Here is a 115343-nt window from a genome sequence, read left to right as displayed (position 1 = left end):
CCTACCCGTCGTTCGAAGACGGCCGCAAATATCTGGCACCCGGCCTGTTTGGCCCATGTGGCTATGGTCTGCCATCGGTTGTTGGTGCGAAAATCGGTTGCCCAGACGTGCCGGTCGTTGGCTTCTCGGGTGACGGTGCATTCGGCATCGCTGTGACAGAGCTGACTGCGATTGGTCGCGAAGAATGGCCTGCTGTCACGCAAATCGTCTTCCGCAACTACCAGTGGGGTGCTGAAAAGCGCAACTCGACACTGTGGTTCGACGACAACTTCGTTGGCACCGAGCTGGACACGCAGGTTTCCTACGCCGGTATCGCCAACGCCTGTGGCCTGAAAGGCGTCGTTGCACGCACGATGGACGAACTGACAGACGCGTTGAACCAAGCGGTCAAAGACCAGATGGAAAACGGTGTGACCACTCTGATCGAAGCCATGATCAACCAAGAGCTGGGTGAACCCTTCCGTCGCGACGCGATGAAGAACCCGGTCAAAGTTGCCGGCATCAACAAAGACGACATGCGTCCGCAGAAAGTCTAAGAACTCAGACCGGGCGTTCATAGCGCCCGGTTCACCGTCCGCTCCCGGTCAGCCGCACTCCCTTTCGCGCTGATTGTGGGTCGGGCGGTTTTTTTATATCTAGAAAATATAGCAATCAGTTTACGGAGATGCGCCCCGATGAAGCCGCTTGAAACCCTCTTGCACAACGCCGCGCTTTCTCGTCACCGGATATTACTGTCCGAAGGGAGCGATCCACGTGCAGTTCAGGCCGCTCACGACGCGGCAACCCAAGGGGTCGCGCGTGTTGGATTGGTGGGCAACGAAGCTGAAGTGATTGCGCAATTTCAGGCTTTGGGCCTGCCAATTGCCAACGACATCACCATTTTCGACCCCGAAACGTCAGAGCATTCTTCTGAACTTGCGCAGCTTTACTATGACTTGCGCAAACACAAGGGCGTTACAGAAACAGTAGCCGCGAAAGCCGCGCATAACCCTCATGTCTTCGCGGCTTTGATGGTAAAAGCGGGCCACGCCGACGGCACAGTTGGGGGCGCGGTCGCTACCACGGCAGAAATCGTGCGCACGGCAATTCAGGTGATCGGTCCCAAACCGGGCAGCAAGCTGATTTCCAGCTTCTTTCTGATGCTACTATGCCAGCCCCATCACGAACGAAAGGGCGCGCTGATCTTTTCAGACAGTGGCCTTGTCGTTGATCCAAATGCCGAAGAAATGGCCCAGATTGCGCTGGCCTCGGCGGCGTCCTTCAACGCCCTAACCGGCGAGACGCCGCGTGTCGCGATGCTGTCATTCTCGACCCATGGTAGCGCCAAACATGACGCGGTCACAAAGGTCGCAACCGCAACACAGATCGCCAAGGATAGTGCGCCTGATTTGTTGATCGACGGTGAGCTTCAGTTCGATGCCGCATTCGTGCCGGGTGTCGCTGCAAAAAAGGCACCCGACAGCGCGACTGCGGGGCAGGCCAACGTCTTCATCTTCCCCAATCTCGACGCGGGCAACATCGCCTACAAGATCGCTCAGCGTGTTGGTGGTGCCAACGCCATTGGCCCGGTTTTGCAAGGGCTGGCCAAACCTGCCAACGATTTATCTCGCGGGTGCTCGGCCGAAGACATCCTGCATATGATCGCAGTTACGGCCGCGCAAGCAAGCGCGCTGGACTAGATCGCCTAGGTCGTTCGCACACCGCGATAAACCGTCGCCAACAGATACACGCATGCTGCCGCCACGATGATCGACGGTCCAGCGGGCGTGTCCCAGACCAACGACGCCCATAGCCCTGACAGGCTGGCGATCCACCCTATGAACACAGCGCTTACCGCCATAATGACGGGGCTAGAAGCGATATGGCGCGCCGCTGCGGCGGGAATAATCAGCATGGCCGAGATCAACAATGCCCCCACGACCTTCAGCGAAACCGCAACGACAACCGCCAATGATAGGGTCAGGACGAGCCCCTCTATCCTTGGGTTGATCCCAGACGCGGCGGCGAGGTCCGGGCTTAAGGTCGACAAAAGCAGTTTTGACCAGCGCCAGATTAATAGCCCTGCGATCAAAAGCGCACCTGTCCAAATCACCAGCAGGTCAGAACGTGTCACAGCAAGGATGTCGCCAAACAAGAAGGCGGACAGATCAACCCGCACCCCGGGCGCAAAAGAGATTGCGACCAAACCGGCAGAAAGCGCGCTGAAGGACAAGACACCCAGTCCCGTGTCGGGCGACTGACCGCGCGCGGTCATCCAACTGATGGCCAGTGCCATGCCAAATGCAATGACCATTGTGCCCAGCCAGATGGGCAGAGACGATAGCAACGCAAGCGCCACCCCAAGGATCGCGGCATGAGCAGTTGCATCCCCAAAATACGCCATACGGCGCCAGACGACGAATGCGCCTAGCGGACCAGTTGCAATGGACAGGCCAATGCCCGCCAGCGCAGCACGCACCAGGAAATCATCCAGCATGAACATCGTCCTTTGCAGGGGCGTCATCATGGGAATGGTCGTGGTCGCACACGCCGTCATCATGGGCGTGATTATGGTCATGTGCGTGCTGATAAAGCGCCAGCGCACCTTGCGTACCGTGTCCAAACAACGCCCGGTACTCCGGCGCATCACGCACCACATGGGGCGTTCCCTCGCAGCACACATGACCATTCAGACAGATCACTCGGTCTGATGCGCTCATCACCACATGCAGATCGTGTGAGACCATCAGAACCGCAACACCGGTCTCTTGCCGAACGGTCGCGATCAACTGGTAAAATGAGGCCTCACCCATCTGGTCGAGCCCCTGCGTGGGTTCGTCCAAAACCAAGATGTCCGGATCGGTCAGCAATGCGCGCGCCAGCACGACTCGCTGCAACTGCCCACCGGACAGATCAGCAATTTGCTGATCCTCAATATCCGGCACCCCAACTCGTCGCAACATCGCAGTCCGGTCTGGCTGCGAATGCGACACCGGTAGGTTCAGAAAACTTGAAACCGGCATCGGCAAGCCGCGGCCCAGTGCAAGTTTTTGTGGTACATATCCGACAGTCAGGCCCGCCCGCCGCTCAAGCGTGCCTGAAACTGGCACCATCCCCAACAAAGCGCGCAAAAGCGTCGACTTCCCTGATCCATTGGGGCCAACGATAGTGACGATTTCTCCGGGTTGGATGCTAAAATTAACATCTTCCAATACCCGTCTGCGGCCATAAAAGACCGAAATGCCGCGCGCTGTGATCAGACCCATCATGCGCCCTCGGTTGCGCAGGTCGGGCAAAGGCCCAACGCCTCGATGTTTGAGCGTTCAACCGCAAACCCAAGCTTATCTGCGACTGCCTCCAGCTCTTCGCACACGGATTGTCCGGCGGTTTCCGCAACGCTGTTACACGACTTGCAGATGAAGAAAACCGGGGCGTGATCTTTCTCGGGGGCGGTACAGGCCGCAAACGCGTTCAACCTTCGAATACGGTGGGCGAAACCTTGATCCACAAGGAATTCCAAAGCTCTATAAGCCACCGGAGGCTGGCTCCCAAACCCCTCTGCCGCCAATCTTTCGAGCACGTCATAGGCCCCCATCGCACGGTGCTCTTCCAACAGTATTTCCAACACGCGCCGTCGAACAGGAGTCAGACGCGCACCCCGGGCCCCGCAAAGCCTGTCAGCGCTTGCCAGTACATCCTGTGTACAGATCGTATGATCGTGAGAGTGGAAGGCGCAGGCCGGATCATGTTCGGTCATTTCTGTTTGACACCCATCAAATGTAATATTATCACCTATCGAAATATTATAACATCACCTCACCAACTTCAAGGCTGCAAATGATACGCTCCTCCCTTCTCGCTTTGCTTTTTTCGACCACAACGGCCATGGCCGACGCACCAAAAGTGGTGACCGACTTCGCGCCCGTTCAATCGCTTGTCGCGCAAGTAATGGACGGTGTCGCCACCCCCGATGTGTTGTTGCCACAAGAGGCGGACCCCCACGCCTTCCAAATGCGCCCGTCGCAAGCCCGCACTCTTGCGCAGGCCGATATGGTTTTCTGGGTTGGACCTGAACTGACGCCTTGGCTGGACCGTGCACTGGACGGGTTGGGAGATGCAAAAGCCGTGGCTCTTCTTGATATGCCCGGGACCAATCTGCGTGAAAGTGATCACGTGCATGGGCATGAAGATCACGATGATGAAGCTCATCATGACGATGCGCACGACACGCATGAAGACAAGCACGAAGATGGTCACGAAACCGAACATGAACATGAACATGAACATGAACAGCATGAGGACGTGCACGACGAAGACCACAACCACGATCCACACGCATGGTTGTCTCCTGACAATGCCGCCATTTGGCTAACTGCCATCGCCGAGCGCCTCGCCGAGCAAGATCCAGAACATGCCGAGACCTATCGCGCCAACGCCGCGCAGGCGCGCGAGCGGCTTATCCAGCTCGACAAGAACCTCGTCTCTCAGCTCAAGCCAGTGCAGGATCGCGGCTTTATCGTTTTCCACGATGCCTATGGCTATTTAGTCGATCACTTTGGCTTGACCCAAAAGGGCGCGTTGCGTGAAGGTGACAACGCAGCGCCGTCTGCGGCGCGGCTTTCCGAATTGCAGGCACTTTTGGCGAATGGCGAGGTCGTCTGCGCCTTTGCCGAGGCTGCTGTGGGCGGCGAGATGCTGGAGACACTCAGCCAAGGCACCGGCACCGCATTGGGCGTATTGGATCCTATCGGAACAACAGTTCCCGTTGGCCCAGACCTTTATGAACAGATGATGCGAAAAAACGTGGATGCGATTGTGGACTGCCTACAATAAGGGGAATTCCTCAGCACGAAATCGCACCTGGCACGGCCTCTTACGTACATTATTCTTAATATCCATGCGCTCGCAGAAAAATGCTGCGAGCGCATAATATGCTGTTTTTCTATGGACTTACCCACAATATATAGTAGCGTCCTAGCGGAGAACCGCCTTGTGCGGCTCCGAGCACCTGCGATCAACGTAGGGCAAGACAAATCATCCTGCACATTCGGCCACATAGAAGTGGCATGAACGCGCAGGTCAGCGAACAGGGACGACACATGACTGAGATGACAAGCGCGGAAAACCTCCGCGATCCGAATTACACCCCCCCAATGGCACAAGCCGTGCCATTGGGCATTCAACACGTTTTGGCGATGTTTGCCTCGAACGTAACGCCCGCGATTATTGTTGCAGGTGCAGCTGGGTTTGGGTTCGGTTCAAACTCACCCGATTTCCCCGTTATGATCTATATGATCCAAATATCGATCTTGTTTGCCGGGATCGCGACATTGATCCAGACCGTCGGCATGGGCCCCGTCGGCGCGCGTCTGCCCATCGTGCAAGGTACCTCGTTTGCATTTCTTCCGATCATGATCCCTGCCGTTGCGGGCCAAGGCACGGCCGGGCTTGCAGCACTGTTCACCGGGATCGTGATTGGAGGCATATTCCACTTTCTTCTCGGGACAATTATTGGACGCATTCGGTTCGCCCTGCCCCCGCTGGTCACAGGTCTGATCGTTTTGATGATCGGCCTCTCGCTGATCAAAGTCGGCATTCAGTATGCGGCGGGTGGCGTGCCACTGATGGGCAAGCCAGAGTTTGGGAGCCTGGCCCTTTGGACCCCCGCTTTGGTCGTGATCGTCGTCACGTTGCTGATTAAGTTCTTCACCAAAGGCTTCGTATCTGTGGCGGCCATTCTGATCGGCCTGATTGCAGGCTATCTTGTCGCGCTCATGATGGGGCAAGTGAACTTTGGCAATATCGGTAATGCCAGTTGGTTTGCGCTGCCAACACCTTTCAAGTTTGGCATCGAGTTCAATGGGGCGGTCATCATCGGCATGTGCTTCATGGCGCTGATCTCGGCGATTGAGACTGTGGGCGACACATCCGGCATCACCAAAGGTGGCGCAGGACGTGAAGCAACAGACCAAGAAGTTGCCGGCGCGACCTATGCAGACGGGCTTGGCACATCTATCGCTGGCATCTTCGGTGGGCTGCCCAACACCTCGTTCAGCCAAAACGTTGGCCTGATCAGCATGACTGGCGTGATGAGCCGCCACGTTGTTACAATCGGCGCGATCTTCCTGGTGCTTTGCGGCCTGATCCCAAAAATCGGTTCGTCGGTTGCAACAGTGCCGATCAACGTACTGGGGGGCGGTGTGATAGTGATGTTCGGTATGGTTGCCGCCGCCGGTATCAACATGCTGTCAGACGTAAACTGGAACCGCCGCAATATGATCATCTTCGCGGTGTCTCTGTCTGTTGGACTGGGCCTGCAACAGGTGCCTGACGCCTTGCAACACCTTGGGAACACATGGCGCATCTTGCTGACGTCGGGCCTGTTGCCCGCGGCGTTCCTTGCAGTTGTCCTGAACCTTCTGTTGCCCGAAGACATCGGCTAACAAGATACAGAACCCAACAAAACAGGGCGCCATTTGGCGCCCTTTTCTTTCGCTCTGAAGCTTACTGGCATCAGAAGAACGCTTGTAGGCCGGTCTGCGCACGCCCAAGGATCAACGCATGCACATCATGCGTACCTTCATAGGTGTTAACTGTCTCTAGGTTCACCATGTGGCGGATCACGTGGAACTCTTGGCTGATTCCGTTGCCGCCATGCATGTCACGTGCATGACGGGCGATCTCCAACGCCTTGCCACAGTTGTTGCGTTTGATCATGCTGACCATCTCGGGCGCGGCCTTTGCCTCGTCCATTAAACGACCAACACGCAGCGCGGCCTGAAGACCCAACGTGATCTCGGTCTGCATGTTGGCGAGCTTCAACTGAAACAACTGCATCTGCGCCAGCGGCTTGCCGAATTGCTTGCGGTCTAACCCGTATTGGCGCGCAGCATGCCAGCACGCTTCCGCGGCCCCCATCGCACCCCATGCAATGCCATATCGCGCACGGTTCAGACAGCCAAATGGTCCTTTAAGCCCTTCAACATTCGGCAAAAGCGCATCTTCCGAGACCTCGACATTCTGCAACACAATCTCACCTGTGATTGATGCGCGTAGCGACTGCTTGCCCTCGATCTTGGGGGCAGAAAGACCCTTTGTACCCTTGTCCAGTACAAATCCTTTGATCTTGCCATCATGGGCCTCCGACTTGGCCCAGACCACGAAAACATCCGCAATCGGTGAGTTCGAGATCCACATTTTCGAACCATTCAGCACGTATCCACCATCAACCTTCTTGGCGGTGGTTTTCATAGAGCCGGGGTCCGATCCCGCATCGGGTTCGGTCAAACCAAAACACCCGATCCATTCGCCCGCTGCCAGCTTAGGAAGGTACTTTTGACGCTGCTCGTCTGTGCCATAGGCATAGATCGGGTACATCACCAAAGAGCTTTGAACCGACATCATCGACCGATAGCCGCTGTCCACACGTTCAACCTCACGCGCGACCAGACCATAGGTCACGTAGCCAGCGCCCAACCCGCCATATTCTTCGGGGATGGTGGTGCCAAGCAGGCCCATTTCGCCCATCTCAGCAAAAATGGCAGGGTCAGTTTCTTCTTTGGCAAACGCTTCGGTCACGCGCGGCAGCAACTTTTCCTGCGCATAGGCTTGTGCGCTGTCGCGGATCATCCGCTCCTCTTCTTCAAGCTGCGCATCAATAAGAAACGGGTCCTCCCAGTTAAAGCTCGACAGCTCTGGGCGGGATTGAGGGGCTAGTTCGGCCATGTCTCAGGCTCCTTTCGCATTGATTGCTGCTTCGATCGAGGTTTCGAGGATATCAAGCGCCTCGTCAAGTTGCTCCATCGGGACGGTTAACGGTGGCAGCAACCGCACTGCATTGCCCCGGGTGCCACAAGGTAGCAGGATTAAACCGCGCGCTTCAGCCTCGGCAACAATTGCCATGGTCAAGGCCGCGTCCGGGGCGTTCGTTTCACGGTCAGTGACCAATTCGAATGCGACCATGGCGCCCAAACCACGCACGTCGCCAATGGCTTCCATGCCTTGACGGGTCGCAATATCGTTCAGGCGCGTCATGATTTTGTCGCCGATATCAGCGGCGCGATCACAGAGGTTTTCCTCGTCAATCACATCCAGAACCGCATGCGATGCTGCCACGGCAAGCGGGTTACCTGCGTAGGTGCCCCCGATCCCACCGACCGGGGCGGCATCGACAATATCCTTGCGCCCGGTCACCGCCGACAACGGGAACCCGCCCGCGAGGCCCTTTGCCATGGTCACCAGATCAGCGGCCACGCCGGCGTGATCAAACGCGAACATCTTACCGGTGCGCGCAATGCCCGCCTGCACCTCGTCCGCAATCAAGACGATGCCATGTTCGTCACAGATAGCGCGAATGGCCTTTAGGAACTCTGGTGGGGCGATGTTAAAGCCACCCTCGCCCTGCACAGGCTCGACAATCATCGCCGCCACGCGGTCGGGATCAATCGAGCTTTTCAACATATTGTCCAGCACAGACAGTGACTGTTCGACAGACACACCGTGGAACGCATTCGGGAAAGGAGCATGAAGCACCTCTGGCGGCATCGCACCAAAGGCCTTCTTGTACGGGTTCACCTTTCCACACAGAGCCATCCCCATCAGGGTACGTCCATGAAACGCGCCAGAAAATGCAATGACACCAGATCGACCTGTAAAAGCCCGCGCCATTTTCACCGCGTTCTCAACCGCCTCCGCACCAGTGGTCACCAGCATGGTTTTCTTGTCGAAATCTCCCGGCGTGGCGGCATTCAGGCGCTCGGCCAATTTCACGTAGCCTTCGTATGGCGCGACATGGAAACAGGTGTGAGTGAATGCCTCGGCCTGTTCGGCAACGGCTGCCATCACTTTAGGGTGACGGTGTCCGGTATTGTTCACCGCAATCCCGGCTGCAAAATCAATGTAACGCTTGCCGTCTACATCCCAAAGCTCGGCATTCTCGGCGCGTGCCGCATAGATACCACGCGTGGCAACCCCATTTGCAACAGCGTCAGCGCGCCGTGCTTTCAATTGTTCGGTGTTCAACATGCGATCCCCCAGTCCATAAATCGATTCCGCACCATATTGCGCAAAATCCTGAGCGATGCTATCAAAATTTTGCGCAACATATAGGCACACGGCAATCCACCGCCGCGTTCCTGCACAGATCGGGCAAAGGTTTCGACATGCAAGATGACTTCGACGTGGGTTCCCGGCTGAAGGGGCTTAGGCAGCAGTTTGGTATGTCTCAACGGCAGTTGGCCGAAGCGGCTGGCGTACCACATGGGCAGATTTCCATGATCGAGCGAAACCACTCCTCTCCGTCCGTTGCCTCTCTGCGCAAGATTTTGGGCGGACTTAACATGTCCATGTCAGAGTTTTTTGAACCCGAGGCACCTTCGCAACAACAAGTGTTCTTCACGCCTGTTGATCTGCGCGACCTGACATCGGCGCTCTATCAAGGGAACGAGGCCGCGCAACGGATGATCTCGATCCGGCAAGTGGGCGACGCGAAAGCGCATGGCCTACAGGTCCTACAGGAATACTATGAGCCCGGCGCAGACACAGGCGAAACGATGATTGAGCATGAGGCGAATGAAGGCGGCATCGTGATTGAGGGCGAACTTGAAATCACCGTCGGCGAAGACGTCCGCGTCCTGAAAGCCGGTGACGCCTACCTGTTCAATTCGCGCAAACCACATCGCTTTCGCAACATCTCTGACCGCCCAGCCCGCGTAATCTCGGCCTGCACCCCCCCTTACCTCTAGGAGCCACAATGCATCCCCTTGAAGGACTAAAAGTCGTTGAACTCGCGCGTATTCTGGCCGGCCCCTGGATCGGACAATCGCTGGCTGACCTCGGCGCCGATGTTGTGAAAGTCGAAAGCCCGGATGGGGACGACACACGGAGATGGGGCCCGCCATTCATCGAACGTGACGGTGACAAGACTGCGGCCTATTACTATTGCGCCAACCGCGGAAAGACCTGTGTCACCGCCGATTTCCGCACGCCCGAGGGACAAGCAAAGGTGCGCGAACTCGTAAAGGACGCCGATATCCTGATTGAGAATTTCAAGGTGGGCGGGTTGGCGAAATACGGGCTCGACTACGACAGTTTGGCCGCCCTGAACCCGCGTCTGATCTACTGCTCTGTCACTGGGTTTGGACAAGACGGACCGTGGGCGAACCGCGCAGGATATGATTTTCTGTTGCAGGGCCTGTCGGGTCTCATGTCCGTGACGGGTGACCCAAACGGTCAGCCGCAGAAGGTTGGCGTCGCCATTACTGATATTGTGACTGGCCTTTACGGTACGATTGGCATTATGGCTGCGGTCGAGCAGCGCCACCGCACAGGACGTGGTCAGCATGTGGATATGAGCCTTCTGGACTGCGCAACGGCGCTTATGGCCAACCAAGCCATGAACTACTTGGCGACCGGACAAAGCCCGACCCGTATGGGCAACGAACACCCCAACATCGCACCTTATCAGGTCTGCCCGGTGAAAGATGGGCACATCATTCTTGCCGTGGGCAATGACGGACAGTTCCAACGGTTCTGTGGGGTGATCGGGCGCGAGGACCTGGCAGGTGACCCGCGCTTCACGAGCAATCAAACGCGCGTCGCCAATCGCGAAGACCTGACACCCGAAATCGAGGCGGCGCTCTCACATTGGACCATGGATGATATTCTAAGCGAACTGGAGGGTGCGACCGTGCCAGCAGGCCCGATCAATACGATGGAGCAAACCTTTGCCAACGAACAATTGCTCCACCGCCAGATGGAAGTGGCCCCCGAAGGCGTGCCGGGTGTGCGTGGACCCTGGACGTTTTCGGATGCGGAGTTGAGGCTGGACCTGACGGCCCCCAAGCTTCCGACAAAGTAGCGCAGCGGCATAGGTTGGTCTTGGACAATCTAAGCTAGAGGCGCTCCAACGCCTCCAATGCGTCCAATAAATCTTCGTACCGCTTCTTGCCCAAATGGCGAACATAGCGTTCTGCGATCCGGCTAGCCTGTTCCAAGTTTTCGTCGATAATCTGTTGCCCGTCAGGTGTGATCGCCAGCGTCTGGCGCCGTCGATCATGTTCGTCCGGCGTTCGTGTCACAAGACCATTGCTAACCATGGTTTGGATGATGCGTGTTAGGCTTGGCATCAACAAGCTGGTTCGATCGCTGAGATGCGTGGCGTCCTGAGAACCCTGTTCTGACAGTACCCGCAATATGCGCCATTGCTGCTCGGTAATGCCGGTTGGCGCCAACATATCCCGCACAGGCCCCATCACTTTTTCCCGCGCGCGCATCAAGGCAATCGGCAGCGACCGCCTGGTCGACGGCAGCTTTGGGGTGTTCTCGGGTTCTGAGGTATTGGACATGCAGCCTCCTGATGGTGCCTCGCGGCAAGACGGGCGTGGTTCCATAAAAGACGGGAAACGCGACGGATCAACCATAAATTTGACTGGCCCGACCCATCCAATGTCAGCTGCAATCGGCGGCGCAACCGAACACGCCCCGACAAAGACCGGTCAACGCCTCAACTTTAACATGAATTTACCAAAAATGTTTTTCAACCTATTGGTCATGTCAACCACAGGGATACAAAAATAAACGCATGAAACTCAAAGGCAAACGCGCTTTTTACTCTCGTTTTCGTAGATATTAACAGAATCTTAAGATAACAATGAGTGCTACAATAATCAAAACACAGAGACCGCCGGCAGGGCCCGGCTCGCTCTGAAGGAATTCGTGGGGACATGGGGATGGCCAAACAAAAAATCGCTGTCATTGGCGGCGGCGTCGGGGCAGTAACGGCGGTATATGCGATCACGCAAACCCCGGACTGGGACAAGAAATATGACATCACGCTTTATCAGCTAGGCTGGCGAAACGGTGGCAAGGGTGCCAGCGGCCGCAACGCTGATCTTGGTCAGAGGATCGAGGAACATGGCCTGCATGTTTGGGCCGGATTTTATGACAACGCGTTTCGAAATATGCGGCAGTGTTACGAACAGTTGGTCGATCTGGGGCTGCGCAAGAAAAGTGATCCGCTGGGCACGATGGACAAAGCCTTCAAGCCGCTGTCGCACCTGTTCCTAGCTGAAAATGTGCCAACAACGTCGCTGGATGGGAACGCGTGGCGACCTTGGGCCATTGACCTGCCGCGCAATGACAAAGTGCCGGGGTCCGAGACATCCGTTCCCGGCCCCTTCGAGATGATGCTGCGCATCCTTGAAATCGTCATCGAGTTCATCAGTCGTGGCGAGCTTGAAAACGGAAGGCACGAGAAACTGGGTATCGCCGCGCCTCCGGGTCTCTTATCGCAACATCTGAGCATTCAGGACCATGTTCTGCGTATGTCGAAGGATCCCGCCAAACACGCAGTCCGCGACACAAACCTGCTGCTGGACTTCATTATTGAAGCGCAGAAAGCAGTTCACGCACAACAAACACCCGAGAATCTGCAAAATGATGCCATTCGACGGGGGTTGTTCTTAATGGACATCTCGCTTGGCTATATGCATGGCGTGGTGAATTCGGACACCTTCACAAGTGGCTACGATGTCCTTGATCAATGGGAGTTTTCTGACTGGCTGCGCATGAATGGGACCAGCGACAAGGCGCTGGCATGGGTTGCGATCCGGGGATGTTACGACTTCGTCTTTGGCTTTCCGGGCGGCGACACGTGCAAGCAAGGAAATTCAGGTGCCGGTACCGCGCTTAGGGCGATGTCCCGCCTGATCTTTACCTACTCCACTTCGATCTTTCACAAGATGCAAGCGGGCATGGGGGACACAATTTTCGGCCCCTATTATCAGGTGCTCAAGAAGCTGGGCGTGAAATTCGAATTCTTCTGTGCGGCGCGCGACCTTCACCTAAGTGATGATCAGGCTCGGATCGAACGCTTGACCATGGTTCGCCAAGCCAAGGTCAAATCGGGTCTCTACGACCCGTTGGTGGATGTAGACGGTCTGCCTTGCTGGCCTTCGGAACCGCTTTGGGATCAGTTGGTTGACGGCGAAGCACTGAAGAAGAGTGGTATTAACTTCGAGTGCGAAAAGTCACCTCCGACAGGAGAGGAGTTCGACCTGCGCCTGGGCAAAGATTTCGATATGGTGTTGCTCGGGGCCTCGATTGGTTCGCTGCCTTATATGACGAAAGAGCTGTCTGGCGCGTCTGAACGTTGGCGCCTTATGCTGGATCGCGTCAAAACTGTGGGCACGCATGCTGCACAACTTTGGTTAAAAAAATCAGCGAAAGAGCTGGGGTGGGACGGTCAGGTCGAAGCGCATAATAGCGCGGCCGCCATCCCCCCCAGCCCGATGCGTACTGTCATCACTGGGTTTGCCGAGCCATTGGATACGTGGGCCGACATGTCCCACCTAATCCCGCACGAAGACTGGCCGTCCCCCGGTCCCGCCTCAATTTCGTATTTCTGTGCGCCCGCACCCGACGGAGAAACGTTGGAAGGCTTTGACAATACTGTCGCCAAATGGATGGACAAGGACCTGCCAGATCTTTGGCCCAACGCCAAGAAACGCGGCAAGTTCGACACCGGGCTGTTTTATCAAAGCAAAGATGCCGCTATCTATTCGCGCGTCAATATGTACGGGTCGGAACGATATGTTCTGTCTGTAAAAAACAGTGTCTACCATCGCCTCGCCCCGTCCGAGAGTGGCTTTCTTAACCTCTATCTGGCCGGCGATTGGACCCGTTGCGGGCTGAACGCGGGTTGCGTTGAAGCGGCAACCATGTCCGGTATCGCCTGCGCGTCGGCCATCACTGGCGTCGAGCTTTTGAATGTTGGTGCCGAGGATATTCCACGCGACAACACAATGGCTGAAAAGGCAATGTTCCAAACCAACTCGATCTCGGGGACGCATTGGCCGCTGACGCCGTTCTTCGCACGCGGAGAAATGACGGGCGTGTTCTTTTTCTACGAGCTGCCCCGCGCCGAGGTTCAATCCATGCTGCCTGACGGCATCCATCTGGGCCACTGTCCGATGGTGCGCCCCGGCTTCCATCCTGTTGGGATGTCATTTTGTCGCTATCACAGTGTGCGCGGGTCATTCATTCCCGACTTTCTGTCAATGTCACCTTATGGCGAGGCCACATTCGCTATCCCCTATACACACACAGACGACGCCCATCGCGCTCCATTGCTGTATCCGCGCAAGCTCTATGTGAACAACAAATCGGCAATCTTTGCTGGCAAGTTCTTCTATGCCATGCCGAAATCCTGGGCAGATATTGACGTCACCAACGCCAAGTTTATCGCGTCCGACACCGACGGTCTAAGCATTGACGCTCAATTTTTGCAGCGGCGCGACCCGGTGGCCTTGTCAGGACATCGCGCGCATGGGGCGATCTCGGACCTTTTGGATATGACCTTCGTGACCCGCAACAAAAATGGCCGGATGTTCTACAACGCTTTTGACCTGCAATTGGACCGCGCCTATGTCGCCCCCGTTGCAGGCGAAGTATCCGTCCGCGACCCCAGTGCCGTTGGGTTCCCAGACGACACGCAATCTTTACGTCCTTTGGACGATCATCCCGTGACCGGCTTGCCCGGTGCTTTCAGGATTTGGTGCTCATGGTCGATGACCAACCCACTCGATTCAAAACGAGTGCGCCACGCGGCAGAAGCCCGCGCCTGGGTCCGTCGGAGGTACTAAGATGGAAAGTCAGATCATGAATTGCGTGCAGTGCACCGAGCCATTGCAGCCAGGAGCAAAATTCTGCGCCCATTGCGGAACAGAGGTTTTGCAGGATGTCGAAAACCCGGAGATCCGGATGCTGACAATCCAGTTCATTGATTTGGTCGGGTCCACTGCTCTGGCCGACCAAAGTGAGCTAGAGACCTACGACGACACGATTGCAGGCTTTCATCGGTTGGTCAGTGACACCGTCACCACGTATCGCGGCACAATCCTTCAACGGTATGGTGATGGTGTATTGGCCTGTTTTGGCTTGATACATGACGGTGAGGATTCAGCACTTTCTGCAATAGCGTCCGGGCTTTCCATCGCCAAAGCTGCGCCCGGCCAACTGGGTGGGCAAAATGTGCGCATCGGGATCGACAGCGGCCAAGTTATGTGTCGGGTCGGTCAAAGCGGAACACTTTATCCGCAACTGGCCGGGCTGCACGTCAACAGAGCTGCCCGCTTGCAAGAACAGGCTCCGACTGGGGGGGTTGTGATCTCGGGCGAGACGCAATCGCTTTTGTCCCGGCTGGCCCAACTGGATTGTACGTCGGCCACACAGAAACTGCTGAAAGGGATCGACCAGCCTGTCGAAGTCATCGGCGTCTCAGGCTATAGTTTTCTAGAGCGACATACCTATGGCGACGGCCTTCTCGAACGCGATGCAGAACTGTCAGCGCTGCTTGCCGGCGACGCAGAGAACTTTGCGCTGATCGGGCCTGCGGGCATCGGAAAATCAGCGTTGCTGTCCGAGCTTATCCGACGACTCGCGCCCACACCCGTTGTCCAAATGGACGCCCGTGCAAACCTACAACAGACGGCTTTGTTCCCAATCGTTGATGTTGTACGGCGAGAATTGTCGCTAACCGCGACCTCACCGATAGACGAGCTGAAGTCTGCACTGGATCGGATTGGATTTTCACCGGAGACAGGCGATCTTAACCTTCTGTCTGGCGTGTTAGGTCTGCGTGATTTCCAACCCGTCCTGTTACCGCCCGAACAACAAAAGGCGCGGCGGATCTCTCTCGTCACTGACTTGCTACGGTTATATGCGCAGAACGCGCGCGCTATTCTGGCGTTTGATGATTTTCACTGGGCTGATGACGAAACAGCGGCAGTGATCCAAAATCTGGCAACGGATCCCGATTTCGCCGGCAGGCTGATCGTCACCAGCCGCCCGACCGACGCGGTGTCGGCGCTGGTTGCTGCAACATCGGCCAAGGCACTGACATTGCACCCTCTGTCTGATTCAGCCGCACACACTGCGTTGGAGGCCTTCCCCGATCTCTCACCAGCCCGCCGGGATGAAATTACACGAGCTGCAGAAGGCAACCCTCTGTTCCTGTTGGCACTTGCCGAGCACGCACGCCAATTGGGCAATAAATCCGATGCTCTGCCCCTGCCCCCCAACATCGAAGCGACGTTTCAGGCAATCATCAACAATCTCGGACCTCTGAAAGAAGTGGTCCAATGCGCTTCCGTTCTTGGTCGTCAGTTCGACCCAAATCATGTGGCGCTCTTGTTGCCTGACAACGCCGGCATAGATGATCAACTGCGGTTCCTGACGATCAACGGCACCATGCTCAAGCGTCCTGACGGTCTTGCGTTCAATCACATACTTTTGCGCGACGCCGCCTATGAGATGCTGCCCGGAAAGCGTCGTCGTGCGTTGCATTTGAAGTTCGCCAACCAACTGCAGGTGCACCATCCCGACCTTTGCGCCGAACTGCCAGAGCTGCTGGCCGACCACCTTTTGGCGGCCAAAGCACATGATCAAATTCCGGCTGCATGTATGGCCGCAGGTATCCGTATGTTGATGGGGGCAAACTTCGATCCGGCAATCAAATACCTCGACAGTGCGCGGCTGGACATGGAAGGCCAGACCAAGGGCGATACTGTCGATCGGGAAGAGCATCTGCCGATCCTGTCGCTTCTCGCCAGCGCGCATGTGCAACGTTTCGGGTTCTCCCATCCCACGGTTCTGGAAAGCTATCGGAACTTGGAGACCGCCGTTGATCACGCCGAAGGTACGGACCGGCAGCGAATGATCGCGCTATACGGGCTTTTCGCCCACCGCATCATCAGCGGAGAGGTCTATGCAAGTGGGGCCTTCGTTGAACAAATGGAAAGTTTGGCCAAGGACGGATCAGACGAGTTAAAGGTGCTCTGGCTGGTCAACAAAACAGCCTACGAGCTTTACGCTGGTAATTTTGAGATGGCCGCGCAAAGCAGCGCTTCACTGAAAGAGATTTACCGAGCCGAGGATCACGGCATGTTGTTTCTTGAACTCGGAGCCGATCCGCTAGCGTCGGTGTTGTCGGCTGATGTGCATATACTGATCCGAAAGAACAAAAAAGAGGCCGCATTGTCGGCCATCGATACCGCCAAGACCCACTTGAACGCGATTGGGGCAACGGCGCAGTTGCCTTGGATCCACATCTTTGGTGCGCAGGCCTTCTTTGAAGGCGGCCATATGGACATCGCCTGGGCAGAAATCCAGTCGGGCATCGACATTGCAGACGAGCAACGTGCCGATTTCTGGTCATTGATTGGTCGAATATGGCAAATGATCCTAGGTGCGCTTGATCGAGACAGCGATGTCTCACCAGAGGAGTTCGAGGCTTTTATCGGCCAAGCCAGCGCAATCGGCGCACAATTGAACCTGCCCTTCTACAACGCGGTTCTAGCGAGGCTTCTGGCGCAGCGTGGCGACTTGGATAAAGCCAAATCACTTTTGTCGCAGGCCGATACATTGATCGCAGAACGCGGTGAACGCGAATGGGCGTCACGGTTCGAAAAAATCCGCGCGGAAATACACGCGATGTAGAAGTGTTGGTGGGGGGTCGGCGCCTCCGGATCGGACCCCAGAGCTGACGTGTCGCCTTTCACCACTCACGGCCACCATAATTGATGTAGCCCTACCTATTCGTCATCTAACAGGCGGAAGCACCCCGGAAATATCCGGCTTGCGCCGGGATGAAATGTCGCTCCAACGTCGCTTGCGCGACCACCCAAAGCGATACCTTGCTAAGTTATCGTGCTAAAAAACCTTTTTGTTCTAGGGCCTTCAGCGCTTCCAATTACGTGTATAAGCCCGATTCACCCCACATCCTGTGATGCAAATCACACCTGCCTAAAACTTTAGACCGCAGCTATGTTTTTTTGGTTAAGCCCAGTGAGAATATTAGCCCGCCACAGTGACGGTCGTTCATCCATCGTTCAGAACGATGTCCTCTAGCGCTCTCAGGTCCGTAACAACGACGGCCCCTTCCTCGAACCGAGCAATCCCTTCGGCAGCCCAGCTTTTCAGTTGGCGGTTTACATTCTCGCGGGTCAGACCGGCGTAAGAGCCCAGCCAGCTTTGACTAACGCGAACGCGGTCAGAATTTGCCATGTCGCTTTGATCCTTCAGCAGTCGTAACACACAGCTTGCAAGCCGTGCCTGACCGCTCGCAAGAGCCTTCAGCTCAAACATTTCGGATGCGTTGCGGGCCTTCTGACACAGGGCAATAATCACCAGAATGGCGCTGTCGCCATCCTCTTTCAACGATTGCAAAATATCGCGGCGCGGGACTTCGATAGCGACAACAGGCCCAACCGCTTTGACATCTGCGCTTCTGGGACCACCATCAAGACAGGCGATGTCACCAATAACATCCCCTGCGCCCACCAGCCCAAGTATGGATTTCTGGCCAAGCGCGGTTGTGATACTCACCTCTGCCTGCCCGGTCTCGATGATCAGCAAAGATGAACCCGGATCACCATGATTGAATATGGTCTGGCCCTTCTTGAACTCTTTACGCATTCCCTTGCTGGCAATCGCATCCAGAACCCGCCGATCAAGCGCTTCAATGACCATGTGGCTTCATCCCCCGACAAGCTAGATCAGCGCAATGCTGACCAGCGTGAACGGGAAAGTCTTACCCTACAAACCCCGCAAGGGAAATATGCCGCTGATCACGATCATGACAGCACAGTTCCACCAGTTCTAACGACATTCTTCGGCCTAAAGTGACGCCTGCAGCAAGTGCTGTGAGTATGGGTGTTCAGCTTTCATGTGCCGCAACGCATCGACGCCCAAAATCTCAACGATTTCGCCATCCTTCATGACTGCCAAACGATCGCACATATGACCAACCACCGACAGGTCGTGCGAGACCATGAGGTAGGTCAACCCATGGGTTGCGCGAAGCTCTGCCAGAAGGTTCAGGATTTCCGCTTGAACGGACACATCCAACGCCGATGTAGGCTCATCCAGCAGCAAAAGCTGTGGCTCGGCGGCAAGCGCCCGCGCAATGGCGACCCGTTGGCGTTGCCCACCCGACAATTGGTGCGGATAGCGGAAGCGGAATTTTTGCCCCAAGCCCACGTCGTCCAGAAGTTTGACCACGCGGGCATCAATATCGCTGAAGCCATGCAAATACAGTGTCTCGCCCAGCACCTGATCCACCGAATGACGCGGATGCAGCGATGCATAAGGATCCTGAAACACCATCTGAACGGTCTTGAAGAACGCTTTTGGACGTTTGCGGGGCACGGGCTGACCTTCGACCTTAATCGAACCAGACCAATCAGGCGCGAGGCCAGTGATGGCTCGCAAGATCGTCGATTTCCCCGACCCGCTCTCACCAACAAGGCCGAAGCTTTCACCTCTGGCGACCTCGAACGAGGCATGCTTCACCGCGTCCACACGATCCCGACTGGTGCCAAACCAGACGTTAAGGCCTTGCACGTCCAACATGCTCATACGCGTCCACTCACACTTGGGGCTTCGGACCACGCCGGGTCTCGTTTCAGAACTTCTAGACGGTCCCGCGGCGCGTCCAAGCGCGGCAGCGAATTCAACAGGCCTTGGGTATACGGATGCTTCGCCTCGCGCAGCTTGTCCGCGTCACAGACCTCGACGATCCGGCCCGCATACATGATCAGCACACGATCACAAAAATCTGCGACGAGGTTCAGGTCGTGACTGATAAAGATCAGCCCCATACCGCGTTCCTTGACCAACTTATCCATAATATCAAGAACCTGACGTTGAACCGATACATCCAGCGCCGAGGTCGGTTCATCCGCGATCAGAATCTCGGGGTTCGGGATCAGCATCATAGCGATCATGATACGTTGCCCCATCCCGCCTGACATCTCGTGGGGGTAGGCCCGCATGACCCTTTCAGGATCACGGATCGACACAGCTTCAAGCATTTCAAGAGATTTTCGATAAGCTTCGGCCCTGGAAGCTGCGCTGTGAAGGCGATAGGCCTCGATGATCTGATTGCCGATCGTCATCACAGGATTGAGCGAAAACTTGGGGTCCTGCATCACCATGCTGATGCGCTGTCCGCGCACATCGCGCATGTCTTTCTCGGTCTTGTCCAGCAGGTTCACACCCTCAAGATTGATGTGATCAGCCTCGACAATCCCGGGCGGGCGGATCAGGCGCAGAATGGCGCGGCCCGTCATCGACTTGCCTGACCCGCTTTCGCCCACAATCCCAAGCCGCTCGCGTCCCAACGTGAAAGACACACCCCGCACGGCGTCAAACACACCATGGCGGGACGGAAACTTCACCCAAAGGTTTTCGACATCAAGTAGCGTTGTCATCATTCACCTGCCTTCGGATCAAGAACATCGCGCAGGCCATCGCCCAATAGGTTAAATGCCAATGATACGGTAAAGATTGCCAGTCCAGGCACCGTGGCCACCCACCAGTGGTCTAAAATGAACCGACGCCCTTCCGAAATCATGGCGCCCCATTCAGGGCTGGGTGGTTGTGCACCAAGGCCAAGAAAGCCAAGACCGGCAGCGGCCAGAATGATCCCGGCCATATCCAGCGTCACGCGAACGATCAGCGACGATATACACAGCGGCCAGATATGTTTGGTGATGATCCGAAGTGGCCCAGCGCCCTGCAACTTAATGGCACTGATATAATCTGATGACCGGATCGTCAGCGTTTCCGCCCGCGCAATCCGCGCATAGGGTGGCCAAGCGGTCAGTGAAATGGCGAGCACCGCGTTTTCGATACCTGCCCCCAGAGCGGCGACAAAAGCCAACGCCAGAACCAGTCGTGGGAAGGCCAGAAAAATGTCGGTGATGCGCATCAAGATGATATCGGTCCAGCCCCCAGCATAACCCGAGATCGTACCGACCAGCAGCCCTGCCACAGGAGCGATCAAAGCCACAAGTGCCACGATATAGAGCGTGATCCGTGCGCCATAGATAAGCCGCGACAGGATATCCCGGCCCAGACTATCGGTCCCGAATATGTGGCTTTCCGCACCCAGCGGCGACAAGCGGTTGCCAAGATTTTGCGCAAACGGATCATGTGGGGCCAGCAGCGGAGCAGCAACGGCCACAAGTACGAGAGCCACCAAAATCCCCAACCCGATCATCGCCATCGTATTGCCACGAAACGACAGCCAGCCCTGATAGAAGGCCGAAATTTTCGCATGGCGGCGCGAGGTCGGTGTGTCAGTCAGTAGCCATTGTTTTAGCGTCTGTTGTGTCATTGAAAACGTCCCGCCTATTTCGCGCGTGGATCAAGGACTTTGTAAAGCAGGTCCGAGAAGATGTTGAGCAGGATGAAAATCAGGCCGACAACGACGGTCCCACCAAGGACAGCGTTCATATCAGCGCTTAGAAGTGCGGTGGTAATATAGCTGCCGATACCGGGCCATGAGAATATGATCTCGGTCAGCACAGAGCCTTCCAGGAGGTTGGCATAACTCAGCGCAATCACGGTGATCAGCTGCACACGTATATTCTTGAACGCGTGTTTCCAAACCACATCCCATTCCGACATGCCTTTCACGCGGGCCGTGGTGACATACTCAGCACTGAGTTGTTCCAACATGAACGACCGGGTCATTCGGCTGATATAGGCCAGTGAGTAGTAGCCCAGCAGCGAGGCCGGCAGGATAATGTGGGAAAATGCGTCCTTGAACACCTCCCAATTGCGATCAAGGGCGGCGTCGACAAGGATCATGCCGGTCACGTCAGGCACAACGTCGACATAGAAAATGCCAACCCGCCCCGGTCCACCGACCCATCCAAGAATACCGTAAAAAACCAAAAGCCCCATTAGGCCCAACCAAAAGATTGGCATTGAGTATCCGACCAGCGCGACCACGCGCGCAATCTGGTCGATCCACGACCCTTTGCGAACGGCTGCCAGCACCCCAAGGGGGACACCCAAAACGATGCCGAAAAAGATGCCCAACGAAGCAAGTTCCATGGTGGCTGGGAAAACACGCGCGATGTCCTCGGACACGGGCCGCGCATTCAGAAGCGATGTGCCAAAATCAAGGTGGAGCACATCCCAGATGTAATAGAGAAACTGCACCAGCAGCGGCTTGTCCAAGCCAAGCTGTTGGTACACGGCATCGTAAGTGGATTGCGATGCACGTTCTCCGACAATTGCCAAAACCGGGTCGATAGGCATAACCCGCCCGATGATGAACGTCACGAACAAAAGCCCCAGCAGAGTCACGGCTATCGACCCCAAGGTCAGTATTGCCGTGCGCGTCCAAGGCCAGAGCTTGTCAGAAAGAGGCGCCCGTGTTGGGCGCCTCTCGTGTTTATCCTCGGTCAGAGCCATTTATTTTGTGACCTGCCAATAGGCGGCTGACGTAACAGCCTGACCGGTCGACCAATGCATCACATTGTCCTGCATCGCAGATTGTTCAATCTGCTGGAACATGACTGCGAAGGGCGAGATGTCGCGGAACTCCGACTGGATATCCTTGTACATATTAACACGCGTATCGCGGTCATCTTCCGTCACAGCGGCCTCGACCTGAGCGGTCAGACCACCCGTATCCCACGAGTTGCGCCAAGCCAGCAGGCCTGTGGCATTCGCGGCGTCGCTGTTGTCCGGGTTATAGGCGAACGTACCGGCATTGGTTTGTGGATCAGGATAGTCTGGTCCCCAAGCACCAAGATACACATCCAATTCACGCGCACGATAACGTGCTAGGATTTGCTTCGCGGTGCCCACAGTGATGTTCACCTTGATCCCAGCCTGAGCGGCTGCGTTTTGGAACGACTGCCCGATTTCGATGCGCTCCTGTGCTTCACGCACGCCGATCTCTACTTCAAGACCCTCAACGCCTGCGGCGGCCAGAAGTTCTTTCGCCTTTTCGATGTTGTACGAGAACGGGTTATCACTGGACGCGCCCAAATAGGTGGCCGGTAGGAAGTTCTGGTGGATCGTGTACTGACCTTTCAGGAAGCTGTTTTGCATTCCTTCATAGTCGATCAGGTACTTGAAGGCCTGACGCACTTCTGGCTTGGAAAGCTCAGGGTGTTTCTGGTTCAAGGACATATACATCAGACGGCCCTTCAGCTCGTCTGCGACCTTGATACCATCAGCGGTCAGCACACCGGCAACATCTTCCGGGTTCAAATTGCGGGCGATGTCGATGTCGCCTCGTTCTAGCAATAGACGTTGCGACGCACTTTCAAGCACGTGACGTACGATCACACGCTCCATGGCAGGCGCACCACCATAATAATCTGGATAGGAGTTCAGCGTGACGCTTTCATTGGGCTTCCAGCTCCCAAGCGAATAGGGACCCGAGCCAGCGGTGTTTGTCTTAAGCCAGTCATTACCCATGTCGCCGTCAACCTCATTGGCCATGACGGTTTCTTTGTCGACGACAGCACCGATGGTCGCCGTCAAACAGTTCAAAACAAAGGATGTCGCGTATTTCTTGTCGGTCGTGATCATCAGCTTGTTGCCGTCAAACTTGATGGTCTCTTCGACGTTTTCCGGAGTAAACCCGAACTGCGTCAGAATGAACGCCGGCGTTTTGTTCAGGATAACCGCGCGTCGCAGCGAGTATGCAGCATCTTCGGCCCGCACAGGGTTGCCGGACTGGAAAGTCACGCCTTCACGCATGGTGAAGGTGATTGTTTTGCCGTCCTCGCTGACTTCCCAGCTTTCAGCCAGATCAGGCTTGTAGCCTGCATCCAGATCAAGCGGATCAAGATTAACCAGTCGGCTATAGACGTTGCGGCTGATGTCCGAGCCCGCAAATTCAAAGCTTTCTGCTGGATCAAGCGTGGTCACATCGTCAATACGGTTGGCAATGACCAACATATTGGCGGGTGTCTCAGCATAAGCTGCAAAAGACGACAATCCGACCGCGACACCAATCGCCGCACTTGTCATTAGTCTGTTGATAGCATTCATTGTTTTGAACCTCTCCTGTTCGGTTTTCGATTAATGCTGCGCGCCTATCGGGCTATTCCCCCCAGGTTTTCTCTAATACGCGCAGCCAATTCTCGTGGCACAGTTTGGCGATCAATGCCTCTCCGTACCCGTGTTGCGCCATGGCCTGCCGCAGCAGCGGCAATGCGGCACATGACGTCAATTCTTGTGGCACGATGGCCCCATCGTAATCCGAGCCAAGCCCGACCCGATCCTCGCCCAGATGTTCCATAAGGTGATCAAGGTGGCGCAGCATTTGCGTCAGCGGCACATCCGCCAACATTCGGCCGTCAGCGCGCAGAAAAGCGACGGCGAAATTCAAGCCTACCATACCATCGCTTTCACGTATCGCTGAAAGTTGCTTGTCCGTCAGGTTCCGGCTGTGAGGGCAAATCGCATGAGCGTTGGAGTGTGTGGCCACCAATGGCGCGTTTGAATGGCGTGCGACATCCCAAAACCCAGCCTCGTTCAAATGAGACAGATCAATCATGATCCCAAGCTCATTGCATCGCTTGACCAGCCGAAGGCCGTGATCAGTCAATCCATCACCAATGTCGGGGTCGCTGGGATAACGAAACGGGACGCCGTGGCCGAAAATGGTGGAGCGACTCCAGACCGGCCCAATTGACCTGAGCCCTGCCTTGTAGAGCACATCAAGTGTGTTCAACTCTGCATCAATCGCCTCGGCCCCTTCGATGTGGAAGATGGCGGCAAGTTTTCCAGCAGATAATGCGGCCCGCAGATCGGCCGCGGATCGGCACACCGTCAGCGCGCCACGCTCTTCCAAATCGAACAGAATAGCAGCCTGGGACATGACCACAGGAAACGCGTCCTCCCAGTCGATCGGATCGGGTAAGGGCAAATCGTAAGTTGGTTTGGTCATCTCCTCGATCTTGAAATCCAGATCGACAGGAGACGGCACATAGACCGCGAAGAACCCTCCACCAAACCCGCCGGCCAAAGCTTGCGCGGCGTCTATCGCCCCGTCGCGTCCAGTTACGAAGCTGCTTGCGGCCACCTTCCCGCCTGCGCGGTAAAGCTTCAACAGAACATCATTATGTCCGTCGAATATCAAAGGTGTGGTTTGGTTGGTCACTTGTGATTGCCCCCACGGAAACACTCAGCCAGCTTATGTTAGAAATTCTCATAGACGAGAGAAATCTTCATGATATTTTATCATATGGTAATGACAATTTAGAAGAGAGCACCCAATCCGTGGCGACAAAATCCTGGCACAGCCTGTCGGAATACCAAGCGCTTCGTGCCTTAATGGAAAGCGGGACGACTTCGAACGCCGCGATCCGTCTCGGGCTGTCGCAGTCTGCCATCAGTCGATCCATCGCTAGCCTTGAGGCGCGAACCGGTCGCATTTTGTTTGAGCGCGAGGGGGGGCGCTTGCGACCAACCAACGAGGCGTTGCAAATGAACCGGCGGCTCGATCCACTGTTTGAGGCGTTGGACCGGATCGACGGCCCACCGGAGGTTGCGCAAGAGACTCTGCGCATCATCGCCCCACCGACATACGCCCACAGGTTTTTGGTCCATCACATCGCGACGTTTCTGAAAACCAACCCGCATTTCTATGTCAGCCTGGACGTGGCCACATCTGAAGATGTCATTCGGGGGGTGTTGGAACGACGGTTCGATTTGGGCGTCAGTGGGGTCGAGTTGACGCGAAATGGGGTAAAGCTAATCCCCTATCGCAAATCGACCGCTGTCTGCGTCATGGCCCCGGATCATCATTTGGCCGGCCATGATATTATTCAACCCGAAGACCTTGATGGTGAAGCACTCGTGGCCCTGACCCATCGACATGCACGCCGTGCGCAACTTGAGAAAGTCTTGCACGCTAGCCGCGCAACACCACGGATCGTGGCAGAAGCCTCGACGTCATTTGCGGCGGTGGACCTTGCCAAGGAAGGATTGGGGCTAACTGTCGTAAATCCTTTCCCCATTGTTCAATATCGGTCTGATGATTTGGTGTTCCGTCCGTTCGCGTCACAGATTGAATACCGCAGTTACTTCGTCACCTCGGACGACCGGCCACCTGCGGGGGTCACCCGCGCGTTTATGCGCCACCTAAGGCTTCATACGGCAAGGGATCCGTTCTCGCAGAAGGCATGACGCTAACGGACCATCGCGCCGGGGTTCATGATATTATTGGGGTCCAATGCCCTTTTGATACGCTTAATCGCATCCAGTTTCGCCCTGTCGCCATACCTTTCAAGGTCATCGATCTTTAGCCGCCCGATCCCGTGTTCAGCACTGATCGACCCACCGCAATCTTCGGTCACCCGGTTTATCGTTTCGCGTACCGCCTCGATCAACTCGGGGTTTGCTGCGACAAACTCTGCTTTCGGTATCCCCTCAGGTGGGAAGACATTGTGGTGAATATTTCCGTCACCAACATGACCATAACTGTTGATCCGCAAGCCGGGATAGAGGGCCAACACGGCCTCTTGGGTCATCTTGATGAACTTATCAATCTGGCTTAACGGAACCGACGTATCGCTGTTGCAAATTGCGCCGGTTATTCGGTTGGCTTCGGGCATGTTTTCCCGCAGGTCCCATAATCCTGCCCGTTGCGCCTCGGAGCTTGCGACGACCGCATCGGGTAACAGCCCGCTCTCCATACAAGCCGCCAGCGAAGCCTCGACGCGGTCGACCAGACCAGCCTGCCCCGCCACCTCGACCAAGAGATACCAATCGCTAACTTGGTCGATGGGGTTCCTCAAATTAGGAAAATGCTGGGTGACTAGCTCGATCCCGAAATTGCTCAGCAACTCAACCCCAGACAGGCTATCGCCCAGATCTATGCGCAGTTGCTGAAACAGTCCAAGCGCGTCGCCCAGCGTGCTCGCAGCACAAAGCGCTGTCACGGTTTCTGGGTCTTGAGGCTTCAACACAAGTGCCGCGGCCGTGATGATACCCAGCGTCCCTTCGCTGCCCGCAAGCAGGTGACGCAAATCATAACCAGTGTTGTTCTTGCGAAGCGGCCGAAGCTCGCTGATCACCTCGCCAGAGGGCAACACAGCCTCGATCCCAAGGCACAGATCGCGCGCGTTCCCATGCCGCAGCACCTGAATGCCACCCGCATTCGTCGCCAGATTACCCCCTACTGTGCAACTGCCCTTTGAGGCCATGCTAAGCGGATACATCAACCCATGATCCTCCGCCGCGCTGTGGATATGCTCCAGAATGCAGCCAGCCTCGGCCACCATTGCGAAATCCTCGGGCATCACGTGGCGAATGCGGTTCATACGTTCAAGCGACAAGATAATGGCATCGCCGTTATCAGGTGACAGCTGGCCTGCAACCACGCCGGTCCCGCCACCAAACGGGATCAGCCCCAGCTGTTCTGCGTTGCAAATTTGGACAATCCGCGAAACCTCGTCCGTATTATCGGGCATCAGGATCAAACGGGCCTGCCCCGAAAACCGTCCGCGCGGATCCTCGAAATAGCGTCCCGCATCTTCGCTATCGCGCCAACCTCCGTCGCCGACAAGATCTTTCAGCCTATCAAGTGCGGCGTCGGAAGGCGGCGGGAAGTCATTCATCTCGCAATTCCCCATTCATGCGCTTTACCCGCCAAGCCCGGCCACGCACATGTATTTCGTTTCAAGGTAATCATCGAGCCCTTGCGACCCGCCTTCCTTACCCATGCCACTTTCTTTTAGCCCACCAAACGGGGCCTCGACCGTGGTGATCAGGCCGGAATTGATGCCGATCAGGCCGTAATCCAACCCGTCGTTCAAACGGAACGTGCGGCCTAGGTCACGCGTATAGGCATAGGCTGCCAGACCGTATTCGGTGGCGTTCGCCGCCTCGATGGCCTCGGCTTCATCGTCAAACTTGAACACGGCGGCAAGGGGCCCGAAAATCTCGTCCGTGGCGAACTGCATGTCCGCCGTCGCACCGGTGACTACCGTGGGTTCAAAGAATGTGCCGCCGTTATCGTGGCGTTGGCCACCCTGGATGACAGAACCACCCTTCGATGTCGCATCTGCGATCATTTCTTCGACCTTCGCAACCGCGCCGTCATCAATCAGCGGTCCCTGCTGAACCCCGTCCTCAGCCCCGTTTCCGACGACCAGAGCCGCCACGGCCTCTTTCAGTTTCGCAACAAACGCATCGTGAATGCCCGACTGGACGTAGAAGCGGTTGGTACAAACACAGGTCTGACCCATATTGCGGAATTTCGCGATCATTGCGCCTTCGATGGCCGCATCCAAATCGGCGTCATCAAACACGATGAATGGCGCGTTGCCGCCCAATTCCATCGAGACTTTCTTGACCGTATCTGCCGACTGACGGATCAGCGTTTTGCCCACCTCGGTTGACCCCGTGAAGGTCACCTTGCGTATATCTGGGCTGTCCATGATCGCGCCGCCAACTTGACGGGCCGATCCTGTGACAATGTTCACGACACCCGCAGGAAACCCAACATCTTCACAAAGCTTGCCCCAGACAAGCCCAGAATAGGGCGTAGCAGTCGCGGGCTTGGCCACCACCGTACATCCCGCCGCCAGCGCCGGTCCAAGCTTGCGCGCCAACATCGAGGACGGGAAGTTCCATGGGGTGATGGCCGCCACGACGCCAACCGGATGGTGTGTCACCAGCAGGCGACGATCGGCAGTCGGGGCGGGTACAATTTCGCCCTTGGCGCGGCGAATTTCTTCGGCGAACCAGCGGATATAGGCAGCACCAATGGCAATCTCGCCGCGCGCCTCAAAGATGGGTTTGCCCTGTTCGGCGGTCAGCAATTGAGCGAGGTCTTCCTGATTGTCCATCAACGCGTCGTGCAAGTTGTGCAGTAGCGTTACGCGGGTCATCAGATTGCTTTTTGACCAGTCAGGAAAGGCCGCCTTGGCCGCTGCAATAGCGCGCATGGTCTCGTCCGCTCCACCATTTGGGATGGTGCCGATGACATCTGCGGTTGCTGGGTTTGTCACGTCGATGGTGTCGCCCGCATCCGATCCGACCCATTGGCCACCGATCAGATTAGCTTCCATCATCAATCCATTGAAGTTGTTCATTTATCAGTCCTTCGAAAATGCGAATTGAGTGTGTTGGTGATAGGTTTCGCCCGGCTTGAGAACAGCCTGCGGAAAGGTTTCATTGTGATTGGCGTCGGGCCAGATTTGCGGCTCCATCGCAAGGCCAGCATGCGCGCCCATTGGCCGCCCATCAAGACCCGGCAGGTCGATATTGATCTTTGCACCGTCATAGACCTGAAGCCCCGGCTCAGTTGTCCGGCATTCCATCGTTACGTTTGACTCGCTGCTGACCAACCAAGCCACAGGACGTATCCCGGTTCGCTGGCGAGACAAACAAAAGTTGTGATCCACGGGTGATACTTGAGAAACCGGAGACAAAGTGCTGTAATCAAACGGAGTTCCATCAACCGGGATTTCCTCTCCCGTCGGGATAAGCTCATCATCGACAGGTAAGTAGTGATCAGCGCTTACCTTCAAAAGATGGTCTGAAATCGTCTCACGATCATCCAACTTGAAATACGAATGGTGCGCCATATTGCACAATGTGGGCGCGTCGGTTTCCGCCTCCATCTGAATGTCCAGAACACCGCCCTCAAGCAAGGCAAAGTGGGCTTTGGCAGTAAGGTTTCCCGGATACCCCATGTGACCATCGGGCAGTGTGATCTCAAACGTTGCGTGATCCGATCCGTGGTCCACCACCTTCCAAAGCTGCTTGCCCATGCTGACAGCGCCACCGTGTAGGCTGTGTTTGCCGATGAAGTTGCGATCCAAATGATAGGTTTGCCCGTCCAGCTCCAGATGACCATCACGAATACGATTAGCACAACGGCCAGCGATCGCCCCGAAATAGGGCGAATGGGTCAGGTAAGGCGCGAAGTTTGGAAAGCCCAAGACCAGCGGTGCCTTGTGGCCCTCCAACCGAAGGTCCTGCAAAACCGCCCCATAGGTCATGAGATGCGCGGTCAAACCGCCACCCGTCAAGCGCAACCGATGGACGGTTTCACCGGTTGGAAGCGTGCCAAAATCCTCAATCACAGCTCCACCGCCCGTCCGGTCCTGGCACTTTCCTCGGCTGCTTCACCGACGCGAACGGACCACAGCCCATCCTCAAGCGTGACCTCCGGTTTGCCCTCTCCAGACAGCACCAGATCGCGAAAACGCTGGTGCTGAAAGAAGGTCGAGCCATGGTGATCACCGGCTGCCAGTACAGTCTCGTCCACCTCGACCTCTTCGCAAATTATCTCTTTGCTTGCTCGGTGACTGATCTCGATCTCAGAGGACCGTTCTTTTCCGTCCACGCTAAACCGGGCAGGCCCCGGCACCTTCGCATCAACACGCGCCTTTGCTCCGGTGACCGAGATCACCTCTTGCCAATACGAGCCCTCAGCAAACATGCACAGATCAAGCATCCCGCGCGCGCCGTTGGCGAAATCGACGGTGACAAAGGCGTTGTCGATGATATCTGGCGTGCGGCCATCATACCTTTCGTCTTGATGGTTCACATCCGCCGCCGCCGACGCATAGACCCGCACTGGATCACTTTTCAGTACCAGCCGCATCAAATCCCAGAAATGACAGCACTTTTCGACCAGCGTCCCGCCGGTGCGGGCGTTGAATCGGTTCCAGTCACCGACCTTGTCCAGAAACGGAAAGCGGTGTTCGCGGATTGACATCATATGGGGCGTCCCTGCGGAGCCCGATGCAACTTCGGCCAGCAGACGCTGGACCGGCGGCATATAGCGATATTCCATCGCGACCCAAACGGGGGCCGCGCGGTTTTGGGCCTTTGCCACCAGATCGCCACATCCATCTGCGGTCGTGCAGAGCGGTTTCTCACACAGGATTGGCAGATTTGTATCCAGAATATCCATCATGATCGCGTGATGAGTATCGTTTGGCGACACCACGACCAACGCATCGCAAAGTCCTGCGGACAGCATATCTTTGTAGTTGTCAAAACCCGTTGCATTGCCGTCCGCAGTCTCGACCGAAAGGGCGCGCATTGTGGCATCCGGGTCTGCGATGGCCGTCACATCGCAGCCATCAAGAAGGTTGAGGTTTCGGATATGCTCCTGCCCCATCATGCCTGAACCAATCAGGCCATATCTTAGTGTCATCTTAAAGCTCCAAAAGCAGAAGACCCAGTGCGCCCGCGACACCGCGAAGGGCCGTGCGGTGGTCGCCATAGGCCAGCGCCATGTGATGTTCTAACCCGCTTGCGATGATGTCGTTCAGCACCGCATTCGCGGGTCGTTCAAACCGCAATACACCCGAGGTCCCGGTAAACGCCATTGGACGTTTCAGCATTTCGCCGTAAGACAAGACCATATGAGTGCGCCCATGGGCCTGACTGATCCGCATCAGCGTGACCTCACCAGATTTCAAGGGAAACTGATAGAGCAGCGGTTGTTTGCGGTTTGTGTGAATGGTCGCTTCGGCAGCAATTTCTGGATCGCACATGGAGATTGGGGCTTGCCCGCAATGCCAAACCACGCCCGTATTGTCGTCATTGTCCATGTCGACCAGATCAGTCAGGAAGACCGGTGCGTTCGCGGCCTCCATCAAGATCAATTGTGTCAGCGCACCGTAAACATCCGCCTCGCAAGCGCAGGGCACGCGCGCCTCGCCCAGCATCGAGGCAGGGCCACAGACCGCTCCGCCGTATTCGGTGAATGTCTCGGGCCAGCAGCGAATGGCGAAGGCGTCGTAGCCGCCCTGCCCTCTCAGATCGTCGAGCCCAGCCTTCAGGCGCAACGACCGGTCCAGTTCGGCGGGATCAACCGCGTCAATTCCGTCAAGCTGGGCCGAGACCTCTTTGTGTAGCGCTTCCGCCACCTGATCGGGTACGGCGCGGGCTTTGGCAAAAAGATCATCCAACGACAGCTCGTCCACAGCGACACCTGCAAGTTCGTGCATGGCGTCCTTATCGTAGGCACACGTGTCAAATCCGGCTGGGTGCTCTCCGATCCGGGCAATACGACGGCCATGCACCGCTTGCGCGATCCGGTGCCCCTGCTCCGTTGCCTTTGGTGGCGCGTGAGGCGAGAGCTTGCCCGCAGGTCGTTCGCCCGCCAGCAAGGCGCCCAGGTCTGTTGCAACCGCGGCCGAGGGATCTGCATATAGCCATCCAAACGCGCGGCCATTCAGCCCCAAAGCATGGGCAGCCAAGTTCAATCCGCAGAACGCATTAAGGCGCAGGCGTCCGCCCAGCCGGGGTTCTGGCACGGCCCAGATTGACAAAGGTTGATCAAACGCCGCCCCAATCGCCACCGTCATGGATGCATCGGTGAACGTCACCTGCAAGATCAACACCTGATCCACCTCAGCCGCCTGAAGCGACGCGACGGCTGAACGGGTCTCCTCCTCAGAAAACAACAGGTCACGGGGCCCGACCAGTTCGTGGCCCGTTGCCTCAAGTGCCGCGAACATGGCGGCCAGTTTTTCTTTCGCAAATGGGACATCGAATGTTGGGCGACCCAATGGCAGTATGCCGAGTTTCATTGTTGCTGTCCCTCAGGCTTGGCCGTAACTGTGTCGGAAACTGGCGTCGGCCGGCGTGAACCGGGCACCGCCGTCCCCATAGCAGGGATGTTTGGCCCAATCGGCTGCTTTCGCATCCGCCAAGGTGCTGATTTGCGACATATAGTCAACAGCCCCACCCTCAAGCTCAGCCTTGATACGCTGCCAATCAGGATAGGCGGAAAACGCATCCAGCCAAATCGCCCGCCCTGCCAAGAACCCCGAGGCGCCAGCGGCGAAAGCGTGTTCCAGTACGCGCGCAAATTCGGGTTTACCCGCACCTGCAGACAGCATGACCCACGGTCGCCCCGCAAGACGACCCATTTCGTCAAAAACGGCCTGAACATCTGACGACCCGTCAGCGTCAGCGGCGTTGACCGGGCTTTCCAGTTTGAAAACATCGACACCATAGTCGGGCTTGGCAAACTCCTCGACCGAGGCCAGAACATCATCGGCTTTTTTGCCCTGCATCTCGACATATTCTTTGGTCTGATGCGCGTCGACCGCCAACGGGTAGACCAGCAGTTCGAACAGGAAAGGAATGTCATGCTTGGCACATTCCTCTCCGATCCGTTTCACATAGTCTTTCTGAGCCGTATTCACTGCATCACCCGCATCCGGGCGATACCAAGCCAGCACCTTTACCGCGTCGCCCCCCATGCGCTTGATTTTAGCCACGGACCAATCGTCGATGTCCGCGCTTAGGCGTCCGTCGGGCGTGTCTTCAAACAGGCTGTCCTCCAATGTCACGATCAAACCTTTTGTCGGCGACAATGTATCGACCGCATAAGGAATTGCATAATGCGGGTCGAGCAGCATAGCAGTACTTTGCGCCTGCAACGTTTCAACCAACAATCCCTTGAAGCGCGCCACCTGATCCCATGGGGCCACGTCCACGCCCAAATGCGCGGCTATCGGCCCTTTGATTGGTGGGCGCTGATCAACTGCCGTCATTTTGAATATGCCGTTCTCATCGGCCATGCGGCGCAATCCCCAGAGCTTGCCCGGGCTAAGCGTTGTCATTTGGTGTTCTCCTTTAGAAAATCGTCAAGCTGGGCGCGGGTCGGCGCACCCGCCCGTCCTCCGCGTGTCATGCATTTCAGGGCCGCCGCTGCGTTTGCTTCGCAGATGGCTGTGTATTCGGTTTTGTTCTGCGCAAGCGCCAATGCAAACACACCGTGCCAGATGTCACCCGCACCGAGTGTGTCGACCGGCGCAATCTCATGGGCTGGAATGTGCTCAACGCCACCCTCTCCGGTGAACCACACGCCATTGGCCCCGTCGGTTACGGCCACCCAGCATCCGTGATCACGCGCGATGTACAAAAGTGCCTGTTCGACCGGTAAGTTAGGGTGGAGAGAGCGCAACCCTTGCATCGACAGCGCAACATGGCTGGCCGCAGACATCAGCGACGGCTCGACCGGTGCTTCGCCATCCAGCACACCCGGCACGCCGCGTGCGCTTGCAAGGTCCAGCGCCGCACGGGCCGCATCGACGCGTCGCGTATCGGTCAGCACGGCGTCAAGCATTCCAATGCTCGCTAACCAACCAGTGTCGAGGATCAACCCCTCGCCCCGGAAATTTACGATCTGCCGCTCACCCTGCGCATCGACATAGACTGATGAGAACGAGCTCCGCGCGTCTTTGGTCCGGGTTACATTTGAGACATCAACCCCCTCGGCCCGCAGATCACCAAGGATCAGATCCCCAATGCTATCATCACCCAGACGTGCACCCAGAACCGCCCGACCACCCAGACGCGCCACAGCGACGGCGGCGTTCGCGGCGCATCCCCCACCGACGATCTCGGCCTCATCTGTGCCAAACTTCTCGGCCCGATTAGGTAAGGCATCCAAATGAAACAGGAAATCGACCACCGCCGCGCCAACACATAAAACTGTGGTCATCGGGGCACCTCCAGTCCGCTCGGAACGGCATCGGGCGCGCCCAATCGGCCTTTGATTGACGCCCCCCCGGTCAGAGAGTGCAGGAACGCCACGAGCACGCCGATCTCTTGCTCTGACAGTGACAGTGGTAAAAGGTCGGTTTGTGACTGCAGCCGTGCCCGCTCGCGCTTGTCATCAAATGGTAGGAAATCGGCAGCCTCAAGCCATGGCACCGATGGCAGCACCGCCATATCGGGTTGCCACCCAGAAAAACCTGCGGCGGGATCAAGGTGATGGCGCACCATTCCTTCAAGCGTCTTGTAGGCACCATTATGGCCATATGGTCCGGTCAGTGCGACATTGCGCAACGAGGGCGTGCGAAAGCGATAAGCATCCTGCAACCGATCTGACGCCCCCATGCGCCCCACATCCCGCACGATTGGGTCCCATTGACGGGTCTTGCCCGGGCCAAAATGCGGCAAGGTCAGTGCGTGGAATTTCTGATCCGTCAAAAGCGGGCCGGAATGGCAAGTGCTGCACCCAGCCCTACCATAGAACAGCTCCATCCCGGCTTTTTGCAGCGGGTCGAGCGCCTGCGCGTCACCCTTCAGATAGGCATCAAAGGGGCTGTCAAAGCTGCGAAACTCGGTGCCCTGAAAGGCGGCCAGAGCGTTGGCGATATGAGTGATCGATATCTCAAGCGGGTTGTTTACATCGTCAAATGCGGTGATGAACTGTTCGGCATAGGCGGGATTGACCCGCACCCGTTTGGCGATGATCGGCCAAACATTGTCGATCCGATCATAGGCCGCCCCCGCGACCTGATTTTCCTTGGGGTCCCCCGCCATCTCGAATTGTGACGTCATGGGAAACAAGGCTTGGGCAGCAAGGATCGAATTCAGCCCCTCGGGCAGCCATTCCTGCGCCGGGCTATCAAACCCGTTGTCATAAATGTCAGAAACCGACAAGCGCCCGTCATGAAACAGCACGTCAATTTCGCGCGCGCCAAGATTCCAAAGCGCAGGTGCATTGCGTGGAATGCGTTTGATGATGCGGCTTGCGCCCTGCCCCGGTTTGCGGTCCGGGCCAAGCCCCTCGCCGCCCTCACCGATCCCAAGGCTCAGCCCGTCCGAACTGCCGTGATTGGGATGATGACAGGTCGCGCAGGCGATGTTGCGGTTGCCAGACAGGATCGGGTCGAAAAACAGAAGTTGGCCAATCTTGGCCTGATCCTCATCGAAAGCGATGAAATCTGCCTCTTGCAAGGGGGCAGGAAGCGGGGTCCCATACGCGGGCGCACACGCGAGCGCCGCAAGTATGGAGACCACATGAAACGCCTGATTTTTGCCGTAGCCCTCTGCCTTCCATTCTCCGCCACTATCGCCATGGCCGAAATTGAGACCGCGCGCGATTTGATGGATGCAAAAGAGTACGAAGCTGCGATGGCCGAACTGTTGCCCGCCGCCCGTTCGGGCAACGCGGAGGCCGAAGAACTGATTGGCGTGATGTACGCGCTTGGGCTTGGAGTTGAGCGTGACGACGTGCGGGCCTTCGAATGGTATCTTCGCGCGTCCCTTAAGGGTCACGCCGGCGCGCAATCGGGTATTGGCTGGTACTACGAAGTCGGTCGCGGCATGCCCGCGCCGGACCTTGTCAGAGCTTACATGTGGTACACTCTTTCTGCGATCGGGGGCGACCCCGATGCGGCCATTTCCCTTGAGGAAGTGGTGAAAAAGATGACGTCCGAACAAATCGAAAAAGCCCATATTCTGGTGGATGACTACCGGGTCTGGCTTTACCCGTTTCGCTGATGCCGCGGGGCCGGGCGGTTCTGCGTCCGGCCCCGCGACTGGTTCATTCAAGGATCAGTTAATGTCCTTGTTGATATCCGCATCAAGCTTGGCTTCCGCATCCGCGACCGAGCTTGTCAGAGCATCAAAGATTTGCTCGCCACCCTGAATGTTTGACTTGAACCAGTCGTAGACCGGCGAGGCTGCTTCTTTGAACGCGGCTTTCTCGTCTGGGGTTGGCACATAAAGATCACCACCACCTGCGACGAAATCTTCGTAGGCTTGGATCGACTTGCGCTTCGGCGAGGCGAAGGTGGCTTGTTGCAACGCTGCAAAACCATCCACGACAACACGTCGCATGTCTTCAGGCAGCGACATGAACTTGGCGTTGTTCATCCACCACAGCGCGCCCATATAGGCGTGCCCGTCCAGCGTCACATATTGCAAACCAGCATCTGGGAATTTCATGCCCATGATGTCCGTGATCCCGTTTTTCGAGCCTTCGACAACGCCAGTCTGGAAGCTTGTGAACAGCTCAGGCCATGGGATTGGTGTGGGCGATGCACCAAGCGCTCTGACAAGCTCTTGCGGCAGATCAGCAACCACCGTGCGGATTTTCAGACCTTCCATGTCGGATGGCGACTGCACCCGGCGTTTGGTGTTGGCAAAGTTGCGCCAGCCGCCGGTGTTCCCGATGGTCATCAGGCGAATGGCATCGCCTGAATCAGCCAATGCCATGTCCCGCATCGTGCGGGTAAAGTCGCCCGATAGAACCTCTTCGGCGATCCGGTCATTGGCCATCAGATATGGCAGGTCAAGTACCTGAACATAAGGGAAAATTCCCGAGGCACCACCCGATGTCGAGATATAGATGTCAATCGATCCATCCGCGACACCCTGAAGGCACTCTGCACCCTTTGAGCACAACTGCGTACCGATGAACAATTCGACTTCGATGGCACCGTTCGAAGCGGCTTCGACATAGTTTTTGAAGACGACAAGACCATCATAGTCTTCGTCATTCTCATTTGAGTTCGCTGTGGCGCGAAGTGTGTAGTCAGCGGCCTGTGCCGCCACAGCGCTTGTAGCCAACATGGCAGCGGCAGACAGCGCCTTTAAGGTAGTGTTGAACATGAGTTCCTCCTCGTTGGTATGTTCATCTTATTGTCTTTATTGGACAAACCCGGTCAGACGCGGGATCGTCATGGAAATGGCGGGGACATAGGTGATCAAGAATATCACAACGACCTCGACCAATAAGAATGGCAGGATGGCGCGTGAAATTGCCTCGACCTTTTCGCCGGACACCGAACTTGCAACAAACAGCACCAGCCCCATGGGGGGCGTGGCAAGCCCCACGGTCAAGTTCACGCTCATGATGATTGCGAAATGGACCGGATGGACGCCCAGATCGACGAAGATCGGCCCCAAAATCGGCCCCAGAATGATAATCGCCGGACCTGCATCCAAAAACATACCAACCACGAAAAGCAGCATGTTTATGAGGAACAGCAAGACCAGTGGGTTGTCCGATAGGCCAAGAATAAATCCGGCCATCGTCTCGGGCGCATGGGACAGGCTGACGACCGTTTTGAACGCGACCGCTGCCCCGACCAGCAACAACACCGTCGAGCTGGATAGCGCCGCACGCATCAAGATGCCCGGTAGGTCCGACAACGACATCGAGCGCAGGATGAAGAACGCCACGATCAATGCATAGGCGACGGCCACGGCGCTGGCCTCGGTTGGTGTGAACACACCAACCAGAATACCGCCCAGAATGATGATTGGTGTCTGTAGCGGCGCGACCGCCTTTTTGCAGATGACGCGGAAATCGGGCGAGACCTTGCCACGCAGCCCCACCAGCATGAAATGCGCGATGGGCAGGAAAACAAGGAACACCAGCCAATTGTTGGCCCCGATCTCAACCCCGTTCAGACGTAGCAACGCCGCCACCCCGGAATAAAGCGCCAGCAAAATGCCCGCGAAATTGATCCGAAGAAGCACAAAGCTGACCTTGTCTTCGACCGGTGAAATTGTCTGGTCCGGCGTTACGATCCGTTCTGCCTTTGGAAGGTCGTAGCGGTCGGCCATCAGGCGCACGACCACCATCAAACCGATCCCGACCAAAATGCCCGGTACAATACCTGCAAGGAACAACGCAGCAACGCTTTCGCCCATGACATAGGCATAGATGATCATGATGCCCGAAGGCGGAATGATCGGGCCAATGACCGAACTTGCCGCCGTCACAGCCGCCGCAAATTTGCGAGAGTAACCGTTCTTTTCCATCGCGGGGATCAGTGTTGATCCAAGCGCCGACGTATCCGCCACCGCCGAGCCGGAAAGCCCCGCAAACAGGATCGAACTGAGGATATTCACATGCGCCAAACCGCCCCGGAAATGCCCCATCAGGGCTTGGCTAAACTCGACCAAACGGGTCGTAATGCCACCGCGGTTCATCAATTCACCTGCAAGGACAAAGAACGGCAATGCCATCAGGGGAAAGCTGTCTACTCCGTTGTAAACATTTCGATAAAGCAATGCGATGTCGCGCTCCTGCCCGTTCAGCCACAAAAGAAGGCCGGGTGACAAAAGCAGCGCAAAGAAGACCGGCAGGCCGACCATCAGCAAGATCAGAAACAGAGGAAGAAAGAGCGCAAGCATCAGTCGGCCTCCATCGCAATGGGAAGCGCATCGTCGCTAGGCTGGACGGCATCGGGATCCGTCAGCGATATGATGGTCCGCAAGATCAGTTCGACAGTCACGAATATCAGCAAGATGACGCAAACGAACAGTGACAGGTACATGTAACGAAGCTTGACCTTGACGGTCTCTAGCCCCACCCATTCAAGCGGAACACGCAAGGAAGAGCTGTCAAATCGGCCACCGAACCCAAACGTGTGTCCGTAGGCGTGCCCAACTGCGACGACCAAGACAATCAGCGATAAGATCAATAAGAAGAGGGTGAGCAAAAGCCCACTTTTTCGTGGCAGCGCCGAGGGCAACATGTCAATCGCGACAAACCCGTTCCAGCGCATCGCCGATGGCGCCATGAGACCGGCCATCCACAACATCAGGAAGCGTGCAGCCTCGTCCGGCCAAGCAAGCGCGTTGTTGAGGACGTAGCGAAAGACCACTTGGGTCAGGATCACCACGACCATCAAGGCCAGCGCCATCCAAGCGATATTGCGGCCAAGGCGCAGCAACAGAGTGTTGAACCAGGCCAAGGGCCGAAGCAGTGTCAGCATTGGTTTTCCACTCCCATTTGTCGTTTGGCCCCGAATCCTTTGCGCGAATTTCAATTCGTTTTTTTCGATTGCTCCACGAAACGAACCCTTTCGTCAAGGATTCGCTTAACCGGCGGCCACGACCCGCACGCCTGCGTCCTGACACAACGTACCGAGCGCAGATGGGCAACTCGCGTCGGTGACCAACGTTCCCACCTGTGAGATATGGCCAAAGCACACGGGTGCGAGGCGCCCGAATTTTGATCCGTCGGCTGCAAGGATCACGTTTCGGGCGCTTTGAATGATCGCCCTACTGACCCCACTTTCATGCAGATCATAATCCAACAAAGCACCCGTTACCTCGATCGCCGCGGCACCGACAACACTGATATCAGCGCGAAAGTTGCGAATGAACTCGATCGCGGGTTCGCCAAAAATCGCACCGTCAGACCCACGCACAACGCCAGCCGGGACCATAACCTCAACACCGACATATTCCCTTAAAATATTGGCCAGATAGACCGAATCCACAACAACTTTCAATCCAACATGATGGACCAAATGTCGTGCGACCTCGGCAGTTGTCGTGCCACCGTTAAGGATGATGCTGCTGTTGTTTGGTATCTCGGCAGCGACCGCGCGTCCGATAGCTGCCTTCTCGTCGCGCAGGATCGCGCGCCGCACATCAAAGCCTGCATACTCGGTGCCAGCCGACAGAGTTGCGCCACCGTGAAACCGGATAATCTGATTATCTTCGGCAAGCGCGCTTAGGTCCTTTCGAACTGTCTGCGGTGTCGTCCCAAGCATGTCCGCCAGATCATCAACAAGCGCACGCCCATCTTTTTTCAGAAGGCGCAGAATTTCCGCCTGCCGCGCTTTGGTTTTAGCTCCGGATCTCATGTCGCCCCCAGTTTCGATATATTCGATATTAGGACCGAAATGAAAGCAATTGGCAAGCTTTCGAAAATTTGTGGTGCCGAACGGGCAGTCAGCCCCGCCTGATCCATGCGCCGTTTTGTGCGTTTGATCGCTGAGCCGCGTTAATGAACCACATTCCGTCCAGCCCGTCTTGCAAGTTGGGTAACAGCGGATTGCTGTGTCCGGTCGAAATGACATCTGCGATATCATCGTAAAGCGTCGCGAACCCCTCAAGATACCCCTCTGGGTGCCCCGGTGGAATGCGAGTCCATTCGGGCCCGGTTCCTGCACCGCCACGCGTCAAAATTTGTTTGGGCTCGCCATAGCGCGTAACGCTCATCTGGTTGGGGTTTTCCTGCGCCCACTCAAGGCCGCCTTTGTCACCATAGACACGTAACCGCAGCCCATTTTCACAACCAACCGCAACCTGACTTGCCCAGAGCATCCCACGCGCGCCGCCTTCGTAGCGCAGAAGGATATGCGCATTGTCATCCACCTGCCGACCGGGACCGAAGCTGTGCAACTCCGCGCACAGCGCCTCGGCTGTCAGACCGGTTACGAAAGAGGCAAGGTTAAAGGCATGGGTGCCAATATCTCCAATGGCGCCTGCACCAGATTTCGTCGGATCGGTACGCCAGCTTGCCTGCTTGTGCCCGTCATCTTCAAGCGCTTCGGTCAACCAGTCCTGGGCATACTCTGCCTGTACCAGCCGAATGACGCCCAAATCACCGCGCGCAATCATCGCGCGGGCCTGCCGCATTAATGGATAGCCTGTGTAGTTATGGGTCAGGAAAAATTTGGCCTGACTTTCCGCGGCCGCCGCCTTGATCGCGGCCGCTTCAGCCGCGCTGGCCGCCAACGGCTTGTCGCAAATGACGTGGATTCCCGCATTCAAAAAGGCCACGGCTGGATCTGCATGCATATGGTTCGGCGTGACAATCGCGACTGCATCGATGCCGTCATCGCGCGCAGCTTCCGCACGGGCCATATCGTCGTAAAGGGTATAGGAACGGTCTGGCGCAATGCCCAGTTCTGCAGCGCTTGCCGCCGCGCGCGCGGGATCAGACGACAACGCACCTGCGACCAGATCGAACCGTCCGTCGATGCGCGCGGCGATCCTGTGTACAGCACCGATAAAGGCGCCCTGCCCGCCCCCGACCATGCCAAGCTTCAACCGCGTCATAGACCCAGCATCCCTTTGATCATCGCTTCATCGCGTTCTCCGCCCGCGAAATCGTCAAAAGCCTTATCCGTCACTTCGATCAAATGGCGTTCAATGAAAGGTGCGCCTTCGGCAGCGCCTTGTTCGGGTGATTTGATGCAGCATTCCCACTCCAACACCGCCCAGCTGTCATAGCCATACTGCGTGAGTTTTGAGAAGATGCCCGCAAAATCCACCTGCCCGTCCCCCAAAGACCGGAACCGTCCCGCGCGGTTTGTCCAGCCTTGGTAACCAGAGTAAACCCCCTGCCGGCCATCGGGGTTAAACTCGGCATCCTTAACGTGAAACGCGTTGATACGGTCATGGTAGAGGTCGATGAAAGCAAGGTAATCAAGCTGCTGCAAAAGGAAATGGCTGGGATCGTAGTTTATCATCGCCGCCTCGTGCCCACCGCAAGCATCGACGAACATCTCAAATGTCGCCCCGTCGAATACATCCTCGCCGGGGTGAATCTCATAACCGATATCCTGACCGTGATCTGCATAGTGGTTCAGGATTGGCGTCCAGCGCCGGCCGAGTTCGGCAAAGGCTTCTTCAATCAGGCCTTCGGGGCGTTGCGGCCAAGGATAAAGGAACGGAAAAGCAAGCGACCCCGTGAAACTCACCGTGTGCTTCAAGCCCAGTTTTTGGCTGGCCACGGCGGCCTTCATCATCTGATCCACAGCCCACGCCTGACGTCTGGTGGGATTGCCGCGACAATCTTCGGGCGCGAAGGCGTCAAAAGCCACATCGTACGCTGGGTTCACAGCGACAAGCTGGCCTTGAAGGTGCGTTGACAGCTCGGTGATCTCGACCCCGGCGTCAGCACATATCCCCTGGATCTCGTCGCAATATGTTTGGCTTTCAGCCGCTTTTTGAAGGTCGAACAGCCGGGGATCAAAGGTGGGAATTTGTACACCCTTGTACCCCAAACTCGCAGCCCATTTCGTTATGTTCTCCAACGAATTAAACGGCGCCTCATCACCCGCGAACTGTGCCAGAAACAGCGCCGGGCCTTTGATCAGAGTGGTCACGTTAGCTCTCCTGTATACTTATTGGTTCATCCCGGGATACGAATTCCGTCGGCACTTCGAGGAACTGCATCGGAGGCGCTTCAGGGTTCTGCACCGCTTGGATGGCAGCCTTGGCCAGAAATGCACCTGTTGCTTCGACATTCTCGCGCACGACGATGATTTCGGGGCGAATGAATTTCAGCATCGGCAGCGCCTCTTTTGCTACAACATCAAACTCGCGACCAACCTGCCGACCGCCGTGTTCCATACCGGCGACCACGGCCATGGTCGCATTCGTCGACGCGCATATGAATCCATCGATAGACGGATCCTCCTGCACTTTTGCAATGGCCCATTCTCGCAGCTCCTGATGATAGCCGTCGCTGTGCACCTGCTGGGCAACGTGAAGCTGCACCTGATGATCCATGGCCGCCTTGCGTGCGCCCTCGACCATATCGCGTGCATAGTTTTGCGATAATGGTGGTGCGACAAGAACAAAATTGCGGCGTCCGCGGCGCACCATTTCCGCTATCCCAAACTCGGAATAGGCCGCGTTGTCAAAGTCGTAATAGGGGTGTTGATCCGCCCATTTTGTACGTCCGTGCGCGGCAAACGGAAATCCGCGCTCCATCATATATTGTGCACGCGGATCTTCGGACTGGACTTGATTGAATATTATGCAATCAGCGGTCTGATTTTCGACGATATAGCGTACGGCGACCATAGGATCATCGTCCGGAAAAATCGGCGAAACATTCAGGTGAAATTGCGTCCCACGCAACCCCAGCCCAACCGACGTCAAAAGCCGCGCGGTTTGGGTCATCATCTCGCGTTCTGCGGACATGACCAAGCTGATCACATTGGTCCGCCCCGTGCGCAAACGTACGCCTGCACGATTCGGGACGTACCCAAGTTCGTCCGCAATTTGGCGGATTTTCTTCTTGGTCGCCTCGCTGATATCAGGCGCATCTGCCAGTGCGCGCGACACGGTTGGAACCGCCATTCCGCTTTTCTGCGATATGGTCTTCAGCGTGGGTTTTTTGTCCCCAATTTTCGTTATTCTACCGCGACTTGACATGAACTCTCGCTATCGCTCTGGCCTATTCATCCCCATGGATTAAGCCGACAATCCGCTATCAAAGCGGTCCGTCCCTTATTCGAAGAAACATGTTGCAATGTCAATCTAAAACGTTATAGGTCGATCTACAACGATTTAGACGGGAGGTATGAATCTTGAAACTCAAAACCGCATTATTGTCGGCCGTAGCGGCTGTTAGCGCTAGCGCAGCACATTCCGCCGATCTGGAAGTCATGCATTGGTGGACATCCGGTGGCGAAGCTGCTGCCGTTGCCGAATTCGCCGAAGCTTTCGATGCCACTGGCAACAAGTGGGTCGACGCCGCCATCGCTGGCGGCGAAAACGCCCGCGCAGTCATGGTTAGCCGTATCACCGGTGGCGACCCTATGGGGGCATTCCAATTCAATCATGGCCGACAAGCCGAAGAGCTGATCGAAGCAGGTCTTTTGCGCGACATCACTGACATTGCCGAGGCCGAAGGCTGGCTCGATCTGGTGAACCCGCCCACGCTTCTTGCATCCTGTACCGTTGATGGCCGCGTCTACTGTGCGCCGGTTAACATCCACTCATGGCAATGGCTGTGGGTTAGCCACCAAGCCTTCGCGGATGCCGGTGTCGATGTTCCGACCAATTGGGCCGAATTTTCCGCCGCGTCAGAGGCACTCGAAGGTGCCGGGAAAATTCCACTGGCCATGGGTCAGCAGGGCTGGCAACAATCAGGCGCTTTCAACGTGATGATGGCTTCGTTGCTGCCCAGCGAGGTCTTCCTGAGTGTCTATGGCGACAAGAACACTGACGTCGCAGGCGGAGAAGCCGTTGCAACAGTGTTTGATGCAGCCGCCAAGGCCCGCGACATGGCGGCCAAATCTACAGTTCAAAACTGGAACGATGCAACGAACCTTGTGATCACCGGCCAAGCGGGCGGTCAGATCATGGGGGACTGGGCGCAGGGTGAGTTTGCCGTGGCCGAAGCGGTCGCAGGTACGGACTACAGCTGCCTACCCGGACTGGGCACCAACCCACGCTTGTCAACCGGTGGCGATGCATTCTATTTCCCGGTTCTTCAGGACGAGGGCCTGGCAGAGGCCCAAGCTGAATTGGCGGCGCTGCTGCTGAAGCCAGCTGTCCAAGTGGACTTCAACCTGGCCAAAGGGTCGCTCCCTGTTCGTGGCGACATTGACCTGTCGGCGGCGAACGACTGTATGCAGAAGGGCCTAGCGCTTCTGGCTGAGGGCGCGCTGCTACCGGACGTCAATATGCTGGCCACTCCGGACACTGTGAACCAGATCAACACGCTGTTCACCGAGTTCTTTGCCGACACTTCAATTTCGGCAGCTGACGCGCAGGCTCAGTTCGTGGACATCATCGCGAACGCCGAGTGATTGCGAAAAATCAAAACACCGGCCCGCTTTCGGCGGGCTGGTGAACTAGGCCTGATTTGGCGAGGGGGATGAATCATGGCGTCAGAGCGCCCGAACCAGCTTTTCCGAAACATGAATGCGAAGGTGTCTGCGATCCCAATGATCGTCACCGCGCTCTTCGTATTCGTTGGAGGAACTGCCTGGACCATTGTCTACAGCTTCACAAAATCAGGCCTGCTGCCGCGGATGCAATGGGTCGGGCTCGACCAATACGAGCGGCTTTGGGGGACCAAGCGCTGGATTGTGGCGATTGAGAACCTTGCGATTTACGGGCTGTCCATGCTGATCCTCGTCTTTGTGATCGGCTTCATTCTGGCGGCCCTCATCGACCAAAAAATTAGGTTCGAGAACACGGTCCGAACTGTCATCCTTTATCCCTATGCAATGAGCTTTGTGGTGACGGGATTGGTTTGGCAATGGATCCTGAACCCCGAGTTCGGCATCCAGAACATAATGCGCGGCCTTGGTTGGGAAAGCTTCACATTCGATCCACTCTACAATGCAAAAATCGCGATTTTCGGCGTCCTGATTGCAGGGCTTTGGCAAGGTAGCGGGCTGGTTATGGTCCTGATGCTGGCTGGATTGCGGGGCATCGATCAGGAAGTTTGGAAAGCCACTCGAGTGGACGGCATCCCTTCGTGGAAAGCTTACATATTCGTCGTGATACCGATGATGCGCCCGGTCTTTATCACAACTTTGGTGTTGGTCGTGACAGGTATCGTGAAAGTCTTCGACCTGATCGTCGCGCAGACCGGTGGCGGTCCGGGGATCGCGACCGAAGTGCCCGCTAAATATGTCTATGACATGATGTTCAGGAACAACAATCTTGGCCAAGGCTTTGCGGCATCCACCATGATGCTTGTCACAGTCGCGCTTATCGTTGTGCCCTGGGCAATTCTTGAATTCGGGGGGAAGAAGAACAATGGCTGACATGCAGACAAACACCGCTGCAACGCCGGGCGTCGAACCCCGAGACGACAGCCCACGCGGCCCGAAGCCTCGCCGAGCTTTTTCGCGAAACAACGTGTTCCTCTACGGAACGTTGTTCGTGGTGGCCATCTACTATGCCATTCCGCTTTACGTGATGATTGTGACGTCGCTGAAGGGCCTACCTGAAATCCGGTTAGGCAATATCTTTGCGCCCCCTTTGGAGGTGACGTTCGAGCCGTGGGTAAAAGCTTGGAGCGAAGCTTGCACCGGCTTGAATTGTAACGGTCTTAGCGGTTATTTCTGGAACTCCGTTCAGATCACGATCCCGTCGGTGATCCTATCGATCATCATCGCAAGCGTGAACGGATATGCATTGGCAAACTGGCGATTCAAAGGGGCCAATCTCTTCTTCGCCATCCTGATTTTCGGCGCGTTCATCCCCTACCAGGTTATGCTCTACCCGATTGTTATCATGCTGAGGGAGCTGGGGCTCTACGGAGACCTTACAGGTCTGGTAATCGTACATACGATCTTCGGAATGCCCATTCTAACGCTGCTGTTTCGCAACTACTTCGCGTCGCTTCCTGAGGAACTTTTCAAGGCTGCGCGAGTCGACGGGGCAGGATTTTGGGGCATCTATTTCCGGGTTCTTCTACCCATGTCGTTGCCGATTTTCACTGTTGCAGTGATCCTTCAGGTCACGGGCATCTGGAACGACTTCTTGTTTGGGGTCGTCTACACCGGCCCTGAATCCTATCCGATGACCGTGGCTCTCAACAACATCGTCAACACAACGCAGGGCGTGACCGAATACAACGTCAACATGGCGGCGACGATCATCACTGCCCTCGTTCCCCTCACGATCTACTTCGTGTCTGGCAAACTCTTTGTGCGCGGCATCGCGGCCGGCGCTGTGAAAGGTTGACCCTATGAATACCAACGCTCATTCCGTCGAAATCCGCGACCTGGATCTTCATTTTGGAGAGGTCAAAGTTCTGCAGCAATTGAACCTTGATATCCATGAAGGTGAGTTTCTTGTGCTGCTTGGATCGTCCGGCTGTGGGAAATCCACCCTTTTGAACTGCATCGCCGGTTTGTTGGACATCACGGATGGTCAGATTTTCATCAAGGGTCAGAACGTCACCTGGAAAGAGCCATCAGAACGCGGCATCGGCATGGTGTTTCAGTCATACGCTCTCTATCCGCAAATGACGGTCGAGGGGAACCTGTCTTTCGGTCTGAAGAATGCGCGCCTTCCGAAAGACGAAATCAAGAAGCGAGTGGCGCGTGCCGCTGATGTGCTCCAAATCGGGCCACTGCTGAACCGCAAGCCTGGCGCTCTTTCCGGTGGGCAACGTCAACGGGTTGCCATCGGGCGTGCGCTGGTGCGCGATGTTGATGTGTTTCTGTTCGATGAGCCCCTATCAAACCTCGACGCGAAACTTCGTACCGACCTTCGGGTAGAATTGAAGCGTCTGCATCAACAGCTTCAGAACACAATGATCTACGTGACCCATGATCAAATCGAAGCGATGACGCTGGCCGACCGGATTGCGATCATGAAGGGCGGCAAGATCATGCAGCTGGGCAGCCCGGACGAGATCTATAACCGCCCACAGAACATCTATGTTGCAGGCTTCATCGGCAGCCCAGCGATGAACATGATCGAGGGCACACTAGATGCAGGAAGGTTCGTAGCAGATGGCCTGTCCTTGCCCCTGGATGGATATGCTTTCCAAGACGCGCCGCGTGATGGCAGCTCTGTTGTTATTGGCATGCGGCCCGAGCACATATTGACCGAAGACGCGGTCGACAGCGCGGCAAGTCAAGCCGAGATTGAGGTGCAGCTGGTTGAAAAACTAGGCTCAGACACGTTGGTTCACGCCAGCATGGGCACCCATCCGATGCGCATCCGCATGGATGGCCTAAGCGGCGTCAAGCAAGGCGACCGGCTGCGGATTGGGTTCGATACTTCTCGTGCCTCGCTATTTGACATGAAAACGGAAACGCGTCTGTAACGACGCGCATGAAAGGAACAATCATGCCCGCAATTTCCTACCAGCTTTACGGATCGCGCAACTGGCCTCTGTCGGACACGCTAACCATGTTGCGCAACACCGGATATACCGAGGTCGAAGGCTACGGTGCGCTGTTTGCGCAAGCGCCATCACTCACGGATGACCTTGCGTCGGCGGGGCTGGCAATGCCGACACTGCATTATGGCCTGGCAGAAATTGAAGCCGACCCAGATGCGGTGATCGCGTTGGCGCGTGCCTTGGGGGCGCAAGCTGTTTTCGCGCCCTATCTGGATGCGCCGGACCGCCCAACAGACCATGCAGGCTGGCAGGACTTCGCGGACCGTCTGGTGACCGCCGGCAAGCCCCTGCAAGATGCGGGGCTGGTCTTTGGCTGGCACAACCACGATTTCGAATTGGTCGACCTTGGGGATGGGACGACACCTTTGGATATCATCGCAAAGGCCTCGCCTGACCTGAAGTTAGAGCTTGATTTGGGTTGGGTGGCGCGCGCGGGCATGGACCCTGTTCAGGCGATCCAGACCTATGGCTCGCAGATACACACGGCCCATATCAAAGACCTTGCCGAACAGGGCGCATGTCTTGATGAAGATGGCTGGGCCGATGTAGGTCATGGGGTTATGGATTGGGCCGCCATCCATGCGGCCTTAAAAGCCGCTGGCGTGCAGCGATATGTCATCGAACATGACAACCCCAACGACCACCAGCGGTTTGCGGTGCGATCACTGGCCACTGCGCTTTCATTCTAAGGACTGACACATGAATACTCTTGGCGTTGGCATCATTGGGTGCGGCAACATTTCTGCGGCGTATCTGAAACTTGCCCCTTTGTTTAAGGGGTTCAAAATTCTGGCGGTGGCAGACATCAACCCCGAGGCCGCCCGAGCACGGGCTGATGAATTTGGCGTGCGCGCCGAAACAGTCGAAGACCTGCTGGCGGCCGTTGACATCTCGATCATCGTGAACCTGACCATCCCTGAAGCACATTATGACCTCACCAAACGCATCCTTGAGGCTGGCAAGCACGCCTATTCCGAAAAACCGTTGGTCCTGACGCTTGAGCAAGGTAAAGCCTTGCACACCTTAGCCGAGGCCAAGGGGCTGCGCGTGGGTTCCGCGCCGGATACGTTTCTGGGTGGCGCCCATCAGCAAGCCCGTGCGGCGATTGATGCGGGCCAGATAGGTCGTGTAATTGGCGGCACTTGCCATATCATGTCGCGGGGCATGGAGCATTGGCATCCCAACCCGGATTTCTTCTTTCAACCCGGCGCTGGCCCTGTGCTGGATATCGGGCCTTACTACGTCACCAATCTGATCCAGTTGATCGGCCCGGTGAAAGCCGTCTCGGCCATGACTGCCACCAGCTTCCCGACCCGTCGAATTTCCAACGGCCCACGTAACGGAGAGGACATTCCCGTCAACACCCCCACCAACATTCATGCCCTGCTGGAGTTTGAAAACGGTGCGATCGTGACGCTTGGCGCAAGTTGGGATGTCTGGACGCATGACCACCCCAATATGGAGCTTTATGGCACCGAAGGTACGATGCAGTTGCCCGACCCCAACTTTTTCGGCGGTGATGTAATGGTGTCAAAACAGAACGAAGACTTTGCAAAGCTCCCGGCATCGAACCACCCGTTAGGCATCCCAAACGAGGGCCACGGCGAGGTGCAACAGGCCAACTACCGTACTGCGGGCCTTGCCGACTTGGTACAAGCCATCGCTGAAGGACGCGCGCACCGATGCGGCCTAGACCTGGCTGTCCATGCTGTAGATGTCATGACCTCGATACTCGCATCAGGAGAACAGAGAGCTTGGGTTGAAACGACCACCACATGCGCACGACCCGCTCCTCTGCTGGAAATGGACGCAAGAGGGTTGTTGCTCTAAGAGTTTCTTGTCTCAGTTAGGCAGCCTGCTAGCCGCCATGCGGGCCAATTAATCTCGCATCTGGACGATGAAATCAGCCGTCCGCGATGTGCCCGTTACCAAGTCGACGTTCCGCATGTCGTTCCCCAGCGCGCGGGTGCGGGCGTTGGATTCCGACAGACCATGGTTGATCCAGCGTTGTATTAGCCGCGCCTCGAGGTCTTTACGCGGGACATCCAGATAAACTGTCAGATCAAAAAGTGAGCCAAGGTCGGTCCAAGGCGGCGAGTCAAGGAGTAGGTAGTTCCCCTCAATCACGACGATGTTCGAGCTTTCATCGATTCGCCCGGCGTTAGGCACGGTACGGTCTGCGCCACGATCAAAGGTTGGATAGGTCAATACCGGTTCTGTACGTAGCGAACGCACGAGCGCGACAAAAGCGTCAGCATCAAAGGTTTCTGGCGCGCCCTTGCGCTCCAACAAACCTCGTCGCTCTAGCACTGGATTATCCAAGTGATACCCGTCCATGGGCAACACCGCAGCCGAGTGACCTAGTTTTTTAACCAATGTCTCGGCCAGTGTCGATTTCCCAGATCCCGGCGCGCCTGCAACAGCAACCAAAACCCGGGCACGGCTATCAGCGCGGTCTCTGATCTCGCCAATCAGCGCGTCGATTGAGGCTATCACCACCCCACTCACAACTCGTCGGCCCACGGCGGATTGGCACCGGCGCGCGACACCGTCACTGCTGCAACTTTGGCACCGAAGGAGAGCGCTTCGCGTAACTCGTCAGGACCAAGGGCCGCCAGCTTTTCTTTGGACAACAACCCTTTTTCAGACAACTTTGCCATGACGCCCGCGTTAAACGTGTCACCCGCACCAACAGTATCGGCAATCTGGACGCGTTGGGCGGGTACGTCGACCGCGACACCGCCACGAAGATAGCCCGTCGCACCCTCGCCGCCTCGCGTTACAATGACCAGTGCGGGCCCTTTTTGCAAAAGTGCTTCGGCTTTCTGCGCCAGTGAAAGTGGTGTCCCCAGAATCCAATTCAAATCCTCGTCGGATACCTTCAGGACGTCCGTGTGCGCGATCAGGGCCTCCAGTCGGGCGCGGTATCGGGCCTCATCGGCAATGAAACCCGCGCGGATGTTCGGGTCAACGATGACGGCGCGTTCCCGGGCGTGGCGTTTTGCCAGCGCCAGATAGGCCTCGGCCCCCGGTTCGCAGGCCAGGCTGATCCCACCAAAATACAGCGCAGATACATCGTCGCCCAATGGCGGCATATCACTGTCCGCAAGCATCCGTCCGGCCGAATTTTCATCATAGAACGTATAGCTCGCATGCCCGCCAACCAGTTTGACGAACGCAAGCGTGGTTGGGCGGTCACTGTTTATCACAAGGCGCGTGTCAACATGACTTGCGGCCAGCGCATCTGTAAGTTGACGCCCAAACATATCATTCGAAAGCCCGGTCAACATGCCCGTGCGCACACCCAATCGACCCAGCGCAATGGCCGTATTGAAAACCGCACCGCCGCAATGAGGAACAAACCCCTCTTGTCCCAAATTTGTCGCCTCTGGAATCATGTCAATCAACGCTTCACCACAGCACAGGATCATTCGCATCTACCTTTTGTGTTTGTTGTGTCTTGGCATGCCAACCTCATTGGATCGACTTTATGGCCGGATAAGCTTGTCGAAAACCCTCGTATGCATCGTCAAAAACCGTGGTCAGGTCAAAGCGTGGCACGATGATCTCTTTTTGTATAGGCGGATGCATCACATCCTTCGGGCAAGCGTCATTAGCTGCAACAATAGCGAGCCGCGCTGCACCAAGGGCCGCGCCATAGTCGCCGCCCTCTGGCATTGAAAGACGTAAATCCAGAAGAGTGGCGATAAGCTGCGTCCAGTAGCGGGACGCCGCGCCGCCTCCCACGATGTGCAACTCCTCAAGTCCGGAGCCCGCAGTTTTCATCGTCTCAGCACAGTCGCGCAAACCAAAGGCGACCCCTTCCAACACCGCGCGCGTAAGCTCGGCAAGTGTTGTATCTGTCCCAAGCCCAGTGAATGCGCCACGGATATGTGGGTCGTTATGCGGGGTGCGTTCACCCGAAAGGTAGGGAAGAAATCGCACTGTTCCGGGTGGTCGCAACTCGTCGCCCAGCGCATTTGAAAGTGCCGCTGGGGTCTGTCCGCAGATCCGCGACAGCCAATTCAAGGCATCTGTTGCCGACAGCATCACCCCCATTTGATACCAGCGATCAGGCACCGCGTGACAGAATGTATGCACAGCGGTTTCTGGCATTGGATTGCAGCGATCTCTTGCCAGCAAAAGAACACCAGAAGTCCCCAGTGATACAAACCCCTGCCCTTCAGACACCGCGCCGATGCCACACGCGGCAGCGGCATTGTCCGCTGCTCCGCCCGCGACGACCACGGGTCCGGTGAGCCCCCATTCCGACGCCAACTCGTTACGGAGATGTCCGGCAACCTCGCACCCCTCCACCAATCGGGGCATCTGATTAGGGACCATTTGGCCCGCAGCGAGCAACGTCTCGGACCAGTCTCGCTGGCCGACATCCAGCCAACCGGTACCGGCACTGTCCGATACATCAGATACGTATTCGCCCGTCAGATACGAATTGAGATATCCTGCGGGCAGCAGGACCTTCGCAATGCGGCTATAGTTCGTGGGTTCGTGATTGCGCATCCACTCGAGTTTCGGTGCGGTAAAGCCAGGAAAGGAGATATTGCCCGAAATCGCTCGTACGGCTGGCATCGCATCAAGGCGCGCAGCTTCGTTATGGCTACGTGTATCGTTCCACATAATGCAGGGACGGATCGGAGTGGCGTCCGCATCAAGCAGAACGGCACCGTGCATATGACCCGACACCCCGATCCCTTTGACCTTGGAAAATTCTGGATAGATCTTGCGCAGATTGCCTACGGCATCCTTTAACGCAACGATCCAATCATCTGGATCTTGCTCAGACCATCCCGGTTTGGGTTGGGCCGTTGCATACCGATGTTCGACCGACCCAATCGGTGCCCCTGTCGCATCAACAAGCAAGGCACGCAGCCCCGAGGTGCCCAAGTCTATGCCCAAAAAGGCCATATGATCAGCTTTCTAGATATCCGTCGATGGCGGCAACGACCCCATCTGCCCAAATCATATGCAACCACTTTGAGAATGCCACCGAAAATCGGGCATGATCAGCCAGATCGCCGAAATACTGGCGCTGCTCAATCCAGATCACAGGATCAGACTTTGCCATGCGAGCGACGTCTTGCAGATCACTCCAATACGGATCGTTTGGTTCTATCTGGCTTCCGTCTTCCCGTGTGCCTTCGCACATGCGGGCCCAAATGGCCTCGGCCAGGGCGAGCCCGTCAATGGGGGCACCCGCAGCTAGCCCCTCGCGAATGGTCGGAATCACAAAACCCGGATGCCGAGATGATCCATCAAACGCCACGCGGCGGGTCGTATCCACGATGCGCGGGTTCGAGAATCTCCGCTCGATCAAATCCACATACGCCCCTGGCGTCATCTGCGAGACTGGTTTCAGATGTGGTGCGATTTCATGCATTGCAATTCGCTTGAACAAAGCTCGGATTTTCTCATCCGCCATACAATCTGCTATCGTCGCAACCGATAGGACTTCGCCGAGATTGGCGACGATTTGATGCCCACCGTTTAGTATGCGAATTTTCATCGCTTCATAGTCATGGACGTGATCGGTGAACGTCGCACCAACTTTGTCCCAGTCCGGTCGACCGGCACAGAAATCATCCTCAATCACCCATTGACGAAACCCTTCGTGGGTGACAGGTGCGGCGTCGTCAATACCAAGAGACTGAACCAATTCAATCTCTTGCGGCCCTGTTGCGGGTACTATGCAATCAACCATCGAGTTCGGGAACGAACAAGTGTCGTCAATCCAATCTGCCAGTTCCGCATCCTGCAACCGTGCCAAGGACACTACCGTTTGGCGTAGGATCGCCCCATTGCCTTGCAGGTTGTCACAACTCAGACAGGTGAACGGGCCAGTCCCCTGCTTGCGACGCTGCTTCAACGCGGCAACCATCGCGCCAAAGGCCGTTGTCGGATGGTCGGGATCTGCCACGTCGTGCTGGATGTCTGGATGAGCGGCGTCAAAACCTTTGCTCACGGGATCAATGTAATAGCCGCCTTCTGTAACGGTCAGTGCCACGATCCGAATGTCGGCTTGCGACATGCGCTGGATCAAGGGGTCATGCCCCTTCTGCACCGGCACATAGTCGATCATAGGGCCGATTACTTCGGCCGAGGTGCTGTCGGGATCAAGTTCAACCAATGTCGTCAGATAGTCTTGCGCGGCAAGCTTTTGGCGCTGCGTTTCGTCATAGGGCCGCACACCTGCACCGATGATCGCCCAATCCATCGCCTCGCCTGCCTGCATGAGACGATGCAGATACCACGCCTGATGCGCGCGATGAAAATTGCCCAAACCAATGTGGACGATGCCCGGCGTCAGCTGTGCACGATCATAGGTTGGGCGAGACACGGGTGCGGGGAGGTCCGGCAAGCTGTCTAACCGAAGAGGTACGATGGCATCATGCTGCGACTTATGACGGGCGTGATCGTTCATCAGCTCATCCAGTTCCCACCATCCACACCGATGGTCTGTGCAACGATATAGTCAGCCTCATTGGTGGCCAGAAACACGGCCATGCCGATCAGATCAGAGGCCCGACCCATGCGCCCAAACGGTACGGCGTCGCCAACCTCTTTCTTCTTCTGGCCACGCGGCTTGCCTTCGTATTTTGCGAAGAACGCATCAACGCCATCCCAGTGCTCGCCGTCGACCACACCGGGAGCGATGGCGTTCACGTTGATCCCGTGCTGGATAAGATTCAGACCTGCGGACTGGGTTAGGCTAATGACCGCCGCCTTCGAGGCGCAGTAGGTCGCCACCAGGGCTTCTCCGCGGCGGCCTGCTTGACTGGCCATATTGATGATCTTGCCGCCTTGACCGCGTGTGATCATATGTTTGGCGACGGCCTGCATGGTGAACAGCACGCCCGACACGTTAATCGCGAAGACGGCGTCGAAATCCTCTCGCGTGATCTCTGCTATGGGCGCGGCGGAGAATATGGCCGCGTTGTTGATCAGGACATCAATCCCGCCCAGTCGTTCAGCGGTCAAGGCCACAGCGGTATCAATGCTGCTCTGTCGTGTCACATCCAAGTCTATGGAAATGGCGGATTTGCCGAGGATTTGCGCGGCGGCTTGCGCGCGGTCCGCGTCGATGTCGGCAATGGCGACACGGGCACCTTCGGCGACATAAGCCCTTGCGAGCTCAAGCCCGATGCCGCGCGCCGCCCCCGTAATCAACGCTGCTTTCCCGTCAAGCCGCTTCATTCCAGACGCAGCCCTTCGCTGTCAAAGCGGTGCAGATGGGCAAGATTTGGGGTCAGGTAAACAGTATCCCCGTGCTTCACTGAAAACTCACCACCCGTGCGCACAGTCATCGGCTCACAACCCGGCACGCCGTGAATATGAATGAACGTATCTGACCCCAAATGTTCAGCAACTCCCACCGTGCCTTGCCAGAGGCCTTCGGTGGTCGAAACTTCAATATGCTCGGGTCGGATGCCTATCGTGTGCGCATCATGCTTTGCGGCCTCGGCCCCTTCCAGCAGGTTCATTTTTGGGCTGCCGATGAAGCCCGCGACAAAGACATTGCGCGGGGCGCGGTACAATTCAAGCGGAGTGCCAACTTGTTCGATCACGCCCGCTTGTAGCACCACAATCTTATCGGCCATCGTCATCGCTTCGACCTGATCATGCGTGACATAAACCATTGTCGTATCAAGCTTCTTGTGCAGCTCCGAGATTTCCATGCGCATCCCAACGCGCAGTGCCGCGTCAAGGTTCGACAGTGGCTCATCAAACAGAAAGGCTGATGGCTCGCGCACAATCGCGCGGCCGATGGCAACCCGTTGCCGTTGTCCGCCAGAAAGCTGACCGGGACGGCGATCAAGATAGTCTGTCAGGTTCAACGCCTTGGCCGCAGCCTCGATACGTTTGTCCTGCTCTTCCTGGCTCATCTTTGCCATTCTCATTGGAAAAGCGATGTTCTTGCGCACCGACATATGCGGATAAAGCGCATAGGACTGGAACACCATCGCCAGCCCCCGTTTCGCAGGCGGCACCATCGCGGCTTCGTTCCCGTCGATGCGGATTGAACCGCCACTTACGTCTTCCAACCCAGCAATCAATCGCAACAATGTTGATTTGCCGCAGCCAGACGGGCCGACAAAGACTGTGAATTCACCATCTTCGATGGTCAGATCCAGCGGTGGAATGACCTCCACCTCGCCGAAGCTTTTGGACACTTGATCGAGTACAATACGTCCCATGATCTTTCCTTATTTCACTGCGCCGAAGGTCAAGCCGCGGACAAGTTGTTTCTGGCTGAACCAGCCAAGGATGAGGATTGGTGCGATAGCCATGGTTGATGCCGCACTTAGTTTTGCGAAGAACAAGCCCTCGGGGCTGGAATAGCTGGCGATAAACGCGGTCAGAGGGGCAGCTTGCGCGGCGGTTAGGTTGAGCGTCCAGAACGCTTCGTTCCAGGCCAAAATGAAGTTCAGAAGAAGGGTCGACGCGATGCCGGGAATGGCCATTGGCGTCAGAACATATAGGATTTCTTCCTTCAGGGTTGCCCCATCCATTCGCGCCGCTTCAAGGATTTCACCCGGAATTTCGCGGAAATATGTGTAGAGCATCCAGACAATGATCGGCAGGTTGATCAGCATCAGGACAATGACCAGACCAGCGCGGCTGTCCAAAAGCCCCATGCGGATGAACAAAAGATAGATCGGATAAAGGACACCAACCGCCGGCAACATCTTTGTGGACAGCATCCACAACAGAATGTCTTTGGTTCGCTTCGATGGCACAAAGGCCATCGACCATGCGGCTGGAATTGCGATGATCGTGCCAAGGATGGTCGATCCGCCCGCGATGATGATCGAATTCCACAAGAACCGCATATAGTTCGACCGTTCCTGAACAACCGCGTAGTTTTCCAGCGTCCAATCAAAGCCCAGGAAAATCGGTGGGCTGGCGATCGCCTGTGCCTCGGTCTTGAAGCTCGTTAAGATCGTCCAGAGGATCGGGAAGAAGATCAGAAGCCCGACCGCCCATGCAAGGGCTGTGTTCAGAGCTTTGCGTTGTGATGTCGCTGCGCGTGCCATGTTCGTGCCCTCCTATGCGTCTAGGTTTTTGCCAACGATGCGCATCAGGAAGATGGCAACGATATTGGCCAGAATGATTGCGTAGACACCACCCGCGGATCCAAGCCCGACGTTCTGGCTTTCCAACACGCGCTGGAAGATCAGGTAAGAGAGTGTCTTGGTGCCGAAAGCGCCGCCGGTGGTGACGAATATCTCGGCGAAGATCGCCAAAAGGAAAATTGTCTGGATCAAGATCACGATGGTGATCGCTCGCGACAAATGCGGCAGGATGATGAACCAGAACCGTTTCAGCACTGGCGCGCCATCCATCTCGGCCGCCTCAAGCTGTTCGCTGTCAAGCGACTGGATAGCCGTCAGCAGGATCAGCGTCGCAAATGGCAGCCACTGCCAGGATACAATCAGGATCAGCGACGGAAGCGAGGCTTGGCTGAGCCACTGCACTGGTTCTGCACCAAAGGCTCTCCATAGATGAGCGAGCAGGCCGTTCACTGGGTCCATAAACATGTTCTTCCAGACCAGCGCGGACACGGTGGGCATGACGAAGAACGGTGCGATAACAAGGATGCGGACGATCCCTTGGCCCCACATCGGCTGATCCAACAGGATCGCCAGTAGAATGCCGAGTATGATTGTAATGACCAAGACGCCACCAACTATGATCAACGTGGCTTGAATACTGGGCCAGAACGAGCTGGAGCTGACGAACCGCACATAGTTGTCAAAGCCCACCCAGTCCAATCCATTGGCCATCGAGTCGCCGCGGAGCGGCAGATATTTCTTGAATGAAAAGAACAAGGTCATGATCAACGGAACCAGCATCCAACCTAGAAGCAGGATCACTGCGGGTGCCATCATCAATCTGGCGGCGGATCGTGAGTGCTGGGTGGCCATGACACATCTCCATTGTCGACGGGCGATGCCGCCTGAAACGAGGTCAAACTATTGGGATTTGGTTTTGGGGTCGAGGGGCGGACAGTTTCGCCGCCCCTCGGATATCACTGGTCAAACAAGTTACTGGTAACCCGCAGCTTCCATCGCGTCGTTGGTGATCGCCTGAGCTTTTGCCAGCGCTTCTTCTACGGTTTGCTGACCTGCATAGGCCGCCGAGAATTCCTGACTTACCTCAGTTGCGATACCTGCAAACTCAGGGATGGCCGCAAACTGAATGCCAACATAAGGTGACGGCTCCACAGTCGAGTCGTTCGGGTCAGCGGACAGAATTGAATCCAGCGTCATCTGAGCAAACGGAACATCTTTGTAGTTCTCATTTTCATAAAGTGACGTCCGAGCACCCGGAGGAACGTTGGCCCAACCTTCTTTGGCCGCAACAAGCTCGATATAGTCTTTGGACGTCGCCCACTCGATGAACTGAAGCGCAGCGTCTTGCTTTTGTGTACCCGCTGGGATGGCAAGAGCCCACGCCCAGAGCCAGTTCGAGCGTTTGCCAAGGCCTGTGTCAGGTGCAAGGGCGAAGCCGACGCTGTCGGCAACAGTTGAATCGTTTGGATTGGTAACGAAGGACGCCGCAACTGTTGCGTCAATCCACATCCCGCATTTGCCCTGTTGGAACAGCGACAGGTTTTCGTTGAACCCGTTCGTCGCGTAACCTGCAGGGCCGCTTTCATCCATCATACCCTTGTAGAAATTCAAGGTGTTGGCCCAAGCGTCCGTATCAAACTGAGCTTTCCAATCTTCGTCGAACCAGCGTGCACCAAACGAGTTTGACATCGCAGTGATGAAAGCACCACCTTCGCCCCAACCGGCCTTGCCGCGCAGACAGATGCCGTTGATCTCGTTATCGCGGTCAGTCATCGCCGCGGCTGCTTCCCGAATAAAGTCCCAAGTCGGGGCGTCAGGCATTTCCAACCCGGCCTTCTCCATCAGGTCCTTGCGGTACATGATCATCGAGCTTTCACCATAAAACGGTGCAGCGTAGAGCGTTCCGTCATGTGACAGACCACCAGCCATAGCTGGCAAAATGTCTGCTACGTCATATTCGTCTGACAGGTTATCAAGTGGAACCAACCAGCCGTTCGCGCCCCAGATCGGTGTTTCGTACATACCGATTGTCATAATGTCGAACGCACCGCCCTTGGTGGTGATGTCAGTCGTAACACGTTGACGAAGAACGTTTTCTTCCAACGTGACCCATTCGACGTCGTGGCCAGTTTTGGCGGTGAAATCATCGGTGTAGCCCTGCATACGGATCATATCGCCGTTGTTCACAGTCGCGATCGTGATTGTGTCGGCGTAGGCTGCAGATGCTGCGAGCACCGACATAGCCGTCGCTGCACGAAGTGCGTTAGCAAGTTTCATTCTTTTCCTCCCACGGAATTATTTACACCCTGATCATAGGTGGCGTAGTTCCGTTCCGTCAATCTTAAAATTGACGCGCGTAAAATTTAAGATTGTATCGCGGAAATTCAAATACTTATGCAGAGGCGCGCATTATCAACTCGCCGTCAAACAAGGTCAGTTTGCGCTCCGCACCGCGATCTCCCGATTCGATAAGCGACAGGATCGTCTCGACGCTCTTGGTGGCGATGGCCGAATAGTTATGGGATACGGTAGTCAAAGTTGGGCAGGTGAAGCGTGAAAAAGGGTGGTTGTCATGACCCGCGACGCGCAGCATGCAATCTTGACCTAGACCAACCCGCATGCCTAATTCATAGGCCGCGGCAAGAAATCCAATGGCAAGCCTGTCGTTGCTACAAAACACCGTTTGTGATGGCAGGGTCCGATCTGCAAGGGTGCGTCTGCCCTCGCGATATCCAATATCCTCGATTTCCCATCCTTCGCCTTCGGCCTGTATGATGTAGGGCGTATGCCCCATACGCTCCATTGTTTCGATGTAGGCCAAGCGCCGCTTGTTAGCGTTTGGGTTCGGCGGCGTTTTCATCTCGAAAAAGGCAGGCGGCTCGCCGGTGCGCGTCAGGTACTCCAGCATCATCTCGGTTGCCTGAGCGTTATTATGTCCAACGAAGGCCTCGCCCACATCTTCGATATTGGCGTCGAAATTGACGGTTGGGACATCTGTGCAAAACCGCTCGATCGCGCTCCGATCCGATGTGCGGCCCAGCGGAGCCAACAAAACCCCTGCGGGTTTGATCGAACGTAACGAGTCAAGGTTTTCCACCTCAAGGCTGGGATCACCATGCGAGCTCAGCAAAATCGGACGAAACCCAGCGGCAATGACCATGGTTTCGATCCGGCGGGCAATCTCGGCGAAAAACGGGTCGGCCAGATACGGCACAACAACGCCCAAATTCTTGGTCAGCTTCCGGTTTTGGTTCATCGCAAAAATATTGGGGCGATAGTTGTGTTCCTTCAGCGACCTCTCGATTTTCTCTCGAGTTGACGGGCGTACACTGTCGGGATCGTTGAAATACTTCGACACGGTCGGCCGTGAAATGCCGCTGATCGCTGCAAATTCTTCCATATTCCGAATCTTCTGATCGCTCATCCCGCCACCTCAAACTTTCCTAACCTTTACACTTTCTTATCGCGCGGGAAAAATCAAACGGGGAGTTATACAAGCAAACTGAGAGCTTTCGAGTGCAACGGCAGGCGGATATGCCGCGTTTCCAACAATTGGCTCTATCCCTTTTTAGTTGCTCCTCCCCAAGATTCCACGCCAGAATATCAATCCAATCAAGCACTGACACTTTACCGCCCCCTTCAGCAGGCGCGGCGATGGGACCACAAGTGGCGAGCTCGGAAAGTAGTTTGACACAGAGTTGGCTTATCCACAGACGGTCATTCCGCTTATATTTCTGCATCCGGGGTGAACGTCAAAATATCGCCGGGCTGACATTCAAGGTAGGCACAGATTGCATTCAGGCTTGAGAACCTGACCCCCTTGATCTTCCCCGACTTCATCAACGACAGGTTGGTCTCGGACAAGCCAATCGCTGCCGCGAGCTCACGCGATGAGACTTTGCGTTTTACCAACATGAGGTCCAGTGTCACTTCGATTGCCATGGCCAGTTCCTACAGAAAATGCTGAGTTTCGTCTTCGGCTTGCCATGCCCGTTCCATCATGTTCGCGATAGCCAACAGCGCGACCGCCGTAATCGCGAACACTAGGTCTGGGTTGAACGGGTCCCAGAGAATAACCACGCTTTCAGGATCTGAGATGTATCTAGCCATTAGCGTACGAACGCCGCCAAACAGTAAATAGTTGCTCAGCCAAAACGCGATGAAGCCATAGGCCATTGTTTGCAATCGGCGCGCAAGCCGCCTGAAATCTTGCTGCTGTCCATCACTAAGGATTTTCCAGATTGCGAGAAAGGACATCGCAAGACCAATCAGCCCCACGAGCGTTACCAACGCCCCTAAAACCACCAAATAGAATGGAGGTGGCGCACTTTGGTCAGGCAATTCAAGAATGTGCCATAAGTTATTGTGCCAGCCCAGCATTTGCCCGGCCCAATCGTCGATGGCAAACCCCGCGAAAACCGCAAAACTGGCAACCATGGCGAGTTTCGTAAGACTGCTTAGCATTGTGCCCTCTCCAGCTGTTGCGGAATGTATACCTCATCAGCAGCGCACATGAAACGAAAATAAATTTAAGTAAAACATAAAATATTTATTGATTTAATTTACCCCGAGCATATATGGCCATCTACAGAAATTGGAGAGAACACCATGGAACGGAAGATGGCTTTTACTGGGGTGCTTGCGATTATGCTCGCGAATGCTGCCATTGCAGACATCCCCAGCAACCCGAATTACACGAGCTATGTTGAGCCTTCGGTGATCCAGCACAATCTAAGCGGTCTGGATCGGGTTTACCGTCAAAACTATTCGAAATTCATAGACTACCTGACACCGAATGGCGGAAAAATCCTGTTGGTCGCAACAGATGGAATGTCGGACGAGCAGTTGCTGCGCGCCTATAACATTCTGGATTTCTACCTGACCGACGTACCTGGATCGGAATTTGGGTCTGACAAAACTGCGGTTGCAAATGCCATGGCAGACAACGGCGCTGTGCTTGTCATGCCCGGCGGTGCGGACGGCGACAGCCCCATCGATGAAAGTGCCCTCGCCGGTCAGCCCCTGTATGCGCTAGAATTCCCGATCGAGGGCTCACCAGCCTATATCAACAATGACTACGAACAGCGCGACGCCGGGTTCGAAGAGATCTTTCACATGGTGCACGACTACGGGATTGGCACGAAGTATACGCCCGGGCCACTTCAGTCCACTTATCAGGCGGAGATCGCCAAAGCGACTGCAGACGCACTTGAGCATTCGAGATGGGGCATTGGCGATCGCGGGGTGAAAAGCTGGATATCCGAGCTCGCTGACGAAGGTAGCCTGGAGCAGGAATACATCGCCAGCGTTCTAGACAGCTACTACGGCTACTGGGGCGCGTGGATCGAAGGCGACGGTGGCACGTGGGACATCTATGTCGCCAAGACTCGCGCGGACGTGAAACTGCAAGACCCGATGGGGGCTGCCCTAGTACCACAATTCTTGTCTGATACCGTTACCTATATGGCCCGAATTGACCCAACATTCACCGGGGCATTTGACATGAATTTCGATGCAGACAAACCCTATACTTACAAATCACAATACCTGGTAAATGCGCGTCTTCTGGGCGACCAGCCTTCGGCCATATATGGCAACGATCACGACAACGTCCTCGTCGGGAACGCCGCCGACAACGTGCTTGACGGCAAGGGCGGAAACGATGTGGTCCAGTACAACGCCACCTCATCAGACGCGAAGATTAACCGGTCGAATTCTGGGCTTCAGATTACAGCCCCAGGACACGGCACAGACACGTTGATCGACATTGAAACCCTTCGATTCACAGACCGCGATATCGCGACGTCTTCTCCACAATAGGTGTAACATGAAAAAGACTATCATCATCACAAGTGCGGCAGCGCTTCTAGGGCTTTCCGCTTTAACAGCCTGCAAGTCCGATGACGAACAATCATCGACCTCGACCGGACCGACAACAGCATCGGCGGCCAAAGATTGTCCCGGCAAAAGAAGCTTTACTCAGCAAGCTGTGGTGTTTGACGTACTCACCCTATGCGCTACCGCTGACGTACCCACAGATAAACTAAGCTACGCAGCCAATGTGGCAGCCGAATGGTTGGATAACGATTCTGACGGTGTTGCTGATGAACCGCGCATCATCGAAGCCATGCGGCAAAACATGCCCGTCGTAATAATGACACCTACAGGACCGTCCAATGCGTTATTTCGGGATCTTGAAAGTGACCTGAACGACCGTGTAATCCAAGACCTTTCAGGCGCCGAGACGAACCCCAGCGGTGGGCGTCGGGATGCATCTCAAGAGGAAATCCACCACGTCATTGCCAATTCAGGTTGGTTCAAGGCGTTTCCGGAAATCTTTAACGATACACCAAGTGCGAAACTTTATGGTCAATGGCAGCTTGCCGAACGCCATGGCAACTACAGCTACAATGACCCAACCTGCGATGCCGCATGTAAGGTGACCGAGTTCTTTTACCTCGCAACAGCGGCGTATCTAGGATCCGCGGCGGATTTGGCTTCGGACGAAATGCAGCTGAAAAACCGGGATGAGCTCGCTGCGGCCCTGCCGGCGACTGTCTCCATGATGACATCCACGTCTTACAACTACCCCACCGATCATTGGCCAAACGGCAACTATGCCTTTCGCGAAAACATCAAACTGAACTGACTTCGCTTCGGTTCCCTGCACCCAGATCCGTTCACATTCATCAACGAGGATAAAATGAAAATTTATGCTGTCCTGACGGCCATCGTTTTGACGGGCTGTACCACTCTCAACTATTCCTCCATGGATTTCCATGTCGAGGGCGATCGCATTATAGCAAACGGCGTGATCGACGGTGGAACGTTGAAGCGTTTCATGGACGTTGCCGGTGATAACCCGCACGCCAGGACGCTGGTCCTTCAGTCCGTCGGTGGTTCAGTCGATGATGAGGCTAACTTGATCTTCAGCCAAGCTATACACGACGCTGGTTTCACAACGATTGTTCCGTCAAATGGTATGGTTGCTTCGGGTGGAACGGATCTGTTTCTCGCCGGTCAAAGGCGGATATTGGAGCCGGGCGCGTGTGTGGGTGTCCACAGCTGGAGCGGAGGGAACGTTGAAGGCAAAGATGTGCCTCGCGACAATCCAGAACACCAAAAATATCTTCGGTACTATGATGCGGTGGGGATCGACCGAGACTTCTATTGGTACACGCTCGACGCCGCATCAGCCGAGGACATTCACTGGATGACCGCAGATGAGGCCAATCGCTATGGTATGGCGACCCAAAGCGCTACGCAATTGGCTCGAGGCGATGTTTGTGATGATCGTTAGTTTCAACACGGCCTGAGTGGCAACGACCAAGAACTCAGCGCACAGCCCACTCCAGAGATGTTAGCAGAGCCCGCAACGGCTTTCAGAATGAACCGCTGTTAATCCAGACGGAGCTTTAAGTATGGTTCCGCCGTCGTTCACTCGTGTCCCAAGGTGCGTTGATGTTCGGGCAGGCGGCGCGTGGCCCTGCACCCCCCCAATATGTACGGTTAAGTTAAGAGAACGGACACTCTGATGAAACAAATTGCCGCAATCGTGACGGTGCGGAATGGTGGTTTCTTCCTACAAAAATGGATCGACTTTTACGGCCGGCAATTTGGTGAGAAGAATCTTTTCGTCACGCTCGATGGAGTTGACCAAGATGTACCACCAGCACCCAACGTAAACTACATCACAACCCCCCATAGACCCCTTCCGCGATTGCAAGGAGATAAGCTACGCGCGGCTTACCTATCTGCGCAGGCACGAATTCTGTTTATGAAAGGATATGACGTAGTAGTTGCAACCGACATCGACGAATATATTGTCGTCGATCCGCAAATAGGACACTCGCTGGCCGAGTACCTTTCTTCAATCAGCGGAACCGACAGCCTTTCTAGCCTTGGCCTAGATGTCGTCCAAAACCTTGATCATGAAGATGGGTTGATCGTCGATGAGCCCTGGCTGAAGCAAAGAAATTTCGCTCAAATCACGGCGCGTTACACCAAACCGAATATCATCTTCACACCTTTGAATTGGGGAAGCGGAATGCATCGCATCAAGGGAAAGAATTTTCAAATAGATCCAAACCTTTACATGATTCATACTGGCATGATAGACGCAAAAGCGGCAAAACTGATTGGTTCTGCGGACGATCGGGTTTCTCAGGGGTGGTCGGCACATCAGTCGAGACGTGAGCAAGTATTTCAGCGGATTCGATGTGAGCGGGCATACGATGGCGATATGCTGTTTCCAAGGGTCAGACGAACGATGTCGTTATTCAGGCCTATCTATGCTTGGAACAAACCAGGCCACCCGACAAGAAACTCGATCATACGTCTGCCCCAGCGATTTGAAGAGGCGTTATAACACGCATGGACGTGCCTGAGCTCGCCTCCGAAGGCCGACTTAGTAGGAATATGTCGCCAGCGCTCTGAACGGCTACGATACGCCCAGTGGGCCATCTTTTCTTTTAAGGATGCACCGCATATCCGTTAGCTCGGCGACAGCGGCGATCATACCTTCCAAACGAGACCCTTCCAATGCTGAGGCTGAACTTTTGGCTAAAGCCAGATCCGGGAAACTCAGCCAAAAGGGGCCAACTCACAATGTGTGAAGCCGAAAAGAAAAGTTCCATCGCGCAGTGCAATCGCAACGACCCCACATTTCAATTTCCTTATCACTACAGAAGGTCAAGAAGCATCGCTGAACATTGCTATTCCGGTTTCGGGTTCTGCGTCGCCCCATACCGTAAGTATTCAGAATTAGCCCTGCACAGCCGGCGCCACCAGACCCGGCTCCGGCCTACCAAGGTTTGCAGGATCTCTGGGCTTTTGTTTTTTATACCGTAACGTCTTGGGAACAACTTTTGAGATAGCTCCTTCCTCCACAGCATTGGCAATGCCCACGTCGCAAAACTAATCGGAATGCAACTTGATCGCGAGAATTGTATTTAATTTGACCGCCCTGACCAAAGTTGGGACGAACTAGGCAACCGCATTGCTTGCTAGTTCTAGGTCGAATAGCTCGGGTTTTACTTCAGCCAAAGGGCGGAAAGTCGCGCCTAAACCATGCCACCAAGAAATTCCGTCCACGTCCAGATTGCACCCCAAGGCACTCGTTGCCATGGATCTGACGACCGTGTTTAGAGCAAGCCCCGGACGTTCGCTATATAAGTTTCTGATTTTAACATGTAATCCACAAATGGAACACAGAAACGATCGCACGGATTTTGCACGCCGCTCCCATGGATTGGCGCTAATTTCTCCAAAATGGTAAAAATCCCTCACATTGGGATATATCAGAAGACTGTACTTTGCTGCTAAGTCCGAAAACTAACCGAAAATCAAATACCATATTCTCCAGTTACTAACAGATGAGTGGCGGAGACGAAGGGATTCGAACCCTCGAAACAGTTTCCCGTTTACTCCCTTAGCAGGGGAGCGCCTTCGACCACTCGGCCACGTCTCCGCTGACCCGTTTATCTATGTCAAAAAGACGGGGCAAGGGTGAAATGCAAATTTATTCACAAGTGCAGTCAAAATTTGAGTTGAGCTCGGACGACGCTCCATCATGCATCGCGCTCATAGATCCAATTGTGATCCGGATGGTTGTTAAAGCGCCACTTTCGCAGGGGGCCAGCCATAACATTCAGGTAATACATCTCATAGCCATACGGCGCGCCGCAGGGATGATGACCTTTGGGGACCAAAACCACGTCGTGATTGGAAACCGCCATTGTTTCGTCAAGCGAGCCGTCCTCGGTAAAGACTCGTTGGATGCCGTATCCCTGAACAGGGTTAAGGCGATGGTAATACGTTTCTTCCAGATAGGTCATATCGGGGTAATTGTCTTCGTCATGTCGATGCGGCGGATACGACGACCAGTTGCCTTGAGGGGTGAACACCTCGGTCACTAGCAGGCTGTCGGCAACATCGCGGTCTTCCATGGCAACGTTGTTGATGTGGCGGGTATTGGCGCCTTTCCCACGCGGTGTCAGGGTGATGCCTTCAGGACCAAGGCGTTGTGCTTTGTGCCCGCCCTTACCAGGAGCCGTGCAGACAGCCAGGGTGCAATCTGTGGTCGCCTCAGCACTCCAGTCGGACCCGTTGGGGACATAGAGGCAGTGGGGGGGTGTCTTCTCGAACACATCCATCCGGTCGCCCATCTTGCCGAAGTCTTCGCCGTTGGCTGAAAGCTTCGCCTTACCTTCGACCAACACAAGAATGACTTCGCGATCGCCCGTGATTTCCGAAGCCTCATCGCCCGGCTTCAAACGATACAGACCAAACCCCACATAGCCCCAACCAGCGCTGTCTGGTGTGATATCATGGACTTTCCCATGGGTTCCGTCAGGTTTCACCAGCAGGTCGGCCATTGCGTATCTCCTTCGAAAATAAACCGCCCGCGAGGTAACCCGCGGGCGGTGATGGTATCAAGACGTTCGGCGTATTTGATGCTCACTTAGCGCCGTGGCAAACGCGTCCATTGACCAACCTTCTCCAAGCGCGCGCGCCATTAGGGCCGCTTGGGTCTCGGGTGCAAGTCCACCTACCGGTGGGTCGCGATCCAGGTTGGTTGGGAACGAGTAGCCTTCGGCGCAGGCGGCTATGGACGCGGCAAGTTCGGACTTGCTGAGCTTGCCGTCCAAGGTCTGCAACGCCGGGTACACAGCACGGCACATCGCGTCGCGATCTACCGTTTCCATAGCACGTCCAAAGGCAGACGAGACCTGAAGTAAGTTCGCCATTCGCTGAACATCCGCACTAACATTTGCCCCAGCGGCATGGAATAAGGCCGGGTTAAAGAACACCGCATCGCCCTTCGACAAGGGCACTTGAACATGCGCCTCTTCGAAATACGCGCGGAAATCTTCTCGCCGCCAAGACACATAGCCCGGACGGTAGAGCTGCGAGAATGGCAGCAACTTTGTTGGCCCACTTTCCAGCGGCATATCCGTATGCGCAACCGCGCCCTGCAGCGTAAGCGCCGCGGACAGATCATGCATGTGCGCCGGATAGGTTTCGGCCACATCCGCAGATTGGAACCCAAGATGATAGTCGCGATGGGCATCCTGCGCCGCCCCACCGGGGCGCACCTGATTGACCTGTGCCGTCATCTGATAATTTGGTCCCAACCACGCCTCGCAAACCGCCGCGATAGCTGGATTGGCGAAATAGCGTGCGAAGACATCCGGGGCTGCCAGACAGAGTTTTTGAAGTGAGTTCCAGATACGATCATTGGCACCGGCAGCGGCAAAGTGATCCCCTGCCCCGCCTGCCATTTCGCGTTCATCACGAATGATCTGGTTGTAGACTTCCGTCGCTTCGTCAATCGCGCTGGTGTCGGTATAGGCAGATTTGAGCGCCAGCACCCCAGCCGACTGAGATAGGACAAACGCCCATTCTGCCATCAGGTCACGTCGCGTCTCCGCATCGGACAACCCACCCGCGAGCGCCGTCATGTCATAGATTGGGACATTCTTTTCGACCGCAGCGACAAAGCGCAACGTGTCGGTGGTCAGGGATTGCGAGGTCAGTTCCTTGAATTCATTAAGATCACACGACTCGCGGTCGAAGTATCCGATATATCCAAATTTCTGATCTACCATGACATATCCCTTTCCATGGCTTGGCGATGCCCCTTTCGGGGCTTGTTTGGCCCATGTCGGGCCGGTGGATGACCCCGGAAACCAGAGACGTCCTCCTGTTCGTTCGTCTGGTATCCGGGTGTGTTCCTAGCCCTCGGCCTAAGCCGAAGGCACCTTGTCAGTTCATACGGCGGCTCAAGGCCTCGACGTATTTGACCCGCGCCTCGTTGACCGTTTCACGATCCGACACTTCCGGGATGGCGACTTCCCACCATGTGCCACCGTCTTGTGTGACGGGGTACGGGTCTGTGTCGATGACTACGACGAACGGGCCGTCAACGGTTTTGGCCTGCTCAAGTGCGGCTTCCAGCTCGGCGATATTGCCCGCTTTGACCGATGTTGCCCCCATCGACGCCGTGTGCGCCACGAAGTCGATGTTTGATGGGTTCACGTGATAAGCTTTGTCCAGAAGGTTGTTAAACTCCTCGCCACCTGTGCCCATTTGCAGCCTGTTGATACAGCCAAAGCCACGGTTATCCGTCACCACAAGGGTGATCTTCAGGCCCATCATGGCGGCGGTCGCAATCTCGGAGTTGGCCATCATGTAAGAGCCATCGCCGATCATGCAGATCACGTCGCGTTCGGGCTGAGCCATCTTGATCGCAAGTGCACCCGCAATTTCGTAACCCATGCAGGAAAAGCCGTATTCCATGTGATAGCTGCCCGCTCGGCTTGCCTTCCAGAGCTTGTGAAGCTCGCCCGGCATGGTGCCTGCGGCGGACATAACAACCGTGTCGTCACTTGAGGCGCGTTGCACAGCGCCGATGACCTGTTGGTCGGTCGGCAGGGTGTTTGCGTCGGTCGGTGTGTCCGTGAGTGGATCGACCGACGCAAACCAGGCAGCCTTCAACGATGCATCCGGAGCTGGGGCTTTGTGATTGCCCAGCGCCTCCGTCAATTCATTAAGCCCCACCAGAGCGTCGCATTGCAGCGGTGCCGCGCCACGTTTCACAGCGTCGTACGCCGCAACGTTCAGGCTGACCAAGTTCCGGTCCGGGTGTTTGAACAAGCCCCATGACCCGGTTGTGAAGTCCTGAAACCGTGTTCCGACACCCAATACAACATCTGCATTCTCACACAGATGGTTGGCCGAAGACGCGCCAGTCACACCAACAGGACCAAAATTCAGCGGATGGTCCCACGGCAAAGCAGATTTGCCCGCCTGGCTTTCAACAACAGGGATGTTGTGCGCTTCAGCGAAATCGCGCAGCGCCTCAGTCGCACCGGCATAATGCACGCCGCCGCCCGCAAGGATCACGGGTGCTTTGGCATCGCGAAGAAGGTCAGCTGCGCGAGCGAGTTCTGCCACATCCGGGCGGACGCGGCGTTGGTGCCAAACCTTTGGTTCAAAGAAGCTTACCGGCCAGTCATAGGCCATCGCCTGCACATCTTGGCACATGGACAAGGTCGCAGGTCCGCAATCGGCGGGATCTGTCATCGTGGCAAACGCGCGGGGCAGCGCAGTCAGCAGTTGTTCAGGCCGCGTAATGCGGTCGAAATAGCGGCTGACGGGCTTGAAGCAATCATTCACCGTGACGCTACCGTCGTTGAAATCTTCGACCTGCTGCAAGACGGGATCGGGCCCACGGGTCGCAAACACATCGCCCGGAATGATCAACACCGGCAAGCGGTTCACATGCGCGAGCGCAGCGGCGGTCACCATGTTGGTCGCACCCGGCCCGATCGAACTGGTCACAGCCATCGCTCGCTTCCGGCCCAACTGCTTGGCATATGCAATCGCAGCATGCGCCATGCTTTGTTCATTGTGGCCGCGATAGGTAGGCAGGGTGTCGCGTACGCCGTAAAGCGCCTCGCCCAGCCCAGCCACGTTGCCGTGGCCAAAGATCGCCCAGCATCCGGCAATAAACTGTTCCCCATCCGCGTTCATCTGGTTGGAGATATATCGGACCATCGCTTGAGCTGCGGTCAGTCGGATCGTTTTGTTCATTGGACTGTCTCCTTGTGTCCATCGGCCTGCGTGGCCTTGTCTCTTGCTGTCTCTCGGGCCACATCCCACGCGTCACACAGACGCTTATACCGGGTGGCCATTTCCTGTGTTGCGGCGGCAGGCGTGATGTCTCCTGCCATGAATTTCTGTGCCGTTTCCGCAAAAATCGTACGCCCGACCGCAAAACCTTTGACCAAGGGATAGCTGGCTGCAATGGCAAAGCTGTCTTTCAGCGTTTGCTCGTCCTCGCCCAAACCAAGGATCACAATGCCGCGCGTATGTGCGTCGTTGCGCGTGATTGCATCGCAGGTCACTTGCCATGCGGTTTCTGTTTGGAGTGGCTCTAGCTTCCACCAATCGGGATAAACCCCGATGTCATAAAACCTCTGGATCACATCTGCAGTAGTATGATCGGTGATCTGCCCCGCCTTCGAGGGGATGACCTCTAACAAGAACTCAAGCTTTGCGCGGCGGGTGGCGGCAAACAGGCGTTTCACCGTGTCTTCTTGATGCGCTTTCATCGCGTCATCGTCATCTGGGTGGTAGAAGCACAAAACCTTCACCACATGCTCGCGCGGCCAGTTCATCAGACCGCCGAAATCCGGTCCGATCTCTGGCTCAAGCGTCAGTGGTCGCGAGCCCGGCCATTCGACGGGATGCCCAATCCACAGCCCCTGCCCCGCCGCTTTGTATAGCGCATCGCGACCCAAGCGGCTGTCGCACAGCAGGCCGTAACCCGGCTGGCCATTAGCCACCTGGACCGTTGCATCAAGACACAGTTCTTTGAACGCGCCGATCTTGGATTTGGTTGCGCCCGGAAGGTCCTCTAGCTGCATCCGGTGGTCATATGCAAAGACCCGCATTGTGGACCAGTCGCCTTTGCGGTTTGTTGACCAGTGAAGCTGCTCAAGCTCCGCGTCTTTGCGCAGCGCCTTTTCTTTCACGCCGCGTTTCAGGAAAAACTCAAGCTCGGTCCAGCTTGGGTAAGCGGGCGTGCAGCCATGACGGCTGACCGCGAACGCACCGCAAGCATTGGCATAGGACAGGGCTGTCGGCCAATCCTCACCATCCAGCCAGCCTTTGATCAGACCCGACATGAACCCATCACCTGCGCCAAGCACGTTGAAGACCTCGATTGGAAATCCGGGGCCGGCTTGGCCGTCATCCAGACTATCCGGGATGTCTCCGGTGAAGGCCGACGCGCCAATTGGGCCGCGTTTACACACCAATGTTGCGTCCGACACCGCACGAACAGCGCGCAGGGCCGCGATTGTATCAGTCGTGCCGCCGGCGATGTGAAACTCTTCCTCGGTGCCGACAATCAGGTCGAACAGATGCAGCGTCGATTGCAGCTTTGCGGTGACGGCGTCGCTTTCAACATAGCGGCTTTCGCCTTCATTGTGACCCGCCACGCCCCAGAGGTTTGGGCGATAGTCAATGTCCAGCGCGGTTTGCATTCCGTTGTCTTTTGCTATGCGCAAAGCCTTCAGTGTTGCGGCTTCAACCTTCGGGTTGCTCAGATGCGTTCCGGTCGCAACGACGGCGCGCGCCGAGGTGATGAAATCTGCATCGATGTCATCTTCGCTGATCGCCATGTCAGCGCAGTTTTCGCGATAGAAAATCAGCGGGAACTGTTCCTGATCGCGAATTCCCAGCAGAACCAGAGCGGTCAAACGGTCAGGGTCGGTTTTCACGCCGGTCACATCCACGCCTTCGCGCAGAAGTTCCTCACGAATAAAACGCCCCATATGCTCGTCACCAACGCGGGTGATCAGCGCGGATTTCAGGCCCAATCGCGCCGTCCCTGCCGCAATATTGGTCGGCGAGCCGCCAATATACTTGTCGAACGATCCCATATCCTCGAGCCGCCCACCAACCTGCGCGCCATAGAGGTCGACCGATGATCGGCCAATGGTGATCACATCTAACGCTTTGTCAGACATAGCTTACTCCACAAGGGCGCATGGCCCAGCAATTTGGTGGTTATGCGAGCGGCGCGTGTCACGCCGCTCGTCTGATTTGATTAAGTCGGGTCTAGACCGTGCCGCCCAAGCTGCCCTCAAGCTGTACAAGCTCTTGGCCACCGGCCATCAGATCCTGCAACTCTTCGGGCGTGATTTGACCACGTTGCGCCGTGCCAAGGGTCTTGCCACGATTGAGCACCGTAAACCGGTCCCCAACCGCAAGAGCGTGGCGTACGTTGTGGGTGATAAACACCACAGCAATACCCTCTTTACGGACCTTGTCGATGGTCGCCAAAACGTTTGCCGTCTGACGAACCCCAAGCGCGGAGGTCGGTTCATCTAGGATCAACACTTTGGCCCCAAAATGCACAGCCCGCGCGATGGCGACCGTTTGGCGTTCACCGCCAGACAAAGTGCCCACGGCCTGATCAGGTCCACGCAGATTGATGCCCATTTTGCGCATCTGTTCCATCGTGATTTCGTTTGCCGTGTCGTGATCAAAGAACGTGATAGGCCCAACCTTTTTCGTGGGCTCGTTGCCTAAGAAAAAGTTCCGGCTGACCGACATCAACGGGATCATCGCAAGGTGCTGGTGCACCGTCGCAATCCCCGCCGTCATCGCATCACGCGGGTCCTCAAAGTGCATGGGCTTGCCTGCGAAGAATATCTCGCCTGCAGTCGGCTTATGGACACCCGACATGGTTTTGATGAAGGTCGACTTGCCCGCGCCGTTGTCGCCTAGAAGGCAGTGGCACTCTCCGGGAAAGACTTCGAGCGACACACCGGCCAGCGCAATCACTGAACCAAAATGTTTCTCGATATTCTTCATTTGAATGATTGGTGCGTGTTCGGGATTCATATCAACGCTCCCCTGTAATCATGCGACGGATATACGTGTTCAGGATCACGGCCGCCAAAAGGATGAGACCAAGGAACACCCGGAAGAGTGAGCTTTCAACACCGGCAAAGAACAGGCCTTGCTGTACGACGCCGAAGATCAATGCACCCAGTGCAGCCCCGATAACCGAGCCGTAGCCGCCAGTAAGCAATGCGCCACCGATCACCACAGCGATGATCGCTTCGAATTCCTTCAGGAGCCCCCGATCCGCGCCGGCTGAGCCGAACTCCATCACCTGACAGGTGGCGAAAACGCAGGCACAGAAGGCCGTGAACATGAACATCAGGATTTTGACGCGGTTTACGGGAACACCCGAATTGCGGGCTGCCTCTGCATCACCGCCCGAAGCGAAGATCCAGTTGCCGAATTTGGTTTTTGTCAGAAGAATGTGCCCGAAGATCACCAGAACGATCGCCCAAACGATCAGCATCGGAATGCCGTCCACCACTGGCTGGCCTTCGCGCGATCCACGCGAGAATGTCTCGATCAAGCCGATCTCGCCAAACCATTCAAACAGGCCAGTGAAAATTTTGCCGCCGAAGACACCGGCAAGCCAGTCACCTTCTGCGCGGTCAGAAATACCACCGATGATGGTTTTGCGCTCGATTGTCTGCGGAAAATAAATGGTGAAGCCGCGCAAGATGAACAAGAACGCCAGTGTCACGATGAAGCTTGGCAGCCCCGTTCGAACCACGATGAACCCATTGACCGCGCCCAGCGCCGTGCACAAAACGAATGTCACGATAATGGCCATCCAAACCGGCCAACCCAGTGTGACTGAGAATATGGCGATCATCATACCGGCAAAGCCGATCATCGAACCAACCGACAAGTCAAACTCGCCCGCGATCATTAGCAGACATGCACCTACGGCGATGATCATGAACTGAGCAGAAACCTGGCTCCAGTTCAGCGCGCCTTTGGATGAGAACATGCCGCTGTCATGTGCAAACAGCGCGAACAGTAGGAAAACGATGATGGTGCCGACGATCCCGCCCAGCTCGGGACGGATCATGGCTTCGCGGAAACGAGAGCGCGTCTTGATACGCTCATCAGCCTCCGGAACGGTATTTGGTGCTTCAGACATTCAGTATCTCCATGTGCCTTGCTCAGGATGGAAAAAGGGCGGCCAATTCACACCGGCCGCCCCGATTTTGCGACGTTAGCGGTATTCGCCCGCGAACATCTCGACCTTCTCAAGCGCATCGGCAGTTACGAAACCGGGGCCCGAGTTGATATTGTTGCCTGGCAGAACGCCATAGCGGTCGTAGTTCGCTAGAACCACAACAGGCAGATAGGCCTGCAGGAAGGGTTGCTGGTCGATACCCCAGTTGATCACGCCGGACTTGATGCCCTTAACGATTTCTTCACCCAAGTCGAAAGTACCGAAGTAGATGTCACCAGCCATGCCGTTTTCATCCAGCGCAAGCAGTGTCGGGTCAGCAGATGTTGGCCCAAGCGTTAGGATCGCGTCGGTTTCAGGGTTAGCTGACAGGTAAGCCAGAACCTTGTTTTTGATCTCCGACGGGTCTTGGCCGCTGTCGATCATCTGGTTGCCCAGGTCGACACCCAGACCATCCGCGAAACCTTGGCAACGCTCGGTCGACGATGGCGACGAGATATAGTGGTTCACGCACAGGAACGACGCAACGCCGTCACCTTTGGCGCGCAAACCAGCTGCATGACCAGCATCGTATTCAGGCTGACCAACATACATCAGCGCACCAACTTCGCGCGCTTGCTCGGGCGTGCCCGAGTTCATGATGATCACGTTAATGCCACTGTCCACAGCTGCCTTGATCGGACCGGAGAGAACGTCATAGTCAGACAGCGTGGTGATGATGCCATTGGGGCCTGAGGCCGCGGCTTGCTCGATGATACGGGCCATGTCGGCCAGGTCGCCAGTTGGCGGGTTGCGGTATTCAACCTCGACATCCATCTGTTCGCCAGCAAGCGCGATACCATTCTTGATGGTGTTCCACCAGCTGTCGCTATCCGGTGCGTGGCTGACCAGAATATACTTCTCGCCCTCGGCTTGTGCGGCAGTTGCCCCAACAAGAGAGAACGTGGCGACTGCAATTGCCGTTAGTGTTCTTTTCATAGTTTCCTCCCTAGGAATTTAGATATTGAGGTCGTTGAACCGACCCCTGAACCCGATCCGTTTTCCGGATCGAACCTACGTAGACAGCTGGGCGCGGTGTTGGTTTGACCCATCGCACGCCTGGCTGAAAACATCTCGGATGACCGTGGCTGGAGGGTGCTCACCCACTCTTCCACCCAACTGGCCGCATTGCGTATTGCGCCGGGGATCAAAAGCAAAATCATGCGCGTTCCCCAAGCAGTTCTGACGTAATTTCAACGGTCTCGCCACTCTGAGCAGACCGCGTTGCCGCTTCGGCCAAGGCTAGCGAAGACACCCCCTCGGCGAGGGTAGCAGGCATTTTGGAACCGGTTGCAACGGCGGTCAAAAAAGAAGCCCACTCGATCTGGTAAGCACGGGCGTAGCGCTCAAGGAAAAAATGTTCGGGCTTCGCCGTTTTATTCCCATCTGCCGTGATCTTCTCAACCGTGTTCTCCAACACGTTCTTGGCCCCCAGCAGACCACCTGACCCAAGAAGCTCGATCCGTTGGTCATATCCGTAAGCCGCGCGCCGCGAGTTCTTGATCACGGCCAACCGGCCATCGGCCCAAGTCAATGTCACAACAGCTGTGTCTACATCCCCAGCCTCGCCTATCGCAGGATCGACCAGAGCGCTGCCGAACGCGCTGACCGTTTTCGGCAGGCCACCAAAAATCCAGCATGCGAGGTCAAAGTCGTGGATCATCATGTCGCGAAACAAGCCGCCCGACACCTTGATATAGGAAACCGGAGGCGGCGCGGGATCAAACGAAGTGATCGACAGCAACTCGCCCGTGCCGATATCGCCAGCATCGAACGCTGCTTTCAAAGCTGCAAAATTTGGGTCGAACCGTCTGTTGAACCCGACCATCACCGGGCTTTGTGTTTTCGCCACGTTGGCCTGACACGCGATTGCACGCTCCAGCGACAGGTCCACGGGCTTTTCACACAAAACGGCCTTTCCGGCCTGCGCTGCGGCTTCTATCAAGTTGGCGTGGGTGTCAGTCGACGTCGCTACGAGAACCGCGTCTATATCATCCGAAGCGATGATCGCATCGGTTTCACGCACCTCGGCACCATAGTGGTTTGCCAAGCTCAGCGCGGGCGCGGCATTAACATCCGAAACCGCAACCAACGCACTTTCGCGGTTAGACGCGATGTTCGCCGCATGCACCTGACCAATTCGGCCAGCCCCTAGAAGCCCAATTCTGAGCATTCCGTTCCTCCGCTGATTCTGGACATTTTTGCCCTGTTCGCGACCAGCATGGACGATTTTGCAACCGATTGCAATAACGTTGGTGCCGGACCGATTTCTTGCATGTTTCGCCGCGGCGAACTGCGGTTCAACACCCCTTGACCCCAACCGAATCTACCGCTTGAGTGGGAGCTGAACAGGTTAACAAGCCGTTGACCTGACAAAATAGTATCGAGTGCTCACACAGCAGTGCCCGACATAGTCGTGCAATTGCACCGCCTCCCGTATCTGGGCGCGTTCATCAGGTAAAGGACCAGTCATGACACCCGAATTCATGCTGATAACATTCACATTGTTTCTTGCAGGCGTCATTGCCGTGCCCATCGCCTCGCGCCTAGGTCTGGGGTCGGTCCTTGGATACCTGACAGCCGGAATTATCATCAGCCCAATCCTGCATTGGGCGGGTGCGGACGTAATCGCACTCCAACACTTTGCAGAGTTCGGCGTGGTCATGATGCTGTTCATTGTTGGGCTTGAAATGAACCCCAAGGCACTGTGGGAGATGCGCACGCGCATTTTCGTTCTGGGCGGATTGCAGATCACTGTCACAACGGGCGCAATTATGTTGATTGCCATGGCTTTTGGACTGCAGTGGAGCGTCGGACTGGCCATAGGCCTTGTCCTTGCACTGTCTTCAACCGCGATCGTCAATCAGACATTGCGTGAAAAGGGGCTTTTGAAATCGGACGGTGGACACGCCAGCTTCTCGGTCCTGTTGATGCAAGATATCGCGGTCATCCCAATGCTGGCTTTGATCCCTCTTCTGGCCCTGCCCGAACTGACCGAGGCGATATCGCATGGCGCCGGGCACGGTGCCGACGGCGATCATGGCGGGTCTGGTCTGAACCTTAGCCTGGTCGACGGGCTTAGCGGTTGGCAAACTGCGTTGGTCACGTTGGCGGCCATCGCCGGTGTCGTCTTTATCGGCACCTATTTGACCACGCCAATCTTCCGATTTGTAGCCCGTGCGCGTCTGCGCGAGCTCTTCGTAACTACAGCGCTGATGATGGTTCTTGGAATCGCCCTTTTGATGACGCTTGTGGGCTTATCCCCGGCGCTGGGAACCTTTCTGGCTGGGGTCGTAATGGCGGGAAGCGAGTACCGGCACGAGTTGGAAAGTGACATTGATCCGTTCAAGGGCATCTTCCTTGGGGTCTTTTTCATTACGGTCGGTGCCAGTATCGATTTCGGCCTGCTGGGGCAAAACGTAGCCCTTGTCATTGGGCTCACAATCGGACTGATCGCACTGAAATCCGCCGTTCTTCTAATGCTGGGCCGCGCGTTCCGGCTGACCGGCGGCGACAAATGGCTCTTTGCGCTGGGTCTTGCTCAGGCCGGTGAATTTGGATTCGTGTTGTTGTCCTTCACAGTTGCAAACGCCGTTATTCCACAGGGGATCGCTGACACGCTTTTGCTGGTTGTTGCCCTGTCCATGCTTCTGACCCCAGCGCTTTTCATCCTCTATGACAAGGTAATTGCGCCGCGTTACTCAAATGACGATGAACGCGAGGCCGACATAATCGAGGAACCCGCGTCAATCTTGATCGCTGGGCATGGTCGTTTCGGGGGCATCGTCAATCGCGGCCTTCGCGCTGCGGGATATGACACGACTGTTTTGGACTATTCGTCCGAGCAGTTGGAAATGCTGCGCCGCTTTAACATCAGTGTGCATTTCGGGGACGCAACCCGCCCCGATTTGCTTCATGCAGCAGGAATAGCCGAAGCAAAGGTTCTGGTGGTCGCAATCGACGACAAAGAAGCGACGACCGAGATGGTGCGATACGTAAGCGAGCACCACCCCAACGTGCACATCGTTGCACGTGCATATGATCGCAACCATGTTTACGATCTTTGGTCCGTCGGTTGCCGTGACATCATTCGTGAAACCTACGACAGCTCACTCAGGGCAACTCGTTCGGCGTTCGAAGCACTTGGGCACGGCAAAAAAGCTGCGAAGCGGATGGTCGATGAATTTGAAGCCTCTGATCGTGAAGTGATGCTTGATCTCGCCGAGGTTTACGACATCAATATTCCTGCCGTGGAAAATGAAGCCTATATGACACGTCTGAATGAAATGTTGGACGTTTGGCAAGAGCAGCTCGCGGGGCGGATGGAAGAAGCAACCCAAACCCCTGACGAGGACGCCGAACCTTTGCTCTCTAATCCTACGCGCACGGGCGGCTAGACGCCACCTCCTCGCGCGGTTAAACTCACATCTGGTAAATGGCCCGGAACACCTCCGGGCTGTTTGAGGGGACGGCGATTGCCACACGAAATGCACAAGATGATTGCGCGCAATTCACTTCTGTTGCGCGCGCTGCCGGAAATCCATGTTGATGCGATCCTGTCGCATGCGACTTGGCGCCATTATGAACGCGGTGAGACCTTGTTCATGCAAGAAGATCCCGCCGATGCGATCCATATTGTTTTGGACGGATGGGTAAAGCTTTATCGAATGACACGCGGTGGCACAGAGGCTGTGGTGAGCGTGTTCACCCGAGGCGAAAGCTTCGGAGAAGCGGTGGCTTTGCGAAAGCTGCCCTACCCCGTGTCCGGCGAAGCCGCTACTCAGTGCGAAGTGATGCACATCCCGACCAGCGTTCTGGTTCAACTTGTAAAACAAGACTCCGAAGTTGCACTTTCTATTCTGTCGTCCACATTTACACACCTACACGGGTTGGTGACCCAGCTCGAACAGCTCAAAGCGAAAACCGCGCCGCAACGGGTCGCTGAGTTTTTGTTGAACCTGTGCGATGGGACACCTGGTGATTGTGCGATCAAACTCCCATACGACAAAGTCTTGATTGCTGGTCGCTTGGGCATGAAGCCCGAAAGCCTTTCGCGCGCGTTTTCTCGTCTTGGCGACTACGGAGTCACAATCGACAAGAGCAGCGCAATCATCAGCGATGTGCAAAAACTGCGTGACTATGCAGCGGACGATGGGTAGGGGTGCATCCGCACGCGCAACTGACGATGTTAGCCAAACGAAACATTCGGCTTGTGCTGCGCCGGCTAGTACGGTGTGCTCACGCACGATCTACCGATCTAATACATTATGCGCTGAGCAGTCTTACACCCCGGATGCTCTCAATCTCATACAGGTCGTGGTCGTATGCCTCGGTCAACTCCTCTACCAACTGCTCGGTCCAACCCGGCAGGTCGATCTCCTCTTCGATCTGGGCCTCAATCGCGTATTTCTCCAAAAAAGCCGATATCACGCGGTTGCGTTGAGCTTCGCTGGGAATCTCGGTCTTGTCGAGATACTCCAGCATTCGCTCCACACCTTCCGGCTCCATGATAGGCACTAAGATGTCAAAGGCACCATCCAACGGCATGTCGCCCGCCACACCAGCCGTTTCCTGCATGACTCGCTGCCAAATCAAAGGCGTATCCTCATTGCACCAAACTGTAATCGGTGTGTTCGGGTTGGCGTCGCGGATTGCGTGAATGGTGTCAGACCAACAAAGGATACGTGGGTCAATTCCATTCAGTGCCTGAGCGCGGTCCGCCGCCGACATACCACTTACAATGGCGGATACAAATGTCGCCGGGTTTCGGATGCCAATAAAATAGCTGACGTCATGATTGGCAAAAAGGTTGCGGATCCAAGCAGTGTTACGCTGGGCCAAGTGATAAAGTTGGTTATGTTCAAGTGATCTGCGGGGCGCGCCAAGAAAGTTCTTATGGCCCAAGATTAAGCGCTTGGCATTGCTTTGATCTACAAGTGCATCCAGCAGCATATCTTGCGTATCGTCATCAGCACGCGCGCCCTGCAGTTTCACCAATGCTTCGGCCAACAGCCCCCGGTAGCGTCCTGGTCCAGGGACCACCACGCCTTTCTTGGCCAACGCGTCGCTGTTTTTAAGCAACGATTTAACCAGTTGATCATCGTCCGTGCAATGAGCGCCGATGTGAACTGAGATTTCCATACAGTGCGCGCCTTTTTCTATCACCTCAACCAGTTAAACATATTGGGGATTTCTGGACAGTTAAACCAGTTTCAGGTTAAACGACGCCTGATGACCGACCAAAAGACTCAGATTGCGAACCCTCCACGCGTGAATCGCCTGCCAGACTTCTGGTCGGTGGGGGCGCTTTTCATCGCATCTCTGGTGTTGCTTCCCATCATGTCGATTGTCTGGATCGCCATGACACCAACCGAAAACGCCTGGCCGCATCTGATGAATACGACCTTGCCGCGCTATGTGCAGAATACACTGCTACTGTGCTTTTCCGTTGGGGCGCTCTCGGCGGCAGTCGGTACAGGTTCGGCTTGGCTGATTACCATGTATCGCTTTCCAGGTGCTCGGTGGCTGGAATGGCTTTTGCTAACGCCTTTGGCCATCCCGGCCTATGTCGGGGCCTACGCCTTGGTCGATTTTCTGGAATATGCCGGGCCTGTGCAGACCGGGCTTAGGGCACTTTTCGGGTGGGGCAACGCGGCAGACTACTGGTTCCCGCAAATCAGGTCACGCTGGGCCGCCATCATCGTCCTTACGGCAGCGCTAAACCCCTATGTTTTCTTGCTGGCACGTGCCGCCTTCCGGGAGCAGTCCGGCGACGCCTACGAGGTTGCGCGCGCCCTTGGCGCTGGCCCCTTTGCCCGGTTCTGGCGCGTCGGTATGCCCCTCGCCCGGCCCGCCATTGCCGCCGGCGTCGCCATCGTGATGATGGAGACAGTGTCAGATTTCGGCGTTGTGGATTACTTTGCTGTTCAAACGCTGACCACCGGCATCTTTACCGTTTGGCTTGAGAGCCACAACGCGGGAGGCGCCGCGCAGATCGCGCTCGTCATTCTCGTCTTTGTTTTTGTTCTGGCCGCGCTCGAAAAGGTCAGCCGCTCGCGCAGCCGGTTCTATCGCATGTCCCGGCAAAGCCGCCCTGTTGAGCCGCGCAATCTGAGTTTTTGGCCCGGATTGGCCGCGTTGGTCGCATGTGCAATTCCCTTTCTCATCGGGTTTGTTCTGCCGGTCACTGTGCTTCTTTCGCACGCGCTGGCAAAACCGGAGTACTGGTTCTCCAATGGACTATTACTGGCTTTGATACACACACTTACGGTTGGCGGCATAGCAGCCGTTGTGACCGTTCTGGGAGCTTTGTTTTTGGTCTACGGGGTTCGCATGTCTCCCTTTGCCCTGCCGCGTAAACTGATGCCTCTCACAACCATCGGCTATGCTGCGCCTGGCGCGGTTCTTGGGATTGGAATTCTGATCCCCATGGCGGCGACCGACAACGCGCTGGCGGATGGAATTTTGGCCGTGACAGGTTGGGACCCCGGTTTGATTATGACCGGCACCGCTTTTGCAGTGGTCTATGCTTATTGCGTCAGGTTCTTCGCGATCGCCCAAGGGGCAGCCGATGCTGCGATTGAGCGGGTCTCTCCTAACCTTCCGATGGCCGCACGTTCACTCGGGCGCACTGCACAAGGTGCGCTGTCTGAAATTTACGTTCCATTGATACGAGGCTCGGTTGGTACTGCGCTGCTCTTGGTGTTCGTAGACAGCGTGAAAGAGTTGCCTGCAACGCTACTTTTGCGTCCGTTTAACTACGGCACTCTCGCCACACGCGTTTACGAGCAAGCGTCGTTGGAGCAGCTTGGTCAAGCCGCCCCCCCAGCCCTCATGGTCATCGCTGTTGGCCTCTGTGCAGTGGCTTTGATGGCACGTGCAAGTCGTCGATGAATTTTTACTTGAACCCCGACGCAGAACCGCTTAAACGCCCCTCCAGTGCCCCTATAGCTCAGCTGGTAGAGCAACTGATTTGTAATCAGTAGGTCCGCGGTTCGAGTCCGTGTGGGGGCACCATTTTAACCCATTGTTGTTATATGATAATTCGGTTTTCATGGGTTGATTTTCTTCAGCGGTTTGACAGAATTTTATTTAGGTTTGACAGAATTTGTTCGCCGTCTGTCCAATTCGTCAGAAAAATCTGCAACAGTACGTGAATTGAGTTCAGTTCGATTAGCGTGCTTGGAATAGTGGCGGGCCATGGTATCGGTCTTTTGCCCAAGAACGTTTTTGATTTCATCTGGCGTTTTACCCATTTCAGCTAGGATCGTTGCAACAGTGTGGCGCAGACCTTTCAGGGTCAGTCCGGTGTTCACCGAGCCATTTTTCTCAAGCTGCAATTTCACCGTTCGCCACGATGCTCGAAATCCTGAAATCGTCCAAGGGCGACCATAAGAGTTCGCGCAGATAGTGATTGCGTCGTGATCAGGTGAGGCATCAAGGATTTTCAGCAAAGGTTCTGGAAGAGGCATCCAAACTGCCACCTTCGTCTTACCGCGCGCTGTATCAATCAGCCCATCTTTGATCGCTGATTTCTTCAGTTTCACCGCGTCTTGTGGATCAAGACCAGTGAACATCATTAGAGCTATTGGAAGTTTCATGTGCGGTGGCACCGTATCCAGAACAACATTTCGTTCGTCATCCGTCCAAGGCCGATTAGCGTCAGCCAGTCCTTTCGCACGTTTGATCGCTCGAATCCCCATCGCTGGATTATTCTCGACAAAACCGCGTTCTTTCCCCCAAGTGAAAAGTAGACGAAGAACAGTAACGGTGTAGTTGGCGAACCAACGACCATGCTTATCAAATGCTTTGTCGCGCAGCTTAACAATGAACGGCGATTTGAAACGCGTGAGTTTTTCACTGGAAATCGGCTGAAGGTAGTCAAACACCTTCTGATAATCAGCCCGTGTGCGCGGCGCTAAGTCAGTGAAAGCTGTGTGCTTGCGATAGCGAGTGATTAACAAACCAAGCGTTCCAGGGTTTGCTGCAATGCCAGCTTTTGCAACAGCGTCGATCCTTGCGCATTCCGCAAGAAAACCAGCACTACCGATAGGATTCTTGCTCAGATCAATCGCAGTTCGAGTTGCTCGGTGATAGCAACGCTGTTTGCCGTGACGATCTTTAAAGATTTGGAACCCTTTGACACGAAATATGGCCATAATCAGAGCTTCCCTAGAACAGTTTCATCGGAATCGTGTTCGCCGGATGCGAGTTCATCCAACCAACGATCCAAACGTTTTTTGTCGAATAGTCTCTTTCCGCCGATTTCAGTCGGTGAAACACTGCAAATCACCGTAAATTTCTTAGCGGGCAATCCACAATACATCGCAGCTTCAGACTGCGAGAGCATCCGTCGTTGAACAGCGATGATATTGAGATTTGCGGATGACATTTATGCGTTACCAGCTTTGGCGTGAAGATTTAGAACCAATTTTGAAATCATGACGCCGATAGGCATCAGAAAAATTGGTTCATGACTGTGAGACAGATCAGGTTGCCCACGTTCAGAAAGTGACATTGGAGTCCATTCACCGTTGAGGCATTTCAATTCCAACCAAATATCTTTTTTCCCTTTCACCAGCACTTCATCCAGATAGTCACGGGAAAGGTCGTCGAAGTTTAATTCTTCGGAGAACTTAGCAAGATGGTGAAAGAGCAAATTGTGAACCATCATCGAAAGTGAATAGCTAAGGTTGCTACGCGTTTCACCAGCCGGTTGAACCACTGCCCTAGCTTTACCAGTGCGGATTCTGGTGCGAAGTGTTTCACCATGGACGCCAATTAGGGTTGCGCCCTCACTCCCTTTAAATTTGGGGTCGTCGCGATTAGCGTCGGCCCATTTAAAAATCGCGTCAATATCAGTCATAGTACTATCCTCAGTTTTTATAAATGTATCCATTCAACTAAATCCGGTCAACAGTTAAATGGATACATTTAAGATGACGCAACCTAGTGATGCCCTGCTTGCGTTGATAAGGGTAATGGGTAATTGTTGGCGAAGATAAAAAGGAACGCCAAATATGACAAAAAAGACAGAAAAAGCCTCGAACACTGCAAGAGTAGCCTACGACATGGCACGTGCGTTGTGGTTCGAAGAAACTGATTCTCACCCAAAACTTAGTGATTGGCAATTCTTTGAACTAGTTAAGCTATGCTCAATCAGTCTGGCGGGAAATTCCCCCTATTCGGATACTTGGGAAGAGGCCATCGGCAAGATAACATCAAGTTAGTCGGCCCAATCCACCAGCTTCAACGCTTGTTCAGGATCAACGCCCGTCTCTTTCGCTAGGGCCAGCGCCTGAATCACAGCCGTCAACGCACGCGCTCTTCCACCAGCGTCATACGCCTGCAATGGCCGCATCACGTCAATCTTAACGGGCGATCCAAGTTTATCAGTAGCCTCTTCAGCCATGAACTGACCGATTGGTTGAAGCATCCACTGCGCCAAATGGCGTTGGGCTTCCCTCACAAGGGGGCCTGTCGTGGTTGGGTTCGATAATCCCGGTAGAACACCGAAAACACCAAAAATCGATTCACGTGCCGCAGATAGGTTTTGCGTGGTCATGGATGCTTGAAGATCGGGTGTAAGGTTCTGAGGTTTGTAATCGGTTGCCGGTGCAGGACCACCAGCCGCCATGACATTCACAGATTCACGCATCAACACTCGCCCACGTTGACCACGGAATGAACGTGCAAGGGCCTCCATTGTCGTTTCCTTAGATTCTGGAAGCGGAAGAACCTGTGAGCCAAGCGGGGCAAATTCGTAAACTTCGCGCAAAGCACCTTCGATGATTTCCAGCAAGTTTGCCGTCAGTGAAGCGCGGCGCAATGGGGCTTGCCCGAAATACGGTGCGGTTGGATCACTACCGATGCGAAAATGGAGAACTTCACCGGCCAAGGCTGTTTCCGTACGGCCACCTCCAGCTTCGGAAATCGACACCCGATAAGCTTTCGGCTTGGCGTTGGTGGTTGATAAATCCCAATCGCTGCACGGTATCAAACCTTCGTCGCGGATCAGAAATAACGCCTCGCCACGAACCGCCAGTGAACGAGCGGCAATCCCTAACGACCGGACATCTAGTAAATCCGTGCCGTCCACATCAGCGATAGATAAGCCGCCCTCCCAAAGCGAAATGCAACTTTGAACCGTGGCGGTCAGTTCCGCCACTCCACGGTTGCCAGAAATATAGGATTCACGTGCAGCAATGACATCAGACGTAAAACCTGAACCGGTCCCCCGTGTTTCTTCTTTCTGTTGTTTTTGTTTGAATGGCCACATCAAAGGACGCTCCTGTAATTGCGCAACAAATCAGCCGCGCCGGACTTTAGAAGGGCCATGCCCATAAAGTCGGTTTCGTGATGAAAAGTGTTGGAAACGTCGCCGACAGATCGTCGGAACGATCTTTCGGACGCCGAACCACGAATGCCACCCAAGTATTCTGCCATACGCCGAAACGCTTCAGTGACGCTTACTGGTGCTAGGCCACCACCGACAGTCGCGACGACGCGATAATGGCCGTCCGTTGGAAGAGATAGCCCACCCAGTGGGGACGGCGTAACCGTAGCCGCGACCCATGTCGCATCCAGCCACTTTTCAACGGTGAGGATTTCGACAATAGGGGCAAGTGGCGGCAACCAATCGCCGCATCCCTCAACAATCCACGTCACTCGGCGCTCAGTCCAGCGGTGCGCAACATGGTCTTCAATTCTTTTCCAAATTGCACCAACCTGCTGATTGCTGACCACAGCCGCCAATGCGGGTTGTGATAACCCCTGCGGTAAAGCCGGATACAGAAGCGGTTCAGCTTCGATTTGTTGTAGTGCGGTAGCCATGTGTTTATCTCCAACGGCTATGGGGCGTAAAATTCGCCACCGGTTGTTTCCCATTGGTTTCCCATGACCGCATTTCAATTTGCGTTTCGTCATATGCAGGGCGTGTCACCAACGACAATTCGTAGAGAAGTGCGATATTGACGGTGCGTATGATTGCGTTGAAAGCCCCGTTTTTGGGGTCCATCCCTTCGTCAGTGATCGTCTCTGGTTTTTCGACGCGTCGTTTTGGTGGAAGCCTGAAGCCCGGTGAAATTCCCGCAATCAAACCCGCCGAAAGCGCACTCAGTGCATCGCGCACATAGCTGACTTCACGCATTTCTTCCGATATCCGCGCTTCAAATATTAGCGCATCATCTGTGTCACGTAGGTCCAATGTGCCAGCACCACGGCTTGCCAATGGTTTGCCGTAGTCATGCCCCGATAACAGATGAATATCTTCGTCGGGCTTATCAACGCGATAAGCAAATGCCCGTGACGCGATTGACTCTTTTCTGGGACGACCAGTACGGCCACCATCAGAAAGCACGGCGCGTTTGTTGTAAGGAAAACGGCCTGAAAGGCGAGTTTCCCCGCCCTCCATTCGCATTTCCAACCCACCGTTTGAAAAACCGACAAGCATTATTGCAGACCTGTCAGGATTTCAGTCTGGACTGACCTTGAAACCGACACGTCCATCGTCGCCAGCGCGGTCAAACGAAGACCACCCGACTGCGCATCAGAATATGGATCACGGATCAGATCGACCGCACCCCATGTGCCAACGAATATCGGGTTCACGCCACCAGCTTTCGTCGTCATGATACCAACGCTTTCCAATGGATCACCGCTTGGTGCGGCCAGTGCATTGCTGGACAAAACCACGTTGCCAACCTTCGCAACCAGCCGATCCCATTCAGAAATGGCGGTGCCTGAAATCAGGTCGTCATCCATCCCGTCAAAGATTTCAGGGCGAAGCAAAAGGTTGATATCGGACCCACCACTTGCAGCGTTTGCGGTCATGAAACGCACGAGCGCAGAACGGAACGCGGCATATGAAGCAGCGGCGTCAACAGCGGTTTCCGTAATACCCCAAGTTGCTGCACCAGCTAGAACACCTGTTGGTTGACCAGCGGCACCGGACCCTTGGAACACGGCTTTGTCCATCGCTTCGCCAATTGCGCCGTTCATGTCGCGTCGCACGGCTTGTTCCAGCGCGGTGCCGGTCTGTTTCAGCGCTTTGCGGGTTAACCGCATTTGAATACCCAGATTGTGATCAGGCTTCAAAGGACGGTCCAGTGTCGTATATGCTGCTGGGCCGGCCACATCAGAAGTTTCACCATCGGCCCAGCCAGCGGTGACAGCACTTGTTGTAAGTGGATACTCCATATCGCCAACACCGATGTTAATCATCGAAGCGCCCATTTGGGCCGCGACCGAACCGGCGAACAGACGATCAATGATCGGCGCTGTCCGCATTGGGTTTGGAGTGCCACCAGCTACCGTTTCACCGGCACGTGTCTCTAGAGCTTCCCATGGAACGGGAACGCCGCGATAACCGCCTGCGCTCCGCAATTCGGCAACGATTTCGGCAGTTTGGCCTTCCAAAGCGCGGCCTTCATCCAACGCCAAGGCGACCTGACGCAATTCGAACTGACCCATCATGTCAGCCCATTCTGTATCAGAACGGGTTTCAAGTTCAGCACCCGCGTCACGGCGTTCTTCGTCTTCCGCAATAAGCGACGCACGATAACGGGTTTCATTGGACCGATATTCGGCGTCCAAGGCTTCCATTGACCGTGTTTCTTCATCGGAAGGGGTGTCTTTGCCGACCAGCGCTGCGAGTTCCTGACGAATTTCGCTTTGGCGACGCTGGATTTTCACTGAATCAAGCATTTGAGTTTCCTTTTGTTGCTTGTGAAATGCGCATGTCGCGCACGAAATCACGCCATTCTTGACGCGGCTTACTGAGGGGTTTGTGACCCACCTCAATTCGAGTTTTCCGGGCATGACAGGTGCCACAAAGCATCTGCAAATTGTCCAGAGAATAAGAGAGTTCAGGATGCGTTCTGACCGGCTTGATGTGGTCACATTCCAAGCGGTCTTGGCGTCCACATTTCACGCACGCCCATTCATCGCGTTCCAACGCTTGCATCCGTAACGCTTTCCAACGTGGACCGCGTGTGACCTTCGCGCTGTGGCTGGCATATTCTGATCGTTTACGATTCATGCCCACAGCATCCTTCCCGGTTTAGCAACGGGACGCGCCAACCAACGTGCACCTTCAGCGACCGCAAGAACGGTTGCACACGCAGCGTCAATCCGACCAAACGAACGACCTTTTACGATTTTTGAATTTCCAGCGGGGTCGATCAGAACAACCGCTTCACCGAAAGCTGACCGCAACAGAAAAGACTGTGGCGCGCTCACCTTTCGGTCAAACACAGCGCGGCGAAAACGTTCAACGTCTTCACTACCATCACGCCAACCCATCCCCCGCCAGATCACCGGCGAACGGTTTCCTATGGCGTCCAATGCTTCTGCAATTTCGCTTTGTTTGAACCGGTCAGCCGTGACGCTGGCGATCTGCTCGTTTTCAACGTTACGGCAAACCAGTTCCAGCCACCGTTTAATGGGAACCGTTTTGTCGCCGATGGTGGTCAACTCGCCACGTTCATTCATTTGGCTGTAAAGATTACCAACGGAATCTGACTGACCGCGATTGACCAAAGATGGTTGCGACGGAAAACAGCCATGCGCTTCAAGTCGCCCGGTTTCGGGCCAGAAATAGGCCGCTGCGCTCATGGACGCCGAACCGCCAAGGTCAATCCCGACCACAACTGGACCATCACGTGCAGGCAGGTCTTCAACTTCACAAGCCAACCATTCATCGCGCGTTAGCAATACACTTCGGTTATCAATCGAAACACGTTCGTTGCGGGAGAACAGACGGAAATTCGCCAACGGCGCACCACCGCGTGAAATCGCGAGTTGGGCGTCTTCCTTCAGTCGCTTGATCGACGGGCCAATTCCATGAATTGAACCGGGATTTGCAATTTTCAGCGATGCGACGTCATCAGCCGGTAAATCAGGCGCGGGACGGTGTTCTTGTCGGTAGGTGTGCGGTGCGTCACGATCCATCCACATCGAAAATGGGTGAAGATCGTCAGGCGCGGATGTCGAGATGATCAACGCCCGACCATCTCGTTTCGCCAATCCTGTTAAGATAGCGGCTTCAAGTTCGTCGCCTTTTTCGTGCGGCCAGTGACCGCGTTCATCCAGAATTGCTAATGTGGGCGATGAACCAAGGCTTGATTTACCATCAGCAGCGATAGCACGAATAAGATGACGACCGTTTTCATCGTTAAATTGGATTTCAAAACGTGGTTGTCGACGGATCGTTATTTTTGCTTGAACGGCTTCAGGCAGTGAATTTACGAAATTCGTGACATACCCCCAAGCGATTTTAGCTTGTTCTTGCGTACGTGCAGCAATCAGAACTTCACGTTCCGGCTGATCGCTAAGAACGCCGAGAATTTCAGCCAACGCGATAATCGCGCTTAATGCTGATTTACCGTTACCGCGACCGATGGACAAAGCACCCACTGAAATGGAATTAGCAAACGCCCCTTTGATGAATCGTTTTTGAAAACCTGCCAGTTTAATTTTTTCACCGGCACGACGACCAGTTGGGACCGTCAGCGATTCCGCGAATTTGATAATTTTGGATGCGGTATTCATGATTTGCTTCCAATCAATGCTGGAAACAAATTTGAAGCCACGACGCAGCCCGTCGGGGCCATCAAGGAATGCGAAGAGCGGAATTTATCGACACAGACCGCCAACAGGGTCTTCAAGGCATTCAGCAAGCTGTTTCTGTGTGTGAAAGGATAACCCCCAACCACGCAGACACCCCCCCGATCATTTGGGGGGCATTGGGACCATCCGCCACTAACTGCAATGCGAAAGGATGTCAGTGACGGATGGTTCATCGAGGGTTGATCGGCAACCGTGGAAATCCGACCAATCCTCCCAATGAACGAAAGGCTTTCTGTCGCCGAAACAAAAATACCCTTCGCCACCCATCGCGCCAACTGCTGGGGAAACGCGATGAATTTCTTAAATCTGTTAATTGAACGAACAGCCAATGGTTCGTTCCCACTGGTCGTTCTTAAATTACCGCCAGCCGCTCCAAGGGCGGCGGTAATATACCCTTTAGGGTATAGGCTTGGAAGGAACACCCTTGGAAGACCCTTGGAAGACCACAAAAACAAGGGGTTTACGTCACCCTTGGCTACCCTTGGAAGCACCCCTTGGAAGACCCTTGGAATGTTATAAAAACAAGGGGTTTCGCTGACCCTTGGAAGGGCTTGGAAGTCGCCGTAGTTCATGCCCCCACCTCGCTTGTCACAAGGTGGTTGCGACGCTTACTTGGTGGCCCCGTTTCAACGTGATGAAGCTTTTCAGCCATCAAACAACGTTGCATGGCTTGCTCAAATCGTTGCTTGGGCACGCCTTGATTTAATGGATGGCGAGCGAACAACGTTGGGGCGTAGTTTTTCGGATTTTCGTATGATGAAACGAACCGGCCTTCATTCTGAAACTGTGTCAGAATTTTCATAAATAACGCATCGTCTTCATCGCCATTAATGCGTTCAGCCAACGGGTTTTTCGGAACGAAAACACCGTCGTTATATCTGACTGTAATTTTATCAGATGATGGACCGTAGTTTGATTTTTTGGTTGTGATCAACCGTTCATCAGCGTCAAATTCGTTGCCGTTTTCATCGGTGACACGCTCAAGATAGAGATAGCCTCGAACGCTGTTCCGCCATGACGTGTTGCCTGATGTTCCATCGCCTGTGAACATCCCGGACTTGGAAGGGTGACGTAGCAAAACAATCGTAACAGAGTGACGGAAACATAGCCCACGAAGCATCTGAATGAACTGTCGTGGCTGATGTTTATCGTTGTCGTCACCGCCATAAAGGTCTGAAGAATTATCCAGAACCAACAAAGATGGTCGCAGGCGAAGAATGGCGTCTTCAAGTGCTTTAAACGCTGGTGTGGCGACCAGAGGACCACCGCTATGAACTGCCGCCGCAAGAATGGCGTCTTCACCAGCCAACGAAAGAAGGTGAAGGTTCCGATAATCGGCAAATGACGCACTCGACGCCCTGCGAATATCTTCCAATCGACGATGAACTTCGTCTGTCGTATCTTCGGCGGTGATATAGAGTGCCGAGTTTCCGAACGTGATTTGGTTCAGCCAGAAACCAGTTCTGGCGACACTTGCCGCGAGTTGAAGTGTCACTAACGATTTACCTGTTCCACCATCACCGGAAAATATCGTGATGTCGTTTAGTGGAATAAGATTGTGAACCAACCACTGTCGCGGCTTGATTTCTTGACCTTCGAAAGCGTCCGCAGAGAATATGTTGAGTGCTACCGATGGTGGCGCTGGAAGTGGAACAGGGGTGCTGGGCAACGGATGGTTGGCGAAAATCTTGGCTGGATCGTATTTGTGACGATTGCTGATCGCCGCCAAATCAGCCCCACTAGCACGTGCGGCATCGGCAAGTGTTCTGATCGTAACGCCGCCGTTCTGGAACGAATTCCAATGACTTTGAATGTCAGATGCGCCTTTGTATTTCGTACCAGCGGATGACCACTGATCGACCAGCGTAAACCCATCGTCCGAACCGCCCGTGCCGTCATGGACGGCCATAAGTATTTTCGACCATTCATCATATGGAAGGTCTGGGCTTACGTGCTGAAGCAGTTCGGCGATTTCCGATGTAGGTGGCTTTTCTGTTGATTGCGGTGTTGCAGGAGGACTTTGTTGTTCAAACCATTGGGGTGCTGTTGCGGGCGCGCGATTATTCTCCCAAGCATAAGGTCTATCATTGAAGATCGACGGCGCAAGAATGATGTACCCGGCATGCTTGATATCCACATGCTTGCAAAGCTGGCCGGGGTATTTGACCCCTTCATCCGCAGAGAAGATGAAGTGTTTTCCACCGCTTGCCGTCGATTGGGTTAGTGTTTCGGGAAGTTGACGATCACGAATGAAGGTTTCCCATTCACAATCGGGTTTATAAAGATCAGGATCAAAGGCGACCAGTCCCGCTGCATCCAAGGCAAGCCCGATATTCGCATTTGGTGACTTTTCCCACCAACTATTAATGGTAGCTGGATCAGTCGTGGCTGCTTTGAAACCATTAGTGGTTAGGGGCCGTTTTTCGTTCGGAATGCACGGGAATACAGGCCAGCCCAACGAAGCATAGTAAAGTGCTGCATCACCCAATGAGAGGTTTGACAAATTGCGGCTAAGATATTGATCTACGAATGCCGGTTTGACAGCTTCCGATTTGCAAGCATTTGAAATTGGAAGATTAAGAGTGGATTTGTAATCAGTAGGTCCGCGGTTCGAGTCCGTGTGGGGGCACCATTTCCATAATAATATCAATGACCGCATTCAAACTCGCCGCAGAGAAGACCTTCCCCGTTTCGAAAATCGCCCGTTTGGGTGGTGGAGAATTCACCCTCGGGAAGTCGTTAGGCGTCCATGACTGGCAAATGGTTGTCGTCTACCGAGGTAAACACTGTCCCTATTGCAGCCGTTATCTTCAGGAATTGGACCCGCTTGATCCGCGCCTGAATGCCATTGCCATGGATGTTGTGGCCGCTCTGCCGACAGTCTGGATCGTGCAGAACCACATATTGAAAAGTTGGGTGTCGATCTGGTGATTGGCTATGATCTGTCGATTGATCAAATGAAGGCTATGGGGCTCTATATTTTCTGAACCACGCTCAGACGCCGAAAGCCCAAGACCGTCTGCTGAGCCGGGGCTGTCTGTCATCAATGGAGACGGTGCTTTGCAAGTGACTGACATCTCAAACGGCCCATTCGTTCGGCCACAACTGGAAACACTGGTCGGCGGCTTGGAGTTCATACGAAACCCTGAACACAACTGTCCGATCAGAGGGATGCTGGCGTAACTCCTACGAAAAACGAAAAGGCTGCCGTTTCCGCAGTCAGGTGGAGCGGCAGCGAAGTCCCGCGATCGGTCATTGCCGCTGCGCTCTGCACGAATGGCCGCAATGCGGCGACGGGCGACGCGATGAATGCGGGTAGTCCCAACGAAATCACGCGATATCCGCTTCCTATGAACTCCCGTTCGACTCAGTTTTGAATTGTAACGGAAAACTCAATCCATGCGCCGCAAGGGCAGGAGACGAAGCACCGCCCAACTGCTGGAAGCCGGAAAGATGAAAATCACTGCAAAATCGTCAGCGACCTTTCTCGAGTTCTGATCTATTTTTGGACCTCTTGGATGACGCCTTTCAAGCCCTTCAAGCAGAACAGTCAAGTATATGTGTATTCTGGAGATAAAGAGACAGTCCCAATTGCGGCGGAAGCAGATGTTACCCTTTTGCGGTTTTGCGAACGTCGATACTCTGCAATGGATGAAATCACAGAGATGGCAGATCACTGTTCATCGCTAGCACTCTGAAATTTGTACCCGTTTTGTCAGGTTCTGCAGATTGCTCTGCCGACAACAAGGGCTGGAAAGCCAACCATAGTTAGGCTCGCAAATACCGTTAGAAGCTTTACGGATGCGGGTTCGAAATTCCTGATCGGTCGGTTGATGAACCCACCAAACACTGATCGCATCTAAAAAATCGAATTGGGACCAAAGAACGCGAGGGCCTTCATTGTGGCAGGCCTGCTCCGAATCCGGTCAAGCCAACTGGCAAGATTTTTAGCCGTTTCCATCGATAAACCAAGGTTTTCATGAACATGCAACCATGGGAAAAGCGCGATATCCGCTATGCTGTAGATCTCACCGCACATGTATTGTTTGCAAGCCAATTGACCATCCAAATATGCAATTGCGCGATTTGCGATCGCGTGATGGTGAGCCAAAGCCTCTGGGTTGGGAGTTTTTGCAAACCCGGACCAGTATTCGATCTGTCCAAAATGCGGCCCTTGGGTAGATGCTTGATAGAAGAGCCAAGCGACCAGTTGCTTGTGCATACTCGGGTCGTCCACCAGTCCCCAACCGGTTTTCTTGGCCAAGCTGAGCAGGATTGCATTAGACTCGGTTTGATACTCGTCTCCATCATGGAGCACAGGCACCTTTCCAGCAGGATTTATCGCTAGAAATTCGGGCTTGTGCTGCTCGCCTGCGCGAATATTGACTGGAATGAACTCAAATTCTTCATTCGTTTCCTGCAAGAACATCAAAACCTTTAGGGTATTAATGGTGTCGAATCCGTACAGCTTCATCATAGGCTTAGGTCTGCCAGGACGTGGGCATTACGGGCGTGAGGTCCAGCAACGACTTCGTGTAATCCGCCCGTGGTGCCGTATAAAGCGCGTGTGTTTCGCCGACTTCTTCGATCTTGCCGTTGCGAAGGACGGCGGTGTCGTCGGCCATTTGGCGCACAACGGCGAGGTTATGGCTGATAAAGAGGATCGTCAGACCAAACTTGCTTTGCAGGTCTTTCAATAGGTTCAAGATTTCTGCTTGTATAGAGACATCCAACGCCGATGTTGGCTCATCACAAATTAAAAACCGAGGGCGCGCCAACAAAGCACGAGCGACAGCGATACGTTGGCGCTGGCCGCCCGAAAACTGGTGCGGATATTTCGTGATCGCGTCAGGTTGCATGCCCACCAGCGACAGCATGGAGGCCGCCAGTTTTTCGCGCTCTTTCTTGTCATTCACAAAGCCATAGAACCACAAAGGTTCCGCCAAAATATCCCCGATACGATGGCGGGAATTCAGGCTGGAATACGGATCTTGGAAGACCATCTGAACCAATTGGCGAGCTGGGTGATGACGGCTGCGGGATTTACCATAAGGCAACTCAGCGTCACCCAACCTCATTGTCCCACTGTTGGGCGTCACCAAACCAGTGATCGCCTTGGCCAGCGTGGATTTACCGGACCCACTTTCCCCCACCAGCCCCATAATCGAGCCCGGCTCGATATTAAGTGTGACGTCATCCAGCGCCACATAGGGCGGCGGCTTGCGAAACAGCGATGTACGTGGCCCCGCAAATCGCACGGTCAGGTTCTGCAGTGACAGTCCTGTTCGCTCGTGTTGTTGACCCTCAAGCAGCCAATTTTCGGCGATGTCGCCAAAGGTCGGGGTCGCGTCGGCAACATCTGGAACGCGGAAACGGTCTAGCTTGCGGTCCAGCGGTGGCACTGCATCCATGAGCGCTTGTGTATAGGGGTGTTCAGGCGTGCCCAGCACCTGTGCTGTGACGCCCGTCTCCATCACGCGCCCTTTACGCATCACAGTCACACGGTCGGCCACTTGCGCAATCACACCAATGTCGTGCGTGATGAGCATGAATGCGATCTGGCGTTCTTTTGCCAGCCGTTGGATCAGGTCGAGGACCTGCGATTGCACCGCTACGTCAAGTGCCGTTGTTGGTTCATCCGCGATGATCAATTCAGGATCGGTGCTGATGGCCAGCGCAATCACAACCCGTTGGCGCATACCACCAGAGAACTGGTGCGGATAGGCTTTGATCCGCTGCGCCGCGTTCTTGATGCCGATCTCTTCAAGCAGATCAACGGCGCGTTTACGGGCCGCGCGTTCGTCGACATCAGAATGGGCCTGAATGGTCTCGATGAGCTGATCTTCGACGGTCATCAATGGATTCAGGCTGGTTTGTGGATCCTGAAAGATCATCGAAATCCGGTCTCCGCGCACCTTATGGGCTTGGTCAGGCGTTAGATTGCGCAGGTCCGTATCGCCCAGTGTTAGGGTGCCATGGGCCACATAACCCGGTGTTTGCAACAGACCAATGACTGCTGCGCCGACGGTTGACTTCCCCGCGCCGCTTTCCCCCACCAACCCGTGAATTTCACCGGGCTTGATGGTCATATCCACGTCTTCTATCGCGGTGAAATCGCCAAAGCGGGACGGGAATTTAACGGAAAGATCTTTGATCGTCAGCATCTAACGCAGCCTCGGGTTAAAGATGTCGCGCAAGAAATCGCCAAGGATGTTGATCGACACCACCAGCGCCACAAGGAACAATGTGGGGATCCACAAAATCCACCATTCGCCAGACAGAAGGAATTGCATGCCAATTCGGATAAGCGTGCCAAGGCTGGGGCTGTCGGCGGGCAAGCCGATACCAAGGAAAGACAATGTTGCTTCAAGTAAAATGGCAGAGGCGAGATCAACTGTCAGGATCACCAAAAGCGGCCCGAGGATATTGGGCAAGATATGTACAAACATCACTCGTATCGGGCGTTGCCCCATCATGATCGCAGCCTGCACGTACTCCTTGTTCATTTGCACGAAAGTAGACGCACGAGCGGTACGGGCAAAGTTCACCCAAAGCGACAATGCAATGGCCAAGGTCAGCACGGCGACCCGTAGGTCCTGTTGAATGGCTGCGGGCAAAATGCCCCGTGCAATGCCATCAATGAGCAAGGCGGTCAGGATCGCGGGCAATGCGAGCTGCACATCGGCGATGCGCATAACGACAGCATCAAACCGGCCACCATAGTATCCAGCGGCAAGGCCAAGCCCTACGCCAAGAACGGCAGCAATGGTCAGCGCCGACAAACCGATGATCAGCGACAGTCGCGCGCCATACAAAATCGACGAGATCATATCGCGGCCCTGATCGTCTGTTCCCAACAGGTATTTGGCGTTCGCCCCGTCCTCCCACACGGGCGGCAGCAGCCCGTCAAACAGGCTGAATGACGACAGATCATAGGGATTCACAAGCGCGATCCACGGCGCAAAAACCGCACCCAAAACGATCAGCGTCGCGACCGTGGCTGCGACAATGGCCGCGGGGGAATGCACGAACAGCCAGAGGCCTTCGTGTTTTTTCAGAAAGGCGATCATGACACGTCACTTATCCTCAGGCGTGGGTCGATAGCGACGTAGAGCAAATCAACAACAAGGTTCACCAGCACAAAGAAAAAGGCGATCAACACAAGGTAAACGCCCATCACGGGGATATCGACAAAGCGTATCGATTCAAGGAATAACAAGCCCAATCCGGGCCATTGAAACACGCTTTCAGTGACGATGGAAAAGGCGATGACACCGCCAAATTGCAGCCCAATGATCGTGATCACTGGCACCATCGTATTGGCGAGTGCATGTTTGTAATGCAAGCGCCGCATGGGGACGCCGCGGGCCATGGCGAAGCGGATATAGTCGGATCGCATAACCTCCATCATTTCAGCGCGGACAAGCCGCATGGTCAGGGTCAGTTGATAAACGCCAAGCGTGATTGCGGGCAATAACAACGCCCGCCACCCATCAATGGTGAACAGTGAGCTTTCCCAGCCGCCAATTTGAACCGTCCCGCCGCGCCCGAAGGTCGGCAGCCAGCCCAATTGCACACCAAAAGTAAAGATCAACATGATCCCTATTACAAACGTGGGGATCGACACACCCACAAGGGTGGTCATCAAAATGGACTGGGTCAGCATACCACGTGGTTTCAGCGCCGTATAAATCCCCGCAGGCACGCCCACGAGGAGCGAGATAATCAAAGCCACAACGCCCAGTTCCAACGTTGCCGGAATACGGCTGGCAATCATATCCGCTACCGGCTGGCGCGTGCGGTAAGAATATCCAAAATCACCTTTCAACATATCGCCCGTAAAGCGCACAAACTGATAGACGAATGGATCGTTCAATCCCAGCTCGTCCCGCAGCCGTTCCTGATCCGCGACAGAGGTCTCCACCCCCGTCATCTGGGTGATTGGGTCCCCCACAAACCGGAATAAGGAAAAGGCCAAAAAGGCGACGGCCAGCATCACAAATACGGATTGAACCATCCGTTTCAAGATAAAATACACCATCGCCTTTTTGCCCTATGGCCGGATCAGTTCACTGTAACCCAACGCAGCATGAAGAAGTTATCCGCACGTTGTGTCAGGTCGATGTTGTCTTTCGCGGCCCAGATCAGTGGTTGTGTGTACAGCGGGATATAGGCGACCTCGTCTTGGGTGATTGCAATGACCTCGTCGATCATGGCCTGGCGCGCTGCTGGATCGATTTCTTGCTGAATTTGCGGCAGCAACGCATCCACGCGCGTGTTGGAATAGTTTCCGAAATTCCACGATCCCAATTTGCGTTCGTCGTCTTGGCTGTGCATCAGGAACCGGATCGGATGCTCCATGTCAAAGGTGCCCGGCGACCAGCCCAACAGATACATGTCGAAATCATCTTCACGCAGTTGCGGCCAGTAATCGCGCACTGGACCGGTGGTTAGCTCTGCGTCCAACCCTACGGCAGCAAACATGGAGGCCGCCGCACGACACAGGGCTTCGTCGTTGATATAACGGTCATTGGTGCACTTAAGGCCGAATGAGAACCCATCAGGATACCCTGCCTCTGCCAACAACTCCTTGGCGCGCTCTGGATCAAACGCGGGGCGGTCTTGGTTCGCTTCAGAGAACCCCGAGATTCCGGCCGGCACCAGCTGGCTTGCCGGCTCGATTTTTCCACGGAACAGCACGCGGTCGATAGACGCTATGTCCAACGCATGGGCCGCCGCCAAACGCACGCGCGGGTCGGCAAACGGGTTTTTGTCTGTCACGTCGGATGAATACAGCAGAGCATCATGTTCATGGCCAAAGCCAAACATGATCACACGGGTTTCTTCGCCCTCCAGCACCTTAAATCCATCACGGCCTTCCACCTGCGCGATGTCTTGTAGTGGGATCGGTTGAATGAAATCAATCTCACCAGATAGAAGCGCCGCGAGGCCCGTTGCAGAGTTGCCGATGGGTGTGAAAACGGCCTCGGTGACGTTGTGGCCAACGTCATCCCACCAGTTCTCATTCGGCGTCAACGTCGTCCGCACGCCGGGATCGCGGCTGGCCAATGTGAAAGGGCCTGTTCCATTGACGTTCATAGTTGCAAAGTTTTCCGCATCGCGCGCGGGAAGGGCCGCGCCATTGGCCTCTGCCCAATCCTTATCAAGGATCATGAAGTTTGCGATTGAATCGGGAAACAGCGGGTTGGGCGCCGAGGTGACAAAATCGACCGTGTATTCATCTACGACCCGCACATCTGTGACGGGTGCAAACCACGACCGCACATCGGCCGCTTCATTGGATGCGCGCTGATAAGAGAACAATACGTCTTCGGATGTAAATGCGGCTCCATTTTGAAACGTCACACCTTCGCGAAGCTTGAAACGCCAGCCGTTTTCACCTTCGAGCGGCTCCCACGATGTGGCCAACGATGGCTCGATCGACATGTCCTGCCCACGGCGAACAAGCCCCTCGTAGATATTGTTCAGAAATGACAGAACAGGTGCGGAGTTTACAGCATGCGGGTCCATTGTTTGTGGGTCGGTGGTAGATGCCCAACGAAATGTTTCGGCGGATGCGCCCATTGCTGACATGCTTAGCGCGCCACCGAGTAATGCTAATTTCAAGGATTTCATTTCTCTCTCCGTTGATTTCGGGGCAGCCCCATTTGTGTTGTCAGTCAATCATGCCAGCTCAATGCGAGCAATAGTGGATGGATGATTGGGGCGAGCCGCTCAGTCTTGTGCAGAAAGGAATTACATTGGGTATGCGATACCTGATATCACTGGCTCAAGAGATGAACGGCCGACCGAGCTCATTGGTGGCCTTCCCCCACTGAAGTGGTTCGCCCTTATAGTTCGGAAACGGAGGATCAGACATGGGAACCGTACGACACAAGCTAGAAGAGATTGTCGCGAAGTTGCCGCAGATTAAGGTTTTTTGCGGCGACGGAGTGCCGCGCATCGATACGCACATTTTGGTCATCGAGTTGGGCGCGTATAGCGTAAAGATATTCCACAAGCGTACCTCCCCAAGGACTTCCCACACGATGGCCTCCCAAACATTTCCCCCTGCCCGTACAAAGTGGTCCGCGACAAATGCAAGTATCACCATAGACCCAAGTCTCCCAAAGTGAGCGAGGGGGTGATGCTTGGCAGGAAATGTAGAGAAATTAGCGCCAACGCCAGTACCAAAACGCTGCCGGGCACGATGACACCAATGTGTTCACAGGGATCAATTTCATTCCTACGGGCTCCGCTACGACTCGTATGCACTTATAGTTTATAGTTCAGACCCATTTGGAATGGGAAATTTTCTCAATGCTCCGAAAAGTATCAATGACCACTTTCGGGAAGGGGAAAGGCCAAATCGGGAGATTTTCGTATGTCCGGAGAGGGCCGTCCACAACGTCGATTTTTTAAGTTTGATCCAAATGGATGCCGCATTACCGCACGGCTATCTGATCCAAAGTGCAGGAGGGCTGGAGGCTCTCAAAGCTAGACACAAATGATATCTTCCCGATACGACTGCACTACGAATAATTGTTTCGTCATTCAAATGGAGTGCACCAGAAATGCACAGGCTAGATCATATAACTGTAATTGCGCCAACACTCGACGAAGGCGTGTTGCACGTCCGCCAATGCCTTGATCTCGACATTCCATTTGGCACTCGCCACGCCTACATGGGCACGCACAATCACCGGCTCCAACTCGGCGATCGGGTATATCTGGAAATTGTTGCTATTGATCCGGAAGGCGCCAAGCCGCATCGGCCAAGATGGTTTGGCCTCGACCATCAAGAGAGAGTCAGGATGGACTGGGACAATGGTCGAAGACTGCGAGGGTGGGTCGCGAGCACGCCTGATATGAACGCTACCCTGTCAGGACGAATGGAGACCTTTGGGGAACATGTCGCGTTGCCGCCAGATGAGCCAGAGTTCAGCTTCTCTATTGCGAAGGATGGGAGCTTGCCTCTAGGTGGGGCAGCGCCGTCCTGGATTGATCATCGGTCTACCCCAACCTCCATGGATGAAATTCCCGAAATGGGCGCACGGCTCAAATCCTTCGAACTGACACATCCAGATCCAATTTCAGTGACTAAACTCTACCGAGAGCTTGGTATTGAGCACGCTCCATCCGTGTCACCAGGGTCGGAACTGCGGTATCGCGCCGAAATCGAGACCCTGAACGGTTTACGTATTTTGACATAGTCTGCATCGCTTGCAGAAAGGCTATCAGTTTGTCGGTACCTTCAAATCTGCTAACCTGCGATTATGAACGCTGATGTAGATATCCCTTTTCCATTCTTTGGTCGGCGCTTGCGACAGGCGAGACGGGCAATGGGAATGAAGCAGTTGGCGCTGGCACATTCGTTGAATGTCGATCAAGCGACAGTCTCAAGGTGGGAATCCGAGCGCCAGACACCAGAGCCTGAATTTCAGCGAAGAGCTTTTGAGGTTCTCGCCGCGTCAAAAACTGATGATGCAGCCCTGCGTCGTTTGGTCGAAAAATCAAGTGACTGCGTGCATTTGGTGGAAGAGGCCAGTCATATCTGTCTTGCCTATTCACGCAGCCGAGCCAAAGACTGGCGCACGTCGCAGCGGAATTTGCTTGGGGTTTCCCTGTGGCAGTTTGCAACCGATGAAATTCGTCAGGCCGAAGCCGAACTGGTGGATTCTGACTGGTGGTCAGTTCATATGCCAAAGCCAAAGTCATTCTGCACATCAGAATCCGTACACGACAAGATCAGGATCAGCGCAGGTGGAATTCGTTGGGAACGGCTTTACCTCGCAGACGGAACGCCGGTCCGGCTGGTCAGCGGCACCTAACGCGCATTTTTTATGCGTGGCGATGGAAAGAGTTCAGCACTATCCCTGAACTATGGCGATATCTTCTTTACGAATGGTTCTTTTGATCTTTCTGTTATGGCTGGCAGGCCTTGGAGCAGCTGCGCAATTTGCCAAGTTCGCCGTGCCTTTTGCCTTTGTCCGGGCACAGTATGCTGGCGCCGGCGTGGAAATCGGATGGCTTCTGACCCTGATCAGCGCGGTTGGCGCGATCCTTGGCATGATGGCAGGTGTATTTGTCGTCCGCTTCGGCTGTGCCAGGGTGCTGGTTCTGTCTCTCCTGCTCGGTGCAGGGTTATCGTTTTGGCAGGCAAGCCTGCCGGGATTGACCGTAATGCTGTTAAGTCGCCTGATCGAAGGCCTATCGCATTTAGCCATTGTTGTGGCGGCACCGACCCTTATTGCGCAGATCAGCACCGACCGCTTCCGAGATATGTCGATGACGCTTTGGAGTACGTTCTTTAGCGTTTCTTTTGCATTGGTGGCATGGTTTGGCTTGCCTTATGTCGCAACAGAAGGATTGAGCAGCCTGTTGGTGGTGCATGGTGTGTTCATGCTTGTCGTTGCTGTACTGTTGGTCGCAATGTCGGTCCTCTCGCGGGATGCCTCGCCCAAGGTCACAACACCTCTTAACATCAAAGCTGTGGCTCGTCAGCATATCAGAGCTTACCGTTCGCCGTTCATTTCGGCCCCCGCGTTTGGATGGCTGTTCTACACGCTGTCCTTTGTGTCATTGTTGGCGGTTCTGCCAGACCTTCTGCCTGACAACAGCCGTGCAATCGTTGCTGGCCTGATGCCTCTTGCAAGTATCGTCGTTTCCCTCGTTGTCGTATCGGCTATGCTGATTCTGTTCTCTGCCGTGACAATCGCCATCCTCGGATTTGCACTCGCTGTGCTAACAATTGGTCTGTTCTTTTTGGGTTTGCCGTTGATCCCCATTTGCATTGGGCTTTTCGGGGTTCTTGGTCTCGTTCAAGGTGCAAGTTTTGCCGCCGTGCCGCAGCTCAACACCACCGAAGAGGATCAGGCGTTGGCATATGGTGCAATGGCCCAGATGGGAAATCTCGGAAACCTTCTGGGAACGCCTCTGCTGCTTGCTGTATTGGGGTACACCGATGTTTCAGGGTTGCTGACGGCGGTTGCAGGCCTGTATTTTCTGGGAATTTTGGTGCATGTGTTCCTGGCTCGATCTCGTGCTGCCATCAGCAGATAGAGTCTGTTATTCAACCTAAAATACTCGGCGCGGGATGGGAGCCGTAACTAAACGCTCATCCGGCTTTTCCTCGGGGCCGCGCATTTGTCGATCCGCTGGCATTCCACGCGTTTCATCCAGAGTCGCAGTCCCGTACCGCGTGAATTTGCCGAGCCTCAGATTTTCGATTGCAGCGAATGTCGGCAATACGGGCTGCGGCTGCAGCATTGAGGTGATGTAACCAACGACAGGTCTGGGCCGTTCCTGCTAGGGGAGTCCGTCAAATATGCTGCGACCGATCTACCAGCCGCAAAGAGCACAATTCTCCCGAATGCTACACGATGCATGAACGGCAGCTTCCGTGATCAAGTCAAAAACTTTGCTTGACCTAAAGTTGCTTCAGGTGGGTATGAGTCTAAAAAGATAGGTCGAACCATCATGAAGATTTCAGAAGTTTCCGAACGCACTGGGCTGAGCATTTCCACAATACGTTTCTATGAGAAATCCGGGCTTTGCCCTTTCATCAAACGTGACCCCAGCGGAGATCGCCATTTTTCAGAGACCAACACGGATTGGCTAGCCTTGTTAGCATCTTTGCGCACAACCGGAATGCCGCTGTCTGAAATGCGCGTGTTTGCGGAGCTTTATGCTTCCGGCGATGAAACAATCCCCGAACGGAAAGCTGCCCTATTGGCACACAGGCAGAGACTTGAACTGCGACAAGCTGAATTGGATAGGTGTCGCAAAATTCTTGAGCGGAAACTGCAGAGATATGATGAGATATTGAAGGATAAGATATGAGAATAATTGTCGTGGGAGCAGCTGGTGACATTGGGCAAGCCGCTTGTATGGAATTAGAACAAAGACACGAGATTGTCACCGTGAGCCGCTCTGGCGGAGACTATCATGTCGATGTGGGCGATCTGAACGCGGTGAAATCGATGTATGAGAAGATCGGCGCTGTTGATGCAGTTGTTTCGTGTGCAGGAGATGCAACCTTTGCGCCATTTAGTGACATGGATCAGGAAGCATTCATGGTCGGACTTCGACAAAAGGTCATGGGGCAAGTGAACCTGGTTCTTGCTGGACTGGCCGTAGTGGCTGACGGTGGGTCGTTTACCCTGACGAGCGGCGTCCTTGATCGCGACCCAGTTCGGATGGGTGTAAATGCAGCTACAGCTAACGGAGCGTTGGCTGGTTTCGTAAAAAGTGCTGCAATTGAACTTCCACGTGGCCTGAGAGTAAATGTCGTAAGCCCACGGATGTTGGATGTATCTGCCACACGTTACGGCGCCTGGTTTCAAGGCCATAAGCCAGTGCCATCTCATGACGTTGGATTGGCATATACAAAATGCGTAGAAGGCGCTTTGACGGGACAAGTGGTTGTTGTGGAGTAACATGTCACCCGGCAGGTCAACCAACGACCTGACTACGCCGTTCCAGAAAAACTACGTCACGCCACCGATCTGCGAATGGGCCATAGCACATTAGTCTGAGTTTTTTCTGGTGCCGATGGTGTGAAAGCTCAAAACCACGGTGAAGCGTTATACTGGATTGGCTTTCAGGAAAGACCTGCGCAATCAATGTCCAATAACCTGCGTGCTCCGATTCCCTGACCAATGCCCTCAATAACTGCTGGCCGATGCCGCTTCGTTGCCCGTCCGATAACACCTGTATCGAGACTTCACCTACACCTTGATATACCGCACGCGTGGAAGTTGGACTTACCCCTGCCCAACCTACTTCACTGTTCGAATTTTCCGCGATCAGGCCCAGCCCATGCCTTGTCAGAAAGTAGGTTTTGAAACTGGTCCAGTCGTGAGGTGTTTGGCGAAATGTGGCATGACCGGTTGCCAAACTTCGCGCGTCAATGGCGGAGATTGTACTGGCATCTGCGAAGATTGGAGTTCTGGTGGTAATTCGGCTCATGACCATAGTGCTGCGACCGTCAACAGAAACGCCAAGCCAACAAGCGCTTGCACGACGGCTCCACGCGATAAGAGGCGGATGACGTGCCCCTCGCTTTGCTCGTCTTCTAGCGCATCTATTCGGACCAGCCAGTAGCAACTGTCGTTCGGCAAAATTGCGATGAATGAGCCAAGGCAAATCGCAAAGACGGCACAAATATCATTTACGCCACTTGCCGGTACTATTGGGGCAACGAACGGCGACATTGGACGGGATAGCGCATCACAATGCGCCAGGCCCCTGAGCAAAACTCTAAGTGTACGATCTAGCAGCGGTATATTTGACGATAACTACCTTTGCTGAATCGGTAATTTTCCTGCGCCATACAGTTCTGTATTGATTTTAACATACAGGACTGTATGTTTTGGGTATGAACAAGCAATTGTCCTCATATGATTGGATCCAGCACGGGTTTCACGTGTTAAGAACTGAAGGCTTTGTTGGGCTTAAAGCGGATCGAATGGTCAAAGACTTGAACGTCTCTCGTGGCAGTTTTTACTGGCACTTCAAGTCCCTTAAAGACTTTCATGATGCCTTGCTGACAGCCTGGCGAAACGATATCACCGAGGCAGTCATTGCTGAGTTGAGATCTATACCTAAAGGTAAAGATCAGTTGTTTATGCTCATCACCCAAGTCATTGCGGCCCCCCAAGAGCTTGAAGCCAGCGTACGAAGTTGGGCCCGAAGCGATAGCAATGTCGCAGTCGCGGTCAAGCAAGTGGATCAGTTAAGAATTGATTTTCTGACAGAGGTGTTCGTGAAGAATGGGACCGCGCTTCAAGCGGCGCGTGCGCGCGCTGCAATTTTGACATGGGCTTATGTCGGTCGAACTTTTGCGCCGGAATTTACCAAACATCTGGACGAAAAAAGCATTCGAGATCTTGCCGAAGTTCTGGTTGGCGCATCGACAACTAATCCAACGGAAACTGAAAAATGAGATCTATCACATTGCACCACCAATACCCTCAGCCACCAAAACGTGTTTGGCAACTCGTGACTGATTTTGAGGCCCTCGAAATGGTTATGCAGGGGCTCATAGCCTTCAAGGAGTTGCCCAAGGGACGTATCTATGAAGGCCAGCATCTGGACGTAGAGGTGTCGTTGTTCGGAAAATTGCCGTGGCAGCCCTATAGCATGACCGTGGTCGTCTGTGACGATGAAAGAATGAATTTTCAATCATCGGAAGTTGGTGCTGGGGTCAAAACATGGCGCCATTCACTAACAGTCACGGACACTGAAACCGGTGGATCATGCTTGACGGAGACCATCGAAATAGACGCGGGATTGTTAACCCGCCCGTTTCTGATGTGGGCACGGTATCTTTATAATGCGCGTCATCAACCACGTGAACGTCTTTTGGCTTCGGAGAATTTCTAATGTTTCCCATAACGTCAATCTTGGCATGCAGCCTAGGGGTGCTTCTGATTGTTCTGAGTTGGCTTGTCATACAACTGCGGCGCATGATTGGCGCATCAATAGGAGACGAAGGCGACACAACGTTGTCACGACGAATTCGTGCTCAGGCGAACTTGACCGAGTATGCACCACTCTTCGTCATTCTGATTGGACTTGCCGAGGCGCAGGCTGGCCCCTCAGTATTGCTGGGCGCAACCGCAGGCTTGTTTTTTCTTGCGCGATTGGCACATGGCTACGCTATGGCATTGACCCTTGCCAGCCCTGTGCTGAGGTACTTTGGCGTCGCCGCAACATTCATTTCGATGATTGGCGCAATTTTTCTCTGTTTTGAATCCACTATCAACGGATAGTCTTCAACTGTGCCAGATGCCCAATCCTAAGCATCACCGAGGATATCTTGCTATGAAGGCTCGCGACTGTCTGTGTGCGGCTCACCTTGTCTCAGGCTGCATTTCAGGAGATGAAGATGTAGTTTATACTAAACAGTCTTTTGGAGCGTCAGAGGGACTTGATGGAAGACTCTGAGCATTCTCAACCAAGAAAACGGCTTTTGTCTCTAGCAGTTTTGATGGTTTTGTCTTTGCTGATGACGATCAGCTCTGGTTGGTATGTTCGCTATAGTAGCGAGGTGGTTGGGAACCTGTGCCCAAAGACAGAAGTTAACCCAAATGGCTTCTGCTATGATTTGTTACCATCTGCCGGTTTACCCATCTCCTATTGGAGAGACGTCGGTGGCATCTCAGTCGAAGGCAAATTAGGACCGGAGGACAAGTTTCTTGCTAGCTTTTTTGTGGCTGACTGGTTTTTTTGGTTCGTAACATTGCTCAGCACAACGATATTGATCAAGGCAGTCAGCAAAATTCGGCAGCAGTGATTTTATGAGCCTTTAGTTAATGATACTTGAATTGAACCCAATTTAGGACAGAGGGTTCTGTCATGAACAACGGGCTTGAGGCCCGCAGCGCTGTCTCTAAGTTTCTCAGGTTACGATGCAAACCAAGGCGCAACCAGTATTCTTGGGGCACGCCGAGCCAAAAATACTCGAAACCAGCGACTGAAGGGTAGCTTGCAACGACAGCTTCGACGCAAAGTCGGCAATGCTTCAAGTTCCTTCGAGTCTGTGTTCCTTGCGCCACCTTGTTGGTGTGCACCCTGTAACGCGCGAAAATTCTCGGTTGAAGTTGGATTTTGTTGCAAACCCTGCTGTCAGCGAGATTTCTAGCACCGATTTGTCTGTCTCATTCAACAGTACGCAGGCTTCCTGAATGCGGAAATCATTAACGAATTGCGACACGCTCATGTGACGGACGCGGTTGATCGCGTTTGAAACCTGACGATCCGGAAGGCTAAGTCGGCGGGCTAGGCGTCGAAGGCTAAGGTCTTCGTCTCGGTGTAGTCCCTCCTTCTTGAAAAGCCCTTCGATCCGACCAACAATGTCGCTGTCGTGTTCGGATGGCGCGGGCCGCGCAGGGACGTTAACTTCTTCGGGTTCAGACACTGTAGCAGCGCGTCCAAATGATGCCGCCAAACCGATCGCAAGAATAAATACCGTCTGAACAAAGGTTAGAACCAACCCTGCGTTGCGACCTTCATTTCGGATAAAATCGAAGATCAGAAAGATGTCTGTTAACCCCGATGCAACCAAAGCCATCCCTGTTAGACACATCGCGAAACGGATTTCGCGCGTATCGTTGATCGGCGACAGCGACAAGGCATCTGTACCCTTCCACCACAGTCCAAGCAGCAACATACCAAATCCAAGATATGTCATCAGGATCAGCGGGTCTGGGATAAACGGCAGCGCCGCAAAAGCGACCCAATTCATCGCGACTACGACAAGTGGCCACAGCTTGCGTCCCGTTTGCCGGCCCGCAAGTGCCGCATAAGAAAAATAAGCGACCGCGGGTAAAACCGGTGCCAACAAAATCAGGTAAGGGGCTACCCCCTCAATCTCGTATCCCCAACGCAGTGTCACCAAAAGCGATTGCACTGCATAGAGCGCGACAAGGCCTGCAAATAACTGATGAGCGCGCAGCTTCATATCGCGGGTCAGCACGATCCGGCACAGCAACAGAACAAGAAACAATGTGGCGAACAATGGGAGAGGTACAAACAGCATAGAATGCAGGGGCTTTCGAGGTGGCTTTCGTGATGACATTTATCCTGAAACGCGTTTCAGGACGACCTCAAACGCGTTTTAGGACGCGCGCTATGTGCAACTCCACCAAGATCTGGACATCGCCAATCTGACAAACAAGGAGAAACCCGATGTCAAAATTCGGAACATTCGCCAAAACAACAGCTTTTGCCATTGCCCTTGGTGTTTCAGGTTGGATTGCCTACGATCTTACGCGGCCGCCCTATGATGGAACCGCGGGGATCACCTATGGGTCTGCATCTGCGCCCATTCGCGGAACAGAGGTTGATTTCAACATTTGGTATCCCGCAACACCTGGCGGCAAAGCCATCACCGTTGGTGGTAATGGCGTTTTCTACGGAACGCCGGCGGGCCGCGATGCACCGCACAAAACGGGACGTTTCCCGATGGTTGTTATCTCGCACGGGGCGGGTGGCAACGCAGGCCAATTTGGCTGGATCGCGGCGGAACTTGCGCAAGCTGGCTTCGTTGTTGTTTTGCCGAACCATCCCGGAACAACGACTGGAAATGCATCCGCTCAGGCCGCAATCCGTGTTTGGGAACGACCAGCCGATGTATCTGCTGTTCTGGACGAGATTACCGCAAATGCAGTCGCCTATCCCTATATCGATACAAGCAATATCTCGATCTTGGGGTTTTCAGCAGGCGGCTATACGGCGATGGCAGCAGCTGGTGCGCGGGTTGATCCCGACCTCCTACAGCGCTTTTGCGATGACACGGATCATGGCATGTCTGACTGCGCATTCTTGGCCCATTTTGGCGTCGACTTACACGACTTTGATCTGTCTCCCGCGGCACAAGACTTGCGCGATCATCGAATCAAGACGGCCGTTATTATCGACCCCGGGATTGTTGAAACAATGACCGAACACAGCCTAGAGCAGATCGACATCCCGATGTTGATCATCAATCTAGGCGAAGAAGAAACTATCCCAGTCGGAGTTTATGCTCGGGCGGCATCTGAACTGATCCCCACCGCGCGATATGCAATTGTTGAAGACGCGATCCACTTTAGTTTCCTGGCGCAATGCAAACCACGCGGCGCAAAAATTTTGATAGATGAGGACGAACTTGACCCTCTGTGCGACGATGCGGGCGGCCGTCCGCGCGCGGATATTCACAATGAACTTTCGTCAGCTATTGTTTCGTACTTGAAGGCAAACATATGAATCCGAATGCAAGACTGCGGTGGAATTCTAACCTCCTCGTGATGATACCTAGTTCAAATCTGCGATTAACGTTCTCGAAAAATTGAGCGCCGTCGTAATCACCCAGAGTGTTCCCCACTCTGGGTGAACCTCATTGCCGTTATACTGGCTTAGTCTTCCAGTTTGACCGCTACACCGTTGCCGGTTCGGACTCCCCAGCTGAGGGGACCAATCTGAACCTCGCTGACCTTGGCGTTGATCACTGCGTTTGCTCCGATAGCTGCTGCTTCTTCCTTGAGCTTCGCAATGACCGCCTCAGGTGTCGGGTTCCGATGGAAGGCGGTTGTTTTGTTAACGGTGACCTTCAAGTCGCTTAATTTCTGGTAAGAGCGGCCAGCCAGATCGCCAGATGTAACCAGGACTTAGTCCGCTGCGATCGGAGCGGATTGAGTTTTCGGCGGCTCTTGACGGACGTTTGATGGGCGGCAAAATTGCCTAACTACTTGGTACTATCAGCGGACAGATTTCAGACAGAAGCGGAGCTTGGGCGGCCCGCATGGTGCCCGAACTGTAGATCTGATCAATAATTTCCTGCGTCATAACCGCGTTTCCTACAGCCGGGTCTTCAAGGCTTTCACGCGCATATCCTGTCGTTGAGGTCGTAGCAACTATCGTCATGACCACGGCGAACTGGGCTGCATATTTCGAGAATCTCATATCACTTCTCCTACTAGTGAGCTCGGCTTTACCCCCTCCGACCAGACGCCAAAAAAATGAAAGAAGTGCATCTGGAGATGTCGGGATATTGCGCTTTGTTGTGTGTGGGTGCTGAAGCTCCATTCTAATGTGACGATATTTGTGAACCTTTTCGAGACGACAGAGAATGCCCGGAAATCCATGATTCATGCCCTATCGTCCCACTCGGTTTGACGAAAACTGGATTGCATTTGTATTCTTGTGACTCATCAAGCGGAGGTTTTTATGGACGTTCTGGCCGATGTAATGAGAGCAATTTCTCTGAAAGGCGCATTGTATTTCGATGTACATGCGTCTGACCCTTGGATTTCAATGAACCCATCGATGGATCAAATCGGCTCGTCTATGATGCCAGATACTGATCACGTCATTCCCTTCCATATTGTTCTGGAGGGAAATATTTTTACCAAACTTGGCGACGACTCCTACGGGCCTGTCCCAATTGGAGCGGGTGACGTTCTTATGTTACCAACGGGCGGAAAACACATAATCACATCTGATCTAGAAGTTTGGGAAGGTACACCTGCCGATGTTGAATTTTACAAAACAGCGGCTAGAAGTTCCAAGCCTTTCACGATGATGAACATTGGCGAGACAGGTGACAAAGCCAACTTGATTTGCGGTTACCTTGGTTGTGACAAGTCGCCGTTCAATCCGTTAATAGGAATACTACCCGACATGCTCGTAGTAGAAAATTTCCTTGAAGAAGACAAACTGATGCGGGAGTTGGTAAGTACCGCAGTGTTGGAAAGTAAGGCTAACTCATCTGGTGCCCATACGATGGTCGCCAAACTGAGCGAACTGATGTTCTTAAGAGCACTCCGGCAGTGCACGGACACATTGGACTCAAACAACGTACAGAATTGGCTGACAGCCTTGAAAGATAAACACATCGGACAAGTGCTCGAATTGATTCATCAAGACCCCACCAAGAAATGGACCTTGGAATCGCTATCAAAATCAACCGGGATGTCTAGTTCTTCGCTATCCGGACGTTTTCATCGCTTTGTAGGCGAACCGCCAATGAGCTACTTAACTAAGTTGAGGATCGAGCTGGCTGGCCGGTTGTTGAAGCAAGGTTTAATGGTAGAAGCCGTGGCCCATGAGGTTGGTTACAGTTCTGAATCGGCTTTCCAGCGGTCCTTTAAAAAAATTATGGGCACATCTGCTGGCCAATGGAGAAGGTAGGCCTGAATAAATCTGATCTTTCAAACTGAGATGAGCAATGAAGGAAGTGCGCTAGAAGCAACCAAATTGTTGATGGCGCTGCCCGGCTTGAGGAGTGTTTGACTCACTTCAGAACTCCCCGACCATCGTGATTGGTTCACAATATTTACCTAGTTCAACTTGTGCAGAACTCTCAGATAGTTCCTCAAAAAGTTCTCACGCGCGTCTAGCAAAAAATACCTCGGCAATGACAGCTTCGGTGACTTGAGCGGCACTGCAGCGTGGGCTTCGCCGCAAACGCAAAGTGATGCTGCGTAAGCGAAAGCCGAAATGCCAAGGCGGCTTAGTCCGGCCTTGCGGTCATCGGTGGGCGCCGCGGCTAAGGTCCATAGTGAGCCCATCCTGTGAATTTGATTTTTACGCTGCGGGCGCACGCGGCACGGAATTTGCCGCCTGCGCATCATTTTGAGCTCGGCAATGCGGTGTAAAGAGCGGCCATTCGTGCCAGATGCAGTGAGTTTTCGTCAGGCCATGTGCAAAACACGGACAAGGTCGCCATTAAAGTTTCTCCGTCAATGTCTACTGTTCCAAAATTTACACCGAAGTTCGCCCAAATCCGGCACGGTGATAAGTTGCCACCAGATCAATAAACGCCTTTATCGCTAGCGGCTTATACTTGGTTGGTGGCGTTACGGCATATATGCCACCGGATCGGAGTGACCAATGCGGCAACAGCCGGACTAACCGCCCCGCAAGAACATCATCAAAAACAAGAAAATCTGGCACGATTGAACAGCATTCACCAGTCGCAATCGCTCTGCTAATCGCTGGTGATGCATTGAGCTTTAGTGGCGCATTGACCGATATATCGCGATGCTCTCCCCCCCTTCTAAACCGCCACTCAGTCGCATTTTTGAGTGCAGCGTTCGCGACGAAGGACAGTTTCGCCAAATCTTCCGGCTCCATCACCACATCACCCAAACTAGGCGAGGCCACCACCCATTCTTCAAACGCGCCAACTTTGCGCATCTGGTTCGAAGAATCGCTCGGCCAACCCACTCGAAAGCTCAGATCAAAGTGATGCTCAATGGGGTCAAGCCGATCATCGCTAAGGTGCAGGTCAATAGAAACTTCCTCATTGTCTTGTACAAACTGGGCTACAAGCGGGGCAAGGTGCAGTGTTCCATAATCCATCGGTGCCGTCATACGCAGGTGACCCGTGGGCACTGCTCGGCCAGATTGAACCTTGGCATAAGCCTCTTGCGCTTGAGACAGCGCCGCTTTCGCCTGTTCATAAAATCGCAGTCCCGCGTCAGTAGGATGCAGGTGCCGGGTGTTACGATGCAACAGAGCGGTGCCGAGCTCTTCTTCCAATGTCAGGATCTGTTTGCTGACCACGGCTTTGCTGATGTTCAACGCATCGGCAGCACCGGTGATCGTTCCTGCATCAACAACCGCAACAAAGTAACTCAGCCTGTTGAAATTCACATTCTTCAATTGTCACCTTTTGGCTGACAGTCATTCCTGAAACATTGTCTTTTACTGACATTAGACCGTTGTTAGATTCCCTTCAACCAAGGGAGAAACCGATGCCAACCTTCACCATTATCTACGACACATATTGTGGCTGGTGTTATGGTGCCGGGCCGGTGTTGGAGGCGCTGGTACACACTGGCAAGGTTGAACTCTATCATCGCTATCTGTTTCAAGGTGCGAATGCCTATCGCATGGGCGACGGCTTTGGCACCCAGGCAGCCGTCATTGATGCGCGCATACATGCCTTAACAGGTCAGCCCTTTGGGAAGGCCTACAAGCGCAATATCTTGCGGTCAGAAGATGAGGTTCTGGAGTCGGGACTTTCTGCTCAAGCGGCTTACCTGATCCATGACTTAGGTCCTGAAATTGAGCTGAAGCTCGCGCAAGCTCTTCAACATGGTTATTTCGTGGAAGGACGTTCCACGCAAGATGCTACCTTTGTTGCGGAGACACTGGCGCGCTTAGGACTAAATAGTCAGCGGTTAGGTGCAGCAGATGTTGTCGAGGGCACGCGCTCCCGTGCTGCCGATGCAGAGCAGATCAGTCGATTAGCAGGTTGCCAGGGCGTTCCTACGGTGTTGCGACATGCTGAAACCACGGAAATCATCAACCTGTCAGAGTTTTACAATTCCCCGACCGACATCAGCCATCTGGCAGCCTAGAACCCTTTCAGTTTAACGAGGACAAACCAATGAAACACCTACTCGTAACCACCGCCACATTGCTTTCTTTGGCCATACCGGCCTTTGCAGGCGAGGAAGAAAACAAAGTCGTCGCTATTCGCGCCCTGACGGAAATGTTTGACGCTCAAAACGTTGAACTTATCGATGAGCTTTATCACCCCGACTACATCCAGCATTCGCCATCCATCGCAGATGGGCGTGATGGTATCCGTGCCGGGGTCACTTGGATGAAAGAAAACGGAATGAAGCCGCAGCGTGAGATAGCGCGCGTGCTTGCTCAAGGTGATTTGGTTGGAATTCAAGCTCGCGTGAGCTTTGGCGAAGATACGGCCATTGTTGGTGACATCTTCCGCTTTGAAGATGGCCAGATCATCGAACATTGGGATACCACGCAGGCTGAAGTGCCGCAGTCTGAAACGGCGAATGGCAACTCGATGATCGATGGCGGCGGTGACGTGGACAAATACGTCTCCACCATGGACCTTGCGCGTAACACCATGAACGCGGTTCGCTTCTTTGATACCGGTATTGCCGGAGATATCGAAACGCTCAAAGAACTGTTTGGCGATGAGTATATCCAACACAATCCTATGGTTCCAAATGGGATTGAGCCTATCTTTGGCTTCTTCAAAGACAGCGATGGAACATTGAGCAACGTCACTGTGCACCAGACGATTTCCGACGGTGATCTGACCATGGCCTTGGTCGAATATGCAGATTGGGGCAATGCAGTTATCGAGATCGTGCGTCACGATGAGGAAGGCAAGATCGTTGAACATTGGGATATTGTTCAGAAGATCCCAGCCGCAGAGGATTTTGCCCACGACAATGGCATGTTCTAATTGTCCTTCACAGCAGCCCATTGCGGCTGCCTCACTTCTAACGAGTGGAGCTTACTATGATTGAAAAACTAAACACATTCCGTACGGATGCTCTTAGCGCATTGAGGATCATGACTGGATTAATGTTCTTGCAGCATGGCACCCAAAAGATCCTAAATTTTCCAGAAGCCCCCGCATGGGAAGTTGCCGCATTCTCTATGCCTTGGATGGCTGGATTGATGGAATTAATCGGCGGCGCATTGATTGTGCTGGGCCTCTTCACCCGGCCGGTTGCGTTTTTGCTGTCTGGCCTGATGGCCTGTGCCTACTTCATGGCTCACGCACCCCAGAGCTTTTACCCGATCTTGAACG

General features: G+C 54.8%; 109 protein-coding genes and 2 tRNA genes (1 of these 111 running past the window's edge). 40 read left to right on the top strand and 71 right to left on the bottom strand.

The genetic code is table 11. From position 1 onward, the window contains the following. Both xsc and pta read left to right on the top strand, forming a co-directional pair. Positions 1–536, top strand: partial view of a sulfoacetaldehyde acetyltransferase gene (gene xsc / locus V6N04_RS13775; RefSeq protein ID WP_371170766.1) — the 3' end only. It extends 1243 nt beyond the left edge of the window; only the last 536 of its 1779 coding nucleotides appear in the window; the start codon falls outside the window, past its left edge; its stop codon occupies positions 534–536. Positions 537–674: 138 nt separating this feature from the next. Then, positions 675–1679, top strand: coding sequence for a phosphate acetyltransferase (gene pta / locus V6N04_RS13770; RefSeq protein WP_371170765.1), 1005 nt, complete (start codon positions 675–677; stop codon positions 1677–1679). A gap of 5 nt (positions 1680–1684) precedes the next feature. Here the strand turns inward: pta and V6N04_RS13765 are convergent, their stop codons facing one another. From V6N04_RS13765 to V6N04_RS13755, 3 genes are read right to left on the bottom strand one after another with little or no spacing between them, the layout of a single operon-like run. Beyond that, on the bottom strand, positions 1685–2476 hold the full coding sequence (locus V6N04_RS13765; protein WP_371170764.1) for a metal ABC transporter permease: 792 nt from the start codon (positions 2474–2476) through the stop codon (positions 1685–1687). Then, positions 2466–3245 carry a metal ABC transporter ATP-binding protein gene (locus V6N04_RS13760; protein WP_371170813.1) on the bottom strand — a complete coding sequence of 260 codons (780 nt, stop codon included), beginning with the start codon at positions 3243–3245 and terminating at the stop codon, positions 2466–2468. Before V6N04_RS13760 ends, V6N04_RS13765 begins: the two co-directional genes overlap by 11 nt. After that, positions 3245–3736: a transcriptional repressor gene (locus V6N04_RS13755; protein ID WP_371170763.1), complete on the bottom strand. Its 492-nt coding sequence runs from the start codon at positions 3734–3736 to the stop codon at positions 3245–3247. Before V6N04_RS13755 ends, V6N04_RS13760 begins: the two co-directional genes overlap by 1 nt. Positions 3737–3816: 80 nt before the next feature. Here V6N04_RS13755 and V6N04_RS13750 point away from each other — a divergent pair, with 80 nt between their 5' ends. Both V6N04_RS13750 and V6N04_RS13745 read left to right on the top strand, forming a co-directional pair. Continuing rightward, entirely contained in the window at positions 3817–4812 is a 996-nt protein-coding gene (locus V6N04_RS13750; protein ID WP_371170762.1) for a zinc ABC transporter substrate-binding protein, read from the top strand. A gap of 266 nt (positions 4813–5078) precedes the next feature. Further along, positions 5079–6422: a uracil-xanthine permease family protein gene (locus tag V6N04_RS13745; RefSeq protein WP_371170761.1), complete on the top strand. Its 1344-nt coding sequence runs from the start codon at positions 5079–5081 to the stop codon at positions 6420–6422. Between the two features lie 70 nt (positions 6423–6492). Here V6N04_RS13745 and V6N04_RS13740 read toward each other — a convergent pair whose 3' ends face one another. Continuing rightward, positions 6493–7704: an acyl-CoA dehydrogenase gene (locus V6N04_RS13740; protein WP_371170760.1), complete on the bottom strand. Its 1212-nt coding sequence runs from the start codon at positions 7702–7704 to the stop codon at positions 6493–6495. Positions 7705–7707: 3 nt separating this feature from the next. Continuing rightward, complete coding sequence (gabT, locus tag V6N04_RS13735) at positions 7708–9003, bottom strand: 4-aminobutyrate--2-oxoglutarate transaminase (protein ID WP_371170759.1); 1296 nt, start codon at positions 9001–9003, stop codon at positions 7708–7710. 137 nt (positions 9004–9140) lie between these two features. Between gabT and V6N04_RS13730 the strand changes: the two genes are divergently transcribed. Then, the gene (locus V6N04_RS13730; RefSeq protein ID WP_371170758.1) at positions 9141–9722 is read left to right on the top strand and encodes a cupin domain-containing protein; all 582 of its coding nucleotides are present in this window, start codon (positions 9141–9143) and stop codon (positions 9720–9722) included. A gap of 8 nt (positions 9723–9730) precedes the next feature. Continuing rightward, a complete protein-coding gene (locus tag V6N04_RS13725) occupies positions 9731–10837 on the top strand; it encodes a CaiB/BaiF CoA transferase family protein (protein ID WP_371170757.1) in 1107 nt (368 codons plus the stop codon). A 34-nt stretch (positions 10838–10871) separates the two neighbouring features. Here V6N04_RS13725 and hpaR read toward each other — a convergent pair whose 3' ends face one another. Next, entirely contained in the window at positions 10872–11324 is a 453-nt protein-coding gene (gene hpaR, locus V6N04_RS13720; protein WP_371170756.1) for a homoprotocatechuate degradation operon regulator HpaR, read from the bottom strand. A 384-nt stretch (positions 11325–11708) separates the two neighbouring features. Here hpaR and V6N04_RS13715 point away from each other — a divergent pair, with 384 nt between their 5' ends. Next, positions 11709–14621 carry an acetoacetate decarboxylase family protein gene (locus V6N04_RS13715; RefSeq protein WP_371170755.1) on the top strand — a complete coding sequence of 971 codons (2913 nt, stop codon included), beginning with the start codon at positions 11709–11711 and terminating at the stop codon, positions 14619–14621. A 1-nt stretch (position 14622) separates the two neighbouring features. Continuing rightward, positions 14623–17475, top strand: a complete 2853-nt coding sequence (locus V6N04_RS13710; protein WP_371170754.1) for an AAA family ATPase — start codon at positions 14623–14625, stop codon at positions 17473–17475. 381 nt (positions 17476–17856) lie between these two features. On the opposite strand, the gene V6N04_RS13705 is transcribed toward V6N04_RS13710, so the two are convergent. The 7 genes from V6N04_RS13705 to V6N04_RS13675 form a co-directional block, all read right to left on the bottom strand. Continuing rightward, positions 17857–18507, bottom strand: coding sequence for a Crp/Fnr family transcriptional regulator (locus V6N04_RS13705; protein WP_371170753.1), 651 nt, complete (start codon positions 18505–18507; stop codon positions 17857–17859). Between the two features lie 147 nt (positions 18508–18654). Then, positions 18655–19395, bottom strand: a complete 741-nt coding sequence (locus V6N04_RS13700; RefSeq protein WP_371170752.1) for an ABC transporter ATP-binding protein — start codon at positions 19393–19395, stop codon at positions 18655–18657. Further along, complete coding sequence (locus tag V6N04_RS13695) at positions 19392–20249, bottom strand: ABC transporter ATP-binding protein (RefSeq protein ID WP_371170751.1); 858 nt, start codon at positions 20247–20249, stop codon at positions 19392–19394. The genes V6N04_RS13700 and V6N04_RS13695 overlap by 4 nt, the downstream gene beginning before the upstream one ends. Then, positions 20249–21157, bottom strand: a complete 909-nt coding sequence (gene nikC / locus V6N04_RS13690; RefSeq protein WP_371170750.1) for a nickel transporter permease — start codon at positions 21155–21157, stop codon at positions 20249–20251. Before nikC ends, V6N04_RS13695 begins: the two co-directional genes overlap by 1 nt. A 14-nt stretch (positions 21158–21171) precedes the next feature. Further along, positions 21172–22245, bottom strand: a complete 1074-nt coding sequence (locus V6N04_RS13685) for an ABC transporter permease (protein ID WP_371170749.1) — start codon at positions 22243–22245, stop codon at positions 21172–21174. Next, complete coding sequence (locus tag V6N04_RS13680; RefSeq protein ID WP_371170748.1) at positions 22246–23841, bottom strand: ABC transporter substrate-binding protein; 1596 nt, start codon at positions 23839–23841, stop codon at positions 22246–22248. Positions 23842–23893: 52 nt separating this feature from the next. After that, on the bottom strand, positions 23894–24955 hold the full coding sequence (locus V6N04_RS13675; RefSeq protein ID WP_371170747.1) for a dipeptidase: 1062 nt from the start codon (positions 24953–24955) through the stop codon (positions 23894–23896). Between the two features lie 119 nt (positions 24956–25074). On the opposite strand from V6N04_RS13675, the gene V6N04_RS13670 reads away from it, so the two are divergent. Further along, positions 25075–25983, top strand: coding sequence for a LysR family transcriptional regulator (locus V6N04_RS13670; RefSeq protein ID WP_371170746.1), 909 nt, complete (start codon positions 25075–25077; stop codon positions 25981–25983). Positions 25984–25985: 2 nt separating this feature from the next. Here V6N04_RS13670 and V6N04_RS13665 read toward each other — a convergent pair whose 3' ends face one another. From V6N04_RS13665 to V6N04_RS13630, 8 genes are read right to left on the bottom strand one after another with little or no spacing between them, the layout of a single operon-like run. Then, positions 25986–27416 carry an FAD-binding oxidoreductase gene (locus V6N04_RS13665; protein ID WP_371170745.1) on the bottom strand — a complete coding sequence of 477 codons (1431 nt, stop codon included), beginning with the start codon at positions 27414–27416 and terminating at the stop codon, positions 25986–25988. 24 nt (positions 27417–27440) lie between these two features. Continuing rightward, positions 27441–28895, bottom strand: coding sequence for an NAD-dependent succinate-semialdehyde dehydrogenase (locus tag V6N04_RS13660; protein WP_371170744.1), 1455 nt, complete (start codon positions 28893–28895; stop codon positions 27441–27443). 3 nt (positions 28896–28898) lie between these two features. Continuing rightward, complete coding sequence (locus V6N04_RS13655; RefSeq protein WP_371170743.1) at positions 28899–29891, bottom strand: aldose epimerase family protein; 993 nt, start codon at positions 29889–29891, stop codon at positions 28899–28901. Beyond that, complete coding sequence (locus V6N04_RS13650; protein ID WP_371170742.1) at positions 29888–30973, bottom strand: Gfo/Idh/MocA family protein; 1086 nt, start codon at positions 30971–30973, stop codon at positions 29888–29890. Before V6N04_RS13650 ends, V6N04_RS13655 begins: the two co-directional genes overlap by 4 nt. A 1-nt stretch (position 30974) precedes the next feature. Continuing rightward, positions 30975–32357 (bottom strand): L-fucose/L-arabinose isomerase family protein, encoded by a 1383-nt coding sequence (locus V6N04_RS13645; RefSeq protein WP_371170741.1) that lies wholly within the window; start codon positions 32355–32357, stop codon positions 30975–30977. Between the two features lie 12 nt (positions 32358–32369). Continuing rightward, on the bottom strand, positions 32370–33398 hold the full coding sequence (locus V6N04_RS13640) for a tagatose 1,6-diphosphate aldolase (protein ID WP_371170740.1): 1029 nt from the start codon (positions 33396–33398) through the stop codon (positions 32370–32372). After that, the gene (locus V6N04_RS13635) at positions 33395–34282 is read right to left on the bottom strand and encodes a PfkB family carbohydrate kinase (protein ID WP_371170739.1); all 888 of its coding nucleotides are present in this window, start codon (positions 34280–34282) and stop codon (positions 33395–33397) included. Before V6N04_RS13635 ends, V6N04_RS13640 begins: the two co-directional genes overlap by 4 nt. Continuing rightward, positions 34279–35589: a cytochrome-c peroxidase gene (locus tag V6N04_RS13630; protein ID WP_371170738.1), complete on the bottom strand. Its 1311-nt coding sequence runs from the start codon at positions 35587–35589 to the stop codon at positions 34279–34281. Before V6N04_RS13630 ends, V6N04_RS13635 begins: the two co-directional genes overlap by 4 nt. Here V6N04_RS13630 and V6N04_RS13625 point away from each other — a divergent pair, their 5' ends adjacent. Continuing rightward, positions 35590–36072, top strand: coding sequence for a tetratricopeptide repeat protein (locus V6N04_RS13625; RefSeq protein WP_371170737.1), 483 nt, complete (start codon positions 35590–35592; stop codon positions 36070–36072). A gap of 54 nt (positions 36073–36126) precedes the next feature. Here the strand turns inward: V6N04_RS13625 and V6N04_RS13620 are convergent, their stop codons facing one another. The 7 genes from V6N04_RS13620 to V6N04_RS13590 form a co-directional block, all read right to left on the bottom strand. Then, a complete protein-coding gene (locus tag V6N04_RS13620) occupies positions 36127–37185 on the bottom strand; it encodes a TRAP transporter substrate-binding protein (RefSeq protein ID WP_371170736.1) in 1059 nt (352 codons plus the stop codon). 36 nt (positions 37186–37221) lie between these two features. Further along, entirely contained in the window at positions 37222–38718 is a 1497-nt protein-coding gene (locus V6N04_RS13615; protein WP_371170735.1) for a TRAP transporter large permease, read from the bottom strand. Next, the gene (locus V6N04_RS13610) at positions 38718–39302 is read right to left on the bottom strand and encodes a TRAP transporter small permease (protein ID WP_371170734.1); all 585 of its coding nucleotides are present in this window, start codon (positions 39300–39302) and stop codon (positions 38718–38720) included. Before V6N04_RS13610 ends, V6N04_RS13615 begins: the two co-directional genes overlap by 1 nt. A gap of 105 nt (positions 39303–39407) precedes the next feature. After that, on the bottom strand, positions 39408–40181 hold the full coding sequence (locus tag V6N04_RS13605) for a DeoR/GlpR family DNA-binding transcription regulator (RefSeq protein ID WP_371170733.1): 774 nt from the start codon (positions 40179–40181) through the stop codon (positions 39408–39410). 88 nt (positions 40182–40269) lie between these two features. Continuing rightward, positions 40270–41382: a Gfo/Idh/MocA family protein gene (locus tag V6N04_RS13600; protein WP_371170732.1), complete on the bottom strand. Its 1113-nt coding sequence runs from the start codon at positions 41380–41382 to the stop codon at positions 40270–40272. Then, positions 41379–42434, bottom strand: coding sequence for a sugar phosphate isomerase/epimerase family protein (locus tag V6N04_RS13595; protein ID WP_371170731.1), 1056 nt, complete (start codon positions 42432–42434; stop codon positions 41379–41381). Before V6N04_RS13595 ends, V6N04_RS13600 begins: the two co-directional genes overlap by 4 nt. Position 42435: 1 nt before the next feature. After that, positions 42436–43491 (bottom strand): LacI family transcriptional regulator, encoded by a 1056-nt coding sequence (locus tag V6N04_RS13590; protein WP_371170730.1) that lies wholly within the window; start codon positions 43489–43491, stop codon positions 42436–42438. Between the two features lie 155 nt (positions 43492–43646). Here V6N04_RS13590 and V6N04_RS13585 point away from each other — a divergent pair, with 155 nt between their 5' ends. The 6 genes from V6N04_RS13585 to V6N04_RS13560 all read left to right on the top strand — a co-directional run bounded on the left by V6N04_RS13585 (position 43647) and on the right by V6N04_RS13560 (position 49768). Beyond that, complete coding sequence (locus V6N04_RS13585) at positions 43647–44873, top strand: ABC transporter substrate-binding protein (RefSeq protein ID WP_371170729.1); 1227 nt, start codon at positions 43647–43649, stop codon at positions 44871–44873. Between the two features lie 75 nt (positions 44874–44948). Next, positions 44949–45842, top strand: coding sequence for a carbohydrate ABC transporter permease (locus V6N04_RS13580; protein ID WP_371170728.1), 894 nt, complete (start codon positions 44949–44951; stop codon positions 45840–45842). Continuing rightward, complete coding sequence (locus V6N04_RS13575; RefSeq protein WP_371170727.1) at positions 45835–46767, top strand: carbohydrate ABC transporter permease; 933 nt, start codon at positions 45835–45837, stop codon at positions 46765–46767. The genes V6N04_RS13580 and V6N04_RS13575 overlap by 8 nt, the downstream gene beginning before the upstream one ends. Positions 46768–46771: 4 nt before the next feature. Then, on the top strand, positions 46772–47860 hold the full coding sequence (locus tag V6N04_RS13570; RefSeq protein ID WP_371170726.1) for an ABC transporter ATP-binding protein: 1089 nt from the start codon (positions 46772–46774) through the stop codon (positions 47858–47860). Between the two features lie 23 nt (positions 47861–47883). Beyond that, entirely contained in the window at positions 47884–48627 is a 744-nt protein-coding gene (locus tag V6N04_RS13565; protein ID WP_371170725.1) for a sugar phosphate isomerase/epimerase family protein, read from the top strand. Positions 48628–48637: 10 nt separating this feature from the next. Beyond that, complete coding sequence (locus tag V6N04_RS13560; protein WP_371170724.1) at positions 48638–49768, top strand: Gfo/Idh/MocA family protein; 1131 nt, start codon at positions 48638–48640, stop codon at positions 49766–49768. Positions 49769–49816: 48 nt separating this feature from the next. Here the strand turns inward: V6N04_RS13560 and V6N04_RS13555 are convergent, their stop codons facing one another. The 12 genes from V6N04_RS13555 to V6N04_RS13500 all read right to left on the bottom strand — a co-directional run bounded on the left by V6N04_RS13555 (position 49817) and on the right by V6N04_RS13500 (position 61494). Further along, positions 49817–50434: a nucleoside/nucleotide kinase family protein gene (locus V6N04_RS13555; RefSeq protein ID WP_371170723.1), complete on the bottom strand. Its 618-nt coding sequence runs from the start codon at positions 50432–50434 to the stop codon at positions 49817–49819. 8 nt (positions 50435–50442) lie between these two features. Continuing rightward, a complete protein-coding gene (locus V6N04_RS13550) occupies positions 50443–51369 on the bottom strand; it encodes a carbohydrate kinase family protein (protein ID WP_371170722.1) in 927 nt (308 codons plus the stop codon). Between the two features lie 43 nt (positions 51370–51412). Continuing rightward, positions 51413–52864: a xylulokinase gene (xylB, locus tag V6N04_RS13545; RefSeq protein WP_371170721.1), complete on the bottom strand. Its 1452-nt coding sequence runs from the start codon at positions 52862–52864 to the stop codon at positions 51413–51415. A gap of 4 nt (positions 52865–52868) precedes the next feature. Next, positions 52869–54377, bottom strand: a complete 1509-nt coding sequence (locus V6N04_RS13540) for a mannitol dehydrogenase family protein (protein WP_371170720.1) — start codon at positions 54375–54377, stop codon at positions 52869–52871. Then, on the bottom strand, positions 54377–55150 hold the full coding sequence (locus V6N04_RS13535) for an L-iditol 2-dehydrogenase (RefSeq protein ID WP_371170719.1): 774 nt from the start codon (positions 55148–55150) through the stop codon (positions 54377–54379). The genes V6N04_RS13540 and V6N04_RS13535 overlap by 1 nt, the downstream gene beginning before the upstream one ends. Further along, complete coding sequence (locus V6N04_RS13530) at positions 55147–56151, bottom strand: ABC transporter ATP-binding protein (protein WP_371170718.1); 1005 nt, start codon at positions 56149–56151, stop codon at positions 55147–55149. The genes V6N04_RS13535 and V6N04_RS13530 overlap by 4 nt, the downstream gene beginning before the upstream one ends. Before the next feature lie 9 nt (positions 56152–56160). Continuing rightward, positions 56161–56991: a carbohydrate ABC transporter permease gene (locus V6N04_RS13525; protein ID WP_371170717.1), complete on the bottom strand. Its 831-nt coding sequence runs from the start codon at positions 56989–56991 to the stop codon at positions 56161–56163. A 12-nt stretch (positions 56992–57003) separates the two neighbouring features. After that, complete coding sequence (locus tag V6N04_RS13520) at positions 57004–57882, bottom strand: carbohydrate ABC transporter permease (protein ID WP_371170716.1); 879 nt, start codon at positions 57880–57882, stop codon at positions 57004–57006. A gap of 120 nt (positions 57883–58002) precedes the next feature. After that, positions 58003–59307 (bottom strand): ABC transporter substrate-binding protein, encoded by a 1305-nt coding sequence (locus V6N04_RS13515; protein WP_371170715.1) that lies wholly within the window; start codon positions 59305–59307, stop codon positions 58003–58005. A 115-nt stretch (positions 59308–59422) separates the two neighbouring features. Further along, complete coding sequence (locus V6N04_RS13510; RefSeq protein ID WP_371170714.1) at positions 59423–60454, bottom strand: LacI family DNA-binding transcriptional regulator; 1032 nt, start codon at positions 60452–60454, stop codon at positions 59423–59425. Between the two features lie 302 nt (positions 60455–60756). After that, positions 60757–60972 (bottom strand): helix-turn-helix domain-containing protein, encoded by a 216-nt coding sequence (locus tag V6N04_RS13505; RefSeq protein WP_371170713.1) that lies wholly within the window; start codon positions 60970–60972, stop codon positions 60757–60759. A gap of 9 nt (positions 60973–60981) precedes the next feature. Beyond that, on the bottom strand, positions 60982–61494 hold the full coding sequence (locus V6N04_RS13500) for a hypothetical protein (RefSeq protein WP_371170712.1): 513 nt from the start codon (positions 61492–61494) through the stop codon (positions 60982–60984). A 144-nt stretch (positions 61495–61638) separates the two neighbouring features. On the opposite strand from V6N04_RS13500, the gene V6N04_RS13495 reads away from it, so the two are divergent. From V6N04_RS13495 to V6N04_RS13480, 4 genes are all read left to right on the top strand, one after another. Beyond that, positions 61639–62850, top strand: coding sequence for a hypothetical protein (locus V6N04_RS13495; RefSeq protein WP_371170711.1), 1212 nt, complete (start codon positions 61639–61641; stop codon positions 62848–62850). Positions 62851–62857: 7 nt separating this feature from the next. Then, complete coding sequence (locus V6N04_RS13490) at positions 62858–63679, top strand: hypothetical protein (protein WP_371170710.1); 822 nt, start codon at positions 62858–62860, stop codon at positions 63677–63679. A 54-nt stretch (positions 63680–63733) separates the two neighbouring features. Next, complete coding sequence (locus tag V6N04_RS13485; RefSeq protein WP_371170709.1) at positions 63734–64330, top strand: COG3904 family protein; 597 nt, start codon at positions 63734–63736, stop codon at positions 64328–64330. Between the two features lie 234 nt (positions 64331–64564). Beyond that, complete coding sequence (locus tag V6N04_RS13480; protein ID WP_371170708.1) at positions 64565–65398, top strand: hypothetical protein; 834 nt, start codon at positions 64565–64567, stop codon at positions 65396–65398. 1011 nt (positions 65399–66409) lie between these two features. On the opposite strand, the gene V6N04_RS13475 is transcribed toward V6N04_RS13480, so the two are convergent. The 9 genes from V6N04_RS13475 to iolG form a co-directional block, all read right to left on the bottom strand. Further along, positions 66410–66499 (bottom strand) — tRNA-Ser (locus V6N04_RS13475). 100 nt (positions 66500–66599) lie between these two features. After that, complete coding sequence (iolB, locus tag V6N04_RS13470) at positions 66600–67406, bottom strand: 5-deoxy-glucuronate isomerase (RefSeq protein WP_371170707.1); 807 nt, start codon at positions 67404–67406, stop codon at positions 66600–66602. 57 nt (positions 67407–67463) lie between these two features. Further along, positions 67464–68639 (bottom strand): phytanoyl-CoA dioxygenase family protein, encoded by a 1176-nt coding sequence (locus V6N04_RS13465; protein WP_371170706.1) that lies wholly within the window; start codon positions 68637–68639, stop codon positions 67464–67466. Between the two features lie 157 nt (positions 68640–68796). After that, positions 68797–70626, bottom strand: a complete 1830-nt coding sequence (gene iolD, locus V6N04_RS13460) for a 3D-(3,5/4)-trihydroxycyclohexane-1,2-dione acylhydrolase (decyclizing) (RefSeq protein WP_371170705.1) — start codon at positions 70624–70626, stop codon at positions 68797–68799. Continuing rightward, entirely contained in the window at positions 70623–72569 is a 1947-nt protein-coding gene (locus V6N04_RS13455) for a bifunctional 5-dehydro-2-deoxygluconokinase/5-dehydro-2-deoxyphosphogluconate aldolase (RefSeq protein WP_371170704.1), read from the bottom strand. The genes iolD and V6N04_RS13455 overlap by 4 nt, the downstream gene beginning before the upstream one ends. Positions 72570–72660: 91 nt before the next feature. After that, positions 72661–73449 carry an ATP-binding cassette domain-containing protein gene (locus tag V6N04_RS13450; RefSeq protein WP_371170703.1) on the bottom strand — a complete coding sequence of 263 codons (789 nt, stop codon included), beginning with the start codon at positions 73447–73449 and terminating at the stop codon, positions 72661–72663. Position 73450: 1 nt separating this feature from the next. Beyond that, the gene (locus tag V6N04_RS13445; RefSeq protein ID WP_371170702.1) at positions 73451–74575 is read right to left on the bottom strand and encodes an ABC transporter permease; all 1125 of its coding nucleotides are present in this window, start codon (positions 74573–74575) and stop codon (positions 73451–73453) included. A 75-nt stretch (positions 74576–74650) separates the two neighbouring features. Further along, complete coding sequence (locus V6N04_RS13440; RefSeq protein WP_371170701.1) at positions 74651–75589, bottom strand: sugar ABC transporter substrate-binding protein; 939 nt, start codon at positions 75587–75589, stop codon at positions 74651–74653. A gap of 220 nt (positions 75590–75809) precedes the next feature. Next, the gene (iolG, locus tag V6N04_RS13435) at positions 75810–76823 is read right to left on the bottom strand and encodes an inositol 2-dehydrogenase (RefSeq protein WP_371170700.1); all 1014 of its coding nucleotides are present in this window, start codon (positions 76821–76823) and stop codon (positions 75810–75812) included. Positions 76824–77121: 298 nt separating this feature from the next. Between iolG and V6N04_RS13430 the strand changes: the two genes are divergently transcribed. Together V6N04_RS13430 and V6N04_RS13425 are read left to right on the top strand one after the other, a co-directional pair. Continuing rightward, positions 77122–79047, top strand: a complete 1926-nt coding sequence (locus V6N04_RS13430; RefSeq protein ID WP_371170699.1) for a cation:proton antiporter domain-containing protein — start codon at positions 77122–77124, stop codon at positions 79045–79047. A gap of 78 nt (positions 79048–79125) precedes the next feature. Then, a complete protein-coding gene (locus tag V6N04_RS13425) occupies positions 79126–79809 on the top strand; it encodes a Crp/Fnr family transcriptional regulator (RefSeq protein WP_371170698.1) in 684 nt (227 codons plus the stop codon). Positions 79810–79915: 106 nt separating this feature from the next. Here the strand turns inward: V6N04_RS13425 and V6N04_RS13420 are convergent, their stop codons facing one another. Further along, complete coding sequence (locus V6N04_RS13420; protein WP_371170697.1) at positions 79916–80791, bottom strand: hypothetical protein; 876 nt, start codon at positions 80789–80791, stop codon at positions 79916–79918. A gap of 90 nt (positions 80792–80881) precedes the next feature. Here V6N04_RS13420 and V6N04_RS13415 point away from each other — a divergent pair, with 90 nt between their 5' ends. Continuing rightward, positions 80882–82543: an ABC transporter permease gene (locus tag V6N04_RS13415; RefSeq protein WP_371170696.1), complete on the top strand. Its 1662-nt coding sequence runs from the start codon at positions 80882–80884 to the stop codon at positions 82541–82543. Positions 82544–82590: 47 nt separating this feature from the next. Continuing rightward, positions 82591–82666 (top strand) — tRNA-Thr (locus V6N04_RS13410). 71 nt (positions 82667–82737) lie between these two features. Here V6N04_RS13410 and V6N04_RS13405 read toward each other — a convergent pair. Next, entirely contained in the window at positions 82738–83808 is a 1071-nt protein-coding gene (locus V6N04_RS13405; RefSeq protein WP_371170695.1) for a tyrosine-type recombinase/integrase, read from the bottom strand. Between the two features lie 233 nt (positions 83809–84041). Further along, the gene (locus V6N04_RS13400) at positions 84042–84515 is read right to left on the bottom strand and encodes a hypothetical protein (protein WP_371170694.1); all 474 of its coding nucleotides are present in this window, start codon (positions 84513–84515) and stop codon (positions 84042–84044) included. Between the two features lie 154 nt (positions 84516–84669). On the opposite strand from V6N04_RS13400, the gene V6N04_RS13395 reads away from it, so the two are divergent. Beyond that, positions 84670–84879, top strand: a complete 210-nt coding sequence (locus V6N04_RS13395) for a hypothetical protein (RefSeq protein WP_371170693.1) — start codon at positions 84670–84672, stop codon at positions 84877–84879. Here the strand turns inward: V6N04_RS13395 and V6N04_RS13390 are convergent. The 8 genes from V6N04_RS13390 to V6N04_RS13355 form a co-directional block, all read right to left on the bottom strand. Beyond that, a complete protein-coding gene (locus V6N04_RS13390) occupies positions 84876–85928 on the bottom strand; it encodes a hypothetical protein (protein WP_371170692.1) in 1053 nt (350 codons plus the stop codon). The two genes, V6N04_RS13395 and V6N04_RS13390, sit on opposite strands and share 4 nt — an antisense overlap. After that, positions 85928–86482: a hypothetical protein gene (locus V6N04_RS13385; protein ID WP_371170691.1), complete on the bottom strand. Its 555-nt coding sequence runs from the start codon at positions 86480–86482 to the stop codon at positions 85928–85930. Before V6N04_RS13385 ends, V6N04_RS13390 begins: the two co-directional genes overlap by 1 nt. Positions 86483–86486: 4 nt before the next feature. Then, the gene (locus tag V6N04_RS13380; protein ID WP_371170690.1) at positions 86487–87101 is read right to left on the bottom strand and encodes an HK97 family phage prohead protease; all 615 of its coding nucleotides are present in this window, start codon (positions 87099–87101) and stop codon (positions 86487–86489) included. Further along, positions 87101–88354, bottom strand: coding sequence for a phage major capsid protein (locus V6N04_RS13375; RefSeq protein ID WP_371170689.1), 1254 nt, complete (start codon positions 88352–88354; stop codon positions 87101–87103). The genes V6N04_RS13380 and V6N04_RS13375 overlap by 1 nt, the downstream gene beginning before the upstream one ends. Then, entirely contained in the window at positions 88347–88613 is a 267-nt protein-coding gene (locus tag V6N04_RS13370) for an HNH endonuclease (protein WP_371170812.1), read from the bottom strand. Before V6N04_RS13370 ends, V6N04_RS13375 begins: the two co-directional genes overlap by 8 nt. Before the next feature lie 71 nt (positions 88614–88684). Continuing rightward, positions 88685–90199, bottom strand: coding sequence for a terminase large subunit domain-containing protein (locus V6N04_RS13365; RefSeq protein ID WP_371170688.1), 1515 nt, complete (start codon positions 90197–90199; stop codon positions 88685–88687). Continuing rightward, positions 90196–90849, bottom strand: a complete 654-nt coding sequence (locus V6N04_RS13360; RefSeq protein ID WP_371170687.1) for a hypothetical protein — start codon at positions 90847–90849, stop codon at positions 90196–90198. Before V6N04_RS13360 ends, V6N04_RS13365 begins: the two co-directional genes overlap by 4 nt. After that, positions 90846–92936 (bottom strand): AAA family ATPase, encoded by a 2091-nt coding sequence (locus tag V6N04_RS13355; RefSeq protein ID WP_371170686.1) that lies wholly within the window; start codon positions 92934–92936, stop codon positions 90846–90848. Before V6N04_RS13355 ends, V6N04_RS13360 begins: the two co-directional genes overlap by 4 nt. Here V6N04_RS13355 and V6N04_RS13350 point away from each other — a divergent pair. Then, a complete protein-coding gene (locus V6N04_RS13350) occupies positions 92927–93208 on the top strand; it encodes a thioredoxin domain-containing protein (protein WP_371170685.1) in 282 nt (93 codons plus the stop codon). The two genes, V6N04_RS13355 and V6N04_RS13350, sit on opposite strands and share 10 nt — an antisense overlap. Before the next feature lie 928 nt (positions 93209–94136). On the opposite strand, the gene V6N04_RS13345 is transcribed toward V6N04_RS13350, so the two are convergent. Genes V6N04_RS13345 through V6N04_RS13325 form a run of 5 tightly spaced genes read right to left on the bottom strand, consistent with a single transcriptional unit; the run spans position 94137 to position 99913 of the window. After that, entirely contained in the window at positions 94137–94754 is a 618-nt protein-coding gene (locus V6N04_RS13345) for a glutathione S-transferase family protein (protein ID WP_371170684.1), read from the bottom strand. 4 nt (positions 94755–94758) lie between these two features. Next, positions 94759–96441, bottom strand: a complete 1683-nt coding sequence (locus V6N04_RS13340) for a dipeptide ABC transporter ATP-binding protein (protein ID WP_371170683.1) — start codon at positions 96439–96441, stop codon at positions 94759–94761. Further along, on the bottom strand, positions 96442–97347 hold the full coding sequence (locus V6N04_RS13335) for an ABC transporter permease (RefSeq protein WP_371170682.1): 906 nt from the start codon (positions 97345–97347) through the stop codon (positions 96442–96444). It abuts the gene before it with no gap. Further along, positions 97344–98318 carry an ABC transporter permease gene (locus tag V6N04_RS13330; protein WP_371170681.1) on the bottom strand — a complete coding sequence of 325 codons (975 nt, stop codon included), beginning with the start codon at positions 98316–98318 and terminating at the stop codon, positions 97344–97346. The genes V6N04_RS13335 and V6N04_RS13330 overlap by 4 nt, the downstream gene beginning before the upstream one ends. 23 nt (positions 98319–98341) lie before the next feature. Next, positions 98342–99913 carry an ABC transporter substrate-binding protein gene (locus tag V6N04_RS13325; protein WP_371170680.1) on the bottom strand — a complete coding sequence of 524 codons (1572 nt, stop codon included), beginning with the start codon at positions 99911–99913 and terminating at the stop codon, positions 98342–98344. Positions 99914–100851: 938 nt separating this feature from the next. On the opposite strand from V6N04_RS13325, the gene V6N04_RS13320 reads away from it, so the two are divergent. From V6N04_RS13320 to V6N04_RS13300, 5 genes are all read left to right on the top strand, one after another. Further along, positions 100852–101490 (top strand): VOC family protein, encoded by a 639-nt coding sequence (locus tag V6N04_RS13320; protein ID WP_371170679.1) that lies wholly within the window; start codon positions 100852–100854, stop codon positions 101488–101490. 63 nt (positions 101491–101553) lie between these two features. Continuing rightward, positions 101554–102108, top strand: coding sequence for a helix-turn-helix domain-containing protein (locus V6N04_RS13315; protein ID WP_371170678.1), 555 nt, complete (start codon positions 101554–101556; stop codon positions 102106–102108). Between the two features lie 82 nt (positions 102109–102190). Beyond that, positions 102191–103339, top strand: a complete 1149-nt coding sequence (locus tag V6N04_RS13310; RefSeq protein WP_371170677.1) for an MFS transporter — start codon at positions 102191–102193, stop codon at positions 103337–103339. 417 nt (positions 103340–103756) lie between these two features. Beyond that, complete coding sequence (locus V6N04_RS13305) at positions 103757–104119, top strand: MerR family transcriptional regulator (RefSeq protein WP_371170676.1); 363 nt, start codon at positions 103757–103759, stop codon at positions 104117–104119. Further along, on the top strand, positions 104116–104715 hold the full coding sequence (locus V6N04_RS13300; RefSeq protein ID WP_371170675.1) for a short chain dehydrogenase: 600 nt from the start codon (positions 104116–104118) through the stop codon (positions 104713–104715). The genes V6N04_RS13305 and V6N04_RS13300 overlap by 4 nt, the downstream gene beginning before the upstream one ends. A gap of 16 nt (positions 104716–104731) precedes the next feature. Here the strand turns inward: V6N04_RS13300 and V6N04_RS13295 are convergent, their stop codons facing one another. After that, complete coding sequence (locus tag V6N04_RS13295; protein WP_371170674.1) at positions 104732–105247, bottom strand: GNAT family N-acetyltransferase; 516 nt, start codon at positions 105245–105247, stop codon at positions 104732–104734. Then, complete coding sequence (locus V6N04_RS13290) at positions 105244–105492, bottom strand: hypothetical protein (protein WP_371170673.1); 249 nt, start codon at positions 105490–105492, stop codon at positions 105244–105246. Before V6N04_RS13290 ends, V6N04_RS13295 begins: the two co-directional genes overlap by 4 nt. 164 nt (positions 105493–105656) lie before the next feature. On the opposite strand from V6N04_RS13290, the gene V6N04_RS13285 reads away from it, so the two are divergent. The 4 genes from V6N04_RS13285 (at position 105657) to V6N04_RS13270 (ending at position 107576) form a co-directional block, all read left to right on the top strand. Beyond that, a complete protein-coding gene (locus V6N04_RS13285) occupies positions 105657–106223 on the top strand; it encodes a TetR/AcrR family transcriptional regulator (RefSeq protein ID WP_371170672.1) in 567 nt (188 codons plus the stop codon). Continuing rightward, positions 106220–106663 carry an SRPBCC family protein gene (locus tag V6N04_RS13280; RefSeq protein ID WP_371170671.1) on the top strand — a complete coding sequence of 148 codons (444 nt, stop codon included), beginning with the start codon at positions 106220–106222 and terminating at the stop codon, positions 106661–106663. The genes V6N04_RS13285 and V6N04_RS13280 overlap by 4 nt, the downstream gene beginning before the upstream one ends. After that, positions 106663–107052 (top strand): MAPEG family protein, encoded by a 390-nt coding sequence (locus V6N04_RS13275; protein ID WP_371170670.1) that lies wholly within the window; start codon positions 106663–106665, stop codon positions 107050–107052. Before V6N04_RS13280 ends, V6N04_RS13275 begins: the two co-directional genes overlap by 1 nt. A gap of 161 nt (positions 107053–107213) precedes the next feature. Continuing rightward, entirely contained in the window at positions 107214–107576 is a 363-nt protein-coding gene (locus V6N04_RS13270; protein WP_371170669.1) for a hypothetical protein, read from the top strand. A gap of 228 nt (positions 107577–107804) precedes the next feature. Here the strand turns inward: V6N04_RS13270 and V6N04_RS13265 are convergent, their stop codons facing one another. Beyond that, the gene (locus V6N04_RS13265) at positions 107805–108821 is read right to left on the bottom strand and encodes a helix-turn-helix domain-containing protein (protein ID WP_371170668.1); all 1017 of its coding nucleotides are present in this window, start codon (positions 108819–108821) and stop codon (positions 107805–107807) included. A 149-nt stretch (positions 108822–108970) separates the two neighbouring features. Here V6N04_RS13265 and V6N04_RS13260 point away from each other — a divergent pair, with 149 nt between their 5' ends. Beyond that, positions 108971–110029, top strand: a complete 1059-nt coding sequence (locus V6N04_RS13260; RefSeq protein ID WP_371170667.1) for an alpha/beta hydrolase family protein — start codon at positions 108971–108973, stop codon at positions 110027–110029. A gap of 149 nt (positions 110030–110178) precedes the next feature. Here V6N04_RS13260 and V6N04_RS13255 read toward each other — a convergent pair whose 3' ends face one another. Continuing rightward, positions 110179–110376 (bottom strand): hypothetical protein, encoded by a 198-nt coding sequence (locus V6N04_RS13255; protein ID WP_371170666.1) that lies wholly within the window; start codon positions 110374–110376, stop codon positions 110179–110181. 127 nt (positions 110377–110503) lie between these two features. After that, positions 110504–110725: a hypothetical protein gene (locus tag V6N04_RS13250; RefSeq protein WP_371170665.1), complete on the bottom strand. Its 222-nt coding sequence runs from the start codon at positions 110723–110725 to the stop codon at positions 110504–110506. Positions 110726–110989: 264 nt separating this feature from the next. On the opposite strand from V6N04_RS13250, the gene V6N04_RS13245 reads away from it, so the two are divergent. Further along, positions 110990–111952, top strand: a complete 963-nt coding sequence (locus V6N04_RS13245; protein WP_371170664.1) for an AraC family transcriptional regulator — start codon at positions 110990–110992, stop codon at positions 111950–111952. A 573-nt stretch (positions 111953–112525) separates the two neighbouring features. On the opposite strand, the gene V6N04_RS13240 is transcribed toward V6N04_RS13245, so the two are convergent. Beyond that, a complete protein-coding gene (locus tag V6N04_RS13240) occupies positions 112526–113419 on the bottom strand; it encodes a LysR family transcriptional regulator (RefSeq protein ID WP_371170811.1) in 894 nt (297 codons plus the stop codon). Positions 113420–113520: 101 nt separating this feature from the next. Here V6N04_RS13240 and V6N04_RS13235 point away from each other — a divergent pair, with 101 nt between their 5' ends. The 3 genes from V6N04_RS13235 to V6N04_RS13225 all read left to right on the top strand — a co-directional run. Next, entirely contained in the window at positions 113521–114129 is a 609-nt protein-coding gene (locus tag V6N04_RS13235; RefSeq protein ID WP_371170663.1) for a DsbA family protein, read from the top strand. A 29-nt stretch (positions 114130–114158) separates the two neighbouring features. Then, complete coding sequence (locus V6N04_RS13230; RefSeq protein ID WP_371170662.1) at positions 114159–114992, top strand: nuclear transport factor 2 family protein; 834 nt, start codon at positions 114159–114161, stop codon at positions 114990–114992. A gap of 56 nt (positions 114993–115048) precedes the next feature. Further along, a partial coding sequence (locus tag V6N04_RS13225) for a DoxX family protein (RefSeq protein ID WP_371170661.1) occupies positions 115049–115343 on the top strand: 295 nt, incomplete at its 3' end.

It is taken from the genome of Aliiroseovarius conchicola (assembly GCF_041403445.1).
GTDB classification, from domain to species: domain Bacteria; phylum Pseudomonadota; class Alphaproteobacteria; order Rhodobacterales; family Rhodobacteraceae; genus Aliiroseovarius; species Aliiroseovarius conchicola.
The sequence above is the reverse complement of the archived record's forward strand: the minus strand, read 5'-3'. Positions and strand labels throughout refer to the sequence as shown.

Excerpts from the sequence above, each read along its gene's own strand:
- V6N04_RS13400 (WP_371170694.1), bottom strand. The coding sequence starts at position 84,515 with ATGACTGATATTGACGCGATTTTTAAATGGGCCGACGCTAATCGCGAC.
- V6N04_RS13715 (WP_371170755.1), top strand. The coding sequence starts at position 11,709 with ATGGCCAAACAAAAAATCGCTGTCATTGGCGGCGGCGTCGGGGCAGTA.
- V6N04_RS13320 (WP_371170679.1), top strand. The coding sequence starts at position 100,852 with ATGCACAGGCTAGATCATATAACTGTAATTGCGCCAACACTCGACGAA.
- V6N04_RS13355 (WP_371170686.1), bottom strand. The coding sequence starts at position 92,936 with ATGCGGTCATTGATATTATTATGGAAATGGTGCCCCCACACGGACTCG.
- V6N04_RS13610 (WP_371170734.1), bottom strand. The coding sequence starts at position 39,302 with ATGCTGACACTGCTTCGGCCCTTGGCCTGGTTCAACACTCTGTTGCTG.
- V6N04_RS13365 (WP_371170688.1), bottom strand. The coding sequence starts at position 90,199 with ATGAATACCGCATCCAAAATTATCAAATTCGCGGAATCGCTGACGGTC.
- V6N04_RS13685 (WP_371170749.1), bottom strand. The coding sequence starts at position 22,245 with ATGGCTCTGACCGAGGATAAACACGAGAGGCGCCCAACACGGGCGCCT.
- V6N04_RS13650 (WP_371170742.1), bottom strand. The coding sequence starts at position 30,973 with ATGACACTAAGATATGGCCTGATTGGTTCAGGCATGATGGGGCAGGAG.
- V6N04_RS13575 (WP_371170727.1), top strand. The coding sequence starts at position 45,835 with ATGGCTGACATGCAGACAAACACCGCTGCAACGCCGGGCGTCGAACCC.
- V6N04_RS13335 (WP_371170682.1), bottom strand. The coding sequence starts at position 97,347 with ATGATCGCCTTTCTGAAAAAACACGAAGGCCTCTGGCTGTTCGTGCAT.
- V6N04_RS13510 (WP_371170714.1), bottom strand. The coding sequence starts at position 60,454 with ATGAGCGATCAGAAGATTCGGAATATGGAAGAATTTGCAGCGATCAGC.
- V6N04_RS13580 (WP_371170728.1), top strand. The coding sequence starts at position 44,949 with ATGGCGTCAGAGCGCCCGAACCAGCTTTTCCGAAACATGAATGCGAAG.
- V6N04_RS13280 (WP_371170671.1), top strand. The coding sequence starts at position 106,220 with ATGAGATCTATCACATTGCACCACCAATACCCTCAGCCACCAAAACGT.
- V6N04_RS13480 (WP_371170708.1), top strand. The coding sequence starts at position 64,565 with ATGAAACAAATTGCCGCAATCGTGACGGTGCGGAATGGTGGTTTCTTC.
- pta (WP_371170765.1), top strand. The coding sequence starts at position 675 with ATGAAGCCGCTTGAAACCCTCTTGCACAACGCCGCGCTTTCTCGTCAC.
- V6N04_RS13485 (WP_371170709.1), top strand. The coding sequence starts at position 63,734 with ATGAAAATTTATGCTGTCCTGACGGCCATCGTTTTGACGGGCTGTACC.
- V6N04_RS13740 (WP_371170760.1), bottom strand. The coding sequence starts at position 7,704 with ATGGCCGAACTAGCCCCTCAATCCCGCCCAGAGCTGTCGAGCTTTAAC.
- gabT (WP_371170759.1), bottom strand. The coding sequence starts at position 9,003 with ATGTTGAACACCGAACAATTGAAAGCACGGCGCGCTGACGCTGTTGCA.
- V6N04_RS13300 (WP_371170675.1), top strand. The coding sequence starts at position 104,116 with ATGAGAATAATTGTCGTGGGAGCAGCTGGTGACATTGGGCAAGCCGCT.
- V6N04_RS13465 (WP_371170706.1), bottom strand. The coding sequence starts at position 68,639 with ATGGTAGATCAGAAATTTGGATATATCGGATACTTCGACCGCGAGTCG.
- hpaR (WP_371170756.1), bottom strand. The coding sequence starts at position 11,324 with ATGTCCAATACCTCAGAACCCGAGAACACCCCAAAGCTGCCGTCGACC.
- V6N04_RS13605 (WP_371170733.1), bottom strand. The coding sequence starts at position 40,181 with ATGAGATCCGGAGCTAAAACCAAAGCGCGGCAGGCGGAAATTCTGCGC.
- V6N04_RS13375 (WP_371170689.1), bottom strand. The coding sequence starts at position 88,354 with ATGCTTGATTCAGTGAAAATCCAGCGTCGCCAAAGCGAAATTCGTCAG.
- V6N04_RS13625 (WP_371170737.1), top strand. The coding sequence starts at position 35,590 with ATGAAACGCCTGATTTTTGCCGTAGCCCTCTGCCTTCCATTCTCCGCC.
- V6N04_RS13440 (WP_371170701.1), bottom strand. The coding sequence starts at position 75,589 with ATGAAAAGAACACTAACGGCAATTGCAGTCGCCACGTTCTCTCTTGTT.
- xylB (WP_371170721.1), bottom strand. The coding sequence starts at position 52,864 with ATGGCCTTTTTGGGCATAGACTTGGGCACCTCGGGGCTGCGTGCCTTG.
- V6N04_RS13295 (WP_371170674.1), bottom strand. The coding sequence starts at position 105,247 with ATGAGCCGAATTACCACCAGAACTCCAATCTTCGCAGATGCCAGTACA.
- V6N04_RS13275 (WP_371170670.1), top strand. The coding sequence starts at position 106,663 with ATGTTTCCCATAACGTCAATCTTGGCATGCAGCCTAGGGGTGCTTCTG.
- V6N04_RS13385 (WP_371170691.1), bottom strand. The coding sequence starts at position 86,482 with ATGGCTACCGCACTACAACAAATCGAAGCTGAACCGCTTCTGTATCCG.
- V6N04_RS13420 (WP_371170697.1), bottom strand. The coding sequence starts at position 80,791 with ATGGAAATCTCAGTTCACATCGGCGCTCATTGCACGGACGATGATCAA.
- V6N04_RS13250 (WP_371170665.1), bottom strand. The coding sequence starts at position 110,725 with ATGAGATTCTCGAAATATGCAGCCCAGTTCGCCGTGGTCATGACGATA.
- V6N04_RS13330 (WP_371170681.1), bottom strand. The coding sequence starts at position 98,318 with ATGGTGTATTTTATCTTGAAACGGATGGTTCAATCCGTATTTGTGATG.
- V6N04_RS13660 (WP_371170744.1), bottom strand. The coding sequence starts at position 28,895 with ATGAACAACTTCAATGGATTGATGATGGAAGCTAATCTGATCGGTGGC.
- V6N04_RS13405 (WP_371170695.1), bottom strand. The coding sequence starts at position 83,808 with ATGGCCATATTTCGTGTCAAAGGGTTCCAAATCTTTAAAGATCGTCAC.
- V6N04_RS13760 (WP_371170813.1), bottom strand. The coding sequence starts at position 3,245 with ATGGGTCTGATCACAGCGCGCGGCATTTCGGTCTTTTATGGCCGCAGA.
- V6N04_RS13340 (WP_371170683.1), bottom strand. The coding sequence starts at position 96,441 with ATGCTGACGATCAAAGATCTTTCCGTTAAATTCCCGTCCCGCTTTGGC.
- V6N04_RS13500 (WP_371170712.1), bottom strand. The coding sequence starts at position 61,494 with ATGCTAAGCAGTCTTACGAAACTCGCCATGGTTGCCAGTTTTGCGGTT.
- V6N04_RS13395 (WP_371170693.1), top strand. The coding sequence starts at position 84,670 with ATGACAAAAAAGACAGAAAAAGCCTCGAACACTGCAAGAGTAGCCTAC.
- V6N04_RS13315 (WP_371170678.1), top strand. The coding sequence starts at position 101,554 with ATGAACGCTGATGTAGATATCCCTTTTCCATTCTTTGGTCGGCGCTTG.
- V6N04_RS13430 (WP_371170699.1), top strand. The coding sequence starts at position 77,122 with ATGACACCCGAATTCATGCTGATAACATTCACATTGTTTCTTGCAGGC.
- V6N04_RS13705 (WP_371170753.1), bottom strand. The coding sequence starts at position 18,507 with ATGGTCATTGAAGCGCTTGATCGGCGGGTTCTGGATGCGATTGCCAGC.
- V6N04_RS13570 (WP_371170726.1), top strand. The coding sequence starts at position 46,772 with ATGAATACCAACGCTCATTCCGTCGAAATCCGCGACCTGGATCTTCAT.
- V6N04_RS13230 (WP_371170662.1), top strand. The coding sequence starts at position 114,159 with ATGAAACACCTACTCGTAACCACCGCCACATTGCTTTCTTTGGCCATA.
- V6N04_RS13550 (WP_371170722.1), bottom strand. The coding sequence starts at position 51,369 with ATGATCCTGTGCTGTGGTGAAGCGTTGATTGACATGATTCCAGAGGCG.
- V6N04_RS13755 (WP_371170763.1), bottom strand. The coding sequence starts at position 3,736 with ATGACCGAACATGATCCGGCCTGCGCCTTCCACTCTCACGATCATACG.
- V6N04_RS13765 (WP_371170764.1), bottom strand. The coding sequence starts at position 2,476 with ATGCTGGATGATTTCCTGGTGCGTGCTGCGCTGGCGGGCATTGGCCTG.
- iolG (WP_371170700.1), bottom strand. The coding sequence starts at position 76,823 with ATGCTCAGAATTGGGCTTCTAGGGGCTGGCCGAATTGGTCAGGTGCAT.
- V6N04_RS13370 (WP_371170812.1), bottom strand. The coding sequence starts at position 88,613 with ATGCAAGCGTTGGAACGCGATGAATGGGCGTGCGTGAAATGTGGACGC.
- V6N04_RS13490 (WP_371170710.1), top strand. The coding sequence starts at position 62,858 with ATGAAAAAGACTATCATCATCACAAGTGCGGCAGCGCTTCTAGGGCTT.
- V6N04_RS13455 (WP_371170704.1), bottom strand. The coding sequence starts at position 72,569 with ATGTCTGACAAAGCGTTAGATGTGATCACCATTGGCCGATCATCGGTC.
- V6N04_RS13620 (WP_371170736.1), bottom strand. The coding sequence starts at position 37,185 with ATGTTCAACACTACCTTAAAGGCGCTGTCTGCCGCTGCCATGTTGGCT.
- V6N04_RS13565 (WP_371170725.1), top strand. The coding sequence starts at position 47,884 with ATGCCCGCAATTTCCTACCAGCTTTACGGATCGCGCAACTGGCCTCTG.
- V6N04_RS13325 (WP_371170680.1), bottom strand. The coding sequence starts at position 99,913 with ATGAAATCCTTGAAATTAGCATTACTCGGTGGCGCGCTAAGCATGTCA.
- V6N04_RS13505 (WP_371170713.1), bottom strand. The coding sequence starts at position 60,972 with ATGGCAATCGAAGTGACACTGGACCTCATGTTGGTAAAACGCAAAGTC.
- V6N04_RS13520 (WP_371170716.1), bottom strand. The coding sequence starts at position 57,882 with ATGGCCACCCAGCACTCACGATCCGCCGCCAGATTGATGATGGCACCC.
- V6N04_RS13695 (WP_371170751.1), bottom strand. The coding sequence starts at position 20,249 with ATGACAACGCTACTTGATGTCGAAAACCTTTGGGTGAAGTTTCCGTCC.
- V6N04_RS13265 (WP_371170668.1), bottom strand. The coding sequence starts at position 108,821 with ATGCTGTTTGTACCTCTCCCATTGTTCGCCACATTGTTTCTTGTTCTG.
- V6N04_RS13615 (WP_371170735.1), bottom strand. The coding sequence starts at position 38,718 with ATGCTTGCGCTCTTTCTTCCTCTGTTTCTGATCTTGCTGATGGTCGGC.
- V6N04_RS13260 (WP_371170667.1), top strand. The coding sequence starts at position 108,971 with ATGTCAAAATTCGGAACATTCGCCAAAACAACAGCTTTTGCCATTGCC.
- V6N04_RS13270 (WP_371170669.1), top strand. The coding sequence starts at position 107,214 with ATGGAAGACTCTGAGCATTCTCAACCAAGAAAACGGCTTTTGTCTCTA.
- V6N04_RS13635 (WP_371170739.1), bottom strand. The coding sequence starts at position 34,282 with ATGACCACAGTTTTATGTGTTGGCGCGGCGGTGGTCGATTTCCTGTTT.
- V6N04_RS13380 (WP_371170690.1), bottom strand. The coding sequence starts at position 87,101 with ATGCTTGTCGGTTTTTCAAACGGTGGGTTGGAAATGCGAATGGAGGGC.
- V6N04_RS13345 (WP_371170684.1), bottom strand. The coding sequence starts at position 94,754 with ATGATGAAGCTGTACGGATTCGACACCATTAATACCCTAAAGGTTTTG.
- V6N04_RS13560 (WP_371170724.1), top strand. The coding sequence starts at position 48,638 with ATGAATACTCTTGGCGTTGGCATCATTGGGTGCGGCAACATTTCTGCG.
- V6N04_RS13750 (WP_371170762.1), top strand. The coding sequence starts at position 3,817 with ATGATACGCTCCTCCCTTCTCGCTTTGCTTTTTTCGACCACAACGGCC.
- V6N04_RS13305 (WP_371170676.1), top strand. The coding sequence starts at position 103,757 with ATGAAGATTTCAGAAGTTTCCGAACGCACTGGGCTGAGCATTTCCACA.
- V6N04_RS13450 (WP_371170703.1), bottom strand. The coding sequence starts at position 73,449 with ATGAATCCCGAACACGCACCAATCATTCAAATGAAGAATATCGAGAAA.
- V6N04_RS13245 (WP_371170664.1), top strand. The coding sequence starts at position 110,990 with ATGGACGTTCTGGCCGATGTAATGAGAGCAATTTCTCTGAAAGGCGCA.
- V6N04_RS13350 (WP_371170685.1), top strand. The coding sequence starts at position 92,927 with ATGACCGCATTCAAACTCGCCGCAGAGAAGACCTTCCCCGTTTCGAAA.
- V6N04_RS13290 (WP_371170673.1), bottom strand. The coding sequence starts at position 105,492 with ATGTCGCCGTTCGTTGCCCCAATAGTACCGGCAAGTGGCGTAAATGAT.
- V6N04_RS13700 (WP_371170752.1), bottom strand. The coding sequence starts at position 19,395 with ATGAGCATGTTGGACGTGCAAGGCCTTAACGTCTGGTTTGGCACCAGT.
- V6N04_RS13525 (WP_371170717.1), bottom strand. The coding sequence starts at position 56,991 with ATGGCACGCGCAGCGACATCACAACGCAAAGCTCTGAACACAGCCCTT.
- V6N04_RS13665 (WP_371170745.1), bottom strand. The coding sequence starts at position 27,416 with ATGAATGACTTCCCGCCGCCTTCCGACGCCGCACTTGATAGGCTGAAA.
- V6N04_RS13745 (WP_371170761.1), top strand. The coding sequence starts at position 5,079 with ATGACTGAGATGACAAGCGCGGAAAACCTCCGCGATCCGAATTACACC.
- V6N04_RS13640 (WP_371170740.1), bottom strand. The coding sequence starts at position 33,398 with ATGACAACGCTTAGCCCGGGCAAGCTCTGGGGATTGCGCCGCATGGCC.
- V6N04_RS13515 (WP_371170715.1), bottom strand. The coding sequence starts at position 59,307 with ATGAAACTTGCTAACGCACTTCGTGCAGCGACGGCTATGTCGGTGCTC.
- V6N04_RS13540 (WP_371170720.1), bottom strand. The coding sequence starts at position 54,377 with ATGAACGATCACGCCCGTCATAAGTCGCAGCATGATGCCATCGTACCT.
- V6N04_RS13730 (WP_371170758.1), top strand. The coding sequence starts at position 9,141 with ATGCAAGATGACTTCGACGTGGGTTCCCGGCTGAAGGGGCTTAGGCAG.
- V6N04_RS13645 (WP_371170741.1), bottom strand. The coding sequence starts at position 32,357 with ATGAAACTCGGCATACTGCCATTGGGTCGCCCAACATTCGATGTCCCA.
- V6N04_RS13390 (WP_371170692.1), bottom strand. The coding sequence starts at position 85,928 with ATGTGGCCATTCAAACAAAAACAACAGAAAGAAGAAACACGGGGGACC.
- V6N04_RS13235 (WP_371170663.1), top strand. The coding sequence starts at position 113,521 with ATGCCAACCTTCACCATTATCTACGACACATATTGTGGCTGGTGTTAT.
- V6N04_RS13285 (WP_371170672.1), top strand. The coding sequence starts at position 105,657 with ATGAACAAGCAATTGTCCTCATATGATTGGATCCAGCACGGGTTTCAC.
- V6N04_RS13360 (WP_371170687.1), bottom strand. The coding sequence starts at position 90,849 with ATGAACTACGGCGACTTCCAAGCCCTTCCAAGGGTCAGCGAAACCCCT.
- V6N04_RS13680 (WP_371170748.1), bottom strand. The coding sequence starts at position 23,841 with ATGAATGCTATCAACAGACTAATGACAAGTGCGGCGATTGGTGTCGCG.
- V6N04_RS13590 (WP_371170730.1), bottom strand. The coding sequence starts at position 43,491 with ATGTCAAGTCGCGGTAGAATAACGAAAATTGGGGACAAAAAACCCACG.
- nikC (WP_371170750.1), bottom strand. The coding sequence starts at position 21,157 with ATGACACAACAGACGCTAAAACAATGGCTACTGACTGACACACCGACC.
- V6N04_RS13445 (WP_371170702.1), bottom strand. The coding sequence starts at position 74,575 with ATGTCTGAAGCACCAAATACCGTTCCGGAGGCTGATGAGCGTATCAAG.
- V6N04_RS13725 (WP_371170757.1), top strand. The coding sequence starts at position 9,731 with ATGCATCCCCTTGAAGGACTAAAAGTCGTTGAACTCGCGCGTATTCTG.
- iolB (WP_371170707.1), bottom strand. The coding sequence starts at position 67,406 with ATGGCCGACCTGCTGGTGAAACCTGACGGAACCCATGGGAAAGTCCAT.
- V6N04_RS13600 (WP_371170732.1), bottom strand. The coding sequence starts at position 41,382 with ATGACGCGGTTGAAGCTTGGCATGGTCGGGGGCGGGCAGGGCGCCTTT.
- V6N04_RS13415 (WP_371170696.1), top strand. The coding sequence starts at position 80,882 with ATGACCGACCAAAAGACTCAGATTGCGAACCCTCCACGCGTGAATCGC.
- iolD (WP_371170705.1), bottom strand. The coding sequence starts at position 70,626 with ATGAACAAAACGATCCGACTGACCGCAGCTCAAGCGATGGTCCGATAT.
- V6N04_RS13710 (WP_371170754.1), top strand. The coding sequence starts at position 14,623 with ATGGAAAGTCAGATCATGAATTGCGTGCAGTGCACCGAGCCATTGCAG.
- V6N04_RS13530 (WP_371170718.1), bottom strand. The coding sequence starts at position 56,151 with ATGGGACGTATTGTACTCGATCAAGTGTCCAAAAGCTTCGGCGAGGTG.
- V6N04_RS13495 (WP_371170711.1), top strand. The coding sequence starts at position 61,639 with ATGGAACGGAAGATGGCTTTTACTGGGGTGCTTGCGATTATGCTCGCG.
- V6N04_RS13535 (WP_371170719.1), bottom strand. The coding sequence starts at position 55,150 with ATGAAGCGGCTTGACGGGAAAGCAGCGTTGATTACGGGGGCGGCGCGC.